The following is a 115,343-nucleotide window of genomic DNA, read 5'->3' on the forward strand; positions in this document are numbered from 1 at the left end:
TCTCTGGTTGATTCTCGTGAAGCGTTCCGTTTGCACAAAGTAGAACAATAAAAGTAATACCACGAAAGTGATTTCTATTTATAGAGATCACTTTTTAGTTTGTCGATATCACCTAAAGCTTATAGCAGAAAATGGCTGTCTAAGCGCTACATTTGATTATACCCCTGCAACTTCTTTATGATGAGAAGAAGTACCCTATGAATAGGAGTGAAACATAATGGATAAACAACAACAACTAGCAATGGTGAAGAAAGTAAGAGAAGCATCGACCAACAATGTCAATGGATCTACATTACAACCGAGCTATACTCCGCAGGTGAAGCAGGAGTCGCGAATGATTCCTACTTCTTATGAAGATGCACCTGTAACCGTGCATATCCCTGATCGTGAGCTGGCTGCTCCATTACCTGTTTTCGTTAATTTTCATGGTGGTGGATTTGTGATGGGGAATCCTAAAATGGATGATCCGTGGTGTAGTGTGATTGCGGATCGGGCAGAATGTGTCGTGGTAAATGTCGACTATTTGTTAGCGCCAGAATATCCGTTTCCTGTGCCTGTCTACCAATCGTATGAAGTGGTGAAATGGATAGCCGAACATGCTACAGAGCTGAATATCGATGCAACTCGTATTGCGGTCGGCGGGCATAGTGCCGGTGGTAATCTAGCGGCAGCGATCTGTCTACTGAACAAAGAACGTGGGAATGAGCTGAATATTGTGTATCAGGTAATTGATTATGCACCACTTGATCTCGATACCGATCCAGCGCAAAAACCACAATTTTCAGAAGCGATCCCAAATGATATCTCTCGTATCTTTAATGCCTGTTATTTGGAACATCCAGAAGATGGACGTAATCCGTTAGCTTCGCCTGTATTTGCCCCTTCTCTAACAGGGCTTCCGTCCGCATTGGTCATCACCGCAGAACGCGATTCATTGGCAGCAGAGACGGTAGGTTATGCCAAGCAGTTAGAAGAAGCAGGTGTTACCGTTACCGCCAAGCAATATGCAGGAGCGGCGCATGGATTTACCCATAATGGTGATCTGGCTGTAGCCGAAGATGCCTGGCACCTAATGAGTGACAAGTTAAAAGAAGCATTTACAGCTAAACAATAATTTTTAGATAGTATGACATCAAAAGAGACGACTCCTGATTAAGCCGAGGAACGTCTCTTTTTGCTGACTGGCAATCAAAGGGCGATTGATTTATAATATTTAAATGAAACATAGTTTTATTAGATGAAACTATAGGAGCGTGATAATAATGAATAGCAAAGAAAGATTCTCAGATCGAGTCCATGCGTATGTGAAATACCGTCCCAGTTATCCGGTAGCGGCTATCGATTATCTTTATGATGTGATTGGTATGAAGCGAGAAAATACAATTGCTGATATTGGAGCAGGTACAGGTATTTTTGCAGAGTTGTTATTAGAACGTGGTAACCCTGTGATCGGCGTAGAGCCCAATACAGAAATGCGCGAAGTCGCTGTAGCTACATTAGTAGAAGAACCTAACTTTGAAGTCAGTGCAGGATCGGCAGAAGCCACAGGGTTACCGGATCATTCAGTAGATTACATTACGTGCGCGCAGGCTTTTCACTGGTTTGATCAGCAAGCGACCCGGTCAGAATTTAAACGTATTCTCAAGCCAGAAGGTAAAGTCATTTTGATCTGGAATTCTAGATTGACGACAGGGACTTCATTTTTGGAACAGTATGAGCAATTATTGCATGATTATGGGACCGATTATACGAAGGTCAATCATAAAAATGTTTCAGCAGAGAAATTAGAACCTTTTTTCAAAAAAGATACGATGGAGCTCGCAAAGTTTGGTAATCGTCAAGTGTTTAATTGGGAAGGATTACATGGTCGGTTAGAATCTTCTTCGTATGTTCCTAGCTCTGATAATCCCCGGTATAACGATATGATCGAGCAATTAAAGCGTATTTTTGATCACAATCAGCACGAAGGTGTTGTCTTTTTTGATTATGAGACTGAGGTGTTCTGGGGAGAAGTCTAACCTGATCGATTGCGATATAGATAAAAAAGCCCCCATCGTTAAACATGGAGGCTTTTTGCTGATGTATTTTATTACAGAATAGCTAGATTACATAAAGTCCATCACATAACGAACGACATGGAAAAAGACAGGCGCTGTATAGGTTAAGCTGTCGATTCGGCTGAGATAACTTTGCTTTTCGTTGTCTACTTTTGGATCATCACCGATTAACAAATCTCGCTTGAGTACAGAAACGGTTAGACTTCCAAAAAATCCACTCAAACTAATCAGCATCCCCGTAACCAGACCAAAGTTAGCACCAAGCGGTGTAAGTACAGGAGCTACAAAGTAAGAAGTAATCGCTGTGACGATAAAAGCACAAGCAAAGCCTTCCCATGTTAAGCTGGCATTGGATGTAGGTACAATTTTGCGTTTACCGATATACATTGAAGCGACATAATGCACAACATCATTAAGTTGTGTAAGTAACACGAGGAATAAAACTAATCTTCCTCCATATTGTGGTGTGGCAAATGGAAAATAAGCCAGATGACTAAGTCCGAATACCATTAGCATCAATCCCCATTGGGTCGAACTGACGCTTCGTAGAAATCCGCCTGTACCTTTATTAATCAAGCGTGGAAGTGGAAGCAATAAAAAGACATAAATCGGAATAAACACAATAAACATGCCATACCAACCGATATAAATCCAGTAAAATTGAATAGGAATCGCTAAGTATGCCCATAAAAATAAGCGCCGATCTGCTTTGCGTGAACGAATCATCGAAAAGTATTCTTTCAGTGCAAAAAACGTAAGAACCATCAGTGAAAGAAGCGATACAATAGGATTAAACAACGTAGCCAGACAGAATATAAAGAACATTCCCCACCACGTTTTGATCCGTAATCCGATCACACTATAATCTTGATTTTTTTGAATTTTGCTTACGATGATGTAAATAAAATGGATGACTAATAGAGCAGCAAAAATAAGAATTAACGTTATTAGCGAACTATTCATGAATCAGCACCAACTTACCTTGAATTAGGATTCCATAAAAGGGATCATATGCTATTATGAAGGAATAAAGGTAACTTGATAAGGGGAAATTTTGTGATGGCAGCAGAGCAATCGGTTTTTATTTTATTGACCAATACTGGAACGTTATTTACAAAGGTGATCCAGACGTATACCAAAGCACCATATAACCATGCTTCGATTTCGTTTGACCGTGAATTATCGGAGTTGTATAGCTTTGGACGGAAGCATCCCAGTAATCCACTGAATGGTGGTTTTGTGAAAGAAGATATTAAGACAGGTACATACAGCAAATACCCGAATACTACTTGTGTGATCTATGAACTTCGTGTGACCGAGCGTGAAGTCGAGAAAATGCAGCGTGTATTGCAATTATTTATTCGTAAGCATCAGAAGTATTTATATAATATTCTAGGTGTGATCAGCATTACGCTCAAAGAACCTGTTGAATTCAGTAATTCGTATTTTTGCTCTCAATTTGTCGCAGAAATCTTACAACGATCCGGTATCAAAATTTGGAATAAGCTTCCCGCTCTGGTCACCCCAGATGATTTTCGCCAAAGTGAACGATTGCAGTTGATCTATGAAGGAAAGTTAAGTGAATATGAAGCGACACCCAAAGAAAACCTCTAGTTCTCATACAGTCTGTATACCCACAAATAAGAATAGATAAAAGTAAGAATCCGCAGTTTAGACTTGTACATCACAGGTTTAGAATGTGGATTTTTTGTTGCGATGAATGTGAAAAATAGAAGCTGTAGGCTTTTTCGATGTGCTTATAATGGAGTTTACTATTGAATTACTATATCGTGGCGTGATATAGTGACTGTATTAGACTATATCGAGGTGCGATATAGTTGTGGTGAAAAGGTGGAGGAAATGATGAACGAAATAACACGTAGTTATCTCCCGATGACGGAGACTGCCTTTTATATTCTGCTGACTTTGCAAAAAGTTCATTATGGTTATGGGATTATGCAAGATGTCGAGAAGTTAACGAACGGTCGAATTAAACTTGGCGCAGGCACTATTTATGGCAGTCTATCTCGTATGGAAAAGGATCAATTGATTGAAGTCGTCGGTGAGGAAAATCGCCGTAAGTCATATACAGCTACAAAGCTAGGCAGAGAGCTACTTCAGCAGGAAATCGCTCGGATCAGTGAGCTGTATCATAATGCTATCCAAATGGAGGGAAACAATAATGAATAACAAAAAAGTATTCCGTTGGTGGTGGAGCTGGGAATCAGAGAAGATTGAGAAGTGGATCGAGGCGCAGGAAGGACAAGGCTGGCATTTAGTGAAAGTGAAAAGCAACTTAATGAGATTCCAGTTTGTCAAAGGTTCCCCGCGTACGATGCGTTATGTATTCGATTATCAGAATAATGTAGATATAGATTATAAGCAGCTCTATGAAGATGCAGGTTGGGAACAGGTGTATGCGAAGGATAACTGGTATTTATGGCGCAAATCGTATCCAGCAGATCAGCCTGAACTACGTCCCGAAATTTATTCAGATGTGGATTCAATCATCCAACGGAACAATCGAATTAAGAAAACATTAATTACAGTGGGTCTGGTACTCATTCCGATCCTCATCATGAATATGGTGGTACAACCAATGTGGCAAATTCGTACTTCTATTCTAGTCGTGTATTTGCTGATTTTTATACTATTTTTGTATGGGGTGAATCGTCTTGCTACACAGAATCGTAGACTGCAAGGAAAGTCGAAGTCTCTGAAGAATTAGTATTCAACATCAAATGAGATAGCAACCAGTTTATGAATAAATATGTAAAAAAATATAAAAAATCTGTTTAAAGCTCAAAGAGGAGGTTAAATATAGGCTAACAACAAAATACATTAATCGAAGGAGATACAACACCATGATGAAAAAATTTCAGATGACTTTTCTCTCGTTATTAATTGTATTAACAGTTGGAGCGACACCAACGTTCGCTTCAAGTACGGGAACGACTGGTGGTAGTACAGGAACAGATGCTACAGGAACAACAGGTACCGATTCAACAGGCATGACGGGAACAGACGCTACAGGTACAACAGGAACGGATTCGACCGGAGTCACAGGAACAGACGCTACAGGTACGACGGGAACGGATTCGACCGGAGTTACAGGAACAGATGCTACAGGTACGACAGGAACGGATTCGACCGGAGTCACAGGAACAACGGGTAGTACCACTGGTGTGACAGGTACTTCAGGAACGACAGCCACTGATGCACCGATGACAACAGATATGGACGACGATGACAATGATATGGATTGGGGATGGCTAGGGTTGCTAGGTCTGCTTGGATTATTAGGACTTAGAGGACGCCGTCATGACCCGCGTGATACCAATCGCCCTCTTTAACAGAGCCATGAATAGATTGATCAAATAAATCATATTCTCTACACAAAATCACCGATGACATCGTATACGTCATCGGTGATTTTTATGTGTAGAGATATATGTTGTAACATGTATTGGATCGTCTCGAGACCATTTTTACATTAAGCTTCTTCTGGGACAACGACACGAATATGACCCGGGATAATACGTAGATCAACAGGTAAAGAAGGCCCTTCTTCGCCATCGACATTCGTTTTTACAGGTTCGGTTGAACTGACTCTTACATGTTTAGCCGTAAAATAGATAACATCTTTATGACCTTTCAGATTACCAAGCAATAAAGATAATCCTGCGGTTAACGTATTGAACATATTGAGATTGGTCATAATAAAGCAATGTAATAATCCATCATCTACTTCAGCATCAGGAACCATACTTTCAAAACCACCGACAGAATTCGTGAGTGCGGCTAGAAAAAGAGGAGCTTCTCCTTCCCACACTTCACCATCATATTCGATTTTTAAAGGAGATGCCGAATTGCTCATTAACTCTTTCATACCATCTCTAAAATAAGCAAAAGCACCTAATTTGGATTTATCTTCAGAAGGGACAGACGATAAAGCTTCTGCCAATGAACCCGCAGCAATTACATTTGCAAATAATTGATCATTCAATTGACCCATATCTACCGTTTTAACATTGGAAGAGCGTAGTGTCTCAATCGCTTGATCAGGATTAAGTGGAATCTGAAGAGCACGTGCAAAATCATTCACCGTTCCCAGTGGAATCACAGCAAGCTTCGGACGGTGTTCTTGATCCATAAGTCCATTGATGGTCTCATGCAGTGTACCATCTCCGCCGATCGACACGACTAGATCATGGCACTCTTTACAAGCGTCTGTGCAGAATTGAGTCGCATCTAATTCTTTGGCAGTCTCATTTACTGTGACATGATATCCTTGCTCACTAAGAATATCCTCTGCCTTTTTGACATATTCTAAGGCTTGTTCTTTACCCGAAGATGGATTAATAATGATCGTTGCCTTCATGAGATGGATTCTCCTCTACAATTTATATAAGTGCATTTAAGCAATTTTGCAAAAATAAAAAATAATTCGACATCAATTACCATTACCCAAAATAGTAGCGATGATACAGCATTATAACCTTTTCACCTCAAATTTTGAAAAATAATAGCTATCGTTTATAGAGTGATATCATTTGTTTGTCTTAGAGATGATATTGTAAAGGAGATTTAGGGTTATTACTGTATAGATAGGCTACTTTGTCACGGAGGTGTATTTATGAAAGCGTTATTTATTGGAGGCACAGGTATTATCAGTTCAGCGATTACCCAGCAATTATTAACTACCGATTGTGAATTGTATTTGCTGAATCGGGGGAACCGTAATCAAGATTTGCCTGAAAATGCCCATATTTTGCAAGCAGATATTAATGATGAGCAACAAGTCGCAGAGCTAATAGCTGATCTAGAATTTGATGTTGTGGCTGATTTTATTGCGTTTGAACCTTCTCAATTAGAACGGGATTATCGTCTATTTGCAGGTAAAACGAAGCAGTTTATTTTTATCAGTTCAGCCTCTGCTTATCAGTCTCCTCCTGCGGATTATCGTATTAATGAAGGCACTCCTTTGTCCAATCCATACTGGGAATATTCTCGTAATAAAATAGCTTGTGAAGATTATCTAATGAAAATGTATCGCGAACAGCAATTCCCGATCACGATTGTGCGTCCAAGTCATACGTATGATGAACGCTCGATTCCAATGGGTGTGCACGGTAGCGAAGGAAGCTGGCAAGTCGCTAAGCGAATGCTCGAAAATAAACCAGTCATTATTCATGGAGATGGTACGTCGCTCTGGACGATGACGCATAATACCGATTTTGCCAAAGGATTTATCGGATTGATGGGAAATATACAGGCAATCGGGGAAGCGGTGCAGATCACATCGGATGAATCGTTAACTTGGAATCAGATTTATCATGCAGTTGCCGATGCACTAGGTGTGAAGCTTAATGCGGTGTATGTGTCTTCTACATTCTTGGATGCTTGCAGTACTGAAGATTATCGTGGAAGCCTACTTGGAGATAAAGCCAATTCTGTGGTTTTTGACAATAGTAAGCTCAAACGCTTAGTGCCAGATTTTGTAGCTACAACTCGTTTCGATCAAGGGGTGAAGCAAGTCGTCGATCACATTCTAAGTCACCCTGAATTGCAAAAAGAAGATCCTGAATTTGATATATGGTGTAATAAAGTGATTACAGCTTTGGATCAGGCTGTCCAATCGGTTCGTTCTTAACATTTTACTTCATTAAAGGGAAAGCATATCTACTGCTTTCTCTTTTTTTGTTATATCGTTATTTGGTATATTACATTATTTCCTTATGTTTATAGCGAAAATCCAGAGATAAGTTGTTACACTTACAAATGTAAGCGCTTATATAAAATTTTGGTAATTTTTGTGATGAGAACATACGTCTACTATCTATGGAGTCAAAAGGAGGAAATAAGATGTCAAAATCAAGCCTATGGAAAGTGATTGGAACGGTCGCATTAACAGGGGTATTGTGTACATCGACTTTTGCAGAGTACAGTTATGCCAGTCTAACCAGCGGGAGTAAATTTCTAGGTAATATTATTGCAGGAAATGTACCGGCAAGTTACGGCAATTATTGGAATCAAGTCACTCCTGAAAATTCGACGAAATGGGGAGCTGTCGAAGGTAATCGGAATGCGATGAACTGGGGACAAGCGGATATGGCTTACAATTATGCACAAAGCAAAGGGTATCCTTTTAAATTTCATACATTAGTCTGGGGAAGTCAGGAACCTGCATGGGTGAGTGGTCTGTCTGCCGCAGATCAGAAAGCGGAAGTGACTCAGTGGATTCAGTTAGCAGGTCAGAAGTATTCAAAATCCGCTTTTGTTGATGTAGTCAACGAACCATTTCATGCCAAGCCATCTTACAGTAATGCGATCGGTGGAAGTGGATCGACAGGCTGGGACTGGATTGTATGGTCTTTCCAACAAGCAAGGCAACAATTTCCTAATTCCAAATTGTTAATTAACGAATATGGAGTTATTAGCGATCCTAATCTAGCCGATCAATATGTGAAAATTATTAATATTCTCAAAAGTCGCGGGTTAATCGACGGTATCGGTATTCAATGTCACCATTTTAATATGAATAATGTTTCGACCAGTACCATGACGACAGTACTGAATAAATTAGGGTCTACAGGGTTACCGATCTACGTATCTGAACTGGATATGACCGGTGACGACGCAACCCAACTGGCTCGTTATAAAGAAAAATTCCCTGTACTTTGGAACCATCCTTCGGTTAAAGGAGTTACCTTATGGGGATACATTGAAGGACAGACATGGGAGCCTAACACCCATTTATTGAATGCCAATGGCACAGAGCGTCCTGCACTGAAATGGTTAAAACAATTTTTCGGTAAAGGGATTACAGATGGACAATCCATTATGCTCGAAAAAGATAATCTAGAGACAGCTGAAGTGCCTTCTCAATAAAGAAGGGATCTGTTTTTAACGGAAATGTATATTCTTATCTAAATTAAAGAGTGTCAAAACCTTCTCTATGAGAAGTCTTTGACACTCTTTTTTTGTGTTGTGCCAAAGACTTAAAAAAAACACAACTTCAAGATACATTAAACTAGGGTCATCTGAGTGGATATAGAAAGGTTTGATATTTATTAAACGAGCTGGAGTGTGATCACGATGAAAAAAATGCTTCCTAACCTGTTTACGCTGGGCAATTTGCTATCAGGTTTTGCTGCTATCCTTTTAATATCTCAAGAACAATTTGAAATATCAGTACTGCTTATCGTAGTAGGCTTAGTCTGTGATTTCCTTGATGGGTACTGTGCAAGAATACTTCATGCAACATCCGAATTCGGAAAAGAGTTGGATTCATTAGCAGATCTGATCACGTTTGGAGTTGCTCCTGCTATTTTTGCATATGTCGTATCCCTACATGAGATACATGTCGTTGGTACAGTCTGCTGTTTATTTTATGTATGTTGCAGTGCTCTCAGACTAGCACGCTTTAATGTAAGACAAAGTCATATGACTGTTTTTGTAGGCATGCCGACACCCGTAGCTGCTGTACTGTCTATACTTCTCACTATTTATGTATATCCTTTAGTTGCTATGGTTGGAATAGTATTGATCGGCATACTGATGGTCAGTCCATTTTATTTTCCGAGTCTCAAAAAAGTAAAGTCTGAAGCGATGGAGGACTGTTAATGTCTACAATGCTTCAATTTTTATCAGATTATGGCTATCTGGCGATATACGGTCTGTTAACCTTAGGAATCGTTGGGCTACCAGTGCCTGATGAATTGCTAATGACTACCGTTGGTTATTTAACTACGATTGGAACGATGAAATTCCCTTATGCTCTTTTCTTTAGTTTTGCAGGAGCGATGAGCGGGATGATGATTAGTTATTGGGTTGGAAAAAAAGCAGGTCGTCCTTTTCTTAATCGCTATGGGAAGTGGGTCGGTTTGAAACCGCATCGAATTGCGAAAGCTGAGCAATGGATGAATAAATATGGCCCTTTATCTATTATGTTTGGTTATTTTATTCCAGGGTTTAGACATGTGACTTGTTATTTGTGTGGAATTACCAAAATGCCACTACGTAAGTATAGTCTATTCGCTTCTCTAGGAGCTTTATTTTGGTGCTTGATTTTTATTCTAATAGGTAGAGTATTAGGATATGCAAACAATGGATAAAGTGCGCTACACACTTCAAATAGCTTGATACTTATTTTATGTCTTTTGAAGAAAGGAAGTACATTATATTGACTAAAAAGGTTTTAATCGTAGAAGACGAACATCGTATACGTGAATTAATATCAGATTATTTTAGTAATGAACATTGGATCGTATTTCAAGCAGAAAATGGAGTAGAGGGATGGTATGTATTTGAAGAGAAGATGCCTGATCTAGTCATTCTTGATCTTATGATGCCAGAAATGAATGGTTGGGAACTATGTCGGAAAATTCGGCAATATTCCAATGTACCGATTATTATTCTAACCGCAGTATCTGGCGACGAAAGGCAAATAGAAGGTTACGAATTAGGAGCGGATGATTATGTCACCAAGCCGTTTAGCCCTAAAGTGTTAGTCTCCAAAGCAGAGGTACTAATGCGAAGAGTCGATGGTCAGCTTGTTTCTGCTCATACTCCAATCGGTTTGGACGTGGTACTGAATACCTTAACTCATAGATTAGAACGAAAAGACGGCATATTTGACTTAACACCTAAAGAATATGGAATTTTACAGCTATTACTTCGCAATAAAGGTATTGTTCTTCCTCGGGATACGATATTGAGATCGATTTGGGGAGCGGAATATGAAGGAGATGAACGGGTTGTAGATACACATATCAAAAAGTTACGTAGTAAGATGGGCGTTGCCGCTGATTGTATACGTACGGTATTTGGTGTGGGATATACATTTGAGGAATCCGTATGAAAAGAACAGGGATCACCACTAAATTATTTTTAGCTACAGCATCTATTTTTGTTCTGTTTTATGTGATTGTTCTGGTTAGCCAAATTTTGGTGTTTCCAGAGTTTTATGAACATCAAAAAATGATTCAGCTCGAAAAGAATGCAGTTGAGCTGACTTCAATATATCAAAAAGATCCTACTGCGCTTCGTGAGACAGGTTCTTCTTCCATCCTGCAATCGCATAAAAGAGAGATGAACTTTGCACTGACGGATTTTGATGGGAATATGACAGTCAATGATCCTTATCGTATGCGCTTGATTCAAAAAGACGGCACAGAAGTGGATGTCTCCTTATACTACATCGTCAGTGCGTACGGAGCAGAATTTAAAAAATTGAATCTTGCTGTTGGAACAGAACTCAAAATGTATGGTGAATTTGGTGAAAGTTCAAACAGTCGAACATTCTATCCTTACTATATTCAAACAAGTGATGGAAAAGATGTAGGTGTAAATGAACAGCAAAGTTCAGAAGATGCCGTTCAGGGCAAAATCATTTCTATCAGCTTACCTAGTGTAGTCAAAACAGAACAGCGATTAGGGCTTCTTTATGTAACTGTCGATGAATTTTTCCCACTAGAACAGACGTATATAGATCGCTTGAAAAGAATGGAACAGGTAGAACTCAAGTGGAAAAATCCATTTAGTGGAAGCCGAAGTGGTATTTTAATCCAGCCGTTACGTGAACAAAACGGCAACATCGAATTACTCTTTCTTGTGACTTCACTTCAGGAGATCAAAGAAACAAATAGTGCACTTCGATTATTTTATGCTTATTTGGGCGCTGGAGGCTTTATTCTAATTTTACTCCTTTCTGTACTGTATTCTCGTCTGGTGACCCGTCCTCTTCTTATGCTAAACAAACAAGCACACAAAATGAAAGAACTTGATTTTACAGGCGAGAAGCCTTTACCACGCAAAGATGAATTAGGGAATTTATCTGGGACATTATTTGAATTATCCGGCAAATTAAATATGACGTTAGATGAGCTTAACAAAGCCAATGTTCAATTAAAAAAAGAAATTATACAGAATAAACAGATGGAGCAACTACAAAAGGACTTTTTTGCCAATGCTTCACATGAATTGAAAACCCCAATCAGTATTGTACGCGGTTTTGCAGAAGGAATACGTGATGGAATTAGTGTGGGCCGTCAGGAGCATTATGTGGAAGTTATTTTGGAGGAAAGCGCCAAAATGGAACAACTGGTTCAAGATATGCTTGACCTTTTGCGCTTAGAATCATCAGCATTGAAGTTGTATAAGTCGCCTGTACTACTCAGTGAACTTACTCAAGACATGTTGGAGAAGCTGACTTATCAAATGGACGAAAAAGAACTTTCTGCACATCTTGTGTACAAGCAGGAGACAGAAATCAATGTCGATCCAGTCAAGATCGAGCAAGTGTTGTTGAACTTGATGACCAATGCGATCCGCCATGCCGAAAAAGGTAGCACGATAGAAATTCATATTTTGGGAACAGAACAAACGTGTCTGTATTCTATTTATAACAAAGGCGATCAAATTCCAGACGATTATCTAAAGCGAATCTGGGAACGCTTTTTTCGTGTAGAAGCTTCCAGAGATCGGAAAAGTGGAGGTACAGGTCTAGGACTAGCGATTGTTAAACGAATTTTGGAATTACATGAGTGTGAGTATAATGTGAGAAACGTAGAAGACGGTGTTATTTTTGAGTTAACTTTTAAAAAATACTCACGAAGTAAACCGGTTGTGGGAGGATATTGAACTATGGAAGCACCGTTTGAAAAAGAATTGCCCGCAGGACCCATCAACAAGTCAATGCTTCGCTATTTGTACAAATTGTTAAGTACGACGGGCATGCCTAAAAAAATACTGAGTATCGCTGCGCTTCTCAGTATTGCATCTTCAATGATTGGTCTCGTTTGGCCAGTGATGACAGGCAGATTTATTGACCAATTTAGTACAGGTGGAATTAATGGATTATTGATTATCCTACTTGTTGGCGTATTCCTGATGGAAGCATTAACGACAGGGGTTTCCTATTATATGTTAGCTTATGCAGGCAATCGCACAGTTACAATGTTACGTAAGCGATTATGGAGCAAAACGTTAGCATTGCCTGTTCACTTTTTTGATAATCACCGATCAGCAGATGTAATGAGCCGAATCAGTCGAGATACCGACGAGATTCGTACGTTGATTACAGAACATCTGATTTCTTTTTTCTCCAATGTACTGACCGTCATTGGCGCACTGGTCATTCTGTTCTGGCTAGATTGGCGTTTGACGTTGGTTGTTCTGCTAGCCGCTCCACTGGGTGCAGCGGTTATTATGCCAATAGGCGGAAAAATGTACAAAATTTCGATGAATATGTACGAGCAGTTGGGACAGTTTGCTTCCGTATTGACTCAGGTTATTGGAGAAATTCGATTAGTAAAGTATTCAAATGCCGAAAAGCGTGAACAAAAAAATGGATTTGATAAAGTAGATCATTTATTTGAATTGAGTATGAAAGAAGCAAAAGTCTATGCTGTTCTTTCACCGCTAATGTCGATGATTATGATTGTACTACTTACGACTGTTGTTGCTTATGGGGGTATGCGTGTATCTTCGGGCGCTTTAAGCACAGGAGTGCTTGTATCTTTTGTATTACTTTTATTTCAGATTATGCTTCCGATTAATACATTCGCTACTTTTTATTCTAACTTGCAGAAAGTATCAGGAGCAGTAGAACGCTTAAAACCGATTCTGGAAGCAGAAGTTGAAGATGAACACGATGAGAAAGGTGCTATTATGCCTATCCTTACGCAAGATATTGTCTTTCACAATGTGGAGTTCGCTTACTCCTCTGAAGAACCTATTTTAAAAGGGATTAATATATATATGCATGCTGGACAAGTTACCGCATTAGTAGGCCCTAGTGGTAGTGGGAAAACGACTATATTTTCGCTACTTGAACGATTTTATGTACCTGACAAAGGGTTGATCACTTATGGTGAAAGATCAATTGCCGATTTCGATATTGCTTCTTTTCGTAGTAAAATCGGTTATGTTTCTCAAGAAAGTCCGTTAGTGGATGGAACGATCCGTGACAATATTATGTATGGACGTATAGATACGGTAACAGAAGCAGAAATGATAGAGGCAAGCCAACAGGCATATGCCCACGATTTTATTACCTCATTGTCTAAAGGTTATGATACCGAAGTCGGTGAAAGAGGAATCCGATTGTCAGGCGGTCAGAAACAGCGGATTGCTATCGCTCGTGCTTTACTGCGTAAGCCAGATATTCTGCTACTTGATGAAGCCACAGCGAGTCTGGATAGTGATTCGGAGCATGAAGTTCAGCAAGCTTTAGAGCATTTGATGAGCCGTTGTACAACGATTGTTATCGCCCATAGACTTTCAACGATTACGAATGCAGATCAGATTGTCGTTTTGGAGTTTGGACAGATTACAGGTACAGGACGGCATGAAGAATTACTAAACACTCATTCTTCCTACGCAGAATGGACAAATAAACAGTTCCGGCAAACTCGAAGTCATGATCCTCAACGTTTGATAGATTAATAAAAAAAGCGGTCACTTTTGTAGTGATCGCTTTTAGTGATAAGTAATGAATATGATTATTATTGTGTACATCTAGATGACTCAATCGACTGGTTAGATCGCATTAAATTGCAAATGAAATGTAGTCGATTCGCCGATTGTACTGGTCGCATACAACTTTCCACTATGCTGATCGACAATAGAGCTAGCAATAGCAAGCCCTAAGCCATAGCCACCCTGCTTACGAGCACGTGAGGTGTCTGTACGGTAAAAGCGGTCGAAGATACGGGTAAGATGCTCTGGTGCGATACCTTCGCCTGTATTGGTCACTGTCAGCGATACTTCATGTGGTTGGCGTTTGAGCGCAATAGTAATCGTACCCTGAGCATTGGCATATTTAATAGCATTATCCAGTAAGATCATAATCACTTGATGAATTTGCTCCTGACTACCGTTGATCATAAGATTCGGTTCAATATGATAATCAAGAGTGAGTTCTTTTTCAAAAATAACAGCTTCCATCGTTAAGATAATACGCTCTGTCGTTTCACTAAGATCGAAAGGCGTATAGACCATCTGTGTACGAGAACCTTCCATTTCGGTGAGGTAAAGAAGATCATTGGTTAAGCGAGCCATGCGTTCTGTTTCTAACTTGATATACTCTAGCCATCTTGCCTGACTTTCGATCGTTTCTTCACGATTGGATAGAAGAACATCTGCATTGGTATTGATAATAGCCAGCGGTGTTTTGAGTTCGTGAGAAGCATCCGCAATAAACTGTTTTTGTTTATCAAAAGCTTCTTTGACAGGTTGAATCGAACGGTTCGCAAAAAATCGACTGGTGAAATATAACGCGACTAACATAATCAAGCCGACAGCCGCAAAAGTATAGATCAGATTTCGTAAAATATCTTGTTGAGCGGTAATATCGAGAAAAATCAATTTGTACCCTGAACCTGTAGGTTGCTTGATAAAGGCCCAATCACTACTATCTAGCTTAAATTGTCCATTATCTTTGTTGATTGTTTTGGCTTCAGTCAGTGCCGATTGATACAAAGTGCTATCCATTTCAAAGGGAGAGTGAGCGGCTGTCATATTCCAATTGCTATCCGTCTCAATGGAAAAAGATAACGAGCGTTCTGTAAAGGCATTATCATTAGGTTGACCGTTATTATTCATACCGCCTGCATTGTTCATGCCACCCTGATTAGGTGGCATCTGTCCATTACCAGCATTGCGAGGATAAATAGTAGCAATTCGAGATAATTCACTACGAATATCATTTTGAGCATTGCGGTAGGTAATCGTATAGATCGAAGCAAATGCAAGTAGCATTAATACCGAAATCGTGACGAGATTAACAATCAGAAATCGATTACGAAGCTTGTTGAACATCAGGAAGTCACCTCTTCTAATACATAACCGACCCCACGAATCGTACTGATCTTGACTTGAGAGTGCAGAAAGTTGAGCTTTTTACGTAAAAAAGAAATATACACTTCCACATTGTTGTACTCTACATCGGAATCGAATCCCCATAACTTTTCAATAATCTGCTCTTTGGAAGTCACTCCTTGCTTGCGGGTAATAAGCAATTCGAGCAACTCATTTTCTTTCAAATTCAGCTTCATTTCTTTGCCACTAACGGATAACTTGAGATTGGCTGTGTTTAATTGAATATCTCCAAATATAAGCCCTTCTTCCGGTAAAACTTCTCCTTTACGGCGGAGTGCAGCTCGGATACGTGCCAGTAATTCTTCTGCTGAAAAAGGCTTGGCGATATAATCGTCTGCGCCATAATCCAGTCCGATCACTTTATCTGTAATTTCTCCTTTGGCAGTTAGCAAAATAACAGGTGTTGCGACTCCTTGCTGGCGCAACGTTTTGAGAACACTTATCCCGTCCATTTCAGGCATCATAATATCCAGTAAGAGCAAATCATAGATACCGGTCTGGGCATAATCTAGCCCTGTCCGTCCATCATGTACCGCATCAACAGAATAATGATTTTTTTTCAAAATTTGTGTTAATGCTTCTGCCAAATGAAGTTCATCTTCTACTATTAATATTCGCATAATGGTGATCACCCTTTAGTTGTTGTTCTATGATACATTAATAATAATGGTCAAAGCTTTAGCCAATCTTAAACTTTATTACTGTATCGACCAGATCTGCGCCAAATTTGAATATATCTAAGAAGGTGGGCTTATATGAGTAAACCAACAATGCGTACTGTTACAATAAACATGCCTAAAGAATATGAGTATAGACAGCTTCATTTCATGTACCAGACGATACAATTATTTACGATTAAGAAATACGTAGATATGTCTCCAGACGATTTTGATTTTGATCTACATATCGAAGATCTGTTTCTCTATAAAGGAATGCTAAGTTGTGATGCCCAAACAGGTGAAGTAAGTACATATTATTTTCCGCAATACAAAATCTTAAATCTAAGTAGCAGTCAGAACACAAGTACTTTATTCTATCTAGCCTATAGCGATGATTATCGTATGCTGTACTGTTATAAACGTGATCTTGAAGCAGAAGTCGATCAGCTTGTATTCACCCAAGATATCAGTGATGCTTATGAACCGTCGATCAATCGTGTATGGTCTGTACATCATTTCTATTCACTAAATGAGCGGTATGCGCTAATTGCTTATTTGTTGCCAGGTCAACAAAGAGGTTATAACTATGCATTGATCGATGCACTAGAGCAGACGATGATTCCTTTTGTACCTAATGATATGATTCGAAATATAGATTGTATTATGGGATTCAACTGCAATGGAACAGAATATCTGCTAATCAAGACAGGTGAACATATGGTACATGAACGAAAAATAGATTGGGAATATAACCGTCCAGAAGTAGAGCAATTAATAGTGATTGCAGTCGATGAATTTATCTCCAACGTTCAATCTAGTGATATAGACTTGAGTGATTTTGTTATACATTCTTCTCAAAGTCATGAAGCTTTTGCAGATTTACTTATATTAGATCAGCAATTAATCATTTTAGTAGAACGATTTGATACAGAAGATTCTCTAGTGATGTTATACACTGTGGATAACCGAAAGACTGAATATATTAGTTATCCACATGTGTATAACAAATTATATCATCTGAACCAAATCTTTTATGCTACTCGTAAGTCGGATACATCGACTCGATTGTATAAGTTACACACAGGCGAGCAGATTGCTGAGATTTTGCAACCTCAAGGAGTGGTTACGATGATAGAAGAAGGAATCGTTACAATAGATCAGCGTCTGGGAAGTGAAGATCGACAATTCTATATCTATAATGATCAGGGATGTACATTATGGACAGAAGATTGTGCATGGATCGATTACGAGCAGCGATTTATATTAAAAATAAAACAAGCCTGACTTTATTCTTCTTATAGAAGCGAATCATATACATTATTCATTATTGCCATGTGCGCTATATGCGTCATGGCTTTTTTGTGTTTTATAGAAATGTTTTCGCAATGTAAAACATTTAAGATTCACTAAAGGTTAGGGCTGTAAGATTCAAATATAAGCAATCGAGACACACTAACACACGACAATATCAACACTTTATTCAAGCTCAATATACTTAAAAGTATTTTTAAAAAAACTAATCAAGTCACACCAATACATGTATACACGAAAGGAAATGATCCACATGGCAATCGAAGTATTTAACCGCTACGAAAGTAAATATTTGATGGACACTCAGTCTTACTTCAAATTGTATAACGAATTATTGGAACATATGGAAGTCGATGAATATTGCAAGCAACATGATTTCTACTCGATCAGCAATCTGTACTTTGATACACCGCATGATTCCTTGATTCGGATGAGTCTTTCCAAACCCAAATATAAAGAAAAATTGCGCTTACGCGCTTACGGTGTTCCTGGTGAACATGCCAAAGTATATCTAGAGATCAAAAAGAAAGTGATGGGACTGGTGAACAAACGCCGTACAGCGTTAAAGCTAGATGAAGCGTATGAATTTGTTCGTACCGGTATTGCTCCACTGTATCAAGAGTATATGAATCAGCAGGTACTGAATGAACTGACTTACTTTTTGCAAATTTATGATCTGGAACCTAAATTGTATCTCTCCTATGATCGCAAAGCGTTATTCAGCAAGCACAATCGTGATCTACGAATTACATTTGATAGCAATATCCGTACCCGACGCTACGATCTGAAATTAGAACAAGGCGATTATGGCGACCAACTGATGGACAAAGGACAATGGCTGATGGAAGTCAAAGCGGAAAAAACAATTCCATTATGGTTATCGCAAAAGTTGTCCGAGCATCAGATGTACCGTACCAGCTTTTCCAAATACGGCAACGAATACAAACAACTATTGAAATCAAGATTAAACCAACCTGTAGAAACGATTCCAACTGAAAAGGAGAGCATTCTTTATGCTTGATTCATTACTGACTGCGGCTACAACGACAACAGACCTAACGTTAACCACTTCGTTACTCACGATATTTGTCGCTATTGTTCTAGGCGGATTGATTAGCTTTACGTATATGAAAACTAACCCGAGCGGGTACTCACAGAATTTCACGTTAACGATGGTACTGCTTCCTGTCATCGTCGCTATCATCATTTTATTGATCGGTAGCAATATCGCAAGAGCGTTCAGTCTTGCCGGTGCCTTCTCGATTATTCGCTTTAGAAGTGCTCCTGGCGATCCGAAAGATATCGCTTATGTATTGTTCACAATGGCAGCAGGACTGGCTTGTGGTACAGGCTATTTCGGTTATGCAGTACTATTCACTATCATTCTATGTGGGATGATGTTTGTGTTAAATCGCTTCAAATTTGGCGTTAGCAAAAAATTGCAAAAAACACTTAAAGTCACGATTCCTGAAAATTTAGCATATGATGAAGCATTTGCTGAAGTCTTCAACCAATTTAACGTACAGTATGATTTGAAAAAAATTAGAACGACCGAGCTTGGAAGTCTGTATGAACTGGTCTATCTGGTTACGATGAACCAAGTCACCAACCAGAAAGAATTTCTAGATGCGATCCGGTGCAGAAATGGCAACCTCGATCTGTCTTTAACGATGAGCCCAACAGCGGCAGAAGCGTATTAAATCACCACACTCCAACCAACAATCGAAGGGAACGATTACGATGAAAAAATGGATAACAAAAACGAACTTGAGCATTGTTCTTCTCAGTACACTGGCATTATCAGCTTGCAGTTCAGCCACACCGACAGCAACCGAGGCATTAGCGGCGGCAACTAGCTCAACCGCTACAGTGTCTACAACAGCAACAACTGCTTCCTCTTCCACGGCGTTGAAAGTCTCGGATCTAGTGACTTTTGACAGTGGCGATGATGCTATCGATTGGAAATCATCCGACTATACAGCGATTCAATTAACAGGCTCCAGTGCTACGATTACAGGCAATGGCGCAACTGCAACCAGTAGCATCATTACAATTACCGCAGGTGGTACGTATGTGGTTAGTGGTGAACTGACAGACGGACAAATTGTTGTCGATTCACAGGATGATCAAGATGTGATACTGGTATTGAATGGCGTAACGATTACAGATAACGATAGCGCGCCAATCTATATCAAAGAAGCTAAAAAAGCATTTATTACATTAGCCGATGGTACTGAAAATGTGATCACGGATGGGGCAACGTATACATTAGCAGATGATACCACAGACGAGCCTAGCGCAGCGATTTTTAGCAAAGCCGATCTAACGATCAATGGGGAAGGTACATTATTGGTCAACGCCAATTATAAAGATGGAATCACAAGTAAAGATGATCTAAAAATCGTATCCGGTACACTGAATATCACAGCAAAAGATGACGGGATTGTAGGTAAAGATATGGTTGCGATCGAAGAGGGTACATTCCATGTTGTAGCGGGTGGCGATGGTATTAAATCGACGAATGATACTGATGCCGATAAAGGATTTATCGCTATTGCAGGCGGGACATTTGATATTCAATCGACCAACGATGGTATTCAATCTGAAAAGCAATTAGTGATCGACGATGGAACATTTAATATTGTATCTGGTGGAGGTCATACTCAAGCGGAAGCAAAAGTTGAAGAGCAACCCGGTCAAGGCGGAGGATTCGGTGGACGACAAACTCAAGATGCTCAAGCTACAGCCACAACGTCTACAGAGACAACAACATCTTCAACTGATACCGATGCAACAGCTACCGAATCAACGAGTACCAAAGGGCTGAAAGCAACAGGCGATATCACGATTAATGAGGGTACGTTCACAATAGATTCCGCAGATGATGCTGTTCATAGTAATGCAACTGTACATGTCACAGGCGGTACACTTGAAATTGCGACAGGCGATGATGCTATGCATGCTGATGTGGATCTGAATATCTCGGGTGGCAAAATCAATATTACAACCAGTTACGAAGGGTTAGAAGCAATCAATATTAATGTATCTGGTGGAGACACCAATGTCATAGCTTCTGATGACGGTGTAAATGCTTCGGGTGATGCGAATACCACAACGACAGAGACTTCAACAACAGAACCAACTCCAACAGAGTCCAGTACGACAGCAACAACGTCTACAGATCCTACATCTACAGCAACCGATCCAGCAGGTAACAGCGCGCCTCCAGGTGGATTCGGTGGAGGTCAAGGAAGTTCTCAAAATGCTTTATTAAATATTACAGGTGGTACACTCACTGTAAATGCTCAAGGCGATGGATTAGATTCCAATGGATCTATCACAATGTCAGGCGGAACTGTGATCGTGAACGGCCCAACAACGAATGGAAATGGTTCACTCGATTATGATGGTACTTTTGAGATGACAGGTGGATATGTAGTTGCTGTCGGAAGTTCAGGCATGACTCAAGCACCTTCTGATGATTCTACTCAAGCGGCAATCAGTATGAGTTATTCTGCCACTCAAAATGCAGGCACATTAGTTCATATTCAAGATAGCGCAGGTAAAAATATATTAACTTTGGCACCGACAAAAGATTACCAATCGGTTGTAGTTAGCTCACCGGATCTAGTGAAAGGTAGTTCATATTCTATCTATACAGGTGGAACATCTACAGGTACAGCAACAGATGGACTATATACAGACGGTGAATACACAGGTGGTACTAAAGTGGTTGATTTTGAATTGGCGAGCCAGATCACATGGGTGAACGAATCAGGTGTGACGACAGCTAATACAGGATTTGGTGGGGGCGGAGGCGGAGGTCAAAGACCGTCTAGAAATATGACGAACAACACAACAACAGATAGCACATCAGATACGGCACAATAATCTTTTTATACTATATATAAATATAACCTAACATGAAAATAAGGATATCAGATAAATAAGCTGATATCCTTATTTTGTGTTATATAAAATAACATATTATTTGCATAAATATACAAAAGTATTGAGTTATTTCACGTTATATCGTTATAATCAATATTAATATTACATTAATGTGATATTAAGTTACATAAAATTTACGATGATGTCAGTATGATCTACTTATTGAGGGGGATGGATATGAAATTATCAGTACAATGGAAACAAAAATGGTGTATTTCGATGTTAACAGCGGTATTGTTAATGCCTGTCATGAGCTATTCGGTATCAGCGGCAACAGAAACGAGCACCACTTCTCAGACTACAGCTGTACAAACATCTTTGCCTAAGATCAAGATTCTTGCTACAGGCGGAACGATTGCTGGCTCTTCCGAATCCAACACCGATGTAACTGGATATAAAGCAGGTGCACTAGGGATTGATGTACTGATCAATGCGGTACCTGAAATGAAAAAAGTAGCAGATATTAGTGGCGAACAAATTGCTAATGTGGGTAGCCCTGACATAGACAATGCTGTTTTGCTCCAATTAGCCAATCGGATCAATGAGTTACTGGCTTCAGATGATGTCGATGGGATTGTAGTGACACATGGTACAGATACATTAGAAGAAACGGCTTATTTTCTAGATTTAGTTGTCAAAAGTGATAAGCCTGTAGTCGTTGTAGGCGCAATGCGTCCAGCAACAGCGATCAGTGCGGATGGTTCATTTAACTTATACAATGCGGTCAAAATTGCGAGTAACCCTGAAGCCACTGGCAAAGGTGTGATGATTGCTCTCAATGATCGGATTGGCGCAGCACGTTATATTACCAAAACTAACACCACAGGAACAGATACATTTAAATCAGTAGAACAAGGTTATCTTGGTGTAGTATCAGGCGATAAAGTGTACTTTTATAATCAATCTACACGCAAACACACAGCCAATACTATTTTTGATGTGAAAGGCATAACGGAATTACCACAGGTTGATATTTTATACGAATATCAAAATAATGGTAGTTATCTGTATGATGCGGCAGTAGCTTCAGGCGCTAAAGGCATTGTAGTGGCAGGGAGTGGCAATGGATCTTTATCTACACGTTCAAGTGAAGGTGCCGCTAGGGCTGTTGATCAAGGAGTAACCGTAGTTCGTTCTACACGTACAGGTAGCGGTGTTGTCACTCCGTTAGATTCGGATGCTGAAATTGGAACACTATATGCAGATTCGCTTAATCCGCAGAAAGCCCGTATTCTGTTGATGCTAGCACTTACTCAGACCAAAGATCCTACGACCATTCAAAGTTACTTTGAAGCTTATTAAAAGTAGGACGTAATTAGAAATGTGTAATAAAAGAGTCGATACCGATGATGAAGCTAGACGGTATCGACTCTTTTTGTTATTTAGATAAACACACCCAACCATACTGCATTGATCATAGCGAGCAATAACAATTTTTTCTCACAAGTAGTCACTTGCTCTGCATTCTGTGTATCTGTTTTGATAATAAAAAAGATAGACAAAACCACAATTATAACCACTCCGATCGCTGCCCATAACCGATCTGTACCTAACCATAATCCACATAATCCGATCAAAATCATATATACAATCGCAGGCAATGCACTATATTTCGGACCGAACATAGCCACTGACCAGACTACACTTGTTCGCTTCACTGGAGAAGCTTGTTGATCGGCTTGTAGATCAGGAATATGGTGAATCATTACCCATGCAATACAATAGAGCGCATTGATAACTGCATTTTGGACTGCCCATTCTGGAAAATCGCCTAACATGATCCAGACGCCTGCTAATCCTAAGAAAAAAGCAGATGGAAATGTACTTAACCATTCACCTGCCAATGGAATATAACTGAATCGTAACGGTGGTAGCGAGTACGAAGCGGCTCCCCAGACACCGATTACCAGCAATAACGCTAACGGATAATAACCGAACAAAGCAAGGATTCCAGCAATGACTAATAACCCGATTGCAAGCCCATAACCGATCCATTTGAGTGTATGCGGAGCGATACGACCTTCTTGAATAACGCGACTACCCCCGGATAAGTAAGCAGGGCTATGTTGATCTGTCCCTGATAAGTAATCGGTATAGTCATTCAGTGCATGGGTTAATGCACCATGAATAACAAAGCAACCTACCAGTAACAACAAGGAGACAGCACTCAAGACTCCATTAGGCAGATCATAATAAGCAAAAAGTGGAAAAACCCCTGAAAAGATAATGACAACACTAGAAGCAATAACAGCAACCGGTCGTAATAATCGTAGACCATTTTTCAAAAATAACATCGCCGATGGATTCAAGCAGTTAGCTCCTTTCATAGATAAAAGATAATATGTATTCTGTGATATGCTTCTTTGTCTATTACCCTCAATGAAATGAATTGGACGCATAAACATTCAAGCGATGATGATAAAATGTATAGGTCATTTGCACAATCCATTTCGTCTTTTTATCAATATTTTTTTGAATTTAATAGCGCTATACTAATTGTATGTTCAACAAAAAAATACGAGAAATACAGATAGAAGAATGGACGATCCTTTACAGATTTATACTGTAGTGAGGTGAGAAGATGAATAGACCAACATTTTTATTAGCACCCGATTCATTCAAAGAAAGTATGACTGCCAAAGAAGTCTGTATCGCTATGGAAAAAGGGTTACGTAAAGTCTATCCAGAAGCACAATATATCCATGTTCCGATGGCAGATGGCGGAGAAGGTACGGTTCAATCGCTAGTCGATGCTTCAGGTGGACAATTGTATCAGAAAGAAGTGACAGGTCCGCTCGGAACACCTGTAACCGCTGTTTACGGTATTATGGGCGATGGTAGTACAGGTGTGATCGAGATGGCTTCAGCAAGTGGTATCCATCATGTCAATCAGAATACTCGTAATCCACTCATAACAACGACTTACGGCACCGGTGAATTGATTCGAGCATGTATAGATCGTGGGATGAACAAGATCATTATTGGTATCGGTGGAAGTGCGACAAATGATGGTGGCACAGGAATGGCGGAAGCCTTAGGAGTGCGCTTTCTTGATGCTGAGGGGCAACCGCTTGCGCGAGGCGGTGGTGATCTGAATCGATTAATAACGATTGATATCTCGTTACTCGATCCACGTCTGCAAGAAGTGCAGTTGATTGTGGCTTGTGATGTCACCAATCCATTGTGTGGTGAAGATGGAGCTTCACGGGTATTTGGTCCACAAAAAGGAGCTACACCTGAGATGATCCAGCAATTGGATGATAATTTAAATCATTATGCTAGCGTGGTCAAGCAACAATTGGATCAAGATATCGCTTATCTTCCGGGTGCAGGGGCGGCAGGTGGATTAGGTGCAGGATTGATGATTTTTACACAAGCTGTTTTGCAAAAAGGGATCGATATCGTGATCGAATATAGTGGCTTAGTAGAGAAATTAAAACAAGCTGATTTTGTATTTACAGGTGAAGGTGGAATCGATTCTCAGACCACATTCGGTAAAACACCTTACGGTGTGGCTCGAGCTGCACAGGCATCAGGTAAACAAGTGATTGCGATTGCGGGTTATATTGGAGAAGGTATTGATACATTATACGATGAAGGGATCGATGCCATATTCGGGATTGTGCCTGGAGCGTCTGATATTCCTTCTTTATTGCAAGCAGGGCCACACAATGTAGAACGTACCTGTGAAAATATTGCTAGAATACTGGCTTTGCGTGGTCAATAAAGAGAAGTAATATTTCACGAGTTAATCAACCAATCAGCACGTATTACCAACATATAAAAGGATTCCAAAACGTTCCCGTAGAGATATTCGGGAACGTTTTTTGATAGGAGTGATAGCGATCCCTAGTTGAGGCTGATGACGGAATAAGGTAGCTCCAAATAAGGATAGGATAACCAATCGCTGGGTGAAACTTCTTGTTGTTGGAATGGCTTGATATATAAGACTGTTGTTTTGACAAGGAGATCAATATGATAAGCAGTAACTTCTTTTTAATTCCTGTAAATACGTTCCTTTTGAATCTGCTTGGCAAAGGAAGTGTATATTGTTGTGCAGATTAGTCGACAATAAAGGGACTCAAAAACAGTATAGATTTGTTATGTATTATTGTATCGTTATCACAAGGGAGGCAACACAAAGATGATTTTAGATGAACGAAGTGCCGGCATCTTACAATTACTCCAACAGTCATCTGCGCTTACGATGTTCGAATTGGAAACTCATATGGAGCTTACCCGAAGACAATTGCAATACAGTATTAACAAAATAAATGATTGGTTAGTGCATCACGGTTACTCGGTGATCTCGTACGATCGGCAAGTGGGTTACTACTTAACCGATGTGATACGAGCAGAAGACGTACCTGTAAAGTTAACCAAGCGCTCATATCTCTTTTCAGAAGGAGATCGGGAAAAGGTATTCGGACTGCTGTTGCTATTAAGTCCGGAATCGCTGTCGGTGTATCACTTTCAGTCGATCGCCAGCGTATCTCGTAATACCGTACTCAAAGATTTGCAACGACTCAAGTTGAAATTGCATACCTATAAGCTGTCGATCGAGTACTCAAAAAAAGATGGGTACGTGCTCAAAGGAAGCAACCATCGCAAACGCCATTTGATCGAAGAATGGTTGCCAGAAGTGTTGAATAGCCCCAGTCATTTATTGATTATTCAATGTATCTGGGAAGAGCAAGCTGAACAGCTGGAACAGATCCGTCAGCAGTTGGAACATGTAGAGCATCAACTGGCTATTAGCTTTGCTGATGAGCGTCTACAAGAACTGACCTACCTGATGCTATGTACCGATCAACTGATTGGCAAAGGTTCTACTTTACCGGTACAACAAAGTTGGGAAGAGTTAACCGGCACACAGGAGTATCAACTGGTGAAGCAAATGGTTCAATCGTCTGCTTTTAGACAGCCATGGAATCAAAACGAATGTCTGTATGCGACGCTGCATTTGCTTAGTATGAACCGCACACGAGATATCTCACCACTACAAGAAGATAAAGTCATCCAGCAGTTAATTCGTGAGATTGTGTCCGAATTTGAACGGTGGGCATGTGTCAGTCTGCAAGACCAAGACGTGCTGTATCAGCAACTATATGTGCATTTAAGACCTGCCTATTACCGCATGTTGTACGGTATTTCATTGATCAATCATATGACCGAGCGGATTCAGAAGGTCTATCCTGAACTTCATCATTTAACTCACAAAGCGTTGATTCCACTTGAAAAAAGTATTGGGGTCAAAGTGCCTGAAGATGAAGCCGCTTACTTTACGATTCATTTTGGTGGATGGCTACGCAGGCAGGGGACGGTACTGGATGATCGTAAGCGAGCCATTGTCGTATGTGCGAACGGGATAGGAATCAGTCATATTCTGATGTATACGCTACGTGAAATGTTTCCTGAGCTGTTGTTTTTAGATGCTTTGTCGGTGCGAGGTATGGCGAATTATAACTTGAGTTATGATCTGGTGTTCTCTACGGTACATTTGAGAACCTCTGCGCCACTGTTCGTGGTTCCACCGATTATGGAGATTCCAGATAAACAAAAGCTACGACAACAAGTGATGCAAGAATTATACGGATACACGATTGAAAAAGTAGATACCGCTTCACTGCTCAAAGTGATTGGTCAGCATGCTACGATTTTGCAACCGGATGAATTAGAAAAAGCCTTACAAACACACATTTATACCTATACGCATAGAACAAATAAGCATTCCCTAGAGGGGGCAGAGAAACCTGTGCTGGAACAATTGATTACAGAAAAGACGATCACTTTCCAGTCCAATGTCAGTGATTGGAAAGAAGCGATTGCAGTAGCCTCTCAGCCATTATTAGAGATGGGTACGATCGAAGAAGAATATATTGAAGCGATGATCCAATCGATTGAGCAAAATGGGCCGTATGTGGTGATTACACCAGGAGTAGCGATTCCACATGCTCGTCCAGATCAAGGGGTACGCTCGTTATCCATGAGCTTTTTGCGCTTAGAAGAAGCGGTTTATTTTGCCCCGGATAAGCCTGTACGTTTGATAATTATTTTGGCGGCGGCAGACCGTTCGTCTCATTTGCGAGCACTGGTGCAATTGACACATCTGCTTGGTGAGCCATCCAATATCGAAGATATTTTGAACAGTCCAGATAAAAATGTACTCATGCAATATATTCATCACTATTCTAAGGAGGAAACAGAATGAAAATTATGGTCGTATGTGGAAACGGATTGGGAAGCAGCTTTATTATGGAGATCAATATCAAGAAAGCATTAACTGAAATGGGCAAAGTAGCAGATGTGGATCACACCGATCTATCGTCAGCCAAATCCGAACAAGCTGATATCTTTATCGGCGCGGCAGATATTATGGCACAACTCAGTGATGGGGGTCGTACTGTCGTATCCCTTGAAAATATGATGAGTATCCCTGAAATTAAATCCAAATTAGAACCGCTTCTAGCTTAATTTTAGGGAAGAAGGTAGAGCCGATATGATGAATTTAATAATGAACGATATTCTAGGCACACCGTCGATACTGGTTGGACTGTTTGCGCTTATCGGACTTCTTTTACAGCGCAAGCCTATTGCTACCGTCGTCTCCGGTACACTCAAAACGATTATGGGTTTTGTGATTATTGGAGCAGGGGCAACCGTATTAACAGGTGCTCTAGATATCTTTGGTCAAATGTTTACGCATGCTTTTCAAGTTCCCGGCATTATCCCGACCAATGAAGCGATTGTTGCGGCAGCGCAAAGTCAATTCGGAGCGTCTACGGCTCTTATTATGGTTTTCGGGATGATCGTTAATATTATACTGGCACGTTTTACACCGCTAAAATACATTTTCTTAACCGGACATCATACTTTATTTATGGCTTGTCTCATTGCGGTATCTTTAACCGTTGGTGGTATGAGTGGTGCACCACTGGTGATTGTAGGATCAATTATTTTGGGATTATGTATGGTGGTATTCCCGGCGATTTTACAACCGTATGTACGCCAGATTACAGGTAGCGACGATTTTGCTGTCGGGCATTTTGGTTCGATCGGTTACTTTGTCTCCGCTACGATTGGTAAATGGTTTGGAAATAAAGAAAAAACAACCGAGCAGATCAAAGTTCCCCAATCGTTAGGCTTTTTGCGAGATACTTCTGTAGCAGTATCCCTAACGATGTCGATCTTCTTTATTGTTGTAGCTTTATTTGCAGGACAAGAGTATATTCAGACGGAATTGTCTGGTGGTTCTAACTTTATCGTCTTTTCTCTGATTCAAGCGATAACCTTTGCAGCAGGCGTATACATTATTCTTGCCGGCGTACGGATGTTGATTGCAGAGATTGTACCTGCGTTTAAAGGAATTGCCGAGAAATGGGCTCCCAATACGAAGCCTGCCCTCGATTGCCCGACCGTATTTCCTTTTGCACCGAATGCAGTTATTATCGGCTTTTTGTTTAGCTTTTTAGCTGGGTTGTTATCGATGTTTATTTTACCGGCTGTCGGCTTAAAAGTGATTATTCCTGGATTGGTTCCTCACTTTTTCACAGGCGCAGCGGCAGGTGTATTCGGTAATGCAACAGGTGGACGGCGTGGAGCAATGATGGGTGCGTTTGCCAATGGATTATTGATTAGCTTCTTACCCGCTATACTGCTAATCTTCCTGACACAGTTTGGATTCGGTGGTTCTACCTTTGGCGATACGGACTTTGGCGCTGTAGGAATTATCATTATGGGTCTTATGAAGATTTTCGGAGCGGCGTAATATAGTATGTAGATCTTAGAAGTTGGTCATAAAGTAAAAGGTAAAGAATGCTTAAAAGCGTTCTTTACCTTTTTTGTGATACCACATGAAGAAGAGTCTAATGTGTATTAGTTAGAAGGTGGAGCTAACCAGACCGTTCCTGTACCACGATAGACGTTCACTAATCCTTCGCCAGATGCCATAGAACCCATTTTGGTTTTGCCTGATTTCTCGACTGTAAAGTTGAGTGTATTCGACCACATCATCGCAAAGTTCCCATCGACTTTCAGCACATCATTTTGCAGTTCAATCACTACTGCTTCTTCAGCAGGAACAGGTGCTTCGAGAGCAATAACACCTTTACCACTAGCGCTCATGTTAAATAATCCTTCACCACCAAGTACAGCAGAAGAAAAGTTACTACGGGCGACAACGCCGATTTTGAGTGTCGTCTCACAAGCCAGAAACAATCCATCATCCATGACAATTTCATCGTTATCAACATCAATTAACCAGATATATTTGTAAGTTGGTTCTAATAGAATCGTACCTGTTCCGTTATAGAGTGGCTTGATCGAACCTGTACCTGTTGCCGCTCCACTAAGGAAACCACGTACTGCTCCACCAGCGCCTTTGACGCCTGTCGTCATTTCCATATTACCGACCGTATACTGCATTGCTCCAGCACGCATCATAATTTCACTATTGTTAATCTCGATCATTAATTGTTTGCGGTGCATGTTGCTTTTGGACATATAATATTGAGCAGTCGCTTCGCCCACCGAGGTACAACTGAGATCTTTGATATACTCCAAGACTGTGAAGCTACCCACTTTGTCTTTGATCACCGTATTGCTGTTATCGGTAAGGTTATTAATCGTAAAAGCCATATGTAACGCCTCCTGTTCATTGAGTATCCGCCAATACGATATGAAGTATCTGTCTTTGCCCACACGATGATACATCTATATCTTAACCAAATCTTAATCAATAAGGAAATTAAAAAAGTATATGTATATTAAAAAGATCAAATATTAAGTCTTATTTTGACTCAATATTTGATCAGTCATCATTATGAGTGTATCTAATGAAGTAAACGTTGGATTATACCCAAGATCGGCTAGTTTTTTATAGTTTGAATAATAGTTGTTTTTGGTACCTGTTGGAGAATATTGCGCTTGATGATTAATTGTATAGTTAAGACCATACGCTTTCTCGAAATATGTTATAATTTCAAACTTTGATACAGGATTCATACTATATACATCAAACACATCATTAAGCTTACGTTTGGATATCAATATTTGTACAATTGAAGCAAGATCTGAAGGGTGAATATAATCTCTAACCATATCATTAGCATCTGTTACAAGCGGTTCGTCACGACGTATAGCATTGATAATATCATTCATAAAATAAGATGCTGTTAGATCTACAAATGAACTGAAAAAACTAAAAATTCTCAAATCGACAATATGAAATGAAGTATAAGCACGATGCTTAACTTCGGCATTAAGTTTGGATAAACGATAATAATCATTCGTTGTAACAGAATTAATGCGAATGGTAGAAGTAGAATGTTGTTCTGTAGCTGTTACAAAATCTGATCCATAGACTGCGCCACTGCTTAGATAAATATACAAAGCCTGTGGATGCTTTTGTAAATAATCTAAAACTACATTATCAAACTTTTCTGTCAAACGAAATACTGCAAAAGGTTCTTGCATTAAAAGCTTGGGGTTACCAATTCCAATTCCATTAATAATCACATCATAATGATCTGTACCAAATTCGTTAATATGCCACACAGTGATTCGATCATTTTCAAAAGTATAGGAAGCTAAAAATATTTCTAGTTCTTTAGGTTGTCGAGCAAAAAGATGAAGATGATAATCTGGATTTTGATTCATCTCGAAGATTAGATTTTTAGAAATATGCCCTGTTGCTCCCAAAACTGCTATTTGCAATAGAATATGGTTATTCAGAAATGTTCAGCCCCTTTTGGGATAAAGAAAGTGCAATTTCAAGAATAAAGTCTTCTTGACCTGCAATAACTTTACGTTGACCCAATTCAAAGAAAATATCTTTAGGATCTACATTATATTCTTTGGCAATACGTTCAACCGGCTTAGCAAAACCAGAAAATACACCATTTAATCCACTAATGACACTGACAGAATTGATATGCGGTGTTGTGATAAAGGTACGTTCTGCTAGATCGGCAAAATCCAATAATTGATATAGATCGATTCCAGTATCAAAACCCATTTTGTGTAAGACAGCTACCAATACTTCTAGCTGAGCATTTCCAGCACCAGCACCAAAACCACGTAAAGTTCCATCCAGTATGGTTGCACCCGCTCGTATTGCTTCTAATGAATTTGCAATCGCCATACCTAAATTGTTGTGTGCGTGAAATCCTACAGGAATATTAAGGTTTTGGACTAAATTTGATATCTTTTCGTATACATCTGATGGCAAAAGAGCACCAGCAGAGTCCATAATAATAATAGCTTGTGCACCATAGCTCTCCATTTTTTGAGCTTGCTCTACCAACACGGCTGCTGAAACCATATGAGACATCATCAATACACCATATGCTTCGCGATCATGCTGACGACAATATTCGATATGACGTTTGGTAATATCAGCTTCTGTACAATGAGAAGCCACTCTAATAACATCTACACCAATATCTAACGCATTTTTTAAATCTTTATGAATTGTAGCAAATCCAGGAATAACATGAATGCCTAATTTGGTATTGGTTAGTTTGAGTCGACAGTTCTCTAATAATTCTGAATCTGAAACAAGGCTTTGACCCAGTTGTAAAGAAGAAGCACCTAGCCCATTGCCGTGACCTACTTCCAAAATAGGGATGCCTACTTTTTCTGCATATTCTGCATAAAACAATATATTTTCTAACGATAATTGGTGCTGTACTGCATGTGATCCATCTCTCAGCGTAGGATCACTAATTAAAAGATGCTTCATATAAAAGCACCTCTTTCAACCTTTTTTTGAGCGTACTCTTCAGCTATAGCAATAGCTGCACAATTAATAATATCTAGATTACCTGCATACTGAGGCAGATAGTCGCCTCTACCTTTGACTTTTACCATAATAATTAACCGTCCATTTTCAACCGTAGGCGTCATTATTAATTGATAACCAGGTACATACTTTTGTATATAGGCTACTGTATGATCCAAAAACTGCTGTAATTTCACAATATCCGGATTAGCGACTATAGCCATAATAGTTGTTTGCATATCGATACATGGTTCTGCTGGATTTAGATTAATAATCGTTTTTACCTCATCACATCCAGAAAATTTGCGTATAGCATTTTCTGTGGTTTCAATGTATTCATCTAAATTATGACGTGTAGCAGGACCGGCACTTTTGGAGGAAATACTGGAAATGACTTCAATATATTGAATATCTTTTTGTGTTTGTGCAATAGCATATACCAGAGGAATAGATGCTTGTCCGCCACATGTTACGAGATTAATATTATCTAAATGTATACAAGAATCTATATTCACTGCGGGTATACACATCTCACCTATATTAGAAGGTGTTAAGTCAATCACCATTTTTCCGAGTGCTTTTAAAATAGGTGCATGTATTATATGACCTGTAGCTGAAGTTGCATCAAATACTAGATCATAAGAATCTGCATGTTCAATTAATGTATCTATACTATTTGTAGATGTTCGCACACCAAGATTTTTGGCTCTTTGAATACCATGAGATTCCTCATTACGACCTACAAAATAAGTACACTCTAAATAATCAGAACGCATAATTTTAACTAATAAATCTGTGCCTATATTTCCACTACCCAAGATAGCGACTTTTAACTTTTTGCTACGATTCATTTTGCCATCCTCCAGTACATTAGAATTAGAGCCTAATGCATTACTTGAGACAGTTCTCAGCATATTCTTCTCTGGAAAGAAAAGGATACATATCATCATATGCCATAGATTTCATAGATCCATCCGCCAACTTTTGTGAAGCAACTCTTGGAATCAATAACTGATTTGTTGGAGTTGTAATTTCACATATCATAGGACCTTGATAATCAATCAATTGTTTAATTTGTGTATCCATATCAGTTAAATTTGAAATTTTCATATATGCTAAACCAAACGTATCTGCTACTTTATCAAAGCTAGCAAATCCAAGACCAGATTCTGCGCTTTCTCCAATCATTCGGCCTTCCATATGGTTAATCTGAGTATGACGGATTAAAAGATAACCATTATTATTAAATAAGATAAATTTGATAGGTAACTTGTTATGACTAATCGTTTGAAGTTCCTGTAGATTCATTTGAAAAGAACCATCACCAGTAACACAATAAACTTCTCCACGATCTTTTGCCATAGAGACACCAACTGAAGCTGGCGTGTAACCCATCGTAGACAATCCGCCTGTAATAATATGACGCTGACCCCATTTGACTTTAAATGCCTGTGCATGCACATGAAAGCAAGAACCAGTATCTACAACAAAAGAAGTATCTGATTTAGCTTTCTCAGAAAATTTAGTCATAAAATGGTAGGAGTTAATACCTTCTGTTTCATCTAAATATTCCGGCAAATCGACAGGATATTTTGTTTTCCATAATTGCGTTTGTTGAACCCAATCAGAGAAATTAAACGTAACATCTTGCAAAGCGATATTTATTTTGTCAAAAAAGAGTTTGGCGTCTTCTTGAATCCTAATATCAGGTATTATAGAAGGTTTAGACAATTCGTTATCATCTACATCCACGATAATCTTTTTAGCATCTTGAGCAAATTCTTGATAATCATAACCAACCAGACCGATGCCTAAGCGACAGCCTACATTGATAAACACATCACAATTTTGAATGGTAAAGTTAGATGCACGATCTCCATAGGTTCCAGGTCTTCCAACAAATAAGGGGTGATCATGATCAATCAGATCCATTCCTAAACGAGAAGTAATAATAGGGATACCTGTTTTTTCTAGAAAGTCAAAAACACTTTGCATTCCTTTTGATAATCGAACACCGGCTCCAATTAATAAACAAGGACGTTTAGCAGATTTTAAAGATTCAATCACTTCTTTAATTTGTTGATCTGATATTGAATACTGTACAGAGACTTCTTTTGGAATATAATCCTCATACAGATCAGGGTCAAAAGTGGCTCCTTGAATATCTACTGGAACTTCTAGATAGACGGGTCCTACGCGATTAGTTTTAGCAATATGAATACATTTTTGTACTTCATATTTCACTTGAGCCAAATCATCTAACATCACTGCATATTTAGTAATTTTTTCAAAAATCGGAAGTGAATCAAATCCTTGTAATGGAAATTGACGTGGGCCTTTGATTTTGGCTAAAGATACTTTAGAATTACCAGCTACAACAATAGAGGGTGAAGAATCAATATAAGCTCCAGCAACGCCTGTAATTGTATTTAACGCACCAGGACCAGCTGTAACATATGCAACCCCCAACTCACCAGTATAGCGTCCATATGCCTCTGCTGCCATAGCAACAGCTTGTTCATGATGACAACAAGTATAGGTTTGTTCAGGATGTTGATATAGAGCATCTGTAAGATGCATAATCATCCCACCAGTAACCAAAAAAACATTCTTACCACCAGCTTCGTAGAGAGCATTAGTAATATAATCGGCAACTCTCATTTTCATTATAAATTCCCCCCAATCGTTTAATGGTTTTGAAATTCTTCAATTTGTTTTAGACAGACATCATACATATTTTTATTGGCAGTATATGCCAAATTCCATTCAATAATTTTTTGGAGCGCTTTTTGTAAATTCCATTTGGGATACCAGTGCAATAAAGAGTTTGCTTTGGAACAATCTAATTTAAGATACTGTGCTTCATGTGGTTGAGGAGTAACTTCTAATTCATAACCAGACTCTTGTCCCCATTGATTACATAATTCGTTGACAATCCATTTTACGGGTTTGACATCTGTATCATGTGGGCCAAAATTCCATGCACTCGCATAAGCAGTACCTTCAGTATATAATTTTTCTGCAAGTGTTAAGTAGCCATTCAATGGTTCTAACACATGTTGCCAGGGTCTAATAGAATGAGGGCTTCGGATCTTGATCGTCTCATTAGCAAGAATAGAGCGGACACAATCTGGAATTAAGCGATCTATCGCCCAGTCGCCCCCGCCAATAACATTACCTGCTCTAGCAGAAGCTATAGCTACAGGAGCTCTATTTGTTGAAGCATGATGTAAAAAGGAATCACGGTAAGCACTTGTAATTAATTCAGAACAGGCTTTACTACTAGAATAAGGATCATAACCACCTAATGGCTCATTTTCACGATAGCCCCAAGCCCATTCTTTATTTTCGTAACATTTATCAGTTGTTACGTTAATCACTGTAGTCACATCAGGAGATTGACGCACAGATTCCAGTACATTTACAGTGCCCATCACATTAATAGAATACGTATCGACAGGGTTATTATAAGATTCGCGTACTAATGGTTGTGCCGCCATATGGATCACAATCTCTGCTTTTGATTGCTGCATCGCTTGAGTTAGCGTATGAATATCTCTTATATCGGCAATAATACTTTTATGAATGAATGTATTTAGATTACATAGTTCGTATAAATTAGGTGTTGTTGCAGGCTGTAAAGCATACCCTGTAACTTGAGCACCCATAGCATGTAACCAAAGGCTTAACCATGAACCTTTAAAGCCTGTATGACCTGTTAAAAATACTTTTTTATCTTTCCAAAATAAAGGGTTTACCACTGATCTATTCACCACTTCCGTATATTAAGTTTTCCATGGTGCCTCTCCTGTTTTCCATAACTCTTCTAATAGATTTTTATCTCGTAGTGTATCCATAGGTTGCCAGAACCCTTCATGTCGATAACACATTAATTCTCCGCTTTGAGCAAGATTTTCTAAAGGTTCTTTTTCAAATACTGTATCGTCTCCAGCAATGTAATCAAAAATTTCGGGTTGCAAAACAAAAAATCCAGCATTAATCCAAGATCCATCGCCTTTAGGTTTTTCTTGAAAGCCTTTTACTTGATTGTCAGCTGTAATATGAAGCGAGCCGAATCGTCCACTAGGCTGTACAGTAGTTACGGTAGCTAATTTACCGAATCTTTGGTGTTCTGCTACTAATTTTGAAATATTGACATCAGACACTCCATCGCCATAGGTCAACATAAAGGGCTCATTACCGATATGATGTTGGATCCGTTTCACCCGTCCGCCTGTCATTGTATCTAGGCCAGTATTAACTAATGTTACTTTCCAAGGCTCTGCTGTATGATTATGCGTTACTAATTGATTATCATTTCTAAAATCAAAAGTAACATCCGATTCATGTAGAAAATAATGTGCAAAATATTCTTTGATATAAAATCCTTTGTAACCCAGACAAATAATAAAATCATTAAATCCATAATAAGAATATTGCTTCATAATGTGCCACAAAATCGGTTTTTGTCCGATTTCGATCATAGGTTTGGGTCTAAGATGAGATTCTTCACTAATTCGAGTTCCATATCCACCAGCTAATATAACAACTTTCATTGTAATGCTCCTGTCTTAACTTATTTTTGAAGCACAAAATCTCTAATTTTAGAGATCATATAGTTGATCATCTCATTTGTAAGTCCAGGATATACGCCTATAAGAAAACTATCATAGAGAATTTTATCTGTATTTTTTAATTCACCATGAATGCGATAATTCGCATATTGAAATGCAGGTTGTCGTGTTAAATTGCCAGCAAAAAGCATCCTTGTTTGAATGCGATGAGACTCTAAATAAGTAACAATTTCATTTTTAGAAAAATGGACTCCATCACGAACAGTCAAAATAAATCCAAACCAACTAGGATCGGAATTTACAGTGGCTCTTGGCAAAATAAAATACTCATTTAAATCTTGAAGACCTTCAAGTAATTGTTTAAAGTTATTTTTTCTAGCCTGCGTAAAAGCAGGTACCTTTTTCAACTGTTCTACACCTACAGCAGCTTGCATATCTGTGACTCTAAGGTTATATCCAATATGTGAATATGTATATTTATGATCATAACCTGCTGGTAGAGAACCAAGTTCCCAACCAAATCGTTTGTTACATGTATTGTCGCATCCTGATGGACACCAACAATCACGACCCCAATCTCTAAACGACTCGACTATGGTTTTTAGTAATGCATTATTAGTATAGACAGCTCCACCTTCGCCCATTGTCATATGATGGGGAGGATAGAAGCTAGATGTTCCAATATGTCCATGAGTTCCCGTTAGCTTACCGTTAAAAGTAGAACCTAAAGCATCACAGTTATCTTCGATTACCCAAAGATTATAACGCTCAGCAATTTCCATAACTTTATCTAGTTCAAAGGGATTGCCCATTGTATGAGCTACCATGATAGCTTTAGTTTTAGGCGTAATAGCATCTTCTATAAGATCGACCATAATATTGTATGTGCCCAGTTCGACATCAACAAACACAGGAATTGCATTATTTTGAATGATTGGTGCAACCGTAGTTGGAAATCCAGCAGCTACAGTAATAACTTCATCACCAGGCAGAATGCGCTTTTCTTTTAATTTAGGCGAAGTGAGCGCAGAGAACGCAAGTAAATTAGCAGAAGAACCTGAATTGGTTAACAAAGCATAACGTACACCAAGAAAATCAGCATATTCTTTTTCAAATTGTTGATTATATCTTCCCGCAGTTAACCAAAAATCTAAGGAGGAATCGACAAGACTACGCATCTCCTTCTCATCATATACACGTCCGCCATAGACTACAGGTGAGGTATCTTCATTGAATTGAGTGTTACGATCGGCATGAAATAATTCATAATAGTTTTCTACTTTAGATAAAATATCTAGTCGCATAACTTGTTCAAAAACTATTTTTTCTAATAAAGCTATCGTCTTCATTTGGTTTAAAGGCATCTTTATTTTTGAGCGAACATCGATATAATGAGGCTCTTTCCACAAATCATTAATTATACTCACATGGAATTTAGGAGAATACGTTTCTGGAGTATTTGTTGAGAGCGTATATACTTCTGCTTCGTTTTCTTGAATACTATAGACTAGTGCATATTGATTTTCGTTTATACTAATGATCGTACCAGGTTTTAACATTGCGCACCCCTTATAATTATGAGTTGTATAAATATCAGTTATTATTATTTTATTAATAAATTGACTGCAACAATAAATAAGAATATTCGTAAGAGATTCATAAGTAATTTAACGGCATAAACCTATTCGAAATGTAGGGTATTGCAGAGTAAGATTGTTTAAAAGTGAGTCCCTATCTATGGTTTTGAGAAAAGTGATTTCTAAAATTATATGTTATAAGTAGATAACTATTATAAAAATAGTGTATTCTAAATCTAAAAAAGGATGATGATATGAATGAACTCTTCTAAAGATTCTCAACTTAAGAAAATGATAGATAATGAAATTAAATATATAGAAGAAGAAAAGGCAGTAAAAACAGCTAATGAAATATATGATTTATATACTAAATTAGTTGAAAAAATAGAATCTAAAATGTATCAGAATTCTCCAAAAATTAAAGCACAAGTCTATGTTTCTTTTGCCTATTTTTTATTTAGTGTAGCTGAATATGATTATTTTTTTGAGATGCTTATTCAAGCACAAAATTATGGATATCCAAAAGATGAAATTGAAGAACTGTTATGGAGTGCACTTATTGAACCTAATCTACCCGAATTTAAAGAAATCTATAATGCTAATCTACAAATGCTAGAATCTCATTCATACATAGATAGTGAAAAGATACCTGCTTTTGAAGATTTACCTTTTTGGTTGCTTCCTAATGGAAATCAAAATGAATATTATATGTATCATAAAAAAACAAAAAAGATCCAAGATAAAATAATCTTATATCAATATAAATCAATATCTTTTGTACCTACTACTGATATGCTGGCAGATTATCTAATTGTTGAGAATTGGAACTGGGCAAATGTGTTCAGTTATGGGCATTATGCAAAAAAAATGAGAAAAGAATCTTATATTGTTATCAATGATATATTAAAAAGCTTTTCTTGCTTACAAGGGACTTTACTAACATCTTCTATGCTCTCACATATGTTTTTCTTCAATACATTAGCAGAGTTGGAGACCTATATTGAACATTCTAACTTGTCTCTGCCTCGCAATATTATAAATATCGATACACCTATAAATAGTATACAAAAAGTGTTAGATGGTATTCATAAAAAACGATTAATAAAAGAATATCGAACTGGAGATCGCATTTTATTAAGTGTCTGTATTCCTAGTTTTAATAGAGGGAATCGTGCATATCAGAATATTTTGAGTCTTTTAGAAACGTATTATGATGAAGAAATTGAATTCATTATATCTAATAACGGTACTCAAAATGAAACTAAATCATACTACGATAGAATCTCTAAGATAGATGATGCTCGATTAACGTATTTTGCTTATGAGGAAAATCAAGGTTTTGCAATCAATTGTTGCAAGGTATGTGAGTTAGCTAAAGGCGAATATATTATGCTCTTGAGCGATGAAGATTTAATTCGATTTGAAAATTTAGATAAAGTTATGAATAATTTGTACAACGCTAAAGATCAATTATCGATTATGAGAACTTCAACCTCTTCACAATTTAATTTGGTTAATGTACAAGCTAATGCTGGAAAAGAAGCATTAGGGAAGTTTATGTTAACATCTAACTATATGTCAGGCTTTATTATGAAGAATGAACTATTGAAGAAACATAAAGGGATAGAATATGTAAAAGAGCATTTGAGTACCAATAGTGCTTGTTTTTTCTATCCTCATATGTTTTGGGAAATTTTATTATGTCAATATGGAGCAGTAAGAAGTACAAATCTGTGTCTTATTGAAGAAGGTGAAGCCGAAAAAACAGAAGTGCCTGAGGTTCAAGTAGATGGTGGAGAAGTCCGTATTCCTTATTATGCTACATTTGAAGGAAGGCTTGAACAGCATAAGGGATTTGCACATATTTTTAAAGATTTAGAGATCACAAAAATAGATGTTAAATTTTTCAGGCACATGTATTTAATGCTGTCCAATAAAACTTTATTTTTGATAACCATTTCAATTAATACATTTTATAAAAAAACAGATATTGATGTTGCTCGATTATATGAGGATATGTATAATGCGTTAATTAACGAAGATTTGTATAACGAAATTTTAGGACCTAATAATTCAGGTTATAAAGAAGATCTCAAGATAATCAAGCAAAAGTATATTCAAATAAAAAATCAACTTAATCTAAACGAATAGTAGGAGTAACATTAGTTATAAATCTTAAATAATCATTATAAAATGATAAATATTGATTATTTAAGATTTATTTTATATTGGATATACAATAGTTTCTAGATATCTTCTAAATAAGGAAATAATAGTTACTCTTGAATAAAGATTTGTACAACTTCCAACTCTATGGCAAAATATAAGCATAAACAGGTTGTCAAATGAACCGAACGAATGGAGAAATGAAAAGATGTCAAGCTTGCCTAATTGCCCTAAATGTCATTCTGAATATACATATGAAGATGGTGATATGTTAATCTGCCCGGAATGTGCGTATGAATGGAATCCAACCGCTGAATCTAATCCAGCTGACGAAGAAAAAGTCGTTAAAGATGCTAACGGCAATATTCTACAAGATGGCGATTCGATCACGATTATCAAAGACTTAAAAGTTAAAGGCAGTTCTTCTACACTCAAAATCGGTACAAAAGTCAAAAATATCCGTCTGGTTGATGGCGATCATGATATCGACTGCAAAATCGATGGCTTTGGTGCGATGAAGTTGAAGTCTGAATTTGTGAAAAAGATTTAATCAGATTTTTTGGAAAAGTTGTATCTATAGCGATATAACAGCGATCAAGCTAAGCATTGTGCTTAGCTTTTTTCGTATAAAAAAATCAATGCCTGAATTTCGGCGATGAAGATATAGTCGGGAAATTATAATCAACGTATCCACTTCTTGTAAAGGAGCCTCTTTATGATCTCACCTGAATACCAGCAAGAGTATTACCAAGCATTACTTGAAAAAAAGACAGAATACGAAGGATTGTTCTATGTCGGTGTCAAAACGACAGGTGTATTTTGTCGTCCGACGTGTCCAGCGCGTAAGCCGAAATTTGAAAACTGTGAGTTCTATGCAACAGCGCAACAAGCATTACTCGCTTCCTATCGCCCATGCCAGCGTTGTCGTCCTTTGTCGCATCCCAATCATGTATCGGATGTGGTACGTCTGTTGGTAGAAGCCGTCGAAAAAGAACCCGAAAAGCGCTGGCGTGAAGAAGATTTTCGCCAATTGTCTGTAGATGAATCTACAGCTCGTCGCCAATTTAAAAAGCGTTTTGGAATGACATTTGTTGAATATGCAAGGGCTCGTCGTATGGGATTAGCACTCAAACATATTCGTGCGGGGCAGACGGTGATTGATACACAATTATCCGCAGGCTATGAATCGAGTAGTGGATTTCGAGATGCTTTTGCACGGATTATGGGTGCAGCACCGACCTTACTAACAGAAGATCGTATACTGAAAGCTTCCTGGATCGATACGGCACTTGGCCCGATGATCGCTATAGCAAGTGAAGAAGCTTTATACCTATTAGAATTTGTAGATCGTAGAGGACTAGAACGTGAAGTCGAACGATTACGCATCAAGACCCGATCGGCGATTATTCCGGGTATGACCGAACCGATTCGATTGATCGAACAACAGTTGAATGAGTATTTTGCAGGAGAGCGTACGACATTTACAGTACCGTTAGCATTATTAGGTTCTCCTTTTCAGCAACAAGTGTGGGAGCAATTAATGAAGATTCCAGCCGGAGAAACACGTTCTTATGCTCAGATTGCGATAGCGCTAGATAGACCATCTGCTTTTCGCGCGGTTGCTCAAGCGAATGGAGCGAATCCGTTGGCACTTGTGGTTCCTTGTCATCGAGTGATTAATTCCAATGGAGAACTGGGTGGCTATGGCGGTGGACTTACACGTAAAGCATGGTTATTGCAAAATGAACAAGCTCAAGTCACACAAGCTCAACGTAAAGAACAATAAACCCACATAGAAGGAGAGTCTGCTGAATGTCTACGCAAATACAGCAAGCACAACAATTACATGATCTACATGTGAAAGGAAATCCGCTCATTCTGGTCAATATCTGGGATGCAGGTAGCGCAGCTGTGATTGAACGTACAGGCGCTAAAGTGATTGCAACAGGTAGTTGGTCAGTAGCTACTGCACACGGGTATGAAGATGGGCAAGCGGTACCTTTTGCACAGGTGATGGCGAATCTTAAACAGATCAAGGACAACGTACAGTTGCCTATCACGATTGATATCGAAAGTGGTTACGGGGATACACCTGAACACGTCTCTCAATCGGTACAAATGATTATCGAAGCAGGCGCTGTAGGCATCAATATTGAAGATCAGATTATTGGTGAACAACGATTATATGCGGTAGAAGAGCAATGTGCACGTATAGTAGCTGCACGTCAGGCGGCGGATCAGTTAGGGATTCCTTTATTCATTAATGCACGTACCGATATTTTTTTACAAGCCGATCCGCTATCTTCGGTTTCTATGCAAAAGGAACATATAGAACATGCTTTAATGCGTGCTACAGCGTATGCGAATGCTGGGGCTAATGGATTTTTTGTACCCGGATTAAGCGATCCTTCTTCGATTCAAATGTTATGCACTCACTCTTCATTACCGATCAATATTATGCTTACTACAGACACCCCTTCATTGAAAGAATTATCATCATGGGGAGTATCCCGAATTAGTTATGGACCTTCACCCTATCAGCAAGTGATGCATACGTTACAAAAAATAGGTCAGGACGCATTATCCTATGAATGATTGCTTTTTTATTCTTCTTTTTATCTATATTTGTTATAAAAGACTTGATATTCATCTAAAAAAGGTTCAATATAAAGATATTACTTGTAAAGTTAGTAAATAACAAATTTATAGCGATATAGATAAAAATAAATAGAATAAGAAAGCAGGGAATTTTTCCATGGAAATAGGTATAAGCACATTTGTAGAAACTTCACCCGATGCACAAACTGGTGAAGTGATGAGTCATGCACAACGTATTCGTGAAGTAGTAGAAGAGATTGTACTTGCGGATCAAGTAGGACTGGATGTATACGGAGTAGGGGAGCATCATCGGGAAGATTATGCGGCTTCTTCACCAGCGGTTATTTTAGCTGCGGCGGCTTCGCAAACCGAGCGTATTCGTTTATCGAGTGCAGTTACCGTTCTTTCTTCAGCGGATCCTGTGCGTGTATTTCAAGATTTTGCGACACTGGATGGTATCTCGAATGGAAGAGCTGAGATTATGGCGGGACGGGGTTCTTTTATCGAATCGTTCCCATTATTCGGCTATGATCTGGATGATTATAATGAATTGTTTGATGAGAAGTTAGATTTGCTGTTAAAAATTAGAGCTTCTGAAAAAGTAAGCTGGCAAGGACAGCATCGTGCTGCTATTCATAATCTAGGTGTCTATCCACGTCCTGTGCAAGAGTTATTGCCAGTATGGATAGGCAGTGGAGGCAATACAGAGTCTGTGATTCGTGCAGGTATGCTAGGCTTACCGTTAGTCCTAGCCATTATTGGCGGACAACCTGCTCAATTCGCTCCATTGGTTGAGCTGTATTACAAAGCAGCAGCGCATGCTGGACATGATGCTTCAACACTATCTGTTGCTTGTCACTCCCATGGATTTATTGCAGATACAACAGAACTCGCTGTAGAGCAATTTTTCCCTTCCACACAACAAAGTATGAATAAGCTTGGTAAAGAGCGTGGATGGGGTCCTTATACACGCAATAGCTTTGATGCTGCACGTAGTGAGCAAGGTGCGCTTTATGTAGGTGATCCAGCTACAGTCGCTCGCAAAATTATTAATTTGCGTAAACAAGTTGGGATTACTCGATTCTTTTTACATGCACCCGTCGGCACGATGCCACATGATCAAGTTATGCATGGAATCGAATTATTAGGTAAAGAAGTAGCTCCACTGGTTCGTGCCGAAGTGGCAGAGTGGGAAGCAAGCAATAAATAAAGATCCCTATCACCTTCAGTAAAGCATCTATACGTAACCGTATATGTGACGCTGAAGGTTTTTTCCTATTTGTCACTATCATCTTTATCTATTGTACAATGAGCTATGGATAATTTCTGCGATCTGTTTCTGGGTATCTACAGCGGTTAATGGTATAATAAGAAGAAGTATGTTATAGAAGAAGTCATAGTAAGTATCTACATTCTATTTTAGATGTAGAAGTATGGTGCTTTCTGTTGGAATAGCTTACAATAACAAGATGTTTGCAATCGAACGAAAGTTATCTATTGCTAAAACCCAATATAGGAGTGGTCATTTGAAAAAGCAAAAACCGATGTCAATGGAAGATTTGTTGAAAGATTTGCAAGGGCAAAAAGAAGCACAAGGCGAAGGATATGTATCTTTAGATATGTTGTTTAATCCAGCGTTTATGAGCAAATACTCTAGTTTGAAAAGCTTTGAAGAATTTTTGAAAAAAGGTAACTTCCAAGCGGATACGCTAGATGAAATTCAGAATGTCGAAGGCGAACTATTTGATCGCCATGTGAATCGTGAGACTGATTTTAGCGATTGGAAATCCATGTTAAACAAAGCTAATGCAGAGTATACGCACAAGAAATAATTGAAAAAAAGAGCAACGATAGCTAATTATCGTTGCTCTTTTTTTATTTGCCTGTATATTGAGCCATTTTATCATTATGATCTTGCAACGAAAGTTCAAAGTTATCCAGATTACCAATATCTGTTGTGACACCGCCACCATGCTTGGCGTATAACACTAACCAGTACATAATCGGATATTGGCGTAGCGGACGGCGCTTCGGTCCAATCATCACATCAGCAACGCGTTCATATTCGCTCCAACGATCTGCAATATTAGACGTGATTTTGCGATGAGGCTTACCACCGGGAATATATTCGCATATTTTTTCAGGACGAAGACGTTCTTTCCATGTGCCATAAAAGGTATGCGAACTTCCATGTGTTCGGCAAATAAAGGGACGTACAGGATACACACGACAAGTCCCTTTTTCTGCATCTAATAAAGGACAAGCAAAACTATTACGTGTAGCATGATGACGAATCGCATCCAATTCTTCAATTGTATTTGTAGGATGGGCTAATGAAGCATACATTGGTGGATTCTCGATACGAAATGTTTCCCAATCGGTAGCGGCTTTGGCAAAAGCTTGTTGAATATCAGCCTGACTCCAATTGCGCTTCATATAGATCAATAACAATTCAAATTCCACTTGGGAGATCGGCACATAATCTGAACAACAAGCCCGGCAACCAGCCGAACAAGGAGGTTGCTGTACACTTGTCGCCCGATAATCTTCGATCGTCTGATCGACTTCTTGATACAGGTGATACAGATGAGCAGCACGACTATCCGGTGCAGCTGTTTTATGGCAATGTTTCAGCTTTTGCCCGCTTCCACAAAAGCAGAGTTGATTTCGAGAAAATGAATAAGACATTGTATCGGACACAGATGAAGTCACGTCCTTTCCTGTTGCTAACGTTCGGTATACATATAGACTATTATATCGCTAATTGGAAATGAAGTTCTAGTTATCGATGCCAATGAGTCATGATACAGATGATATACATCCAGCACTGATGGATCTAAATTCAATAAAAAGCGATAAAAATAACTACACCCATCAATAAGATGGTACGATAGGTAAAATAATATTTTTGCGCTTTATGCCTATTATGGAGGGTTTGTTATGGAATCATCGCAACAGAATAAGAATGCATGGAACAACGGTACGTATCAATCATGGGTTAACCGCTTTGGTACACCTGAGGAAGCGGCTGAGAAAATCAAACAAGATCCGCAAAAACGGATCGGGACTGCTTTTAAACATATGGAAGAACATATACAGGGCAAAAAAATCATCAATTTACTTGGTTCTAATGGCAATAAAGCGGTGGCTTTAGCGCTACTTGGTGCTGAACTAACAATCGTTGATTTCTCGGCTGAAAATGAGCAGTATGCTCAAGATTTGGCACGTGCCGCAGGCGTACCTTTGCAGTATATCGTGTCTGATGTGTTGCAATTGCCGTTAAATGAGCTTACCCATCAATATGATATTGTCTTTATGGAATTTGGAATTTTGCATTATTTTACTGACTTACAGCCATTATTCCATGTGGTATCCAGCTTGCTTGCTTCAGGTGGACGATTGGTATTACAAGATTTCCATCCGATCTCAACCAAGCTGATTACGTCCAAAGGCACAACCGCTAATATCCGTAAGCACAAAGTAACAGGCGATTACTTTGATACTTCATTAACAGAAAAAGCGGTCTCGTATTCCAAGTATGCCGAATCCGATCAAGCGGACAAAGACGAGCAAAAAGTGTATTTACGTCAGTGGACGATTGGTGAGATTGTGACAGCAGTAGCGACATCCGGTCTGATGATCAAAGTACTCGAAGAATTGCCTAATCAATCGTCAGAAGTGTTTGACAAAGGGATTCCCAAAACATTTACCGTAGTTGCAGAGCAATTGCATTCGTAATCAAAATACATGTATACAAACAGCAAAGCCACTCCCGACGAAGGAGTGGCTTTTTAGTCTTTTTTAGATATAGTATCTACGTTTATAGATAATGATTTACGAATAGCTTGGTAATCCTTTGGTCTGTTTCCATTGTTCATGTGCTTGCTGTACTCGTTTCCAGATATCATCTTTTTCAACAGCACTATAGCGGCTCAATGACTCACCGAACACATCATGTAATTGATCTATCCAGTCTTTTTGATTGGTAATTTCAGTATGCTGAACGCCTGTAACATCGATCGTTTTGAGCATACATCCACGTAATTCATGACTGGCATGTTCATCACGCTGACGCAAAAGAAACACATCAAACCATGGAGACTGCGCAGAGCGACTGTAGAATTCATGATTCGCTTGAAAAGGTTCGAGATCGGATACCACTTGATGATCAATATCAACACCGACAATCGAAGCACGAGCATCATGCTCTAACCGCCATCCTTTGGGATCAATACTGGAAGCAGCCACTTGATATTGAAAAGGAGATTGAGCATAAGCACCATAACTCAAAGGCAGTGGCGTATACGGCATATCACCTAGCCCTACATCAATAATCCACGGTTGAGTTATGCCTTGCTCATCTTCGATATGAACAGTTAACCCCAGATGAAACGAATTGATACGTGGCTCTGTTCCTAAAGGTTGTACCCCTGCACGATGCCAGTCTACCTGATAACCTAGAGAACGTAACAATGTACTGAATGCTCCATTAAGATGAAAACAATATCCACTTCGTCCGCTTAACAGTAAAGGAATCGATTGCTCAAGATCTATACTTGCCGGATGCCCTGTGAAAATATCGACGGTTTGCCAGGAAAAGCGTCGTATATGAGCTTGATGCAGTTGGAAGAGATAGGTTAACGTAGGGGGTTGAATGTCTTCGATACCTAATTGCTTTAGATACATTTGAATTTCTGCTGTAGATAATGTGTACATAGATACTCACCTCAATTATATTAAATGTAATGGAATTAGAATGGTAAAATAGGAAGAGTAGAACTATATGTAGTATACGAGAAGATGAGATACCTTGGGCGACTTAAATCCCCTAACTGTATCGGTACAGATAACACATAGAAGCATTTGTCCAACACAATACATCACCTAAAAGGAGTATACCGATCATTATGAGCGACTTATTTGCATTTGAACAGTTCCCCCAGTTAGAGACATCACGTTTTGTATTAAGACAAGCACAGCCTGAAGATAGTCATGATCTATACGAATTGTATGCGGATGAAGCTGTAGTTGAATATATGCCATTTACTCCATTTACATCGGTGGATGAAGCACTGGATGAGATGAAATGGTATACACGTATTTTTGCAGAACAATCAGGGTTACGCTGGATGATTGAAGATCGTGAGCATACCAAAGTGATCGGAACATGCGGATTTCTAGGATATGAACAAGAGCATCATCGGGCTGAACTAGGTTATGATCTATCTTCTGCGTATTGGGGCAAAGGGATTATGAAAGAAGTTGCTTTGCGTATTATTCAGTTCGGATTTGAACAGATGGAACTGAATAAAATTGAAGCCAAAATCGAACCGAAGAATCAAGCCTCGATCCGTCTGATGGAAAAGTTAGAATTTGTACAAGAAGGTCTACTTAGACAACATGAATATGAAAATGGGAAGTATGTGGATCTTGCAGTATTTGCTCTATTACAAAGTGAATATGTAGCGAAGACAAAATCGTAAGATATTTTGCTTTGCAAAAATCACTTTTGACTGCACTAGAAGATGTCGCGCTTTAATTGCCAAGCGCTAAGAGGTAAGGAGACATTATGAAAATAGATCGATTACTTGCGATCACTGTACTGTTACTGAATCGACAACGAATCAGCGCCAAAGAATTAGCCACACGCTTTGAAGTATCGACCAAAACCATTTATCGAGATATTGATACGCTCAGTCAAGCAGGTATTCCAATCGTTGCTCATCAAGGAACAACAGGTGGATTTGAGATTATGGAGCAGTATACGATTGCTCGTCAATTTCTAACCTTAAGCGAGATTGATGCGATGATCTCTGCGGTAAAAGGCATGACTACTGTATTTAATGATCAGATGTTTGCCACTTTACTGGATAAAGTGCAGGCGTTACTTCGACCGACAGATCGGATGCAGACACCGATTCAACATGCAGGCATTGTGTTTGACTTCAATCCGTGGGGGCAAAATCCAGCAACACGTGACAAAGTGAATCTATTGCGCGAAGCGATCACGAATACATACAAAGTACATCTACACTATCTCAATACAAATGGCATTGAAAGTGAACGAGCTGTCGAACCGTCTGCTTTGATTTTAAAAGGATATGTCTGGTATCTGCATGCTTATTGTACATTACGCGAAGAATTTCGCTTATTCCGCCTGTCTCGTATATTAGAATTAGAATGTACACAGGATTTGTTTAATCCACGGGCGATTCCTGATTGGGATCAGTATCAATGGAATAATAGCAACACTTATGAAGAACAACGGCAAAACGTAACGTTATTATTTGGCGCTCAAGTGCGCTATCGTCTAAATGATATGTTTGATCCTGATTGGATTTCGTTGCAATCGGATGGACGTATTGAAGTTCAAGGTGCTTTTATAATCGATGATTGGTTCTATAATATGTTATTGAGCTTTGGAGATCAGGTTCGTATTCAGACTCCTACGGAACTGATTCCAGAATTAATTGGACGAGCGCAAAAAGTCATCGACAGTTATTCTAACTAGACAGACTGTTGTCTATATTCCCTCTGTATACTTGAGATCAAAGAACAGAAAGAGGGATGAATAATGAATACAGTAGCGACAACGACGATTATCGACTTACCTGCTTTTGTCGTACATGGGATGGGTACACGCACTACGAATGTAGATGAATTAGGAATGGCTAATGCTCGCTTACCGCAGTTATGGGCATCCTACTTACATGATAAAGCCCAGCATCCTTCGGCATCTTCGCAGCATGCTCCAACCTATGCGCTGTATACCGATTATGAAAGTGATGCTAACGGGGCGTATACGGTGGTGATCGGGCAACAAGCAGACGATCATTTGGAGCAACCGATCACCAGACAACGGCAATTAGAGATCACAGTCCCTGCTAGCCGGTATATGGTATTTACGACATCGAAAGGGCCTGTATTTGAGACAGTAGCTCAGACATGGGGCACGATCTGGAATTATTTTGAACATGCTTCTGAAGTGCGGACATATACAGGAGATTTTGAAGTGTATGAATCGACAGCCAATCCAGAGCAAGCAGAAGTGAAGATTTATATTGCAATTCAATCCTAGAAAGTATGTAAGAAAACCCGTTTATATCACAATCAGGTGATATAAACGGGTTTTATATTTTCAATTTACGTTGATGCTTATTACGATACATCGCTTTGTCTGCATGGTTCAATAGAGTATCGACATCTGTACCATCTTGCGGATAGATACTGGCTCCAGAACTCATTGAAATCGCTAATGTATCTTCTCCATATACAAATTGAGCTTGAGCGAATAGGGTATTGATCTGATTGAGAATTTTCTGTACTTGAATCTGGTGTTCGACAGGATGAATAAATAGAACAAATTCATCGCCTCCTAGACGTGCCACCATACCTGTATTTCCAACAGCTTGTTGAATAAGCTTGGCAGTATGCTGAAGCATCTCATCACCAGCTTGATGTCCATACCGATCATTGGTTTCTTTAAAATAATCGAGATCGATTAGAATAATAGCCAGTTGTTCTTGCTGTTGTTGAGCTTTGACCATACATTTTTCTAACTCTTGATAAAAGTAACGACGATTAGGAAGTTCTGTTAAAGAATCGTGATATGCAAGAAAAGCGATTTGGCGTTGTTGCTCTTTTTTGATCGTAATATCACGCATAATAAGAATCACATGATCTTCATGATCCACAACGACATAATCCCCTTTGACCAGAATATCGATCCATTGCTCACCATTCCAGATTTTCGTCTCCATATCAATAATGCCTTGCTGTTGTTGGAGCTTCTTCCATAGTTCCTGACTTGCTATCGTATTCAAGTTGGTAATATCCAGATCGACAAATGAGAAGAGCTGTCTAGCACTTGGATTCGCTTCTTTGATCGTACCAGATCGACGTGCTAACAGAATCGCTGCTGGATTCATATCAAATAACTTTTTGTACCGATGGTGATTAAAATTTAAAAATTCGTACTTTTTCATGGCGACTTGTAATGTAAAACACCAGATCAATCCACCATACAGATACGGATAAGGCGGAAGTTTCTCACCAAATTGGAAATATCCAAAAAAGGCAATCCAGCTCAAGGATAGAATCATACCGTATCGCAACACTCGATAGATCGCCTGATGTTCAGAAGAACGATTCGATGCTTGATAACGGGAAAGAAAGACAAGTGAAGCAACACTGATCAGAATACTTGCAGTAAGGGCAGCATAATAAGAAGTATTATAAACAGGCAATTTCCAGATCCCTGCTGCGACAAATTGTTGTGAAGAAATATACTGTGTATCATTGATAATCCCTAACGGAATAATAAGGAGAGGAAGATAGAAAATATACGGATACAACCATTTCGGCATTTTGCGATACGTGCCAGAAATCTTGACGATAAAATGAAAACCCAACCCGGGTAAAATAATACCTATATTGGCGAACCAAAAAGCGGACAATACTGAACTATATTCAAGCGGTAATTGATAACGAACATACTCTTCTAAAAAAAGTAGAAAGTAACATCCGATCGCAATACTCACCAAGCGATGTTCTGACTTTTTGGGATTACGTAACAAGACATCAATACCCATATAGAAAAAGAATAGCATCGGTAAAACATAGAGAACAATAGGAATTAGGGGTTCTAACACATTCAAACGTATATATCTCCTTTCCAATAGATTTAGAAGCAGAAGCCAACAGTGTATACCTGCTACACATACCTATTGTTCAATTAAAAATGAATAAGAGATACTATGTATAATATCGTCATTATGTGTCAAAAAATAAGCAGAAAAAAAGCTGACGATCATAACTGTATATCGCCAGCGTTTCTTTCTGTATCTATATTAAAATGACTTATAGATTATGGCTTGCTACGCCTGAGTTATTATTGCCACCAGACATTTGATTCAGGAACAATAATAACTCTGAATTAAACTTCTCTTGCTCATCAAACATCATCGCATGACCGCTATCTTCAAACGCTACAAGGCGTGAATTAGGAATACTTTGTTGTGTTAATTCTGCTAACTTAGGATCACAGATTTTATCTTTTTGACCCTGAAAAATGACTGTCGGTACATTGATATGTGGCAAGTCTGCACGTAGGTCTTCATCACGTAGAGATTCTGCGGCTTTGATCGTGCCATGATTAGACGCTTGGAAACACAATAATTCTAACCATACCATCAGCGCTGCTCTAGACTTATGATGGGTAAATTTCAGACCAAATTGAGATAGCATTTTTGGACGATCTTCGTACGTCGGAATAATCAGTTGTGCATTCAGGTCTTCCTTCGTCATGTTATATTCAAAATCAGGACGCTGTGTAAATACAGGCGTTGCAGAACCCATCAATGCAAGGTGAGAGATGCCTTTTCCTTGATGACGTGCCATGTAACGAGTAGCCACTGCTCCACCCATAGAGAAACCAATCAATGCAGCGTTTTCAATCTGAAGCTCATCAATAACAGCTTTGAGATCATCTGCCATCCGGTCAAAAGAATAACTTTCCCACGGTGCATCCGATTTACCAAATCCACGGAAATCCATCCCGATACAGCGATATCCTTCTTTAGGCAAGATAGAGTATTGATATTCAAACATTTGACTGTTAGCTGGCCAGCCGTGTAAAAATATAACAGGAATCCCTTCGCCAATATCTTCTACATAGATTTTTACATGATCTTCTACTTGTATATAACGTCCCATATCTGTCGCCTCCTGATGTGTAAGTGATTGTTACTGTATTAAACATATTTATTTGAAAAAAAACGCTATATTGCAAGATTAACTTTATTATGTAAAACAAATTTCTAAAAATCAGCGGGAAGATCATCTATGTAGATCCATACTAAATAAATAATTTATAGAGCGTAAACCAGAAAATTGGGATGTCCTAATTCTTTTGGGGTATATCATGTATACATACGTTAAAGCAAACGGTTTGGATCAGTCATTAGGGGGCAAAAAGATGAAGTTGCAAGGTAGAAGAACAAGTTCCAATGTAGAAGATCGCAGAGGTAAAGGCGGTAAAACGATTATTGGTGGAGGAATCGGCGGGATTATTATTATTTTGATTGTGACGTTATTAGGAGGCAATCCTAGTGAATTATTGAACGGTACGACGTCGACAACGACCGAATCATCTGCACCCTATCAGGCAACCGCAGAAGAACAAGAGTTAGCGAATATGGTATCTGTAGTCTTAGCAAGTACAGAAGATGTCTGGACCGCCCAATTTAAAAAGCAAGGATTAACGTATAAGAATCCTACACTGGTACTGTATAACGATAGTGTTAATTCAGCTTGTGGTACGGCCAGTTCAGCAGTAGGGCCTTTTTATTGTCCGGGGGATCAGAAGCTGTATATTGATCTCAGTTTTTATGATGAACTTCAGCAAAAGTTCAAAGCACCCGGTGATTTTGCCATGGCTTATGTGATTGCACATGAAGTAGGTCATCATGTACAGACACTACTTGGAACTATGGATAAGATTCAATCTACCCGTCAAAATATGAGCGAAACGCAATACAACAAAGTGCAGGTTAAGTTAGAGTTGCAAGCCGATTATCTGGCAGGTGTCTGGGCACATGATGCGCAAGGAACGAACCTGTTAGAAGAAGGTGATCTCGAAGAAGCGCTCACCGCAGCAAGCGCTGTTGGTGATGATACCCTTCAGAAGCAAGGACAGGGATATGTTGTACCAGATAGCTTTACACATGGTACATCAGAACAGCGCAAACGTTGGTTTTATAAAGGATTTGAGTCAGGCACGATCGCAGGTGGAGATACCTTTAATGCAAGTAGCTTATAAATAATTCAAAAAAAGTCTGGCAACAGGTTCTCTTTACCGAGGTAGAGAAATCCTGTTACCAGACTTTTTTATTGTTGTCCTTGTATAGCATGTTGTTTGCTATGTAAGTTCATAGCATAATGATAAAGTTGTTGGAAAGGAACCCGATATTCTTCAATTAATCCTTGTGGAGTGGCTAATGTAGAAGTCTTTTTCGCCAGCTTGGAACATAATCGCTGTAATGAAGGTTCAGAAGCAATCCAGAAGCGAACTTCTTTGATCCCCCGTCCAGACTGATCAATATGTTCTACTAAATGTTGCAGAGCATGTGTAAACATTTTAGTTTTGCGATATTTAGGGCTGAAAATAATAGACTGAATCTGTATAACGTCGGTGTTATAGTAAGCATCTTCAGCAGTTCCATACAAGTAACTCCAAGCCCCTACCACTTCCTGATAAGCATCCAGACTGATAAAACATTCCTCTTCCAAAAGCAGTGGAAACGGCGTAAAACCAAGTGTGAATAATAAAGGATGAGGCGTAGGAAGTTTCACATGATTTTCCAAAACAAAGGTCATATATTGTTCTTGATACATAGCGTTGGAACAGACTTGCATACGATAGTTCATCATAAACGACTCCTTTGTGTATAAAGTAATGCTGACATAAATAACAACCATATCCCTTGGCTTCTAAGCTGAAAATAAGAGAAAAAGACCTCGATGTAATCTGCCGAATCGAGGTCTACAAAGATATGATGGGAGGAAACCGTTCGGATAGGTGTGATCATAGAAGAGATTCGAAAGATAACAGAAGATTTTATATTTAATGTCAATTATTCTCCCATGATCCGGGTTGTTTTTATTGTAGCAAACCAAGAAGTACGCATCTATTAACTAAAGTTAACTTCAATAGATTTTTATGACAGAGGAGTCACTTTTTTATGAAGTGCTATATATCATTTCATCAGATTAAGATTCTGAAAACAATTCCAATTCTTGTGATTTGAGCAGAGCTTGTACACGAGAAGTCACTTCAAGCTTGTTGTATATTCGGTTGATGTATACTTTGATCGTACCGATGGTGAGTCCTAATTGATCTGCAATTTGTTGATTGGAATGACCTTGATGGATCAGCTTAAGCACTGCTAATTCTTTGGGTGTTAATGCTTCGATAAGATGAGTAGTTGTTGGAAAAGGCACTTTGCCTTCTGCTTCTAACACACGTAGTAACTTGGTAATATAATCAAGCATCGTTGGATGGTTGGCTACGCTACGGGTATGGCTTAACTTTTGCAATAAGATATAGACAATATCGCCTTCATCTACAAATGTCCGTATATAGTCAAAAGGCAGTACTAATTCGATCGCTTGCTGAAGTAATAGCACAGCAGTATCGGTCTGTCCTTTACGATAAGTACAAATAGACTGAAGCACAATAGACGTACATTCAATATGAATCGCATGTTCATTTTCCGCTAAAAAACGAATCGAAGATAAGATTTCTAAAGCAGTATTGTATTCTTTTTTGACCATAAGTACACGTGCTAATACTGTAAATGCTAGAGCTTGATCTAAAGAAACACGATGTTGTGGTGTGATCGCAATCGAATCGAGTGTATTAACCGCTTGCTCGATGTTGCCTTCGTATAGGTCTATCCATGCACTAAAAGCATAGAGATGTTTGCGCCAGTTATGATGTGCACTTTCTTCAAGCAGTTGCAAAGTGTTTTCCAGAATCGTCCGCGCTGTAATATACTGCTTTTCTTTTAGTTTCAACTTAATAGTCGTTAAGCGAAAAGGAACCAGTATTCCGGGAACCATACGGTAACTTTCTTGTTTGGATACCACTTGCAACCAGTGCATACAGGTCGTCAGATCATTGCGTTCATAAGCCCCTTCCGCAATCGCTTGCATAATATACTGACAGAGTAGGGACTGTTCTCCATGATGTTGAGTAAGAAAATGTACCATTTCTTTGCCGACATTGGCTGTTTGTTGGTTGAGCAGACCTTTCAGACCAAAAGCTGTATTTCGAACAAAAGGTTCACTTTTGTTATAATTAAAGTTGAAAAAAACCGATTCTTGAGGTAATTCGCGACCTGCATGATGCATAAAAGAAAACCATTCATCAAAGTTACGCGAGACAAAAATCATATTGGTTTTGACCAGAAATAAAATACCTAGATGCTTAGAAGCACTGCCTGTAAGACCTAGCTCTTGTATACGTTGCTCGCAAGCTTTGAGTAACTGTGCTGATTCTTCAAAACGATCTGTAATACTCAAAATAAAAGCATGAATCAAACACAGTTTAATCGTACATTCGTAGTCATCAGGGAACAAGGTGAACCAGTGCAGTAACGTATCCAGTTCACCTTTGCCTAGCCATTCTTCAATATGTTCATCTATTAATTGAGAAGCTTGTTCATAGTTATGCGCGATCAAAGAATGATCGATCGCTTCTTCGATCCAATGACGATCTTTGTAGAGTTGACTGGCTTTTTGATGCCCTTCGATCCACAGCGATTCAGACGATTGACGTAATACATTTTGCACAAATTCAGCAAACAAATGATGGTACCGATACCATTCTCCTTCTTCATCGAGCGGAATCAGAAATAGAGTCAATCGTTGCAGACGATGTAGTTTATCCTGACTATCACTGAGCCCGGTAAGTTGATCGCAGAGTTCAGCATTGATGCGCTTCAAAATCGAAGTCTGTAACAAAAAAGATTGCAGTTCTTCGTCTAACCGACTCCACACTTCTTGAAATAAGTAATCAGCAATATTACGATGCTTTCCATTAAAATCTAGAAAAAAGCGATGCTGATCATCACCTTGTTGAATTGAAATCAAAGCCAACTGAATACCGGCAATCCAGCCTTCAGTCTGTTCAACAAGCATATGAATCATTTCTGAAGGTAATGAATAGCCCATCGTTTGCTTGCAAAATAAAGATACTTCTTCTTCTGAAAAAGCCATTTCGCCAGCAGCTATAATATTTAATTGTTGTCGTACCAACCATTTGCCGATATGTACAAAAGGAAGAGCATGACGAGAAGAGATATACAGATGCACATGCCTCGGTAAATAGTCGATGAGATACGAAAGACTGTTGTGAATATCCGGACTTCGAATAAAGTGATAGTCATCCAAAATGATCGCTAACGGTTGCTCTACTTTTTCTAATTCATAAATAAACATATCGATAAAAGAAGTCATTCCGCTTATGGATGAACTGGACAATAGCGGTAACAATCGTTCTTCCAGATCAGGAATCCGATAACAAGATAACGAATAGATAACATAACGCCAGAATCTGCGCTGATCGTTATCTCGTTCATCTAATGATAACCACGCATACGGTTGTTTTTTCTCATATAGCCATTGTCCAAGCAGAGTTGATTTGCCGCTACCTGCTGGCGCATACACCATATTGACTCTAAAATTCATGCCTTGTTCTACACGATGAATCCATTCGGGACGGTCGATCGTATAGGTTCGAATCATCGGTTTAGAGACTTTTGTTTTTAACAATATAGAACTTTCCATAGATCCCGTCCTGTCTCCTTGGATTACGATAAAAGGTTTTTACAAAGGCTCTTATCCTAATTGATCAAGGTTTATTTCGTATATTGTAATATATAGATACATCAAAAACGATAGAATAGATAGAGCGAAAAAAGGAGAGAATACAGTGAATTATATGCGACTAAAAGGAAGCTTAGATCAGCCTAGCCTAGATAATCGGCTTTCCTATAACCCTGAGATTATTGAATTTTACCTGAGTGCTACAGATATGCAACGAACAGACTTTATTCGTACTCGAATACGCGAGTTAAAAGCCAGAGGAGTTACAGTATATTTACACCATCCATCCCGATATCAACATACCTTTTTAGATATTATGAGCACAAATATAGAATTGCGCCGATTTTATCATGAATCGACTCAACAATTGGTTCAAATTTGTAAAGAAGAAGGAGCTAAATGTGTGTTACATGCACATTATGTACGCAGTGAGAATACAGAAGTATCACGCGAACGAACGATAGCTTTGCGAGAAGAGATTGCAGCTATTTTAGAATACGGACGAGAACAGATTGTCTGGGAAGATTCAACAGAAGGACTGTTTTGCTATTCTAATCCATACTTAATCGATGATCTGATTATCCCATTATCATTGCCTTTAAATGTAGATGTCAGTCATACCTTTATCGCCTTCCGGGGAGATAATCATAAATTACGTGAAGTGCTTGAGCGTACAGCACCTTATGCAGTGTACTATCATCTGGTAGATAGTATGGGACAAGTACATGATTCTTTACCGTTAGGAGAGGGTCTTATCGATTGGCAGATGGTGAAGCCGTTTGTAGAGGGGAAAGATTATATTTTTGAAATTAATCTTGTAGGCGATCACAGCGATTGTACACCTATGGTGGAAAGTGCGAAGTATTTTGCAGCATTATCATAAGTTCATAAGTACCTGATCCATAAAAAATACACCAATATCAAAATACAGAAAAAGACCTTAATCCATGCTAGACGGATATAAGGTCTTTTTTCTGCTTATCTATTGTTTATATTTATAGGACGCGTCCTGTCAAAATACCAGTAGCTGCTCGTCTGCCAGAGATTGCCGCACCTTCCATAGTAGCAAGTAACGGTTGGTCTGTATAATCGCCAGCTAGAAAAAGACCATCGATCGGAGTGATCTGTTTGGGACGTTTGTGTTCATTGCCTTTAGCCAGACGATAGAAATTCTCTTTCCCTCGTATAATCCGATATTGGGTCATCGTATCTACATTAGGTAGATCCACTTCGTGTAGCGATTTTTTGGTGATTTCCCAGACTTCTTCATCCGGCAGATCAATTAAGCTATCAGGATCAACCAGAATAATCGAAGCTCGTCCTGTTGGACGCTTAAATGTTGTACGGGATTGTTCGCTAAATGACCCTAATTGTGTACCCGGGCCAAACGTTGTATGATCCGCATCTGCTAATTTCTCTGTCGCTTCAAATTGTGCAGTTACATAAGGCATCGAATCTAACGACAACAAATCCTGAAACCATTCATGATTATGGAAATGTTCAGACAATAACATTTGAGCACGGCGAATATTTGTGGCAACAACTACCTGCTCTCCATAAATCTGTGAACTGTCTTCTAACTGCACACCGACTACTTTTTCGTTATCATATAATAAATGAGACACCGTTTTACCTGTAAGCACTTGTCCACCACGGTCTTCGATCGCTTTGGCAAGAGGACCTGTCATCACATCGGTCATGCCTCCTTTGAAAGCCCCAATACGTACTTTGGCTAGACGCGGTAAAGCAGGAGCGAATAGACCGAAAAACGCATACGCTGAGTATTCTTCGATAGGTAAAAAGAATATGCCTGATGATAACGGTTGAATCAATCGTTCGATTGCATCTGTCGACACGCTATATTTTTCCGCATATGCTTTGATCGAGTATTGATCCAAGTAATGTGGTTTGCTGATATAATCTTTAAATCCAGCTGTAAAAAAAGGAATTAGAGACGCTTTATCGGCGGGGGAAATAAGATCGTTATTACCCAACGCGCCAGCAATTGTTTTGAGAGGGGCTTTGAACGGATCGAGTCCAAATGTACCCTGTGCTTCGGTATGACGAATATTGGTTGTTTCTTCCCAATGCACCATGTCACTCATCGAAATGCCTGCATTTTTTAGAATTTCAGGAAGCACTGTATAATAACCTAGAAATTTATGAAATCCAGATTCCACTTCCATCCCATCTTCTACCCAGTTAGCAGTTCGTCCACCAATATAAGGAGCGGCTTCAAGTACCATAACACGCTTACCTTTATCCGCTAATTCAAACGCGCAACAAAGACCAGCAAGTCCTGATCCAATAATAATGGTAGGTTCTAGCGAAGAGTCATTTTGCATATGTACCATAATTAAGTTCACCAACCTTTTCATCTTTTACTAAAGTATTAACCATTAATAGGGAGCATCAACTTTATTTGTATACATTTGTATTCAGTATATAGATTCTTTGTTATGATTTGAGATAAAAAAGGGGTTGAAATGAGATGCAGATTATTCATCGTATTCCATCTGTGGAAGAGTATTTGGCTCTACGCAAGGTTTCAGGTTTAAGTGAGATGAGTATAGAAGGAGCCACTAAAGGGTTGCCGAATACACTGTTTGCTGTTGTGCTTGAAGAAGAAGGGCAAGCAATAGGGATGGGCCGAGTCGTAGGCGATGGCGGATTGTTTTTTCATATTACCGATATCTGTGTACGTCCTGAATATCAAGGTAACGGATACGGCAAAGCAATTATGCGTGAAATCAAAACATACTTAGAAGAGAATGCATCTCCTCAATCCCATGCGGTATTATTTGCAGATCCACCAGCAGATCAATTGTATGCTCAGTACGGATTTACTTATACAGCTCCTCATTCCTTGGGCATGTGGTGGAAAAAGGAATAGAATTTTTCAAACCGTTGGTTTTCACAAACGATACTAACTGCTAATCATTAGAAACCTATAGAGATGATGGTCTACAACATGGTAAGATGAGAGTATTCGTAGTTTTCGAGTGCAAATTATGATAGGATAAACACCTATATAGAATGAGGAAGTGACCATATTGATTAATATAACAATCCCAACAGCGGATGTTACCATTACGAAACAAATTAACCCTGAGCTTAGCCATATTTATGGATTTACTGATTTTCATCTGATTTCGCGTGAAACAGGCGGTATCTTTATGTTCTATAACGAACAAGATGAATTACTATTTGTTGGTAAAGCACGTAAGCTTAGACCACGCGTCAAAAAGCATTTCGAAGATACCGTATCACCGATCAAAGATCACCGTGATGAAGTGACCAAGATTGAAGTCTGCTTGATCGACAACGCTATGGATCGTGAGATTTATGAGACATACATTATCAATACACTACATGCGAAATACAATGTAGAAAAAGTATTTTACAAGTAAAATGGTGTTGATAGATATATATTAATCATTTATAATTAAGTTAACAGATCTCGCCACGCATACCTTAGGGTTGCGCACCAGGGCGAGACAATTTTTTTATATGGAGTTATTTACATACAATGAAAATTATCCCTCACTCTATTAAGCCTTCCAAAACTGTTGAAGAGCAACTCGATATTTTCAAATCAAGAGGATTAATTATTGAGAATGAAGAATGGGCAAAGAGCATACTGACTCATGTTAGTTATTATCGATTAACTGCGTATACGTTGTCTTTAAAAAATGGAAATCAATTTAATAAAAAGGTCACGTTCGAGAATATTTATCATCTTTATGAGTTTGATCTAAAATTAAGATCTTTGGTAATGGAAGTTACTGAAACTATTGAAATCTCTATGCGTACACATATTTCTCTTACACTTTCCCAAAAATATGATGGCATGGGTTATATGTATGCTGAAAATTTTATGGATTCAGATAAACATGATAATTTTATCAAAGAATTAAATAGAACCCTTGAGCTGTCTAAAGATGTTTTTGTTAAGCATTATTATTCGAAATATGCTGGTGAGTTTCCTGTATGGGTAGCTATGGAAATTACTACTTTTGGAATGATATCTAAATTGTTCAAAAACTTAAAGAAGGAAGATAAAGACTACATAGGATATATATATTATGGCGGTATAAAAGGGTTTTATATAGGTAGTTGGCTACATTCGATTAGTAATCTTAGAAATATATGTGCTCATTATGGACGAGTGTACAATAGAAATTTTCCACATCCTCCTCAATTATTTAAAAAAGATAAGCCAAAAATTATAGATGATAAGAAAGTTTTTTCGACCATTTTGATTATGAAATACTTCATCCCAAACAAAGATGTATGGAATGATTGGTTAGAAAAACTTAAAAATTTACTTGATATGTATTCAGAAATAGATCGAACATTAATAGGATTTCCGCCAGATTGGTATGCTGTTTTAAAAAAATGAAATAATAATCTAAGTGAAAAAGACCTCTTTTACTTGATCCGCTACCTTACATTCGGTAACAGATCATCAAAGAGGTCTTTTTATTTTTCGTTGTATTAGCGTTTTTTCGGCGTATATTCCAGATCACGGAATAAGCGATTGAGTTCATCAGTCGTCAGGTCACGCCACTTGCCTGTTGGTAAGTTACCCAGACGAATATTCATAATACGTGTACGGCGTAGCGCACGCACTTCATAACCAAGAGCAGAGCACATCCGGCGAATCTGACGATTCAATCCTTGAGTCAGGATAATTTTAAATACATATTTGGATTGTTGAACGACCTGACAAGGCAATGTAACCGTATCGAGAATCTCTACACCAGACGCCATGTTTTTTAGAAAAGAAGGCGTAATCGGTTGATCGACCGTTACGATATATTCTTTTTCATGTTTATTTTCAGCACGTAAAATTTCGTTGACGATATCGCCATCATTGGTCAGCATAATCAAGCCATCCGAGTCTTTATCGAGTCGCCCGACATGGAAAATACGTAAAGGATGATTAACAAAATCAACGATATTTCCCCGAATATGACGCTCGGTTGTACTGGTGATGCCCACCGGTTTGTTAAGCACAATATAGACATTTTCCTGTTCCACTTGGATCGGCTTGCCATTCACTCGAACGTCGTCGCCTTCTTCAACCTGACTTCCAAGCTCTGCAACCACACCATTGATCGTGACAATACCTTCATTGATCCATTTATCAGCACCCCGGCGGGATGTAATTCCAGATTCACTAATATATTTATTGATTCGCACGTATAAGCACACCTTTAACTCTAATTTTTGAGTCAGCTATTCTGCTCGAACTCAAGTCTATCTCTACGATACCCTTTTTTGCTGTATTTTAAAAGAATCATTCACAGATCTATAGATTATGACTTCGTATGCAAAATATGTTGTAGTGCTTTTTCCAAGCGACCGTATCTGAACATGAATCCTTCTTTGATCAGGCGATTAGGAACCACCCAGCGACTTTTAAGTACCAATTCAGGCTCGGTACGGATGATTCGAGCACCTAGATTCAGCATCCATGTGGAAGCAGGCAGACCGCCTTTACGATGCATCACTTTGCGCATGGTCGCCATCAGTTCTCGATTGGTGACTGGATTCGGCGACGTACAGTTAAATACTCCTTCAAGAGATTCCCACTCTTGAATAAATAAAATAATTTGGAATAAATCTTCAACATGAATCCAGCTAAACATCTGCTTGCCTGATCCTTGATGACCCCCTAGTCCAAAGCGAACAAGATTTTGAAAAGGAGTCATAACCCCGCCGCCTGGGCCCAGTACAATCGCTATTCGTAATGCCGCTTGTCGTGTATGAGGAAGGTTAAACGCGAAAAAAGCTTCTTCCCATGCTTTGGCAACATCAACTGAAAAGCCAGTTCCGATCTCGCCTTTCGTCTCGGTCATCGGACGATCTTCTGCATGACGATAAATAGTCGCTGTACTGGAATTTATCCATACGGCAGGCGGATGTTCACAATCCAAGATAGCGTTTCCAATAGTCTGTGTGGTCTCTACTCGGGAATTCATAATCTCACGTTTGTTCTGCTCGTTATAACGACAATTGACCGATTTCCCCGCCAGATTAATCACCATCTCTGCGCCATCTAACGCTTGCACAATCCCTTGATAATCATCCCATGCGATATGTGGAGATTGTCTGGAAATGATCTGAACATCTATATCCATAGCTGTAAACTTTTTTTCCAAATACTGCCCGATAAATCCAGTACCGCCTGCTAATACCACTTTACGTGTCATCCCCATCAACTCACTTCTATTCAGATATTTTAATCTGCGTGCAAATACCTAATAATATCTATATTTTACACCATTTTATAAGTGTATAACGGTAAAAAAAGGAAACCACAAGATTCTCATAGCAGTTGACAGTCTCTTCAATCGTGTGTACAGTAAGATGCAAATGAATCGAATGACCACTAGGGGAGCCTTTGTGTAGGCTGAGACGGGAAGATCCCGGACCCTTGGAACCTGATCTAGTTCATACTAGCGTAGGAAAGTGGAGACTGTGCAAGAGTACCTGTACAATACGTACACCTATTCTGCCGCTCCATCACGGGGCGGCTTTTTTGCATGTATTTTTCCATATATTCCAGCAGTGGTCCTTCTTTATTAACCAAGCATCGCTCCTGATGCTTCAATCTAAGGAGGATACAATTATGACATTTTCACAGGAAATTAGACAGGCAGCAGACCCTATTTTTGAAGCAATTTTTAATCATCCCTTTGTTCAAGGCATTGCCAAAGGTGATCTGCGTAGTGAGCAGTTAATCCATTATGTAAAACAAGATTTTGAGTATTTGAACTCATTTATGCGTATCTATGGCACAGCGATCGCCAAGTGCCCAACACGCGAAGATATGGCGATGTTTAATGAACAGATTTCATTTGTGCTTCATAGTGAAATTCATCCTCATAATAATTTCTGTGATGTAGCAGGCGTAAGATATGAGGATTTACAAGGATACGCGCTTTCGCCTTCGTCTCATCATTATATTCGTCATATGTTAACGGTAGCTCATGAAGGTGATCTGGGTGATATTTTGGCTGTATTATTGCCTTGTCCGTGGACATACTGGGAAATTGGTGTGAAATTACTGGAAGAAGTGAAGCCTGATCCATCTCATCCTTTTTATGATTGGATCAGCTTCTATGGCAATCGAACAGATACAATAACGCATCAATTTTGCGCTCGCTTAGATCAATGGGCAGAGCAGACGACCCCTGCACATCGTGCACGTATGAAAGAACATTTTCTACTGAGCTGTCAATTTGAATATATGTTCTGGGATATGGCGTACACGCTACAAGATTGGCCTGTACCGATGGAGGTTGCACGCGTATGAATGCTCAGCCGATCCATATGACATGGAAAATGAAAGAGGTTGTGTTAACAGTTATTTTAGCTGTAGCTTGCGGTGTGATTTATCTAGGTTGGTCTACGTTATGGATACCGATCTCAGCACTGGTTGGACCAGTAGGTGCAGGATTTATGTTTGGGATCTGGATTATAGCAAGCCCCATTGTGGCTTATATTATTCGTAAGCCAGGGGCGGCATTGATCGCTGAAGTAGCGGCTGCGGCTGTAGAGCTATTAACCGGTAGTCATTTTGGCTTATCTGCCTTATTGATCGGTGTGTTTCAAGGGATTGGAGCAGAGATTGCTTTCGCTCTATTTGGCTACAAACGGTATAACTTGATGACTCTCATGTTGTCTGGTGCATTGGCAGCGGTAGGTGGAGTCCTTTATAACGTTATTGCTAACGGATTCGGTTACTATACAACTCAGGTATTGCTGTTAACGCTGATTATTCAAATGATCAGCGGAATGATTTTAGGTGGAGGGTTAGCTAAGATTGTCGTAGAAGCTTTGTGCAAAACAGGAGTGCTGGATCAATACGAAATTATGAAAGCACGGCGGAAGAAGGGAAAACCTAATGGAATCGCTTCTGGAGTGTAAAGACCTGTCGGTACGCTTTTATAATCGAGAAGCTAACGTTTTGAACGGTATTGATCTATCGATCTCACGAGGTGAAAAAGTACTTATTTTGGGACCAAGTGGAAGTGGGAAGTCGACACTATTATCTGTGTTATCAGGCATTATTCCTGAACATGTAGAAGCCGAGGTGGAAGGTGAGATTCGATTAGCCCCTCAATGTGGAGTGATGTTCCAAGATCCAGATTCCCAGTTCTGTATGCTTCATGTGGATGAAGAGATCGCTTTTAGCTTAGAAAATCGCTTGATTCCCCGTGCTCAAATGGATGCCATGATAGAGGCTGTCATGAAGCAAGTAGGTCTGGATATAGATGGGCATACGCCGATCGAGACATTGTCTGGTGGCATGAAGCAACGATTAGCATTAGCATGTCTGTTGGCGCTTGAACCAGAAGTTCTTTTTTTCGATGAACCGACCGCGCAATTAGATCCAGTCAGTCGTAAAGAAATCTTTCAATTGCTACATGAACTAGCAGATCAGCATGGACAGACAATGGTATTTGTCGAGCACACTTTAGATGGCTGTATACAGTGGATGGATCGAGTCATTCTTATGAATGCGCAAGGAAGTATGATTGCGCAAGGAGAGCCAGCAGAGATGATCCAGCGATATCGAGCAGAGATGCAAGAAGCAGGTATCTGGCAACCCAAATTATTTCCGTATACATGGGACGATGTGCAAGATCATCCTTCGCATCCGTTAGCACAGCGATTGCAACAGACTTTACAACAACGACGTGCTTCTGCATTAGATGCAGACCAAGAAGGTAAGGGTGGGTCTGCTGTCATCGTAACCGAGCAACTGGATATCGGTTATCGTCAAAAGTCTGTGATGCGTGATATGAATATCCGTATTCCGTCAGGGGAATGGGTAGCGATTGTCGGTGCGAATGGAAGTGGCAAAAGCACATTTCTCAAAAGCCTGATCCGTCTAGAACGTATCCGTAGCGGACAACTTTACTTTCAAGATATCCTTTTGAAAAAGTGGAGTGATCGCGATCTATATGAGCAAGCAGGATTTGTTTTTCAAAATCCTGAACTGCAATTTGTGACAGATACTGTATTTGATGAGATTGCTTTTGGAGGACGACAACGCAATTGGAGCGAAGAAGAAGTTCATGCCAGAACGGTAAAGTTGCTACAGGAATTCGGCTTAGAATCTTATCAGGATCAACATCCATTTACACTCAGTCTGGGGCAAAAGCGGCGCTTGAGTGTAGCGACCATGTTGTTATTTGACCAATCTTTACTTCTATTAGATGAACCGACCTTTGGACAAGATGCACGTACATCAGCTGAATTGATCAAGCGATTACAACAACGGCAAGCACAAGGAACTACGATTGTGATGGTTACACACGATATGGATCTGGTCGATGAATACGCCAATCGAGTGATTGTGTTTGATCAGGGCAAAGTAATCTATAATGGTGCACCGTATCATCTATTTACACATCCCGAATCTATCGGTCATCATGCGATTATTGCTCCGCTTCATTATCAACTGATGAAGCCAGAGAAGGAGCGGAGTATTATATGAAAAGCAATGACTCCTGGTTATCAACATTGAATCCGACGATCAAGTTGGTAACTCATTTATTAGTGATGTGTGTATTGATGGCGGTGACTGATCCTCGGATCACCTTAGCGATCTGGATAGTAGCACTGGTGATTGGATTGACGCTAGGTGGATGGCGTATTCCTTATTTGCTCAAACGGTTATTGCCGTATACGATCTTTTTTGTCATGATTTTTTGGATGATGGCGGCTTTTGGTAAAGGGGAGCATACTCTGTGGCAATGGGGATGGTTCCATATCACCGAAGAAAGTCTAAACAATGGACTAATGATCGCACTTCGTATGCTTGGCTTTGTCACTTATGGCTTGCTGGTCACGTCTACAACCGATCTGACCGCTATGATTATGAGTCTGGTACATCAATGCCGATTGTCGCCTAAATGGGCATATGGACTGTTGGCTGGATTTCGCTTTATCCCGCTTTTTCAGACGGAACTAGCTCAAATGAAATCAGCACATAAGATTAGAGGATATAAGCAGAAGAATAGTTGGAAATCCTTCATCCGCTACGCCCTACCGCTATTCACTCAGGGTATTCGGAAGTCTGAACGAATAGCGATAGCTATGGAAGCACGTGGATTCACAGGCACGCGCCAGCGCACGTATTATCTGACTCCGCAATTAACGGGGAAAGATGGATGGTACTGTGGATTATTGTTAGTAGTTGTTCTGTGTATAGCTGTAGTATTAAAAATATAGATTAAAAGAAGGAGCATCTTGTTGTAGTCAAGATGCTCCTTCTTTTACCTTCTATAGTATTTGCATGCCGATCACAGCTTATGTAAACTTACTATAATTACCAATAGTCTTTAATAAAAAAAGAGGTGAGCCTTTTGCATATCGTATGGAGCAGTTTGTTTATTACGATGGGAATACTGATTGCTATCGTTGCACTATTTACATGGATCACAATCACAGCTGTCAGATCCTATCGCAATAAACATAGACATTAATCTACATAGAAGTATCAATATTTACTAAAAGCATCTTGGTTTTCTTGTACATTTTCTAAATAGACAATCTGACCTTCTTCATTTACACGAGCAATATCAATGCCTGTTTTGGCATATACGGTTCCTTCGCTCGACATTCCACATACTGCCCAGCGGGATTCGTAGGTTCCGTTGTTTTGCAGTTCCCACGGTTCATGCATATGTTTGATATCGATATTATATTGATAGAACATGTCGATAAAGTTTTTGAATCCTTTACGTGATGATCCATTCAATACGATCTCTACATCAGTAATAAATAAATTCAGTAATTGTTCCATCGCTTGTTCATCAGTACGTGAAGCATCGAATAAGCGAAAATAGTCATTTAGTGTGTGTACTGCGGTTGTCATTTTACAAATCTCCCTTTGATTAAAAACACAATCATACCGTTATTTTGATTAATAGTTTGATGAAAATCGAACTAATAAAGTGTAGCACATTTTCAAAGTAATAAATAGTTCGACCAAAATCGTACTTTTCAATTGATAGTTGCTCCAATAAATGATAAGTTGAAGAGTATGAAAATATTAGAAGCTGTAGCACCGACACCAATCAAGCTTGTAGACGTATTCAGTGCACTAAGTGATCCTGTGCGACTGAAAATACTACTGTGTCTTGCCCATCATGGAGAAAAAAGCTGTGCAGGTTTTCAGATGAGTCATATTTCCAAATCAACATTGTCTCATCATGTTAAAATATTACGCGAAATAGGGCTTATCCAATTACGCATCGAAGGCAGACAGCATTTTTATAGCATTTGCCGCAGTGAGCTAGACACTCAATTTCCCGGATTACTAACATCGATTCTTCAAACCGAAGAAGAAGATCTAGTGTAATCTGTATATTCTCAAATTTATTCGCTTTGAAAGAAGGTATACCATGAATAAACCGTCCATTTATGGATTAACATTAGATCAATTATCAGCATGGCTAGGTGAACGTGGACATAAGAAATTCCGCGCAAGTCAAGTCTGGGATTATTTGTATCGTCAGCGTGTAACTGAATTTAATAACATGACTGAAGTGAATCCTGCTTGTATCGCTTTGCTTACCGAGCACTTTGCGATTCAAACATTAACCGAACATGTGAAGCAAGAATCTGCCGATGGTACAGTGAAATTTTTGTTCCGTTTGGAAGATGGCAACTTGATCGAAACCGTATTGATGCGTCAGAAGTATGGTCAATCGGTCTGTGTCACCACGCAAGTGGGCTGTAATATTGGTTGTAGCTTTTGCGCTAGTGGTCTGATTAAGAAAAGTCGTGATCTAACCGCAGGTGAGATTGTCGAGCAGATTATGAAAGTACAATTTCATCTGGATGCAGCCGCGCAAGACCAATTGGTGACTCATATCGTAGTAATGGGTATCGGCGAACCATTTGATAATTTTGAAAATATGGTCGATTTCTTGAATATTGTCAAAGACCGCAAAGGTCTGGTGATTGCTCCCAAAAGAATCACTGTATCCACCAGTGGCCTACCTGACAAAATTAGAGAATTTGCTGATAGCGATCTACAGGTTAATCTAGCACTTTCGCTCCATGCACCGAATAATGAACTACGTACACGTATTATGAAAATTAACCGTGCGTATCCGCTAGAGCAATTGATGTCTGCTGTAGAATATTATCTGACCAAAACGAATCGCCGTATTATGTTAGAGTACATTTTGCTACGTGATGTGAATGATCATCAAGAACATGCACAGCAATTAGCAGATCTGATCGCTCATATGAACAAATCAGCGAGTGTCAATCTAATCCCTTATAATCCGGTCGATGAGCATAGTCAGTATCAACGCAGCTCCCAAGAATCGATTATCACCTTCTATGATACGTTGAAAAAGAATGGTGTGAACTGTACGGTTCGCTTAGAGCACGGTACAGATATTGATGCCGCTTGCGGACAATTGCGCAGTAAACAGATCAAAAAAGCAGCACAAGCAGAAAAAGAAGAAAATCCAGTGGTTGTCGGTTCTTAAAAAACAGATGGATAAAGCCTTTCTTATCGTTAACTAGATAAATACGTGAAAATGCGAGCTGTCGGTCAACTTCGGCAGCTTTTTTTGTAATTTATTTTATAATGCATCGATCGTAGCTCAATCATAGTCAGATCGCACATATTGTCGAATTTTAAAAGAAAAAGTAATTATCTATCAAAAGTTAGCCGATAAATAGAGTATCATCACGAGCTGACGGAAAATAAGAACATATACCATAGGAGAACGATATGAGAAGAAATCAACATCATTTTGTAAAGAAATGGATGTTCTTTATGCTAGCATTTATTATCGTCATCGGAATTATATGGGGAGTCTATACATACCGATCTCAACCCAGCATCCCCCCTACAGCAACCTTTATTACATCACACATGGTCAATGAAAATGGAACGTTAGCCAGTCGCCTTTTACCTGCTCCTCCAACCAATCCTGATATTGTCGCAGGAAAAGAAGCCTTGTCTGAATCGTTAGGATTATGGATGCAATATGCATTAATGACCGATGATCAGAAGAGTTTTGAACACAGTTATACGTTGTTGAATCAGTATTTTTTGAATCCAGAGAAGCATTATATTTATTGGAAATTAGAGCCGAATGGCCAGTCCAAAGTGAATACGAATGCACTGGGTGATGATCTGCGAATCGTAGCTGCATTATTACAAGCATCTACACAATGGCAACAGCAGAGTTATACCACAACAGCCAAGCAAATTGTCGATACATTACTTGCTTCAGATCAACAACATGGTTATCTGGTAGACTATCATGATTTTGAACACGGATATTCTGCAGATGTCCTGAGCTTAACGTATATTGATGTCCCTGCTCTGGAACAGATGAAGCAGACAAATATGATTTCTGCTGAAGAGTATAACAAGTACACCGATCTATTGCGGAATACTCCGAATGATGGAGTGTTTTACCCTAGAACGTATAGTGTAGCTACAGGCAAATACAATTATGACGATACGATTAATCTGATTGATCAATTGATTTTGGCTCTGCATCGTAGTGAATTGGGGCAACCTTCAATCGAATTGACCGCTTTTATGAAAAAAGAATTTGAGCAACACCATCAATTAGCCGGTCGCTATAAGCGTGCAGACCAGACAGCAGATGTGGCTTACGAATCACCAGCAGTCTACGGACTCGCAATTTTATTAGCCCTTCAGGAGAAAGATCAGGCTTGGGCAGAACAGTTATATGCTCAAATGTTGACGATGCGAGGCTGGGATCAAGCTTATCCGGGGGGCTATGTATTTGATGGCGACACCCATATTTTTGATAATTTATTTCCTCTTTTAGCGGAGACACTTTTGCAGAAGGGCAGTGAAACGAAGTAAATGAGAACGAGTCGGAAACGTAAAGAATTAAGTACGAATACGAGCCTTATTAGCCAGATGACATGGGGTTATATTATTTTGATTGTACTTGCGATGGTGCAAGAAATTCTTGTTTTTTTCAATATCTATACCAGTCACTCGTATAGTCTGCTAGAAATATCTTTAAATATCGTTGCGATGTGTGCTTTATTATTCGGATTTGTAGTTTCTATGGGCATTGCAGTAGTTGTTATTTTTATATTTTTAGTGACTTATTTTGTATGGATGGTGACATATGCGCCTGTAAATACGTTGATCTTTTTTGAGTTGTTTTTGATTCCTGCCAATATTCTAATAGCCGCGTTTATCAAATCGACATTGATCCGTAACAAAAGGGTCAGTGAGCGCCTAGAAGCTTTACGTAAACGTGATCCGGAAGTGGATTTGTATACATCGTTAGGTAATAAAAAAGCATTAGGCGATACGGTAGTGAAGCAATCAAATTTAGCCAGACGTTATTCAGATAGATACACATTCTCGGTAGCGATGTTCAAGATCGAATTTTTGGCATTGGTACAAGAATCGTTAGGCAGTCAGCTATACTCGCAACTATTGCTAGAGTTGTCGGAGACGATTCAGAAGCAGATTCGTTATGAAGATTATAAATTTTCGATTGAAGATGGACGTTTTATTATTTTGTGTCCTATGACGGATCAGCAGTATTTACAATTACTAACCGATCGGATCAAGAATGCCATGATGGATATGACATTTTTGGACAAAAAAGGCAATGACTTGAAGCTGGTTATTCGTGCAGGAGCTTTCGTATTTCAAAAAGAGCAGTTTAGCACATACGAGAATATTGATGAGATTATTGCTGCTTTGGAACGCAACACCGAGACAGATTTGATTGCAGAATATATTTAACACAACGTCTATTGAAAAGGAGGTAATAATACATGGAATATACGAGTTGGTTTATCCCGCTTTGTATTGTAATTAGCAGTTTATTTGGGATCGCTATTATTGTATTGACGATCATGACACTGGTTTTTCGTGCCAATGTAAATAGAAAGTATGACCGGGGGAAAAATCATGTCTGATGCTATTTTACTCATCTCGATTATGAGTATTTGGATCGCTGTATTTGAATCCATTGTGATTATGTGGGGCGCGATTCGTTTTATGTTTAAGCAGAACAAAATCCCGACGGTGATTCCTGAAAATATGGATCATTTCCCAAGTGTTACCGTGATCGTACCTGCTCACAATGAAGAGATTGTGATCATATCTACTGTAGAGCATATTCTCAAGCTTAATTATCCACCAGAAAAAGTACAGATTATTATCGTTGCTGATAATTGTAGCGATAATACAGCAAGTCGCCTGCGAGAGTTGAAAGATAAGCCGCCTTATCGTGATCGGGACTTTACCATTATGGAACGTACCGGTAGCGGAGGGAAATCAGGAGCATTGAATGATGCAATGGTCATTTCTAAAGGGGAATGGTTATGTGTATATGATGCAGATGCTGCACCTGAGAAAAATGCACTTCTTTTTCTTACTCAAAAAGCGATGGAACAACCGGAGAAATATGGCGCTGTATTTGGTCGGAACAAAGCACGGAATCGCAGTCAAAACTTTTTGTCCGGTTGTATCAATCTAGAGCTGATTACGATTCAGCGTGTTCATCACACAGGCATGTGGGAGTTATTTGGACTTGGAACGATTCCGGGTACGAACTTTATTGTACGCAAAGACTTGATGGAAGAGATCGGTGGTTGGGACCCGCAGGCGATTACCGAAGATACCGCGATTTCATTTGAAATTTTGACCCGTGGCAAGTTAATTGCACTGGCTCCACAAGCTGAAGCGTATCAACAAGAACCGGAACTACTTAGTGTTTATATGAAGCAACGAGAACGCTGGTCGAAAGGCAATTACAGCGTAGTTATGGACAATATTCATCATTTGTTCGATAAAACAAGCTGGCGTATTAAGCTTCATGTGATGTATTATGCGGCTAGCTACTTCTGGTTTATGATTGCGATTATCGTCTCGGATATCATTTTCCTCGCCAATATTGTGTATCAGATCATTGAGCTATTTAATCCAGCAGTGATTTCGCCATTCCAGTTTGTAGGCGATGTCTATGTGTATCTCGTGATCGGTTGGGCGCTGATGTATTATATCTATGTATTGCAGATTAATATGGCACTGGCGACAGATATCGGGCAAAGTAATACGCGTAACTTTATTTTATCGTGCGTCTCGTACTTCACGTATTCGCAACTGTTCCTGATTATTTCGGTCAAAGCATTCTTCTCGATTACGTATGATCGAATTACAGGTAGAGAAAGCAAATGGTACAAAACCAAACGCTTTGGCTAAATAATAAGCTCTAATTATAAAAACAAAATAAAAGCCAGTCTCTATTGTAGAGGCTGGCTTTTATTTATTAGAGTGTACTTATTTATTTTACAGTACGCCCTTCATAAAGCTTTGAATTTTAGGTCCCATAATAAACAGAATAACACCTAACGCAATCGACACGCCGCCGATCACTCCGAAATAGATCATTTCTGTATCCGGGCTATAAAATTGCACAAGAATCGCATTAATCGCTTGCGCTGCTGCATTGGATAAAAACCATAGACTCATCGTTTGCGCAGAGAAAGCCGCAGGAGCAAGCTTAGTGGTTGCAGACAGCCCGACAGGAGAAAGGAATAATTCCCCAACGACAATAATAAAATAGCTCAGTACAAGCCACAGCGGGCTTACAAGTGCATTTTCACCACCGAAGTAAGAAGGAATAAGAATAACCAAGAAAGACAACCCGGCGAACAACAATCCTAATGAGAATTTACGTGGAATAATCGGTTGACGATTACCAAGCTTCAGCCAGATTGCTGCAAACACAGGTGATAACGCAATAATAAATAACGGGTTGAGCGATTGGAACCAAGCAGGAGCAATATGAATACCCATAAAGTCCAATTGTGTCCGTTTATCTGCATAGGTTGCGAGTACAGTTGATGTCTGTTCTTGAATTGACCAGAACATCACAGCCGCAATAAATAAAGGAATATAAGCAAGTAGACGCGAACGCTCTACATCGGTTGTTTTTTTACTGCGATACATGGTGACAAAGTAACAGATTGGAATAAGTACTCCGAGTACAGCCACTACAGTTACAAAAGATTTTAATGTTAACCAGCCCATCATAATCGCTATAGCGACGATAATCGCAATAATCACAGCACTGATTGCAAAAATTTTGATCGTTGTTTTCTTCTCGTCAGCAGATAATGGATTACCTACGACTGTACCTGCTAGACCTAAATTTTTCTTTTTCGTCAATACAAAAACGACTAGCCCGATAAACATTCCGATAGCTGCTGTAGCAAAGCCCCAATGGAAGCCATAACTGGTCTGCAATCCACCGACGATCAATGGTGAGATAAATCCACCCAAGTTAATACTCATATAGAAAACACTAAAACCGGAATCACGACGATTGTCGCTCTCCGCATACATTTCGCCGACCACATTCGAAACGTTTGGTTTGAGTAATCCTGTACCGAGTACGATTAAGCCCATTGATACGAATAATAGCGGTACACTATTTGGAATAGCGAGCACGATATGACCGATCATAATCAAGACTCCGCCATAGAAGATCGCTTTGGATGAGCCGAATACCCGATCAGCTAACCAACCTCCAATAATACCGGACATGTAGACGAGTGATCCATAAATGGACATAATCGCAAGTGCGGTTGCTTCATCGAAGCCGAGTCCGCCTTTAGATACTTCATAGTACATATAGAATACAAGAATCGCTCTCATTCCATAATAAGAGAACCGCTCCCAGAATTCAGTGAAGAATAAAGTGAATAATCCTTTCGGATGACCGAAGAATCCTTTCTGCGGTACACTGTCTACAACTTGTTGCTTATTCACATCTGACACAAATGAACCTCCTGCTCTGAACATCTTTTATTTTCATGATAGAATACAGAATAGAACGTTAAATATTTACATATCATCATATAGGGCTATCGAAAATATTTACACGTCACTTCAGCAATCGAACCATCAGAATACAACATATTCTTCATATCATCAATGAGAAATTGCCGAGACGATTGAACCGAGAGCATGTATACAACGCCAAAGGTGAAATGTCATAATATAAAATAAGCTTGATACATTGAGAGGATAGGTGAACAAAGATGAAATATGATATTTTGTATGAAGGCGCGTTTGCCATGTTGAAGGTACATATAGAGCAAGGAGAAGCGATCAAAGCCGAGTCAGGCGCTATGGTCTCTATGTCTCCAAATGTAGATATTAAAGGAACGATGGATGGCGGACTGATGGGCGGTCTAGGTCGTATGTTAACTGGAGAAAAATTCTTTTTTCAAGAACTGCGTTCGACTCGTGGCCCAGCAGAAGTATTACTTGCCCCTTCCAGTATAGGAGATGTCACTGCTGTTGAATTAGATGGATCCTATAGTCTGTATGTACAAAAAGACGGTTTTCTTGCTGGGACCGAAGGCATCGAAGTCGGCACACAGATGCAAAATCTGAAAAAAGGGTTATTTTCAGGCGAAGGATTCTTTATTATTGAAATTCGTGGAAAAGGCACAGTCTTCTTATCTTCCTACGGGTCGATTCATGCGATTAATCTAGCTCATGGGGAAGAAGTGATTGTCGATAATGCTCATCTGGTCGCATGGCCGGGTTATATGAATTATCAGATCGAAAAAGCATCGAAAGGCTGGTTATCCAGTGTCACCAGTGGTGAAGGAATCGTTTGTCGCTTCCGCGGTGAAGGTGTGATTCTGATCCAATCTCGTAATCCTGCGGGTTTTGGTAGTTGGATTAAGCAATTTATTCCGAATAAATAAGCGTTTTACCGAAAAAGCTAAGCTAACTCAGATTCTCTGAGATGTGCTTGGCTTTTATTATTGTGATACAGATCTAGAAGGCAATAACAATAAGGATGAAAGTTGATGATTAACCAATGTATGCGTTTTATTGCGATCAGAACAGCATACCTCTTAAATTTAATCACTTTATTTTACAATTAAAGTAACGAAAGTGTGCCAATATAGCGTATACTGTTAAAGAGGGAGTTGAGCACATGGCTAAGGAAAAAGAAGAAATTATATTGACCCGAGAAGGTATCAATAAGCTGGAAGATGAGCTTGCAGAACTGAAGGGACCACGCCGTAAAGAGTTGTCACAACGTCTGAAACTGGCAATCAGTTATGGAGACTTGAAAGAAAACAGCGAATACCATTCGGCAAAAGACGATCAAGCATTTATGGAGACACGAGTTCTGATTTTAGAAAAAATGTTACGTAATGCACAGGTCGTAAATGCAGATAACTTGGATCTTTCCAAAGTCAGTATCGGTTCTACGATACTCCTACATGATTTGGAGTTCGGTGAAGATATCGAATACCAAATTGTCGGACCTGCTGAAGCAGACGTTATTAACAACAAGTTATCTTATGAAAGCCCGCTAGGTAAAGCGTTGATCGGACAAAAAGTCGGTAACACGATTACTTTTGAAGCGCCTATGGGAACATTCAAATATAAACTGTTGGAAATCAAAATCGTATAATTGCAGTTCAAAAGGCAAAGCCAAAGATTTTCTGAGGGCTTTGTTTTTTTATATCAGGGTAGGAGGGGATAAGATGGACATCAGACGTTTAACAAGTGAAGATGCAGTGTCCTATCGTGCACTTCGATTAAGGTCATTACAAGAAAATCCTGAAGCTTTTTTAGTTACATATGATAGCGAAGTCTCCAAACCGATCGAAGAGATACAACATAAGCTTCAACCCTCAAGTAAACGATTTACATTAGGTTGTTTTGATAAGCAAGAGCTTGTAGGAATGGTGACTTTTGTTAGAGAACAACATCTCAAAACGATACATAAAGGCAACATCTATGCGATGTACGTGTCACCGTCTTGTAGAGGTCAAAAGATAGGCAAAGCGTTGATGAAAGAATTGGTACAAAGAGCCAGTGTACTGGAAGGATTAGAGCAGATCGGATTGACTGTCATTTCTGAAAATAGGGCGGCTAAGCAATTATATATCAGTCTAGGATTTACAGTATGTGGCTTGGAAAAGAATGCGTTGAAGTATGAGGGGCAGTATTGGGACGAAGAAAAAATGGTATTGGAACTCGATTAACGATAAAAAAGGCAAAGCCGTATATACTAAGAGCTTTGCCTTTTTCTATTCTATCTAATTTAAATACTTAATTCCCCTCGGATCGTGATCGTTGCTGCTCCAGCGACTTTGATGATCGGATTATCTACACCTTTAGGGATAGCTTGTACATACAGTAGACCGGGTCTGCCAATCGCATGACCTTGAGCAATGGTAAGTGCTGTAGTCTGATCTTGCGGGATGATCCCATTTATATATAAAAAGCCTGCTAAAGCTCCATTTGCCGCACCTGTTACTGGATCTTCAGCAATGCCTATCGCAGGCGCAAAATCACGAGTATACAGATCATATTCTTGATCTGGCGTAAATGTGTAGAGATGGGTGGTCGCAATCTGGTGCTGTCGATTATGTTGACTGAGAGCGATAAGGTCAGGGTTAGCTTGATCGATCGCTTGCTGTGTATGTACAGGAATAAGTAGATGCCAGTTCCCTGTATGGGCGAGTTGAATCGGATAAGCAGGATCGATTGCATTAACAGGAACACCAATCATAGCACTAAGTGTAGTAAGGTCTATGGTAAAAGGCTGAATCTGTGGTGTAACTTGTGTCATTTCGACCCGTTGTACTTTGCCATCTTGTTGATGCCATACGACTGGAATTGCACCTGCTTGTGTACCTAGAACAACGCCATCTTGTTGCTGAGACAATCCCAATTCGGTAGCCAATATCCATGTTAATCCGATGGTAGCATGTCCGCAAAAAGGAATTTCTTCAGTAGGTGTAAAATATCTTGCTTTATAATCTATATCTGCTTGATCGGAAGGAAGTAAAAAGACCGATTCGGATAAGTTCAATTCTCGCGCAATCTGTTGCATTTCTAGACTGCTTAAATGTTCTGCATCTAATACTACACCTGCGGTATTACCCGTGAAAGGTTGATCTGTAAAAGCATCGACATGATACACTCTAATTCTTCTCAAAGAAAATCACTCCTTTTGCATATAATAGATATATCGAGATAATTCGATATAAACATCATATACGTTGTTGAAGCATTTGTAAAATCATCTTTATAGATGATGAAAATTAATCTCATAAATCCAAGTATATAGATAACTGCCTTTTTCCTTTTTACACGAAATGGGTAAGGAGTTGTATATTACTTCTATTTTGCTCGATCGAAGGAGACCTTGCTATTATGGATCAATTACCGACTCGTATACATTTGGGAAAAGCGACACGGCAGATTGCTAGATTGTTAATTCGTTTTCCTCAAGTTAAACAATTACATCGCACAACCGAAGCTTCTTTATTATTGTCAAAACATGAATCTGATTCGATCGATGCAGAGTTATATTGGTTTCGGCTGACTGCTTTGCAATTAGCATTTCTACTACATATGCAATACCACCAATACGATCTCAATCGATACGAAGCCAGATATATGATGACGACGGCTATCGAATTAGCTTTTCAAGATGCAGATTTATCTCGTAAAGACACGACTAAGATTCGCAGTAAATTATCCGAGGAACTGGATTACTATTTTAACCAATTGGAATTAGATCACTTGTCTGGAAAAGGTGCAGATACTTCAGCTATTATGCATGTGTTTGCAAGAAGAACATTAGCTATTTGCCATCCTCTTCAAGCGGGAAGTGATACAGATCGTCAACATGTGTTAGCGCAAGAAGCGACTATGATCTGGGATAAAGTCACGACAGAAGTCGAAGAATTATTAAAAAGGATCACTATTATTGAATTTGAGAAGTAAGATACTGCTTTTTTTACTATTTTCTTAAATGTTACTTACCAATATAGCGTATACTGGATAGAGTGAGCCAAAGTAGATATGATCTGTTAAATGGTCGCTAGGTATCGTTATCCAAGTAAGTGTATGTTCATTATTCAGCATGTTGGGTCGAGCGATCGAACATGTTAATTTATAAAAAGAAGAGGTATTTCATGAGTCAGTCTAATTTTCAAGAGTATGAATTAAGTGAAGATATTTTAAAAGCATTACAACAACTGGGCTATACACAGCCTACTGAAGTACAGCAAAAAGTCATTCCAGTTGCACTAGAGCGTCAAGATCTTGTCGTGAAATCGCAAACCGGTAGTGGTAAAACGGCTGCCTTCGGGATTCCATTGTGTGAGCTAGTGGATTGGAACGAAAATAAACCACAAGCGTTAGTCTTAACCCCTACACGCGAGCTTGCTGCACAGGTGAAAGAAGATATTACAAATATCGGGCGCTTTAAGCGAATCAAAGCGACAGCCGTTTATGGAAAACAACCTTATGCGAAGCAAACACTTGAATTAAAACAGAAAAGTCATGTGGTTGTCGGTACACCTGGACGTGTATTGGATCATATTCAGCGGGGCACACTGGCTTTGGACAAAATAGAATTCCTCATTATCGATGAAGCCGATGAAATGCTAAATATGGGCTTTATTGAACAGGTTGAAAATATTATCAAAGCATTGCCTAAAGATCGGACGACGTTATTGTTCTCTGCAACATTACCACAAGATATCGAACGTCTATGTCACCGTCATATGCGTCAGCCTGAGCATATTGAGATTCAAGCGACAGGGCTTACGACAGCAACGATTGAACATGCGTTATATGAAGTAAAAGATGCAGATAAATTCACATTATTGCAAGATATTACAGTCGTTGAAAATCCAGATAGCTGTATTATTTTCTGTCGTACACAGGATAACGTGAATATGGTAAGTGAGCGGTTAACCGCTAATGATTACACATGTGCTAAGATTCATGGCGGAATGCTGCAAGAAGATCGCTTTGCTGTGATGGAAGATTTCAAACGTGGACAATTCCGTTATCTGGTAGCAACTGATGTGGCTGCTCGCGGGATTGATATCGACAATATTACACATGTGATCAACTATGATCTACCGCTGGAAAAAGAAAGCTATGTGCATCGTACAGGACGAACAGGACGTGCAGGTAAAAGCGGTCTAGCGATCACTTTTGTGACTCCGTTTGAAGATAAATTTTTGCGTGAAATTCAAGATTATATTGGATTTGCCATTCCGCATAAAGAAGCTCCTGATGCGGTAGAAGTGGATCGTGCGCGTGAAGCTTTTGAAGGTAAAATGGGGATTCGTGCAGAACGTAAACCTGCCAAAAGTGAGCAGTTGAACAAAGAAATTATGAAATTGTACTTTAATGGTGGCAAAAAGAAAAAACTACGTGCTGTCGATTTCGTAGGGACAATTGCTCGTATCGAAGGCGTAACCGCTGAAGATATTGGAATTATTACGATTCAAGATAATGTGACGTATGTTGAGATTCTGAACGGTAAAGGTCCTCATGTCTTGAAAGTAATGAAGGATACCACTGTCAAAGGTAAACTACTCAAAGTGCATAAAGCGTTGAAATAAAGTTGAAAAAAAGAGCCTATCACTATTGATAGGCTCTTACTTATTTCTATACCTTGTTCAATTCCTTTTTGAAAACCAGCTTCAACACCACGGCGTTCGCCTTCTGCCATTGCAGAATCGACAAGTGAAGCTTCATCATGCAAAAATTTCTGGCGGCTTCATAGCGCACACGAGCTTCACGATCCTAACTTAGAAATTCCAGAGTAGTCATCTGCTCTAACTTGAGTAGTTCAAGAGGACCAAGTAGTTCAGACACAGGATAGTAACCTCCGATAGCTAAGTAAGTAGTAGAAATGCAGTCTATATTAGTATGCAATTACGTATATTATAGCGTAATTAAGTTATAAAATAAATCTTTTTTTACTGCAATAAATTCGTATTTACGTATTTTTATAATCAAGAAATAAATTATACTTTTATCATTTGGTACATGATTGTATATCGTATATACTTATATAGAGATAGTAACAAGCAAAAAGTAATCATTATAAAATAGAGACAGGAGTCAACCTATTTGTTAATCGGAATCATTGTTTTTGTTGTGTATAATCTGATCTTGCTGTATATGGGATGGAATGGTTGGGTATGGTTTGGACAGGTGTTACCAGATCATCATTTTGTAAGATATATCTTTGTTGTGGTGCTGCTTATTTTAGCTTATTCATTCTTCTTGAACTTCTGGGTACGTGAAAGTATCACCATTAAGTTAATAAGTGCCGTCTGGTTTATGATGTTATACATTTTGATATTGTGGCTACCCGTAATGAACTTAGGAGTATTGATAACTCGTTTTACACCCTTATCTCAACATCTAGTCATTGTATGGGCGGGATGGAGCACATTGCTTGTGTTTGTGATTGTAGCGACTATCGGAATGTTTAATGCTTATAGTCCTGTCGTACGTAACTATGATATTCAGATCGATAAGCCGGTCACAGGCAAGTCAGACATGAAAGTCATTGTGGTATCCGATACCCATTTCGGTGTACTATCCAATGAATCTCATGCGAGACGAATGGTAAAAATGATCAACGAATTAAAGCCGGATCTGGTATTATTCCCGGGCGATGTGATCGACGATAATTTACCGTACTTTGTCAAAACCGATATTCCGAATATTCTTAAAGGGATCGAAGCCCCTGTATACACGTCTCTTGGGAATCATGATCGTTTTGAAAAAGGGATCAATCTGATTCAAGTATTAGATGATAGTGATCTGAATATCCTCTATGATGAATCGATTGTGTTAGATAATGGCATTACACTGGTGGGTCGTCAAGATTATAGTGATCGTCCACGCGCCGAATTAGCGAAATTGCTAGAATCGGTCGATCATTCGAAGCCGATTATTGTGATGGATCATCAACCATATGAACTGGATGCTGAGCAGAAATTAGGAACCGATCTAGTCGTCTCCGGTCATACCCATCGTGGACAGGTCGCTCCAGCACAGTTGATTACAAATCGTATCTATGAGAACGATTGGGGCTATTTGCAAAAAGGGCAACTTCATTCGATTGTATCGTCAGGATATGGATTCTGGGGAACACCGATGCGAATAGGCACACGTTCAGAGATCGTCGAAATTGATATTCATTTCCAAAAATAAAATCAGATCCGATACAGCACTTGATTAACATCATGCTGTACGTATCCTATGTAGTGACAATATACGTAAAAAGCTTCCTGATGACACGCCAGCGAATGGTGGTGAACAGGAAGCTTTTTTTGTTATGTTATAGCATGTATTTTAACATCTAGCGCAAAGCCGATTTCACTTGTCCGATATAAAAGTGACGTACAATAAAGAAGTAAACCATTTGTATAAGTAAGAAAATACCTAGTACAATACTGGATTCTTTGAGCAAGGAATAGTGGAACATATTCGATAATGTAGTCAAAGCAACCGCTCCATGAATCAAAGCAACCGCAATCGGAGCGAAAAACAGTAAGGCAATCTGCCAGTTTAACACTTTAGTTAGTTCTTTGGTGGTTAGCCCTAATTTAGAAATCGCTTTGAACTTCTGCTTATCTTCTTCTAGATCACTGTATAGACGGAAGTATAAGAAGCTACCTGCGGAGACAAAAAATACAATACCGATAAATAAACTCATAAAGAGTGGTAAGCCAAATTGTTGCTTCTGGCTATATACTTCATACTCTTTAGCAAAGAAGACATAATGGGCTTGATAAGGCTTGACCGACTGTTGAATGTCTTGCGCTAATTGAATAGCCGTAGACGAATCCATTTTTCCATTCCACACATCAATTTGGTCAGTTGTCGTCGGGTGTTGTAGTTTTTGATAAAATATATTAGGGACGACGAGATACTCACTTAGCGCGGGTATAACTTGAGATAAAGTCGCTTGAGAAGCGGTCTGAATCGAAAGCCCTTTTTCTAAAGTGATGTTTTTGTTGATCAGTTCATCGTTAAAACGATTGCCAATCGTTGATGTTGTTCGAATAGCCGTTTGTTGATCAGTCAATGTTATTGTAGGCTCTCCTAACAAAGTAGCAAAGGCATTATAATCGGACAGACGAATAATACTGACTGGATCCGCAGACTCAGAAATTTTATAACGTAATACGTGTAATGTAGCAGGGGTTAAATCTATCGCATGTGTATTCAATGTATCGTTAATATACTGAAGATGTTGTGCTCGCGCAGTATCTTTGGCTGTCGAGAAATACGTTATTGGATAAGTGCTATACGATGTGGTATTAGCGATCAACACCGATTGAATACCATATAACGAGCCAATCGCGCAGAATGAGACGGTCGATATAATAGCGACAAGGAAAAATGTACGAGCATTATCTTTCATCCGATAAGCAAGATCGGAAAGGAGTAACATATTCGTTTTGTACCAGAAAAAAGATTTGCGTTCTTTAAGGCGATGAATTATATATACGCTCAATTGTGTGAATAACAGATACGTTCCGATACTCACCATAATGATAATAGGCACTAATAAATAAATCGCCTGATCACCTGAAGCACGTAGCGAGATCAAGTAACTACTTCCAATCAGCAGTATGACAATAAGTGATAACCAGATCGATGCTTTAGGTTCTCCTTTAGAGGTCTTATTGCTTTTGATCAGCGTAATTAATGTACGATTACGTAGGATAGCTGTAATAAATAAGCAGATCAACACAAACAGAATCATAAATGAAATAAACGTGATAATAATTGCCTGTATAGGAAAGTAAAAAGACAGTGTTTCTTCCAGTACAAGCATCCGTTCACCGATTAACAAAATCACTTTGGCGAACACAAGCCCCAGTCCAATTCCACCTAACGTAGCGGCAAATCCAATAATCATATTTTCCAAAAAAACCATCTGGCGTAATTGCCCTGTAGACATCCCTTGCATCATCAATAATCCAAATTCTTTTTGCCGTGATCGTAAAAAAGAACTCATCGAATAAAGTACAAAAAAGAATGAGAATACATAGATCACCCATTTGGCGGCAGATAATCCAGCAGCGGCATTTTGACTCAGTCCATTACCGTTTAACGCAGGATGATACGCAAAGATCGAAAAGGTGAAAAAGACCATAACGGTAAACATACTGCTTAGAAAATAAGCGGCATACAAGCGCTTATTACGGGCGACATTATTATACGCGAATTGACGAAATGTCATTGGCGTGACCCCCTAGCAGCGACAAGGTATCAATAATCTTTTGGAAAAATGTCTGACGATGTTCGCCACGATGAATCTCGCTATAGAACTTACCATCTCGTATAAAAATAACACGCTGACAATAACTAGCTGCTAATGGATCATGAGTCACCAGCATCATCGTTGTCTGTTGTTCTTGATTGATCTTTTCCAGTAGTTCCATAACATCACGAGCAGACTTGGAATCCAGATTTCCTGTAGGTTCATCAGCTAGTAAAAGATGGGGAGCATGAATCATCGCGCGCGCAATAGCCGCACGTTGAGCTTGTCCGCCCGAGATTTCATAGGTGCGTTTATTCATAATCGCAGAGATGCCTAATTGTTCGGCGATGATGGCTGCTTTGGATTTCATTTCGCTAACTTTAGCGCCATCGAGTGTAAGAGGTAGAACAATATTTTCTTCGACCGTTAACGTATGCAGTAGATTGAAGTCTTGAAATACAAATCCTAATTCCCGTCTTCTAAACTTCGCAAGTTCATTTTTATTCAATTGATTAATATTACGATCATGGATCAAAATCTCGCCGGTTGTTGGTTCGTCGATGGTAGCAATCATATTCAGTAGGGTCGTTTTGCCACTTCCTGATGGACCCATGATTCCGACAAATTCACCATCTTCTATCGTAAATTGAATATTAGAGAGCGCCTGATACGCTATTTTACCTTCATAGATCTTGCTAACCTGATTGACTTGTAGCATGTCATTTCCTCCTTGGTGATTGATTACATAAGTTCAGTATAGATAGAACTTGGAAGAGGAACTATCGATTTCTCTTTCAATCACCTTACAGCGGTGTAAGCTAGTGTTTACGTTGATACGATGGGAAAATAATACGTACAGTCGTACCTGCATCTACCGTCGATTCTAGCTCTAACTGATGATCCAGACGCTGAGCGGCTTCACGAGTTAGATATAACCCCATCCCTGTAGATTCACGAAAACGCCGTCCATTTTCGCCAGTGAAAAAAGGTTCGAAAACGCGCTTGATATCAGAAGCAGGAATGCCTACACCCTGATCTTTCACTTCTATAACCGCTTGCTGATGACGAATATATGAAGAAATCATCACTTTATGATGAGTATGTGCAGAATATTTGACAGCGTTAATCACCAGTTGAGACAACATAAAAAATAGCCATTTCTGATCAGACTCTGTCCATAAATCACCATCTTTGATCTGTACATCAGGATACACTTGATTGCGAATAAATAGACGCTTGTGTTCTTGTACCACTTCGCGAATCACTTCAGATAAAGAGATCATACGAATATGAAAATCCTGTTCAAATGTCCGCAATCTCGCCATATACAAAATCGTATTCAACCCTGAACTCATCCGTTCTAATTCTTCACGAATACTAGCAAATTCAGGTTCATCAATATCCTGTACGGTCAGTTCGATCACTGACAAAGGCGTTTTCATCTGATGTACCCATTGGTTCATAAAGGTGAGATGTTGTTGCTGTTGCTGTTGAATCGTAGCAAGCTGTTGTTGATAATACCGATATTGCTGGCGTAACAACTGCTCTAACGCTTCTGCCACAGGAGCTTGATCCAATCGCTGTATCGAGTCATCTAACGATAGCAAAGGTTCTTGTAAGCGGCGGTAATACTGACGACGACTATAATACTGATATCCTAAATACCCACTTAACAAAAATAAGCCCAACATAATCGAATATAGTGCAGGCCCTGTATGTCGATATCCATCCAACCAATAAATGCCCATCACCGCACTAAATTGAATGATTTGAATAATGATCAGTAGCAGATGTTCTTTGAGAAAAAGCTTCATAATGAACTATCCTTATTCCAGGTGACATGGAGACGATACCCGATTCCTCGCACCGTTTCTAAAGCATCGATGAGTCCGAGGTCTAGAAACTTTTTGCGTACACGGGTGATATTGACGTTAAGTGTATTTTCATCGACATACGTCTGATCATCCCATAGCTTTTCAAGTAATGCTTCCCGGCTGGCTACCCGTGGATGTCGTTCGATCAGACTTTCGATAATATCAGCTTCCTTTTTCGTTAATAAGACGCTTTGATTGTTGTAATGAAGTTCAAGCCGTTCAGGATACAAGGATAGACCTTCTTTGTGCCAAATCAATTCTTCATGTTTGGATGCATATTCACCATAAGCACGCCGTAAATGACTGCGAATTTTCGCCATAACGATACCATAATCAAATGGTTTGGTAATATAGTCATCGGCTCCATTTTCAAGCGCCATAATCTGATCCATCTCACCTGCACGTGCAGAGATAAAGATCACCGGACAGATCGAATGTGCACGAATCTGTCTACACCAGTAATACCCATCATAACTGGGAAGATTCACATCCAGCAGAACCAGATCAGGTTGCTCTTGTTGAAATTGTTGTAGCACATGTTCGAAGTCTGTGGTTACAATAACATGGTAGCCATATTTCACAATATACGATTGTAATAGCTCGGCAATCTTACGATCATCTTCCACGATCAAAATGGTCTGCATATTTATTCGCTCCTTACATCAATGTTCTTATTCATCTTTGACATGAGAAAGAACTCTATTCTGTTCCATGTTATCGTAAATAGAAGCAGAAAGAGAGACCTTTTTTGGTGATACCTTGCATTTCAATAGAAGCTATTTGAAAGGTTAACGATGCAAATGTTGCTGTGCTAAATCGGGAATCTGCGGATAAGCTATTTCCTGATAAGAGAGCACTTCGTTATTTTTGAGGATCAATTGTAGATAAGCACCTTCCCGTAATGGATGTATACCGGAAAATGTAATCGTTTGAGCGTTTCCTTTGTTATCCCATGCGGGTAATGTGTATTCGACAGTACTGTCTGATGAAGAATATTGGGTAGATGATGAATGATGAACCTGTACATAATAATGCTGCTTGGGTATCCACGGATTAAGCTTAGCAAGATCCCGTTCAGATAATTGACTAACCAGTGTACTCACAAGCAATATAAAGATCGTAAGTACAAATAGTAAAAGCTTGGTTCCGTTACGCATAGTGATTTTTCCTTTCGTATAGCAATACTACCGTTCACTTTACGCTTAACAGATAAGTGACACTATCGATTTGCCTTACGTCTATCTTACAATGTTGTAAGTTGATGTATAACTTGAACTCGATATGCTAAAAAAGAAAAAGGACGACCAGAAACGGAACATAGACAACAGGAGGAAGATACGTGATTTATATATACAGTTTGACTGTTTTTTTTCTTATCTTGTTCGTTATCAATTACGCAATCGATCAGCGGCGGGTACGAAATGGAGTCTTTCTGACGATAGGAATATTGCTACTTTTATTCAGTTCAATTGTGTATGCAATTAGTAATCTGGATGGCGTTATTCCCTATATCGGTCTGCTATTAGTGCTTATTTTGCTACTACTTTCGCCTGTGATGTTGTTAGTGATTGGAATAGCACTGATCTACAATGGACGAACGCTATTATCCAAAGAAGGCTGGAAATTACCTAACTTGCTATCTTTGCTTGCGGGGATTGGTATTGCCACTTTGCCAGTGATTACTTTTCTTATGCCTTCAGTCGGTATTTTGCAACCATTTATTATTTTTATCCAATTGTGTTTTGTTTATTATGGGTTTTTGTTTATCTGTTATCTTGCCTCTTCGACATTGTACAACCTCAATCGAGTGAAGCTTCGTCAAGAATTTATGATCATTTTAGGAAGTGGATTAATCAAAGATCGTGTTCCTCCTTTATTAGCGAGTCGTATTGATCGTGCGATTGCTTTTTATGATCGTCAACGCAAAATACATACACCGCCTCTATTTGTTGCTTCTGGTGGACAAGGTAGTGATGAGACGGTTGCTGAAGCTGAAGCGATACGTGACTATCTATTGTCCAAAGGTATCCCCAATGACCATATTATTGTCGAAAATCAATCGGTCAATACGCTACAAAATATGCAATTTTCCAAACAAAAAATGGATGAACGCATGGCAGGAAAACCATATTCCTGTGTTTTTGTGACGAACAATTTCCATTTATTCCGTGCTGGTATCTATGCACGAGAAGCAGGAATCAACGGTGATGGTGTCGGCTCACGTACTGCTTTTTATTATTTGCCGAATGCATTTATCCGTGAATATATAGCTATTCTAGTGATGTACAAAAAAGTCCATGTGATGATGACCGCATTGATTTTACTAACGGTTGTGGGGCTGAGTCTGTTCAATATCAATCTGGTACGTTAAAAAGATCTAGATTCAAAAAAGAACTAAATGTAAAAAATCAAAAGACTGTGAAAATAGTTACAACCCAATACTACACTTCCCTGTAAGATAGTGAACGGTGAAAAGGGGGAAGTGTGTATGGCGAATATTATATCGAATATACAAGTAGCTCCAAGCGTGTATGTGATCAAGGTAGCAGGGCAATGGGCAGGAGCCATGGGGCAATTTTATATGGTTCGACCTTGTGCTATGCAAGGGATAGCGCTGACCGATCCTTTGTTATCTCGCCCACTAAGTATTCACGATCAAGGCGATGATTATATCGCTTTTTTGTATAGAGTGACAGGTAGAGGAACCACGTTACTTGCGAATGTACAAGCAGGGCAAGAGATTCAACTGTCCGGCCCTTTTGGAAATGGATTCCCGATCGTAGATGAGCATGAATCGGTTGCTCTCGTTGGTGGCGGAATGGGTGTAGCGCCACTACTATTAGCCGCCAAGCATTACTATCAAGCAGAGATCTATTTAGGATTTAATCATCAGTCTTTTGCAGTTGAATCGTTCGAGCAGATCGTAGATAGAGCCGATCAGATTCATATCACTCAAGGACAATACCATCAGATAACCGATATCATTGATCCTACATTGTATTCAGTGATTATGGCATGTGGCCCTGCGGGAATGTTACAAGCATTGGCGGAGAAAATAAAAGCAATGCGTGCTTCCACATTACTCTATATCTCGACTGAGAAAAGAATGGCATGTGGCATCGGCGCTTGTCTGACATGCTCCATCCAGACGGTTCATGGGAATCGGCGTGTCTGTAAAGAAGGCCCTGTATTTACAGCCGAGGAGGTGAATTGGAATGACCTCTCTCATATGTAATCTAGCAGGTGTTGCTTTACGTAATCCGATTATTATGGCATCGGGAACTTTTGGATTTGGACGAGAATACGGTGAACTTTACGATCTCAGTATACTTGGCGGTATAGCCAGCAAAGGTCTGACGTTACATCCACGTTCAGGCAATACCGGTTGTCGGGTACAAGAGACACCTTCAGGCATGATGAACAGTGTCGGTCTAGAGAATCCAGGAGTCGCTTCTTTTTTGGAAAATGAATTAGATCAACTGGTAGCCAGCAATACAGCTGTGATTGCCAATTTGGGTGGAGCGAATCTGGAAGAATACGTAAATGGTGCGGCGCAGATCAGCGAAGCTTGTGACTTACGTCAACGTCAGGGACAACAAGCCGTCGATCTTTTAGAACTAAATATCTCATGCCCTAATGTCAAAGAAGGGGGTATTCAATTCGGAGTAGATACCGAAGTGGCTCGCCAGATTGTGCGAGAAGTCAGACAGGTTACTTCTATTCCATTAATGGTCAAATTATCGCCCAATGCACAGGATATTGTAGCGATGGCGCATATGTGTGAGCAAGAAGGTGCGGATGCGGTATCACTCGTAAATACCTTTTCGGCGATGAAGATTGATATTTATCAGCGGCGTAGTGCTTTTCAGAATAGCTATGCGGGTCTATCTGGCCCTGCGATCAAGCCGATTGCTTTGCGGATGGTGCATCAAGTCTCCCATGCTGTATCGATTCCAGTCGTAGGGATGGGCGGTATTAGCTCTGTAGAAGATATCGTTGAATACATTATGGCTGGAGCGGAAGCTGTGCAGATCGGGACGTATAATTTTGTGAATTTGCATGCAGGTGAAGAGTTAGTCGCAGGTCTTACCGCTTGGATGGAAAAAGAAAAGGTGCAATCGCTAGATGAGATTCGTGGAATAGTGTGATACTGTTTAGAAGTATTTTATAACTATAGTATTACAATTTACGATGTAGGAGGAGAGCAAATTGATATACATTTATTATATTTGGATGATGGCATCTGCTATTCTTTCTTCCTACGGAGTAATCGTGTATTGGCCAAGTAGTTCTTTGTCAAATGAGTTCTTATTATTTTATGATCTCGCCATATTGATTATATTTATGCCTGCTTTCTATATTTTATTTTTCTCTACGTTATTACAAGTTATTTTATATTTCAATTCGCATCCCAAAAGAGTGAGAATGTATATGGGTAGTGTATATATCCTTAATTTTGTAGTATTGATGATCATTTTAGGATACAAAGAATATGTGATTTCGGGTATATTTATTGTGTTTGTAGCTTCGACTATCGGGTTAGCTCATTTGTTTATCTCTGTTCTATTGAATCCTATATTGAAGCAGAAAATAATTTGAAAAAATGGTTTGTCGAAGTAGAATAGGTTATAAAAAAATGCCTTCTTATGAAAATATGAAAATTATTCTTGAAACGTTACATGAATACGTGTAGTATACATATATAATTTTATACAGATTGTGCGAGAAATCGGCAATCGACCTCATATAATATTGGGAATATGGCCCAAAAGTTTCTACCGGATCACCACTGTAATGATCTGACTATGAGTGAAGCATGTATTTGGCATTGCGATAACGTTCGCTTTGGATCAATACATTGTTATGCAGATCGTATTTTTATAATTGGACATGATGATTATAGATGATCGATACAGACAGACTTCACTTGAGAGCAATCACTCAAGGAGGTCTGTCTTTTTTTATTTCTACCTCAAATCGCATCGTTATTCTAAAGGAGAGAAACCATATGAAAGCATTACAAGAACGGATTCGTCAGGAAGGACAGATTTTGTCCGAAAAAGTATTGAAAGTGGACTCATTTCTTAACCATCAGGTAGATACAGCATTAGCTGTGGAGATCGGCAAAGAATTTGCACGGCTTTTCGCCCATGAGAAGATTACTAAAGTATTAACGATTGAAGCAAGCGGTATCCAATTTGCAATGGCAACAGGAATCGCTTTAGGTGTCCCTTTTGTATATGCCAAAAAGAAAAAAGCAATCACTCAAGGAGATGTGGTCTACGCGGCATCTGTACATTCTTTTACCAAGCAAGAAACGTATCAGGTCACGATTGTACAAAGTTATCTCAATAAAGAAGATCGCATCTTGATCGTTGATGATTTCTTAGCGACTGGAGCAGCACTAGTGGGCTTGGCTGATATCGTAGAAGCTTCAGGAGCGACACTGGTTGGTGTGGGTTGTGTGATTGAGAAGACGTTCCAGGAAGGACGAGGATTACTGGAAGAACGCCAGATTCCGATTCAATCGTTAGCACGTATTTCATCAATGTCTCCAGGGCATGTTGATTTTATTGATGAGACACCACTGGTACCTGATCTGGTAACAGTAGCCTCTAGAAATGAGGAGTCTTCATGTTAAGTAGACGCAAAATATTTACATTAGGTCTTCAGCATGTCATGGCGATGTATGCAGGAGCGATTGCTGTACCGCTTATTGTGGGTGGAGCACTTCATCTGACTGCGGAACAAATGGCGTATTTGATCGCCGCTGATTTATTTACCTGCGGTATTGCTACATTATTGCAAGTACTGGGTACACGTTATTTTGGTAGTGGATTACCTGTTGTATTAGGTTGTACATTTACCGCAGTAGGGCCGATTATTGCGATCGCTTCAACCTCGAATCTCGCCACCGCCTATGGAGCGATTATTTTATCTGGACTGTTTGTCGTCTTGATTGCTCCGCTGTATGGTCGATTGCTTCGCTTTTTCCCAAAAATCGTAACCGGTTCGGTAGTAACGATTATCGGATTGTCTTTGATTCCCGTTGCGATGAATAATGTAGCAGGCGGACAAGGAAGCAGTGATTTTGGGGCACCTCGCAATCTAATGCTAGCCCTGATAACGTTATTGGTGATTTTATTGGTGAATCGTTTGGCTAAAGGATTTTTACGCTCGATTTCGGTATTGGTTGGATTATTTGTTGGTACTGTGGTCGCTTACAGTATGGGTATGGTGCACTTTGGATCGGTAGGAGATGCATCTTGGGTGCGTGTTGCCCAACCTTTTTACTTTGGTACACCGGAATTTAGCTTAACGGCTATCGTCACGATGGTAATTGTTAATATTGTAAGTATGGTTGAATCAACAGGGGTGTATATTGCTGTCGGTAAAGCGATTGACCAGAAAGTCGAGCAAAAACAGATCGTCAATGGACTACGTTCTGAAGGTCTTGCGATTATGTTAGGCGGATTTTTCAATGCTTTCCCTTATACAGCATTCTCTCAAAATGTAGGTCTAATCTCGCTCACGAAAGTCAAAACACGTAATGTGATTTTTGCGGCATCCGGTATTATGATCGTACTTGGTTTATTGCCTAAATTAGCAGCACTCACGACGGTTATTCCAAATGCTGTATTAGGCGGAGCCATGATCGTGATGTTCGGATCGGTAGCGGCATCGGGGATCTCGATTCTGTCTGAAGTGAATCTGCGTAATGATCGTAATCTGATGATCGTGGCATGTAGTATTGCTGTCGGATTAGGTTCAGCAGTATTGCCAGATATGTTCGGACAACTGCCAAGCTTTGCACAGACATTATTGCAAAATGGAATCGTGACCGGTTCGATTACAGCAGTACTGCTAAATATTATTTTATCGCGCAAAGGCGAAATGTTCGACAACGCTGAGGAAGATGAATCGACCAGTGGAATGGCTTCAGATGCAGGAGATAGCACGCAGATAAAAACAGGAATCTCTTCACAAACCACCTAAACGATAAATGATAACAAGATATCAACCGTTACTGTGCAAAAGGCAGTAACGGTTTTTTGTTGTTGTTCGGTCATCGTTGAAAATACATAGGTTCTCAGCTAACAGTTGGTCAAAGCAAGCAAATACAGTATAGTATCTGTAGCCATTATATTGTGAGCGGATGAGGTGAAGCAGATGAATAAAACAGAACGCATGTTAGCGATTGTATTGGAGCTTCAGCGCAGATCATGGATACGTGCGGAAGATCTGGCAGCTACTTTTGAAATGAGTGTCCGAACGATCTATCGGGATATGCAAGCACTGAGTGAAGCGGGTGTGCCGTTGCTGGGATCTCCGGGACAAGGATACTCGTTAAGCGAAGGGTACTTTTTGCCACCGATTCACTTTACCGCAGAAGAAGCGGTCACATTATTGCTAGGTACCGATTTTGTAGAACAGCAATTCGGACAACATTATCGTCATAATGCAGAGTCTGCTCGTCGTAAGATCGAATCGATTTTACCAGAAAGAGTACGGGAACAATCAGACCCAATTCGTGAAGGAATTCGGTTATTAGCGCAACGTCAAACTTTATATACCGTCGATGATCGGCAATATGTAGAAGCGATAGGACAAGCGATCGTACAAAAGCGTAAGTTGCAGTTCGGATATAGCAAACCACATCAGCAGGTCATTACAAGAACCGTCTGTCCTTATGGATTAGCATTAAATATGAATCATTGGGTATTGGTAGCTTACTGTGAATTAAGGCAGGATATTCGCCATTTTCGGCTATCTCGTCTATCGAATTTGGTTGAATTAGATGAACATTTTGTGATGCCTGAAGATTTCAAATTGGCGGAATATCGACCACCAGATCATCGTCATATGGTCATACGTCTACAATTTGAATCTCATATGACAGAACGTATTCAGGAAGTCGGTCACTTTTATATGGAAACGATCGAACCGCAAGAGCAATATACTATAGTGACGATGCGTGTACGCCACTTTGAAGATGTGCTTTATTGGATATTAAGCTGGGGAGATTCGGTGACAGTGTTAGAACCTGAATCGCTGCGCCAACATATGATTGAAAAAATAAATAATATGCTAAAACGCTACTGACAATATGGTGTCAGTAGCGTTTTTGTATAGTAGATACAAATGAGTCGCTTAGATCAATCGCTAAGCGCACAAGGAGGATATTAGATGAACACCCAAACCATATTGCAACAATTTGAACAAGAGGTAGAGCGGTATATTCAAGCGTTGGAACCGTACAGTATCGAACAACTAACATTACAACCCGATCCACAGCAGTGGTCACTCGGGCAAATGTATAATCATTTGATACAATCTGCACAACGTATGCATCTGGCGAATATTGATACGTGTATCAAGCGTCAGCAAGCAGGAGAAGCCATCACAGAGACAACGTACAAAACACATGCAGGCGAACATATTATAGCAATGGGAAGCTTTCCACCGATTCGTGTTCAAGTGCCTGCTTCGCCTATGTACACACCTACACAACCGCATACCAAAGCTGAATTGCTAGAAGGATTAGAGCAAGTGCGATTACGCATGAGAGCAATAGAACCTTTGTTAGCGACAACCGATCCGCAGTATACAGTAGCTCATCCAAGATTCGGGCAATTAAATGCTACAGAATGGTTTGCGATTATTGAGATGCATTACCGTCATCACTGGCTTCAGAAAGATCGGTTAGATCAATTTCTGGGGATGACCGTGTAAGCAAACAATCTTATAGATGAATAGCAAAACAACACGACAGCATCAATTCGCAGTCGTGTTGTTTACATTTTCCAGCAAAGGCACTACAAAATCACGAAATACATCAAGCGGTGTGCGTTTGCGCTTGAAGCGGTCTGCGGATACGGTGACGACTAATTCATAAGAAGGAACAACGACAATATATTGTCCACCGAATCCTAAAGCATAATAATACGGAATATCGACTTTAGGCTGACTGTCCAGTGTAAAAGAAGAGTGCCACCAATGCCAACCATAATGAGCTTTTTGCGGACTATCTACAGCGATCAATGGGCTTGTAGCATGTTCGACCGTAGAAGACTGAATATATTGTTGATTGTCTATTTTGCCTTTATGCAAATACAATAGCCCAAATTGTAGCATAGCCGATGGAGGCAATTGCAATCCAAATCCACCTGTGTGTACACCTTGAGGATCAGTCTCCCAGACATATTGAGTAATACCCAGTGGTGTAAACAGATGCTGTTCAGCAAACGAAGCAACCGATTGACCGGAAGTCTGTGCCAGAATAGTCGCCAACAGTTGAGAACAACCGGAATTGTATTCCATCACAGTACCCGGCTCATGCACAAGTGGTTGAGAAAGCACAAAGTCGATCCAGTTGGACGTTTTGCTCATCGTGGGAAAAGAATGCTGTCCTCCAAATTCCGTCCAGTTGAACCCAGCAGACATCGTCAGTAACTGCTCAATCGTGATCTGAGCTTTACGTGGATCAGGGTCTGTATGCAGCTGTGGGAAAAAGGTAGAAATCGCTGTATCTGGAGCAGGCATAATCCCTTGGTCGATAGCGATACTGACCAAGCTAGAAAGAATACTTTTGGTACACGAATTGATTTTGAGTGGAATCTCTTTCTTGTCAGGTTCACGGTAGTAATCTAAAATCTGTACGCCATGTTGGACGATCAGACAACTATATAATTCACGCTCAACCAGTTGATTGACGAGCGGTGCAGTATCGATAAATGGCATAGAAAAGGACCCTCCTTTGAGATCATTGTTCTTCTCATCATAAAACAAAAATAAGCGTTGTGAAGCGATAACAGAATCGTTACGGCTTCACAACGCTTATTCTATCGTACTATTTGTTTATGAATACTCGAGTATACTTTATTAATTTTATCTGCTTAAATTCTATTTATTGAGCAGTTTTATTCAACAGCTCCGCTTCAGCCATTGCCAGAATAAAAGCACCGATTCCTTTCGGATCATTACAGATAATCGGTTCGCTAATATAGTAAGCATACGTACCGTCACGCTTATCTTTGCCACCTAGACCAGCCACCTGACAGGTTTTGTTGAGGTTAATCAGACCTTCTTCTGTAATCGTGATAAATTCCTCGATAATACCTTTGCGAATCTGCTCGGCTTTGACTTGATAGCGCTCGGGTAGATATCCTTTACGCAGACCTTTAGCAACGGCGTACAGAATCATACACGAAGCTGAAGCTTCTAGATAATTGCCTTTGGCATCAGGTAGATTCAGCACTTGATAAAAGACACTACTTGCCTGATCCTGCACCTTCATCAGTGCTTCCATCGTTTCGCTCAGCATCTGGATAATCGTTGCCCGATCTTCCTGATCTTCTGGCAAAATATCCAGTACATCCACCAGTGCCATCACAAACCAGCCCATCGAACGTCCCCAGAAGTTTTTGGATAGACCGGTTGTAGGATCACACCACGGTTGTTCCTTTTTCTCATCCCATGCGTGATAAAGCAGTCCTGTCTGCGCATCACGGGTATGCTGATAACATAATTTGAATTGTTGCGTAACATCGCTATAGTCTTTGATATCTGCAAATTCACGAATGTACTCCGCGTAAAAAGGAGCACCCATATACAGTCCATCTAACCAGATCTGGTAAGGATAAATTTGCTTATGCCAGAAAGCCCCTTCACTGGTACGAGGATGCTTCATTAACTGTTGACGTAGCAAATCAGCAGCTTGGCGATATCGCTCTTCTCCTGTTTCACGATAAAGAGGAAATAATAACTTTCCATTATTCACATGATCGATATTGTATTCATCTACACGATAACTGCGAATACCGCCTGATTCTTCAATAAAGAAATCCATATTAGTACGAATATAATCTAAGTATTTGCGATCTTGAGTCAATGCATAGACTAATTCCATGCCTTTGAAAATAACACCATTATCATATTCCCATTTATGCTTCAATTCAGGATTACGCTTTATTACGGAATCACTCATTTGTGCCGCCCAATTCTGGATCGTATCTACATCATATACTGTGCTTGTCATTCCATCATTCACCTCGATCATCAATTTGTGTTCTATACGGTTTCCATATCCATCTACAAGAGTATTCTCCGACAAAATGTTAACGTGAACAAAAATGATCTACAACCTTTTACTTCTTAAGGGAAAATATAATCGCTTTTTACTTGCTTCATATAAAGAACGATAAACATGTAGCTAACATTATTTTACATCATTTATGAAAAGGCTTACAACATTTTTTTACAGCAGATCTTTTTGAATTGGTATATGATATGTCTTTCAAATAGAAAACGAGCCTGATGCAAGGTGTATTTTGCGAATAAAGATGAAGGTTTACAAAGAGGATATAATCATCTAAAATACGTTCAGACTCATTCACATTACCGCATAAAAGGAGTAAAACATGAACCCTATACAATATATTTTGCAACACTTTCCGTTTATGGTGCTGGATGGAGCGATGGCAACCGAATTAGAACGCAGAGGTGCTGACCTCAATAATAGTCTGTGGTCGGCTCAATTATTACTGGAAAATCCGGAATGGATTGCTGATGTACATCGTGAATATTTTGAGGTAGGTGCTGACTGTGCGATCACAGCTAGCTATCAAGCTACGATTGAAGGTTTTGTCCAAAAAGGATTAACAGAACAAGAAGCTATTCATCTTATTCAACAATCGGTTCAGCTTGCAGTAGAAGCACGTGATCAATTCTGGGCACATTATGTACAGAAATATCGTACCGAGCAACCGATCGAAGGTTCAACAGATACGTTACAACCGACTGATGAATATGATCGTCCTAAGCCAATAGTTGCCGCTTCGGTAGGGCCTTATGGTGCTTTTCTAGCCGATGGTTCTGAATATCGAGGAGATTATGATCTGAATGAACAGCAATTAATTGATTTTCACCGTCCACGTATTCAGTTATTGATCGAAGCCGGTGCAGACATTCTAGCTTGCGAAACGATTCCGTGTCTGGTCGAAGCCCGTGCGATTGTCAAAGTATTGGAAGAGTTCCCGGGTTCGTATGCATGGATAAGCTTCAGTGCTAAAGACGGACAGCATATTAGTAGTGGCGAACCTATAGCTGACTGTGCGAAATGGTTACATGCTCATGAGCAAGTAGCAGCGATAGGAGTCAATTGTACAGCATTAGAATATATTCCTTCATTGATTCAGCAGATTGCGACAAGCACAGATAAGCCGATTGTGGTCTATCCGAATTCAGGTGAGCAGTATGATCCTGTAACCAAAACATGGCATGGTGCTTCTTGTGAGCAGAATTATGGACAACAAGCACAACAATGGTATGCCAAAGGCGCACGTCTAATCGGTGGTTGTTGTCGTACTACGCCGAATGATATTGCTCAAATTAAAGAAAGTATGTTGTATTAATTTATACTTATCTGTCAAAGGTTTGATATTTGGTCGCTATACCATTTCTCAATTGATCTCTATATAGATAAGGTGATGAAAGGTCGGGGTACGATGGCATTAGAGCAAGAGCGAGTGGAAGAAACAGGTACAGAAGAAGGTACATTTCAGCGCAAAATGAAAAGTCGCCACCTTGTGATGCTGTCATTAGGTGGAGTAATCGGAACAGGGTTATTTCTAAGTTCGGGTTATACGATTAACCAGGCAGGACCGCTAGGAACGATTCTTGCTTATCTAGTCGGCGCTGTCATCGTATATCTAGTGATGCTTTGTCTGGGAGAACTATCGGTACATATGCCTGTCACAGGAGCTTTTCATGCGTATGCCGCCAAGTTTATCGGACCGGGTACAGGTTATATGGTCGCATGGATGTACTGGTTAACATGGACAGTCGCACTGGGGTCTGAATTTACAGCAGCAGGGTTATTGATGCAACGCTGGTTCCCGGATACCTCGGTATGGATGTGGAGTGGTGTATTTGCACTGCTTGTGTTTTTATTAAATGCCTTTTCGGTACGCTTTTTTGCAGAAGCGGAATTCTGGTTTTCAGGTATCAAAGTAGCGATTATTTTACTGTTTATTATACTGGGCGGAGCCGCTGTTTTTGGAGTGATTCCGATGCGAGAAGCAGGCGCAAGTGCACCGCTATTCAGCAATTTCACCAGTGATGGAGGGCTTTTCCCGAATGGCATTTTGCCGATCTTTATGGCGATGTTATCCGTTAACTTTGCTTTTTCTGGTACTGAACTGATCGGGATAGCCGCAGGGGAAAGTGTAGACCCTGACAAAACGATTCCGCGTGCGATTAAAGCTACAGTAGGAAGATTGATTATCTTTTTTGTAGGAACGATTTTTGTATTATCAGCATTGATCCCGTGGAGAGATGCAGGAGTGATTGAGAGCCCATTTGTTATTGTATTTGATCGAATAGGGATTCCTTATGCGGCAGATATTATGAATTTTGTGATTATTACAGCGCTACTGTCTGCGGCTAATTCAGGATTATATGCTTCTTCACGGATGTTATGGTCATTATCCAAAGAAAAAATGTTACCTTCGTTATTCTCACGTCTCACTTCATCTGGGATTCCACTGAATGCGATGATTATTAGTATGGTGGGCGGTGGATTATCGCTGTTATCGAGTGTTGTCGCACCAGATACGATCTATATTTTCTTAGTTTCGGTATCCGGATTTGCTGTCGTGGTTGTCTGGATGGGGATTGCTGCTTCTCAATTCATGTTCCGTCGGCAATTTGTACGTGAAGGGCATCAGTTGAGTGAACTGAAATATCGGACACCGCTGTATCCGATTGTTCCGATTGCTGCTTTTGTGCTGTGTCTAGCTTCGTGTATTGGGATTGCATTTGACCCGAATCAAAGTCTTGCTTTTTATTGCGGAATTGCCTTTATGGTTCTGTGTTATGTAGCGTATTATATCCAGAATAGAAGAGGAAAAAAGGCAATTTGAGTGATATACTGAAAACAGAAAGCAAGGCTAATGGAGCGGTACAAGAACAGCGAAGGGACTTACAATAATGAAAAATATTTTGTTTATTAATACAGGCGGTACTATCTCTTCTTCAGGCGAACAAGGTGGGGGACTTACACCCACTCAATCCGCAGAACATATCGTTGCCGCTGTACCTGAACTGAAAGATATTTGTACAATTGAAGCGATGACACTCATGAGCGTCGATAGTACCAATATTCAACCTGAAGAATGGGTGACTATCGCGCAGACGGTACATGAACATTTGCCTCATTATGATGGGATTGTCATTGCGCATGGTACCGATACGATGGCATATACAGCAAGTGCACTTAGTTTTATGTTAGGGGCACTCGATAAGCCTGTAGTCATTACAGGGTCGCAGGTGTCTGTACTGGCAGAGCATAGTGATTCACGGATCAATATCAAAGATGCGTTCCGTACAGCAGCTACCGCATTATCTGGCGTGTTTGTCGTGTTCAATGGCAAAATTATTAACGGCGCTCGTGCTTCCAAAGTCAGAACCAAAAGTTACAATGCATTTGAAAGTATTAACCATCCCTATATCGGGTATCTGGAAGAAGATACGATTGTATATAATGAGATTCCTGAGAGTATTCGTCCAACCGGGCATGTATACAATGATCATTATTCACCGAATGTATTTTTGATCAAATTAATTCCGGGGATGCAACCAGATATTTTCGATGCGGTCAAAGCGTTAGGTTATAAAGGTATTATTGTCGAAGGGTTCGGTATGGGCGGTGTGCCTTTCAAAGAAATCAATCTGATCGACAAGATCGAAGAATTGGTCAAAAGCGGAATAAGTATCGTGGTTACCACTCAATGTCTGTATGAAGGTGGCGACCTGACGATCTATGAAGTCGGACAGAAAGTACTCGAAAAAGGCGTAATTCCTTGCTACGATATGACCACAGAAGCACTGACCACCAAAATGATGTGGGTACTGGGTCAGACCACCACTCCAGCTGAAGTAGAGCGCATGATGGCGACCAATTATGTAGATGAAATTACAATTCCTCAATAATATCAATATGTATAAAAAATACCTGCTTCCTTCTATTAAAGGAAACAGGTATTTTTCTATTCTATAATCTTCTCACTTTACATCTGTAACGCAAATCAGTCATCGTTACGTTGTTTCGCACGCGCTTCTCCGCCTTTGCGGCCTGCTTCTTCACGGCTCATTTTGCCATCGTTACCGTCGGAATCACTACGAGCTTCTCCACCCTTTTGCCCGATCTCTTGATAGAACTCTTTATCATGAGAATCTGAAGTAGCTTCTCCGCCTTTTTTACCGATTTCTTCATAGAACTCTTTGCCATGCGATTCCGAAGTGGCTTCTCCACCCTTTTGCCCAATCTCTTGATAAAATTCTTTGTCATGATTGTTAGAAGTGGCTTCTCCACCTTTGCGACCTGCTTCTTCACGACTCATGTTGTTGTTGTCGTTGTTGCTCTTGTTGTTTGCCATTTTCTAATTCACTCCTCTGAAATTTTTTAAGATATATGGTGCTACGATATTATATTAACCAGCTTATTTAATGTTAAACATTGTATTTTATTCTTTTTATTGGTAAATAAATAAATGGATATCATCAGCTTACTTGGTGACTATATACGACTAGAAATGCTGTGATATCAAGCTTTTATACATTATTATTAACCGGTTTTTTTGCACTGGTTTCAGTTTTTCCTCAAAAAAATAAAAAAATAATTCTTAAATTATATTTTCGGTGGAAACCAGATGTGACGAAGGTCAACCCAACCCTGACTATTGAATGTAACACCACGAACAGAAGGTAAATAGGTCGTCTGAAAAGGCTTTTCGTATAAAATGTGCAATTGATATTCTGAAAGTAACCGATCTTCAATGTGCTGAAAATATTGAGTACGTATTAACGGATCCGGTTGGCGCTGAATCTGTTCTAACAGTGTCTCAATATCAATAACCGTATGATGTTCTACATGACCTGCTAACGTGCGATATAGATCAAATAGTCGCAATTGTTCATCTTGATCCCGTGTCAGTGAGAAGACAATTAGATCAGATTCCATCCGCACACTGCCTTTAAATTGCTCAACAGGTGTAGACACGACAGTACATTGATATCCAGCTTGCTGTAACGTATTTGCGATCCAGCGTGCATCTTTGCGATATTGTGGAATTGTCAAAATACGTAATGATGTAGTGGATATCTGCACTATCTTTTCTGGATTCAGTTCCGGTAGAAGGGCGGTAGGATTAGCACTACTTTGAAGAGTCCAAAGATCATCAGACAAGGAGGAGGAACTATCGTTAGCGATTGGATGAGTGAGAGCTCCAGACTCTGTTTCACGTGCTAATTGTAGACACTGGCTAATATGAGCACGAATATGCGGATCACGAAGTAGTCCTTCTTTGCGCGTATTATACGTAACAAATTTGCGTACCGTGACCGGTGAATGCATCTGACTCCATGCGCCTTGTTCTGAGGACGATCTGGATGTATGCTGATGCATCATATGAAAAGGAGATTGGCGATCTGGCTGTTCTAGTTGATCGGGTGCGACATTCCAAGGAATATGAATAATTTCTACTTGATCCAGATGCGCTCGCCCTTGAAAATGAGGCTTAAACACTTCCAGTACACAGTTATCTTTACTCATTTCGATCATACGAAAAGGACCTGTACCGCTTGGCTTCACACCAAATAATTCTTCTCCTCGTCGATTCAATCCGTTAGGCACAATAGCTGCCCGACTGGTACATAAAAAAGGCAAAAACAATTCGCTCGGTTGCTTCAAAATGATCTGTACCGTGTTGTTGTTGAGCGCTCGCACCGATTCTATTTGTTTGGCGATAAAGCGATATAACATCGGTTGCGAAGTCTGTCTTAGTCGCTGAAAAGTATAGACCACATCATCGGCTGTCATCATTTGCCCATGATGGAACATGACTTCTTTGCGGAGAAAAAACGTCCATTCTGTCCGTAATTCGTTGACCTCCCAATCATGTGCCAGATGCGGAATAATCTGCTGTGTATGCGAAGCTTGCCGTACCAATCCATCAAAGATATGGCTAGAGACAAAAGACTCTGCCAGCAAATTCATATACAGCGGATCAACGGTATGAATCTGTTGACGAATTGGCAAGCGCAACGTATCCACCTGACGATTACGTTGCATTTCTGAATGAGGGCCGAAATATCCAAACAACCAATCCTGCACTTTATTTTCCAATGTTGAAGATTGGGCATATTGACGGATCTCGGTTAAGGTCTGCTGAATATCTTTGCGCTGAATGGTCTGCATCATAGACTCAATCGCAATTTCTTCGGGTTGAATTAAAAAGGTAAGTGTCGATCGTCGTCCGCGTCCACGTTGTGAATTCCACTTGATCCAACCTTGCTCTGCCATCCGTGTGATCAAATTTAGAGCATTACGATGTGTGCATTCAAAGGTTGTGGCTAACTCATCTAATGTGATCTGTACTTCGATATGTTGACCATACTGCGAATGTAGCAACAAAAACTGATGATGTAATTTCATAGGGATAACACTCCTTGGGTTACATGCTGAAAGTACGCTCCGTGAAAGGAATCGTCCTGCCGATCGCTGTTGTAGCCGGATTTTTTGAACAACCGCTCCAGCGGTCAAAATCCGTTTACAAAGGCGAGCGCTTCGCTTCTTACAGACGATTCCTTTCCCCCCCTGCCCACCCGAATGATTGTACATTGGGGTGGGCAGGGGGGAACTTTTAAAAGCACGAGGGAGAATAATTACATTAAGAATAGTAAGCACATTATGAAGGAATAGGTACTTTTAGAGATTTAGGATTAGCATTTTATTTTTAGGATTTAAGTGTTTCTGAATATATATGGATGTACGAATGGGCGATTTATTTAGTCATTAATTTATAAATAGAACGATATTGAAATAAAATAGGAAATTTTATAGAATTATTCTTCTCTTTATCTTCGTATTTTATCATCTACAATAAATATAACAACAGGGCTATCTCATCTTATAAAAAGGGCTAGAGGAATAGATAGATGATAGGAGCAACAAAAAACACATAACGAAACATTACAGAACATCATAGAACATAACGGGGTTGCTAGTAAGCTAACAAATGACAAACTGTGGAGCGCAAGGCTATTGCTCCAAAAAAGGAGATTTAACATGTATGAGAAATTGATTGTGGCGAAGCATCGGACTTGGATAGCATTACTTAGTGCTTTGGGGCTTGCTACAGTGCATCAGTATTTATTTTATGGACATCAGCTAGGGATTTCGTATCCAGTCTTTATTATTTTGTTTTACTTGTATATGTATACTTATGCAGGCGATAAATTACGGCAAGGGGCATGGTTTAGCCGTTTTTCGATGACGGTGATTATTTTGCTGTCTTTGACGTATGGATTATTTACGAATCCGGTCTTTATGGTGCTGAACGCATTGATGATACCCGGTCTGATCTTTCTTCATCTAGCGTATATGCTTAGTCATCGTCGATTAACATGGTATCAACCGATGCTGATTGTTGATGCACTGGATCATCTAATTCCGCAATCGGTAAGACATTGGATCACCCCTTTTCGAATACTCAAAAATGTCGCTACAAGCAAAATGGAAAATGAAAAAAAGAAAATGTTCACCAAGATCCTAATCGGTCTGGTGATCGCATTACCGTTACTTTTGATTATTATCAGTCTGCTAACATCCGCTGATCGCATTTTTGGTGATCTATTATCAACATTACCGAACTGGATCGATAGCTTGTCTTTTGGTGAAGGAAGTTTCCGTTTACTCTGGATTGTTATTGGTGGGTTTATCTTTTTCGGATATTTATGGGGGTTTGTTCAACCTCATCTGTATCCACCTGTAGCGAATTACAGACCATATCCTTTACCTGCTTCAGCCGCTACTCCAACAGGGGCAGTTCTATCGACACCGACCGTATACGGGCCTCAACCGCTGTCTGCGTATCCTTCGGTTCAGCGTAAGCCTGTACGTATTGATCCTATTATTATGGCAACGATATTGATCTTGATTAATATCGTGTATGTGCTGTTTGTAGTGATCCAATTCTCGTATTTATTTGGCGCAGGACAAGGGCAGATTCCTGATGGAAGTTCGTATGCAGAATATGCTCGTAGTGGATTTGTCGAATTGGTGATGGTCACTTCGCTCAATTTTATAATTATGGTATGTGTACTGCTCTATATGGCAGAAAGTCATCGCATTTTGCGTCATATCAACAATAGTATGTTGTACATTTTGGTTATTTGCTCTGGAGTGATGTTATATTCAGCCTTTACTCGTCTTATTGTATATGAACAAGCGTATGGATATACGTATATACGGTTTCTTGTTCATGCGTTTATGATCTTTCTCGGGGTACTGTTGTTGGTGGCTGGTCTGCGTATTTATTGGAAAAAGCTACCGCTTGCTAAATGCTATATCGTGCTTGCGCTTACTGCTTATGTCGTAGTCAATTATGTAGGCATGGATCGAATCATCGCTGTTCAGAATCTAGATCGGTATGAGCAGACAGGGCAGATTGATTTCGAATATCTAAATGGACTATCCAGTGATGCGATTCCTGTATTGTTACAGCGAGGAGCTACATTATTACCTGAGACGTATCAGACATTCCGTCAGGATAAAGCTTATTTATTTGAAAAAGAACAATCATGGCAATCCATTAATTGGGCAGACTATCGGGCGATACGTGCACTTCGTAACGATGTACATTCATAAATTTAATATAGAACAGAACAAAAGGAGCCGAATAACATGGTGACTCAAGCATTGATCGAATGGAATATAGATCCGACGTCGTTGCCACAGCAGAAATGGTTAACTGATCAACAACTTAATCTCGATCTATCGCATACAAAAGTCGATCTTACAGAAGAAGGATGGACAATTCAGATACGTATTACCGAATCGCTACCTGATTCATGGGATACGTATGCAGAAGTCCAGTTTCTTACTGATCCTGATGATCCTTTAGAAGAAGGGTTTACCTTTTTATTATGGGCAGGTTCATATGTTGCTGATGTGACGATTGTCGGTATAACACATTAATAGATCACGTCCAAAAAGCTCTCCAGAGAATAAGGAGAGCTTTTTGGTATGTCTGGTTCTAATGTTATATCAAAATATATATCTATAGTATAAGTCTAATTTTGGGCTTAAGGAGCACATAGTAGAACTGATTTAACTTTGCTGTTGAGTGGGAGCTAGTGCAATCTCACGAATATTAATACTTTGTGGCTGGCTAAATGCAAAATAGATCGTATCTGCAATCGTTTGAGGCATTAAGTTAAGTTTGGCTTTCTCGCCTGTGGTCTGATCGTTCCATTCAGTCTCAATCAATCCTGGAGAGATCGTTACAACACGTACATTGTGCGGAGCTACTTCTTCACGTACATTTTCACTAATTGAATGAACAGCAAATTTAGTCCCACCATAAGCGACATGATCTGTAAATGTTTTTTTACCTGCTATTGAGCTGATATTGATAATCGTACCAGACTTTTGTTCGATCATAGACGGTAGTACTGCCTGCATACCGTTAAGAAGTCCAATCACATTCGTATTGTACATTTCTTGCCATTCAGCAGGATCTTGAGTCGTAATATCTCCAAGCAACATCCGACCTGCATTATTCACTATTCCTTTGACAGGTCCAAAATGTTCTTCAGCTTCAGCAATCGCTTGATCGAGTGCCGGACGATCTGTAATATCAATAATCGCTTTCATCACCTGACGACCAGCAAAAGCTTTTAAACGGTCTTCCCGGCGAGAAAGTAACAACACATTATGTCCTTTAGCAATAAAAAGTTGAGCCGTGGCTTCTCCTATACTTGACGATGCACCTGTAATGACAACGAATCCTGTTTTCATAATTCAATAAACTCCTTTATTGATATGAGATAGTGGAAGGGAATACGTCAACATTATCATGTCTATATAAGAAGCACAGTGAGAAAGCTTATACTTTGAAAAGAATATTTTAAAATAAATAATAATATCTTTTTAAGGTTTGAAAAGGGGATTTCAAGTCTTTCTCATCCGGTTTGTATGGTATAGTGTGCTTAAGTCATGAAGCAACATTGGCAGGAGGATTTGAAAATGTGGCAAGTATTTGATCCGGATGATGAGGTATTGAAGCAAGAGTTTTTTCTGGCAGATGAGGTTCCTTACAATCTGATTCATCATATTATTGATTCACCTGAGGCTATGCTGCTCAAAACAGAAGATCATCGGGCGATATTTGCTCAGTCACCCGGTCATAATGCATGGTTATGGATTTCTCCTATACCTGCAATACAAGCCAGACGTCTATTAATACAGGAATTAGTTCATCATTTATATCGCAATCAGCATCCTGTTCTCTGCGGAATTACTGGAGATCCAGCGGTTGCTGAATTATTCGCAGCATCGTATCAAGATGTGAATAAGATCTATAGCCGTTTTCATGCTAGTATTGAGTCACATAGTTGTATCAAAGTCAGATCGCTTAGTCATATTGCTGGTGAAATGATCAAGCCTGCTTTTGAGCATATAGATGTGATTGCACAATATATGTGCGAATTTGCAGATGAAGAATTCGGTGTTGAGATTGCAGCCAAAGATTATGCACATGCAGCGGCTCGTGCAGTAGGAAGTGGAAATACATACTTGTGGATAGTCGATGGGCAACCTGTGGCTACTGCAAGTATTGCGCATCGTTCTCCTCGTTATGCACGAATTAATGGTGTCTATACGCCACCTCATCATAGAGATCAAGGTTATGCCGAAGCGATTATTGCAGCGATATGCGGTGTACTGCATGAAGAGGGAAGACGAGCGATGTTATATACAGATCAGACGCAAGTTTCTTCGAATCAGACCTATGGTAATGTTGGCTTTGCGATCAAAGGAAAAGTGATTGATATTCGCTTTCGCGATGTGTTAGATCCTCCTTTAATCTCAAAATAAACATGCTTTTCTTATAGCAATAGTGTCAAATAACCTGCAACCCCTTCTTTTTAGAGGGCTACAGGTTATTTTCGGTAGGCATTATCCTGTTGGACTAGATCACAGCGATTGTGGTTCTAGCACAAGTTCATCTATTAATTTGCCTTTAAATACTTTCAGATACTGATATTGTCCGTTAATACATAGCTTCAATAATCCATTATCAAAGTCAGTATGCATGTCTTTGAAAAAGATACCTTCGATCACGATCGGTCGACCATGTGTCTCATAGGCGATTTCATAGCCGCGTGGGGTCTGAACGACTTCTACATCTACACCTTCTTCATGCGTTTCTTCTAACTGCGCTTGCATCCGCTGTACGGCTACAATATGTAGATCAATCGCTCCCAACTTTTCCAATAGATCATTCACGATAGAACCTTTCATGATTTCTTGCCAGCGTGTTTGAGCAGATTGTCCAATAATCAATTGCGTCACATCATGCTTTTGAGCAGTTGAAGCAATAATATCAGCAGCTTCTTGTCCATGACTTTCTAAAAGTACAAATGTACCTCCTGCTTCTTCGGTCAATTTGCGCCATGCCTCTATATATTTCTCTTCTTGCTGATCCATCTCATCGATCGGGTGATCAATCACACTGAGTACACAGAGTGGAGACTGAATCAATTGAGATAAATGAATACCACGCCTGATCAATCGTTCTCCATTGGGCCCATAATACACACACACCATAATTTTTTCAGAATTCAAGAAAGGCACACTCCTTTATTTCGTAGTTATGATCCATTAACCAGAATTGTTCAAAAGGAATAATAAGCGATGGTGTAATCTAACAAAAAAGCATGATTAATAAGCGCATCTGTAGATGTCCATACATCAGGTGAATCTTGTAGTCGAATCCGCAGTTCAGTCAATGCTTCTAAAGCAACCTGACTACGTACACTTCCCCAATTCTGTTGCTGCTGATCGATATGAGAGAGTGCTTGATCTAGAGGGCATTTTTTGAGTGATGTAAATACTCGACTCCATTTCACCAGATCCAGATGCTGAACTTGATCTGTAAATGAATATTCCGCCCAGCCTGTAACTCCATGACTTGCGATTTTTAACAGCCCACAGTGCAGATAGCCATCCATTTCAGGTAAGGCTAGACGGCGATTATCATACTGAAATACTTCAATAGAATGAATAACATGGACAGATGTGTTGCTAGTGGATACCGCATGAGTAACAGGTGAAATGGCCGATAACAGACTCATCAAAAATCTACACTCCTTTAATATGATGTTTCTTTGCCTAATCCAATAACGATCCGTGTAACTGTCTATAACGATATGCTTGATGTCAGATATTGTTAGCAATCATAGTCCGCTCAGAGAAAGAAGTAAAATCAGACCTGAGTATTAAAAAGATCATATATCTGTGAAAACAACCATGTAATCGGATTCATTCTATTCATTCATACGGTAATGTCTTGTATACTCATCAATGCGTCGGTTTATCCATTTATCCTGTAAAAGAAAGTAAAACAGCGCTAGATGAAGGAAATAGAACATTAGAAACCTACAATCGACTGGATTGCTCTATATCCGAATATAGCGAGCTTCAGTACTGCTTTACAAACGAAAAGAGCGGGCGTATGATTTCTTTCAAGTTCATTACAGCTTAATGGCTGAAAAGGGTATCAATAGACCTTTCAATCAGCGGGGGAACCATAAGAATAGACACTATGCTAGTGAGCTATTCAGGGGTGAATCAGAGCAGTTGGTGAAGACCGATAACTCTGTAGGGAGACTCTTACTTCCGAATCCGTCAGCTAACCTCGTAAGCTGCAATAAGAGAGACGACAATAATCAACTACGCCATGATAAGATGCCGCAGGCACTTGTCTTAGAAGCTGATGAAGAGGTCCTCTTCTAACGGCTTTTTTTTGTTGTCTACAATGGGTGGAGGAGCGCGAACAAGGATGGAATATGAGCAGGAATTTGTACTGGTATCACCGGCTACTGTAGCAGGGGAGCAATTTATGCAATTGTTAAAAGTGAAAAAGATTCCATTTGCAGTGATCGTGAACAGTCAAGCCGATCAACTTCGATATCAGAAAATGGGGATTGAACATGTGCTGGTGATCGACACACAGCGACAAGAGTTATGGCGGATTCCAGAGTTGAAGATTGGCAAAATTTATTTATTTGAACGCAGTCTACCGCTCTGTTGTCGTTATATCCAGATCTGCCGAACATGGTCATCACAGCAACTCTATGTTATTACAGAAGGCAACCAATCCCGATTGATTTATCGTGGACTGGGCGCCGATTACATTATTCATACGAATGGGAGCAGTGCCTCCTTTTTGTTATAAAAAGGTGCTGTAGATCGATCGCTCATTTTATTTTGCAATTTGCTGATGATATCTTGATAATGAAGAAGATAGGGAATCAAGGCGATGCGCAGAAATGGAGATGATCGTGATCGGTAAAACAGCATTAGTCGCAGGAGCCACAGGTCTAGTAGGCAAAAAGTTGCTGCGCCAGTTATTAGAAAGTACAGAATACACTCAAGTGATTGCTCTTGTCCGCCAACCTGTGCAACAACTGCAACATATGAAGTTGCAACAGGTTGTGGTGGATTACAATAAATTGCAAGATTATCGAGCGGATATGAAAGCAGATGATGTATTCTGTTGTCTGGGAACAACGATTAAGCAAGCAGGAACGCAGAAGCAGATGATCGAAATTGATGTTATTTATCCATTTGCGGTAGCGCAGATTGCGTATGAGCAAGGAGCCAAACAGTTTATTGTTATCAGTTCTATGGGAGCCGATCCGAAGTCCAGTATCTTTTATACACGGATCAAAGGAGAACTGGAACAGCGATTACAACAGATTGGATATACCTCGTTGTCGTTGATTCGTCCATCTTTATTGCTTGGTAAGCGTAAAGATAGCCGTGCAGGCGAGCAATTTGGCACTGTCATCTCTCAGGCATTATCTTTCCTTATGGTGGGCCCTCTTCGTAAATATCGGGGAATAGAAGCAAGTGCAGTCGCTCTAGCGATGTATCGAATTGCACAGACCGCCAAACCCGGATCGCATGTGTATCTTTCAGATCGTTTGCAGCGGATTGCCGATGAATCACAGCCTTCGACTGCTTCTACTAAAAAACGGAGTTGACGTCATCATTTGTACGTATTAGTTCAATTATAGAAATGGAGAATTATAATATGCCTCAATTAGAACCTAAGCAAGCAGCTTCAACGATCGAAAAATGGATTTCTTTTTACGATATGGATAATGCCAAAGCATGGGATAAAGACGATTATCCATTTATCCAATCTTCCTGCAAAGTGATGCGCAGTGCAATTCAAGCGTTACGTGGTAAAGCTCCAGCACAACCGAATGAGCGCCGTAAAATAGCGGCTGGATTAGAAGAATGGTTAGATGACTCTTTTATGGATGATCCAAATGAATGGGAAAAAGAAAATAAAGCGTTTGTACAAGAAGCGTTAGAAGCGATTCAGTTTACGATTCAGTTTCTACAAAAATAATGAATAATAAGCAGACATACTCTATACCAGATGGGTATATCCCTTTATCCAGCAGTGAGATTGGCGAATTTTATATCGCTTTTGAACCTCACTCGCATAGCTTCAATATCTATGTGCGTGTAGTAGAACCTTCTACATCTCCAGCTATCGATCAGCCTGAGTCTCCTGTGTCGATGGTATTGATCGGCTATTTGAAAGTGACGTATTCGCAAGCATCCAAGCCTACCGAATCAGACGATGATCCTCATGAAATCACACAAGGGCTTGATGCTGTCTATATTAGTGATTTTCAGATTTATTTTAATTATCAAGATTTGAAATTAGCAGTTCCTGTTATTACGGCATTACGAGATACCTTAGCGACTCAAGGCTATCGGTTACTGTCTGCTCATCTATTCAAAAGCGAACGTTCCTATGCTAAATTACGTCACACCTATATCGACCGCTGTGGAGCGACTATACGGCGGGAATATAGTGATTATTTGATCATCGAATGGCGACTCAATCCAGAAGAGCATTCTGAAAGGGGAACGTAATGAGCGATAATCATACAGACCTTATCCAGATCACTCTTTGCCGTGAAGAAGAAGCGCATATCATTTGCAATATGTATCCTTATTATCTGTATGATCTGTCAGAGATTTGGGAACGATTGCCGAATTCACAAGGTGTTTTTGACGAAGAAGAATATGCGACTCTTCATCAACAAAGCGATGTTTTTCTGATCTGGTGGCGACATCCAGGCGTTCTTTATCCGTGGATTATTCGTGTGAATGGCGTACCAGCTGGCTTTGCGTTAATAGCGACGGCTCCTTATTTACCGGATGGTTCTAAGGCGCAGTATTATTTAAATGAGTTTTTTGTGATACGTCCATTTCGTGGACAAGGCGTTGCCCGTCAAGCCGCTAGTCACATTTTTGATCAATATAAAGGGGATTGGGAGCTACAGACCAATGCATCCTCACGAAATAGCCATGCTCAATCATTCTGGAATCATGTATTGTCACAATATACAGACAACCAGTACAGTCAGCAGGAAATCACCGACGAAGATCAGCAACAATTGCTGTCTTATTGCTTTAATAATCAATGAAAAAGTAGCCCTTTTTGACTTTTTTCAAATTGTTACTTTCTTTTCATGGACAAGATATAACGTTTTGTGTAACATAGGCATAATTCACTTTATTCATAAGGAGTATACCTATGGCACAAAAAGAAGGTTCAGGTTCATCAAGTACAGGCAGCGGCAAGATCGAACGCTTTTCAACAAGCGGGTTTATTTTAGCAGCAATTGGTAGTTCAGTAGGGTTAGGAAATATGTGGAAGTTCCCGTATATCACAGGTAAATACGGTGGAGCTGCCTTTTTCCTGATGTTTATTATCTGTCTGATTGTAGTAGGTCTACCGATTTTATTAGCAGAAATGGCTATTGGTCGAAGTGGACGGGGTAATGCTGCGGCTTCGCTTTTCAACATTACAGGGAAGAAGCATTGGAAATGGATTGGTACTGTTCCTGTCGTTACGTCATTTCTAATTATGTGTTATTACGGTGTTGTTGCAGGATGGACATTACATTATACCGTTTTATCTTTTAGCGGTAGTCTATCTGATGTGAATACTGATTTTACAGCAGCCTTTACGAATTTTGCAGGTGGATATGCACCGTTATTCTGGCAAGCAGTTGTGATGCTAATTACAGGTATTGTTATTGCTAAAGGGATATCGGGCGGAATTGAGAAGTACAACAAGATTCTGATTCCGGGATTTCTGGTGATTTTGCTCATCTTAATGTTCCGTTCATTGACGTTACCTGGTGCAGGAGCAGGGGTAGAATTTTTCTTAGCACCTGATTTTTCTAAATTAAGCCGAGCTTCGATCTTAACAGCATTAGGACATGCGTTCTTCTCTTTATCTCTAGGGATGGGTTGTATGTTAACGTATGGTTCTTATGTACGCAAAGAGCAATCTTTAGGTAAAGCAGCGCTTGCGATCGGCGCAGGCGATTTATTCTATGCACTTTTAGCAGGATTGATTATTTTCCCAACCGTATTCTCTTATGGATTAAAACCAGATCAAGGTGTAGGGCTAGCATTTATGGCTTTACCTGCTGCTTTTGCACAAATGCCTTTAGGTGCTTTTTTTGGAGGTCTATTCTTCTTATTGCTCGCGATTGCGGCAATCACTTCGTGCTTCTCTATTCTCGAAGTACCTGTAGCTTATGCGATGGGACAATGGAATTGGTCTCGTAAAAAAGCAGCTATTCTCGTCTGTGTGTTTTCTTTTATACTAGGTGTACCTGCTGCATTATCTGTAGGCGGTGTGCTTAGCTTTATTTCACTAGATGGCAAAAGTATTTTTGATCTATTCGACTTTGTGACTTCATATATTTTGATGCCTGTGGGTGGATTTATTGTCACGATCTTTACAGGATATGCATGGAAACGTGCAGGAGAAGAAGCAGGAATATCTGGCTTCTGGTACGACACATGGATGTTTATTCTACGTTATGTGGCACCGATCTTAATTATTCTGATTTTCTTATATTCGGTAGGTATTATTCAACCAGAATAACCTGAATACAACAATCAAAGGAGCACTCTCATGACTATTTCTTCACAAGAAGCTTTTTCTAAAGCGTTAGTGCAATCTTTGATCGGAGAAAGAGGGCATTTGCCGATTGCACGTGCTTTATCAGATATCGATTTAGAACTATCAGGTCGATCTTTGGAGAATTCTCCATATACCATTTACCAGTTAATTAGTCATATGAATTACTGGCAAGACTTCATGTTAACTCATCTTAAAGGTGAAAAGCCTCAAATGCCTGCGAATGTTAGTGAAAGCTGGCCGACTGAAGTACAAGCAGTGGATGAAGCGACATGGCAAGATGTTTTGGA

At 39.6% G+C, this 115,343-nt stretch carries 111 protein-coding genes and 3 riboswitches (2 of these 114 cut by a window edge); of the genes, 74 read left to right on the forward strand and 37 right to left on the reverse strand.

The genetic code is table 11. From position 1 onward, the window contains the following. The 3 genes from PTI45_RS05120 to PTI45_RS05130 all read left to right on the forward strand — a co-directional run. On the forward strand, nucleotides 1–51 hold the final stretch of the coding sequence (locus PTI45_RS05120; RefSeq protein ID WP_069326470.1) for a putative quinol monooxygenase. The gene continues 240 nt to the left of window position 1, outside the view; 51 of the gene's 291 nt are visible here — the last part of the coding sequence; its start codon lies beyond the left edge, outside the window; it ends in the stop codon at nucleotides 49–51. 166 nt (nucleotides 52–217) lie between these two features. Continuing rightward, entirely contained in the window at nucleotides 218–1,114 is an 897-nt protein-coding gene (locus PTI45_RS05125; protein WP_069326471.1) for an alpha/beta hydrolase, read from the forward strand. A 148-nt stretch (nucleotides 1,115–1,262) separates the two neighbouring features. Next, on the forward strand, nucleotides 1,263–2,018 hold the full coding sequence (locus PTI45_RS05130; RefSeq protein WP_069326472.1) for a class I SAM-dependent methyltransferase: 756 nt from the start codon (nucleotides 1,263–1,265) through the stop codon (nucleotides 2,016–2,018). An 87-nt stretch (nucleotides 2,019–2,105) separates the two neighbouring features. Here the strand turns inward: PTI45_RS05130 and PTI45_RS05135 are convergent, their stop codons facing one another. Continuing rightward, complete coding sequence (locus PTI45_RS05135; protein ID WP_069326473.1) at nucleotides 2,106–3,020, reverse strand: phosphatidate cytidylyltransferase; 915 nt, start codon at nucleotides 3,018–3,020, stop codon at nucleotides 2,106–2,108. Nucleotides 3,021–3,116: 96 nt separating this feature from the next. On the opposite strand from PTI45_RS05135, the gene PTI45_RS05140 reads away from it, so the two are divergent. From PTI45_RS05140 to PTI45_RS23855, 4 genes are all read left to right on the forward strand, one after another. Continuing rightward, nucleotides 3,117–3,671 (forward strand): hypothetical protein, encoded by a 555-nt coding sequence (locus PTI45_RS05140; RefSeq protein WP_069326474.1) that lies wholly within the window; start codon nucleotides 3,117–3,119, stop codon nucleotides 3,669–3,671. A gap of 249 nt (nucleotides 3,672–3,920) precedes the next feature. Then, nucleotides 3,921–4,247 carry a PadR family transcriptional regulator gene (locus tag PTI45_RS05145; protein ID WP_069326475.1) on the forward strand — a complete coding sequence of 109 codons (327 nt, stop codon included), beginning with the start codon at nucleotides 3,921–3,923 and terminating at the stop codon, nucleotides 4,245–4,247. Continuing rightward, nucleotides 4,240–4,785 carry a DUF2812 domain-containing protein gene (locus PTI45_RS05150; protein WP_069326476.1) on the forward strand — a complete coding sequence of 182 codons (546 nt, stop codon included), beginning with the start codon at nucleotides 4,240–4,242 and terminating at the stop codon, nucleotides 4,783–4,785. Before PTI45_RS05145 ends, PTI45_RS05150 begins: the two co-directional genes overlap by 8 nt. Before the next feature lie 136 nt (nucleotides 4,786–4,921). Beyond that, nucleotides 4,922–5,410, forward strand: coding sequence for a WGxxGxxG family protein (locus tag PTI45_RS23855; protein ID WP_245703426.1), 489 nt, complete (start codon nucleotides 4,922–4,924; stop codon nucleotides 5,408–5,410). A 140-nt stretch (nucleotides 5,411–5,550) separates the two neighbouring features. Here PTI45_RS23855 and PTI45_RS05160 read toward each other — a convergent pair whose 3' ends face one another. Further along, nucleotides 5,551–6,438 carry a diacylglycerol/lipid kinase family protein gene (locus tag PTI45_RS05160; protein ID WP_069326477.1) on the reverse strand — a complete coding sequence of 296 codons (888 nt, stop codon included), beginning with the start codon at nucleotides 6,436–6,438 and terminating at the stop codon, nucleotides 5,551–5,553. A 255-nt stretch (nucleotides 6,439–6,693) separates the two neighbouring features. On the opposite strand from PTI45_RS05160, the gene PTI45_RS05165 reads away from it, so the two are divergent. The 7 genes from PTI45_RS05165 (at nucleotide 6,694) to PTI45_RS05195 (ending at nucleotide 14,507) form a co-directional block, all read left to right on the forward strand. After that, nucleotides 6,694–7,710: an SDR family oxidoreductase gene (locus tag PTI45_RS05165; RefSeq protein ID WP_069326478.1), complete on the forward strand. Its 1,017-nt coding sequence runs from the start codon at nucleotides 6,694–6,696 to the stop codon at nucleotides 7,708–7,710. 212 nt (nucleotides 7,711–7,922) lie between these two features. Then, entirely contained in the window at nucleotides 7,923–8,948 is a 1,026-nt protein-coding gene (locus tag PTI45_RS05170; protein WP_083243357.1) for an endo-1,4-beta-xylanase, read from the forward strand. A gap of 207 nt (nucleotides 8,949–9,155) precedes the next feature. After that, nucleotides 9,156–9,683 (forward strand): CDP-diacylglycerol--serine O-phosphatidyltransferase, encoded by a 528-nt coding sequence (gene pssA / locus PTI45_RS05175; RefSeq protein ID WP_069326479.1) that lies wholly within the window; start codon nucleotides 9,156–9,158, stop codon nucleotides 9,681–9,683. Beyond that, nucleotides 9,683–10,174 (forward strand): DedA family protein, encoded by a 492-nt coding sequence (locus PTI45_RS05180; protein WP_069326480.1) that lies wholly within the window; start codon nucleotides 9,683–9,685, stop codon nucleotides 10,172–10,174. Before pssA ends, PTI45_RS05180 begins: the two co-directional genes overlap by 1 nt. 68 nt (nucleotides 10,175–10,242) lie before the next feature. Then, nucleotides 10,243–10,920, forward strand: a complete 678-nt coding sequence (locus tag PTI45_RS05185; protein ID WP_069326481.1) for a response regulator transcription factor — start codon at nucleotides 10,243–10,245, stop codon at nucleotides 10,918–10,920. Continuing rightward, complete coding sequence (locus tag PTI45_RS05190) at nucleotides 10,917–12,701, forward strand: sensor histidine kinase (protein WP_069326482.1); 1,785 nt, start codon at nucleotides 10,917–10,919, stop codon at nucleotides 12,699–12,701. The genes PTI45_RS05185 and PTI45_RS05190 overlap by 4 nt, the downstream gene beginning before the upstream one ends. A 3-nt stretch (nucleotides 12,702–12,704) precedes the next feature. Beyond that, nucleotides 12,705–14,507, forward strand: coding sequence for an ABC transporter ATP-binding protein (locus PTI45_RS05195; protein WP_083243358.1), 1,803 nt, complete (start codon nucleotides 12,705–12,707; stop codon nucleotides 14,505–14,507). 93 nt (nucleotides 14,508–14,600) lie between these two features. Here the strand turns inward: PTI45_RS05195 and PTI45_RS05200 are convergent, their stop codons facing one another. Together PTI45_RS05200 and PTI45_RS05205 are read right to left on the reverse strand one after the other, a co-directional pair. Further along, on the reverse strand, nucleotides 14,601–15,881 hold the full coding sequence (locus tag PTI45_RS05200; protein WP_069326483.1) for a sensor histidine kinase: 1,281 nt from the start codon (nucleotides 15,879–15,881) through the stop codon (nucleotides 14,601–14,603). After that, a complete protein-coding gene (locus tag PTI45_RS05205) occupies nucleotides 15,881–16,561 on the reverse strand; it encodes a response regulator transcription factor (RefSeq protein ID WP_069326484.1) in 681 nt (226 codons plus the stop codon). The genes PTI45_RS05200 and PTI45_RS05205 overlap by 1 nt, the downstream gene beginning before the upstream one ends. A gap of 135 nt (nucleotides 16,562–16,696) precedes the next feature. On the opposite strand from PTI45_RS05205, the gene PTI45_RS05210 reads away from it, so the two are divergent. The 5 genes from PTI45_RS05210 to PTI45_RS05230 all read left to right on the forward strand — a co-directional run bounded on the left by PTI45_RS05210 (nucleotide 16,697) and on the right by PTI45_RS05230 (nucleotide 23,164). Next, nucleotides 16,697–17,884 carry a hypothetical protein gene (locus PTI45_RS05210; RefSeq protein ID WP_069326485.1) on the forward strand — a complete coding sequence of 396 codons (1,188 nt, stop codon included), beginning with the start codon at nucleotides 16,697–16,699 and terminating at the stop codon, nucleotides 17,882–17,884. A 280-nt stretch (nucleotides 17,885–18,164) separates the two neighbouring features. After that, nucleotides 18,165–18,932 carry a polyphosphate polymerase domain-containing protein gene (locus PTI45_RS05215; RefSeq protein WP_069326486.1) on the forward strand — a complete coding sequence of 256 codons (768 nt, stop codon included), beginning with the start codon at nucleotides 18,165–18,167 and terminating at the stop codon, nucleotides 18,930–18,932. After that, on the forward strand, nucleotides 18,925–19,611 hold the full coding sequence (locus tag PTI45_RS05220) for a DUF4956 domain-containing protein (protein WP_069326487.1): 687 nt from the start codon (nucleotides 18,925–18,927) through the stop codon (nucleotides 19,609–19,611). Before PTI45_RS05215 ends, PTI45_RS05220 begins: the two co-directional genes overlap by 8 nt. A 40-nt stretch (nucleotides 19,612–19,651) precedes the next feature. Then, a complete protein-coding gene (locus tag PTI45_RS05225; RefSeq protein ID WP_069326488.1) occupies nucleotides 19,652–21,802 on the forward strand; it encodes a carbohydrate-binding domain-containing protein in 2,151 nt (716 codons plus the stop codon). Nucleotides 21,803–22,081: 279 nt separating this feature from the next. Continuing rightward, on the forward strand, nucleotides 22,082–23,164 hold the full coding sequence (locus PTI45_RS05230; protein WP_069326603.1) for a type II asparaginase: 1,083 nt from the start codon (nucleotides 22,082–22,084) through the stop codon (nucleotides 23,162–23,164). Between the two features lie 80 nt (nucleotides 23,165–23,244). On the opposite strand, the gene PTI45_RS05235 is transcribed toward PTI45_RS05230, so the two are convergent. Beyond that, on the reverse strand, nucleotides 23,245–24,189 hold the full coding sequence (locus PTI45_RS05235) for a prenyltransferase (RefSeq protein ID WP_069326489.1): 945 nt from the start codon (nucleotides 24,187–24,189) through the stop codon (nucleotides 23,245–23,247). A gap of 254 nt (nucleotides 24,190–24,443) precedes the next feature. Here PTI45_RS05235 and PTI45_RS05240 point away from each other — a divergent pair, with 254 nt between their 5' ends. From PTI45_RS05240 to PTI45_RS05255, 4 genes are all read left to right on the forward strand, one after another. Next, nucleotides 24,444–25,589, forward strand: a complete 1,146-nt coding sequence (locus PTI45_RS05240) for a glycerate kinase family protein (RefSeq protein WP_069326490.1) — start codon at nucleotides 24,444–24,446, stop codon at nucleotides 25,587–25,589. Between the two features lie 417 nt (nucleotides 25,590–26,006). Beyond that, complete coding sequence (locus PTI45_RS05245; protein ID WP_069326491.1) at nucleotides 26,007–28,073, forward strand: BglG family transcription antiterminator; 2,067 nt, start codon at nucleotides 26,007–26,009, stop codon at nucleotides 28,071–28,073. Next, complete coding sequence (locus PTI45_RS05250; RefSeq protein WP_069326492.1) at nucleotides 28,070–28,336, forward strand: PTS sugar transporter subunit IIB; 267 nt, start codon at nucleotides 28,070–28,072, stop codon at nucleotides 28,334–28,336. Before PTI45_RS05245 ends, PTI45_RS05250 begins: the two co-directional genes overlap by 4 nt. Nucleotides 28,337–28,361: 25 nt before the next feature. Beyond that, nucleotides 28,362–29,630, forward strand: coding sequence for a PTS ascorbate transporter subunit IIC (locus tag PTI45_RS05255; RefSeq protein ID WP_069326493.1), 1,269 nt, complete (start codon nucleotides 28,362–28,364; stop codon nucleotides 29,628–29,630). A 107-nt stretch (nucleotides 29,631–29,737) separates the two neighbouring features. Here the strand turns inward: PTI45_RS05255 and PTI45_RS05260 are convergent, their stop codons facing one another. The 8 genes from PTI45_RS05260 to rfbH form a co-directional block, all read right to left on the reverse strand. Then, complete coding sequence (locus PTI45_RS05260; protein ID WP_069326494.1) at nucleotides 29,738–30,499, reverse strand: AIM24 family protein; 762 nt, start codon at nucleotides 30,497–30,499, stop codon at nucleotides 29,738–29,740. Nucleotides 30,500–30,643: 144 nt separating this feature from the next. Then, on the reverse strand, nucleotides 30,644–31,561 hold the full coding sequence (locus tag PTI45_RS05265; protein WP_175425121.1) for an NAD-dependent epimerase/dehydratase family protein: 918 nt from the start codon (nucleotides 31,559–31,561) through the stop codon (nucleotides 30,644–30,646). A gap of 25 nt (nucleotides 31,562–31,586) precedes the next feature. Next, nucleotides 31,587–32,603, reverse strand: a complete 1,017-nt coding sequence (gene dmpG / locus PTI45_RS05270; RefSeq protein WP_069326496.1) for a 4-hydroxy-2-oxovalerate aldolase — start codon at nucleotides 32,601–32,603, stop codon at nucleotides 31,587–31,589. Then, a complete protein-coding gene (locus PTI45_RS05275; protein ID WP_069326497.1) occupies nucleotides 32,600–33,493 on the reverse strand; it encodes an acetaldehyde dehydrogenase (acetylating) in 894 nt (297 codons plus the stop codon). The genes dmpG and PTI45_RS05275 overlap by 4 nt, the downstream gene beginning before the upstream one ends. 40 nt (nucleotides 33,494–33,533) lie before the next feature. Then, a complete protein-coding gene (locus tag PTI45_RS05280) occupies nucleotides 33,534–35,309 on the reverse strand; it encodes a thiamine pyrophosphate-binding protein (protein WP_083243362.1) in 1,776 nt (591 codons plus the stop codon). 20 nt (nucleotides 35,310–35,329) lie between these two features. Then, nucleotides 35,330–36,415, reverse strand: a complete 1,086-nt coding sequence (gene rfbG / locus PTI45_RS05285) for a CDP-glucose 4,6-dehydratase (protein WP_245703427.1) — start codon at nucleotides 36,413–36,415, stop codon at nucleotides 35,330–35,332. Between the two features lie 12 nt (nucleotides 36,416–36,427). After that, entirely contained in the window at nucleotides 36,428–37,198 is a 771-nt protein-coding gene (rfbF, locus tag PTI45_RS05290) for a glucose-1-phosphate cytidylyltransferase (RefSeq protein WP_069326499.1), read from the reverse strand. Between the two features lie 20 nt (nucleotides 37,199–37,218). After that, nucleotides 37,219–38,775, reverse strand: a complete 1,557-nt coding sequence (gene rfbH / locus PTI45_RS05295; RefSeq protein ID WP_083243363.1) for a lipopolysaccharide biosynthesis protein RfbH — start codon at nucleotides 38,773–38,775, stop codon at nucleotides 37,219–37,221. Between the two features lie 276 nt (nucleotides 38,776–39,051). Here rfbH and PTI45_RS05300 point away from each other — a divergent pair, with 276 nt between their 5' ends. The 6 genes from PTI45_RS05300 to PTI45_RS05325 all read left to right on the forward strand — a co-directional run bounded on the left by PTI45_RS05300 (nucleotide 39,052) and on the right by PTI45_RS05325 (nucleotide 45,389). Then, on the forward strand, nucleotides 39,052–40,944 hold the full coding sequence (locus PTI45_RS05300) for a glycosyltransferase (protein WP_069326500.1): 1,893 nt from the start codon (nucleotides 39,052–39,054) through the stop codon (nucleotides 40,942–40,944). Between the two features lie 223 nt (nucleotides 40,945–41,167). After that, on the forward strand, nucleotides 41,168–41,509 hold the full coding sequence (locus tag PTI45_RS05305; protein ID WP_069326501.1) for a zinc ribbon domain-containing protein YjdM: 342 nt from the start codon (nucleotides 41,168–41,170) through the stop codon (nucleotides 41,507–41,509). A 165-nt stretch (nucleotides 41,510–41,674) separates the two neighbouring features. Next, entirely contained in the window at nucleotides 41,675–42,745 is a 1,071-nt protein-coding gene (locus tag PTI45_RS05310; protein WP_069326502.1) for a bifunctional transcriptional activator/DNA repair enzyme AdaA, read from the forward strand. 26 nt (nucleotides 42,746–42,771) lie between these two features. After that, the gene (locus PTI45_RS05315) at nucleotides 42,772–43,554 is read left to right on the forward strand and encodes an isocitrate lyase/PEP mutase family protein (protein ID WP_069326503.1); all 783 of its coding nucleotides are present in this window, start codon (nucleotides 42,772–42,774) and stop codon (nucleotides 43,552–43,554) included. A 160-nt stretch (nucleotides 43,555–43,714) separates the two neighbouring features. Continuing rightward, nucleotides 43,715–44,767 (forward strand): LLM class flavin-dependent oxidoreductase, encoded by a 1,053-nt coding sequence (locus tag PTI45_RS05320; protein WP_069326504.1) that lies wholly within the window; start codon nucleotides 43,715–43,717, stop codon nucleotides 44,765–44,767. A gap of 334 nt (nucleotides 44,768–45,101) precedes the next feature. Next, the gene (locus PTI45_RS05325; protein WP_069326606.1) at nucleotides 45,102–45,389 is read left to right on the forward strand and encodes a hypothetical protein; all 288 of its coding nucleotides are present in this window, start codon (nucleotides 45,102–45,104) and stop codon (nucleotides 45,387–45,389) included. A gap of 43 nt (nucleotides 45,390–45,432) precedes the next feature. On the opposite strand, the gene PTI45_RS05330 is transcribed toward PTI45_RS05325, so the two are convergent. Next, entirely contained in the window at nucleotides 45,433–46,245 is an 813-nt protein-coding gene (locus tag PTI45_RS05330) for an SEC-C motif-containing protein (RefSeq protein ID WP_069326607.1), read from the reverse strand. A gap of 252 nt (nucleotides 46,246–46,497) precedes the next feature. Here PTI45_RS05330 and PTI45_RS05335 point away from each other — a divergent pair, with 252 nt between their 5' ends. Further along, entirely contained in the window at nucleotides 46,498–47,295 is a 798-nt protein-coding gene (locus PTI45_RS05335) for a class I SAM-dependent methyltransferase (protein ID WP_069326505.1), read from the forward strand. 96 nt (nucleotides 47,296–47,391) lie between these two features. Here the strand turns inward: PTI45_RS05335 and PTI45_RS05340 are convergent, their stop codons facing one another. Then, entirely contained in the window at nucleotides 47,392–48,273 is an 882-nt protein-coding gene (locus tag PTI45_RS05340; protein ID WP_069326506.1) for an arylamine N-acetyltransferase family protein, read from the reverse strand. A 191-nt stretch (nucleotides 48,274–48,464) separates the two neighbouring features. Between PTI45_RS05340 and PTI45_RS05345 the strand changes: the two genes are divergently transcribed. The 3 genes from PTI45_RS05345 (at nucleotide 48,465) to PTI45_RS05355 (ending at nucleotide 50,635) form a co-directional block, all read left to right on the forward strand. Beyond that, nucleotides 48,465–49,040 (forward strand): GNAT family N-acetyltransferase, encoded by a 576-nt coding sequence (locus PTI45_RS05345; protein WP_069326507.1) that lies wholly within the window; start codon nucleotides 48,465–48,467, stop codon nucleotides 49,038–49,040. 86 nt (nucleotides 49,041–49,126) lie between these two features. After that, nucleotides 49,127–50,068, forward strand: coding sequence for a helix-turn-helix transcriptional regulator (locus tag PTI45_RS05350; RefSeq protein ID WP_069326508.1), 942 nt, complete (start codon nucleotides 49,127–49,129; stop codon nucleotides 50,066–50,068). A 63-nt stretch (nucleotides 50,069–50,131) separates the two neighbouring features. After that, nucleotides 50,132–50,635 carry a GyrI-like domain-containing protein gene (locus PTI45_RS05355; RefSeq protein WP_069326509.1) on the forward strand — a complete coding sequence of 168 codons (504 nt, stop codon included), beginning with the start codon at nucleotides 50,132–50,134 and terminating at the stop codon, nucleotides 50,633–50,635. Nucleotides 50,636–50,687: 52 nt separating this feature from the next. On the opposite strand, the gene PTI45_RS05360 is transcribed toward PTI45_RS05355, so the two are convergent. Next, nucleotides 50,688–52,208: a diguanylate cyclase domain-containing protein gene (locus PTI45_RS05360; RefSeq protein ID WP_245703433.1), complete on the reverse strand. Its 1,521-nt coding sequence runs from the start codon at nucleotides 52,206–52,208 to the stop codon at nucleotides 50,688–50,690. Between the two features lie 208 nt (nucleotides 52,209–52,416). Further along, nucleotides 52,417–53,271: an alpha/beta fold hydrolase gene (locus PTI45_RS05365; RefSeq protein WP_069326511.1), complete on the reverse strand. Its 855-nt coding sequence runs from the start codon at nucleotides 53,269–53,271 to the stop codon at nucleotides 52,417–52,419. A gap of 262 nt (nucleotides 53,272–53,533) precedes the next feature. Between PTI45_RS05365 and ypfJ the strand changes: the two genes are divergently transcribed. After that, nucleotides 53,534–54,376 carry a KPN_02809 family neutral zinc metallopeptidase gene (gene ypfJ, locus PTI45_RS05370; protein WP_069326512.1) on the forward strand — a complete coding sequence of 281 codons (843 nt, stop codon included), beginning with the start codon at nucleotides 53,534–53,536 and terminating at the stop codon, nucleotides 54,374–54,376. Between the two features lie 68 nt (nucleotides 54,377–54,444). Here ypfJ and PTI45_RS05375 read toward each other — a convergent pair whose 3' ends face one another. Together PTI45_RS05375 and PTI45_RS05380 are read right to left on the reverse strand one after the other, a co-directional pair. Beyond that, nucleotides 54,445–54,984 carry a hypothetical protein gene (locus PTI45_RS05375; protein WP_069326513.1) on the reverse strand — a complete coding sequence of 180 codons (540 nt, stop codon included), beginning with the start codon at nucleotides 54,982–54,984 and terminating at the stop codon, nucleotides 54,445–54,447. A gap of 342 nt (nucleotides 54,985–55,326) precedes the next feature. Further along, nucleotides 55,327–57,906, reverse strand: coding sequence for a winged helix-turn-helix domain-containing protein (locus tag PTI45_RS05380; protein WP_069326514.1), 2,580 nt, complete (start codon nucleotides 57,904–57,906; stop codon nucleotides 55,327–55,329). Between the two features lie 154 nt (nucleotides 57,907–58,060). Between PTI45_RS05380 and PTI45_RS05385 the strand changes: the two genes are divergently transcribed. After that, nucleotides 58,061–58,828, forward strand: coding sequence for a sugar phosphate isomerase/epimerase family protein (locus PTI45_RS05385; RefSeq protein WP_245703434.1), 768 nt, complete (start codon nucleotides 58,061–58,063; stop codon nucleotides 58,826–58,828). A gap of 112 nt (nucleotides 58,829–58,940) precedes the next feature. Here PTI45_RS05385 and PTI45_RS05390 read toward each other — a convergent pair whose 3' ends face one another. Further along, nucleotides 58,941–60,299, reverse strand: coding sequence for a hydroxysqualene dehydroxylase (locus tag PTI45_RS05390; RefSeq protein WP_083243364.1), 1,359 nt, complete (start codon nucleotides 60,297–60,299; stop codon nucleotides 58,941–58,943). Between the two features lie 137 nt (nucleotides 60,300–60,436). Between PTI45_RS05390 and PTI45_RS05395 the strand changes: the two genes are divergently transcribed. From PTI45_RS05395 to PTI45_RS05405, 3 genes are all read left to right on the forward strand, one after another. Continuing rightward, on the forward strand, nucleotides 60,437–60,838 hold the full coding sequence (locus PTI45_RS05395; RefSeq protein WP_069326516.1) for a GNAT family N-acetyltransferase: 402 nt from the start codon (nucleotides 60,437–60,439) through the stop codon (nucleotides 60,836–60,838). 160 nt (nucleotides 60,839–60,998) lie between these two features. Then, nucleotides 60,999–61,355, forward strand: a complete 357-nt coding sequence (locus tag PTI45_RS05400; protein WP_069326517.1) for a nucleotide excision repair endonuclease — start codon at nucleotides 60,999–61,001, stop codon at nucleotides 61,353–61,355. A 119-nt stretch (nucleotides 61,356–61,474) separates the two neighbouring features. Further along, a complete protein-coding gene (locus PTI45_RS05405; RefSeq protein ID WP_069326518.1) occupies nucleotides 61,475–62,347 on the forward strand; it encodes an Abi family protein in 873 nt (290 codons plus the stop codon). 95 nt (nucleotides 62,348–62,442) lie between these two features. On the opposite strand, the gene rluF is transcribed toward PTI45_RS05405, so the two are convergent. Beyond that, nucleotides 62,443–63,150, reverse strand: a complete 708-nt coding sequence (gene rluF / locus PTI45_RS05410; protein WP_083243365.1) for a 23S rRNA pseudouridine(2604) synthase RluF — start codon at nucleotides 63,148–63,150, stop codon at nucleotides 62,443–62,445. Between the two features lie 116 nt (nucleotides 63,151–63,266). Beyond that, complete coding sequence (locus PTI45_RS05415; RefSeq protein ID WP_069326609.1) at nucleotides 63,267–64,163, reverse strand: TIGR01777 family oxidoreductase; 897 nt, start codon at nucleotides 64,161–64,163, stop codon at nucleotides 63,267–63,269. Between the two features lie 171 nt (nucleotides 64,164–64,334). Next, nucleotides 64,335–64,438: riboswitch (TPP riboswitch) on the forward strand. Nucleotides 64,439–64,582: 144 nt separating this feature from the next. Between PTI45_RS05415 and tenA the strand changes: the two genes are divergently transcribed. From tenA to PTI45_RS05435, 4 genes are read left to right on the forward strand one after another with little or no spacing between them, the layout of a single operon-like run. Next, a complete protein-coding gene (gene tenA / locus PTI45_RS05420) occupies nucleotides 64,583–65,269 on the forward strand; it encodes a thiaminase II (protein WP_069326520.1) in 687 nt (228 codons plus the stop codon). A 17-nt stretch (nucleotides 65,270–65,286) separates the two neighbouring features. Then, nucleotides 65,287–65,883, forward strand: a complete 597-nt coding sequence (locus PTI45_RS05425; protein ID WP_069326610.1) for an ECF transporter S component — start codon at nucleotides 65,287–65,289, stop codon at nucleotides 65,881–65,883. Beyond that, complete coding sequence (locus PTI45_RS05430; RefSeq protein WP_069326521.1) at nucleotides 65,861–67,459, forward strand: ABC transporter ATP-binding protein; 1,599 nt, start codon at nucleotides 65,861–65,863, stop codon at nucleotides 67,457–67,459. Before PTI45_RS05425 ends, PTI45_RS05430 begins: the two co-directional genes overlap by 23 nt. Beyond that, nucleotides 67,456–68,196: an energy-coupling factor transporter transmembrane component T family protein gene (locus tag PTI45_RS05435; RefSeq protein ID WP_069326522.1), complete on the forward strand. Its 741-nt coding sequence runs from the start codon at nucleotides 67,456–67,458 to the stop codon at nucleotides 68,194–68,196. Before PTI45_RS05430 ends, PTI45_RS05435 begins: the two co-directional genes overlap by 4 nt. A gap of 268 nt (nucleotides 68,197–68,464) precedes the next feature. Here PTI45_RS05435 and PTI45_RS05440 read toward each other — a convergent pair whose 3' ends face one another. After that, a complete protein-coding gene (locus PTI45_RS05440) occupies nucleotides 68,465–68,842 on the reverse strand; it encodes a polyketide cyclase (protein WP_069326523.1) in 378 nt (125 codons plus the stop codon). 168 nt (nucleotides 68,843–69,010) lie between these two features. Here PTI45_RS05440 and PTI45_RS05445 point away from each other — a divergent pair, with 168 nt between their 5' ends. The 6 genes from PTI45_RS05445 to PTI45_RS05465 all read left to right on the forward strand — a co-directional run bounded on the left by PTI45_RS05445 (nucleotide 69,011) and on the right by PTI45_RS05465 (nucleotide 74,206). Beyond that, entirely contained in the window at nucleotides 69,011–69,328 is a 318-nt protein-coding gene (locus tag PTI45_RS05445; RefSeq protein ID WP_069326524.1) for an ArsR/SmtB family transcription factor, read from the forward strand. Nucleotides 69,329–69,371: 43 nt separating this feature from the next. Beyond that, nucleotides 69,372–70,472 (forward strand): dual-specificity RNA methyltransferase RlmN, encoded by a 1,101-nt coding sequence (gene rlmN / locus PTI45_RS05450; protein WP_069326525.1) that lies wholly within the window; start codon nucleotides 69,372–69,374, stop codon nucleotides 70,470–70,472. Between the two features lie 248 nt (nucleotides 70,473–70,720). Further along, on the forward strand, nucleotides 70,721–71,836 hold the full coding sequence (locus tag PTI45_RS05455) for a glycosyl hydrolase family 8 (protein WP_069326526.1): 1,116 nt from the start codon (nucleotides 70,721–70,723) through the stop codon (nucleotides 71,834–71,836). Then, nucleotides 71,837–72,742, forward strand: a complete 906-nt coding sequence (locus PTI45_RS05460; RefSeq protein WP_069326527.1) for a GGDEF domain-containing protein — start codon at nucleotides 71,837–71,839, stop codon at nucleotides 72,740–72,742. Between the two features lie 32 nt (nucleotides 72,743–72,774). Then, nucleotides 72,775–72,918: a hypothetical protein gene (locus PTI45_RS24060; protein ID WP_175425122.1), complete on the forward strand. Its 144-nt coding sequence runs from the start codon at nucleotides 72,775–72,777 to the stop codon at nucleotides 72,916–72,918. Then, nucleotides 72,911–74,206: a glycosyltransferase family 2 protein gene (locus PTI45_RS05465; protein ID WP_069326528.1), complete on the forward strand. Its 1,296-nt coding sequence runs from the start codon at nucleotides 72,911–72,913 to the stop codon at nucleotides 74,204–74,206. The genes PTI45_RS24060 and PTI45_RS05465 overlap by 8 nt, the downstream gene beginning before the upstream one ends. Nucleotides 74,207–74,293: 87 nt before the next feature. Here the strand turns inward: PTI45_RS05465 and PTI45_RS05470 are convergent, their stop codons facing one another. Next, nucleotides 74,294–75,787: a peptide MFS transporter gene (locus tag PTI45_RS05470; protein WP_137224075.1), complete on the reverse strand. Its 1,494-nt coding sequence runs from the start codon at nucleotides 75,785–75,787 to the stop codon at nucleotides 74,294–74,296. A gap of 263 nt (nucleotides 75,788–76,050) precedes the next feature. Here PTI45_RS05470 and PTI45_RS05475 point away from each other — a divergent pair, with 263 nt between their 5' ends. The 3 genes from PTI45_RS05475 (at nucleotide 76,051) to PTI45_RS05485 (ending at nucleotide 78,027) form a co-directional block, all read left to right on the forward strand. Continuing rightward, complete coding sequence (locus tag PTI45_RS05475) at nucleotides 76,051–76,728, forward strand: TIGR00266 family protein (RefSeq protein WP_069326530.1); 678 nt, start codon at nucleotides 76,051–76,053, stop codon at nucleotides 76,726–76,728. 236 nt (nucleotides 76,729–76,964) lie between these two features. Continuing rightward, nucleotides 76,965–77,450 carry a transcription elongation factor GreA gene (greA, locus tag PTI45_RS05480; RefSeq protein ID WP_069326531.1) on the forward strand — a complete coding sequence of 162 codons (486 nt, stop codon included), beginning with the start codon at nucleotides 76,965–76,967 and terminating at the stop codon, nucleotides 77,448–77,450. 73 nt (nucleotides 77,451–77,523) lie between these two features. After that, on the forward strand, nucleotides 77,524–78,027 hold the full coding sequence (locus tag PTI45_RS05485; protein ID WP_069326532.1) for a GNAT family N-acetyltransferase: 504 nt from the start codon (nucleotides 77,524–77,526) through the stop codon (nucleotides 78,025–78,027). A gap of 59 nt (nucleotides 78,028–78,086) precedes the next feature. Here PTI45_RS05485 and PTI45_RS05490 read toward each other — a convergent pair whose 3' ends face one another. Then, nucleotides 78,087–78,986, reverse strand: a complete 900-nt coding sequence (locus tag PTI45_RS05490) for a PhzF family phenazine biosynthesis protein (protein ID WP_069326533.1) — start codon at nucleotides 78,984–78,986, stop codon at nucleotides 78,087–78,089. A gap of 218 nt (nucleotides 78,987–79,204) precedes the next feature. Between PTI45_RS05490 and PTI45_RS05495 the strand changes: the two genes are divergently transcribed. The 3 genes from PTI45_RS05495 (at nucleotide 79,205) to PTI45_RS05505 (ending at nucleotide 83,026) form a co-directional block, all read left to right on the forward strand. Then, nucleotides 79,205–79,780: a hypothetical protein gene (locus tag PTI45_RS05495; protein WP_069326534.1), complete on the forward strand. Its 576-nt coding sequence runs from the start codon at nucleotides 79,205–79,207 to the stop codon at nucleotides 79,778–79,780. Between the two features lie 191 nt (nucleotides 79,781–79,971). After that, on the forward strand, nucleotides 79,972–81,417 hold the full coding sequence (locus PTI45_RS05500) for a DEAD/DEAH box helicase (protein WP_069326535.1): 1,446 nt from the start codon (nucleotides 79,972–79,974) through the stop codon (nucleotides 81,415–81,417). A gap of 514 nt (nucleotides 81,418–81,931) precedes the next feature. Further along, a complete protein-coding gene (locus PTI45_RS05505; protein WP_083243366.1) occupies nucleotides 81,932–83,026 on the forward strand; it encodes a metallophosphoesterase in 1,095 nt (364 codons plus the stop codon). Between the two features lie 148 nt (nucleotides 83,027–83,174). Here PTI45_RS05505 and PTI45_RS05510 read toward each other — a convergent pair whose 3' ends face one another. The 5 genes from PTI45_RS05510 to PTI45_RS05530 form a co-directional block, all read right to left on the reverse strand. Further along, entirely contained in the window at nucleotides 83,175–85,067 is a 1,893-nt protein-coding gene (locus PTI45_RS05510) for an FtsX-like permease family protein (protein WP_069326536.1), read from the reverse strand. Next, nucleotides 85,042–85,806, reverse strand: coding sequence for an ABC transporter ATP-binding protein (locus tag PTI45_RS05515; protein WP_069326537.1), 765 nt, complete (start codon nucleotides 85,804–85,806; stop codon nucleotides 85,042–85,044). Before PTI45_RS05515 ends, PTI45_RS05510 begins: the two co-directional genes overlap by 26 nt. Nucleotides 85,807–85,906: 100 nt before the next feature. Next, a complete protein-coding gene (locus PTI45_RS05520) occupies nucleotides 85,907–86,902 on the reverse strand; it encodes a sensor histidine kinase (RefSeq protein ID WP_069326538.1) in 996 nt (331 codons plus the stop codon). After that, a complete protein-coding gene (locus PTI45_RS05525) occupies nucleotides 86,899–87,606 on the reverse strand; it encodes a response regulator transcription factor (protein ID WP_069326539.1) in 708 nt (235 codons plus the stop codon). The genes PTI45_RS05520 and PTI45_RS05525 overlap by 4 nt, the downstream gene beginning before the upstream one ends. A gap of 144 nt (nucleotides 87,607–87,750) precedes the next feature. Further along, nucleotides 87,751–88,119, reverse strand: a complete 369-nt coding sequence (locus PTI45_RS05530; protein WP_069326540.1) for a YxeA family protein — start codon at nucleotides 88,117–88,119, stop codon at nucleotides 87,751–87,753. 221 nt (nucleotides 88,120–88,340) lie between these two features. On the opposite strand from PTI45_RS05530, the gene PTI45_RS05535 reads away from it, so the two are divergent. The 7 genes from PTI45_RS05535 (at nucleotide 88,341) to PTI45_RS05570 (ending at nucleotide 95,695) form a co-directional block, all read left to right on the forward strand. After that, nucleotides 88,341–89,333 (forward strand): YdcF family protein, encoded by a 993-nt coding sequence (locus PTI45_RS05535; RefSeq protein ID WP_245703429.1) that lies wholly within the window; start codon nucleotides 88,341–88,343, stop codon nucleotides 89,331–89,333. Nucleotides 89,334–89,450: 117 nt separating this feature from the next. Continuing rightward, nucleotides 89,451–90,197 (forward strand): dihydroorotate dehydrogenase electron transfer subunit, encoded by a 747-nt coding sequence (locus PTI45_RS05540; protein ID WP_069326542.1) that lies wholly within the window; start codon nucleotides 89,451–89,453, stop codon nucleotides 90,195–90,197. Continuing rightward, entirely contained in the window at nucleotides 90,178–91,110 is a 933-nt protein-coding gene (locus tag PTI45_RS05545; RefSeq protein ID WP_069326543.1) for a dihydroorotate dehydrogenase, read from the forward strand. Before PTI45_RS05540 ends, PTI45_RS05545 begins: the two co-directional genes overlap by 20 nt. Nucleotides 91,111–91,684: 574 nt before the next feature. After that, nucleotides 91,685–91,788: riboswitch (purine riboswitch) on the forward strand. A 182-nt stretch (nucleotides 91,789–91,970) separates the two neighbouring features. Beyond that, nucleotides 91,971–92,603 carry a xanthine phosphoribosyltransferase gene (locus PTI45_RS05555; RefSeq protein WP_069326545.1) on the forward strand — a complete coding sequence of 211 codons (633 nt, stop codon included), beginning with the start codon at nucleotides 91,971–91,973 and terminating at the stop codon, nucleotides 92,601–92,603. After that, nucleotides 92,597–93,958 (forward strand): nucleobase:cation symporter-2 family protein, encoded by a 1,362-nt coding sequence (locus PTI45_RS05560; RefSeq protein WP_069326546.1) that lies wholly within the window; start codon nucleotides 92,597–92,599, stop codon nucleotides 93,956–93,958. The genes PTI45_RS05555 and PTI45_RS05560 overlap by 7 nt, the downstream gene beginning before the upstream one ends. Nucleotides 93,959–94,132: 174 nt before the next feature. Next, nucleotides 94,133–95,065, forward strand: a complete 933-nt coding sequence (locus PTI45_RS05565; RefSeq protein WP_069326547.1) for a helix-turn-helix transcriptional regulator — start codon at nucleotides 94,133–94,135, stop codon at nucleotides 95,063–95,065. Between the two features lie 84 nt (nucleotides 95,066–95,149). Beyond that, on the forward strand, nucleotides 95,150–95,695 hold the full coding sequence (locus tag PTI45_RS05570; protein WP_069326548.1) for a DinB family protein: 546 nt from the start codon (nucleotides 95,150–95,152) through the stop codon (nucleotides 95,693–95,695). 42 nt (nucleotides 95,696–95,737) lie between these two features. Here the strand turns inward: PTI45_RS05570 and PTI45_RS05575 are convergent, their stop codons facing one another. Together PTI45_RS05575 and PTI45_RS05580 are read right to left on the reverse strand one after the other, a co-directional pair. Then, nucleotides 95,738–96,703 carry a serine hydrolase domain-containing protein gene (locus tag PTI45_RS05575; RefSeq protein ID WP_069326549.1) on the reverse strand — a complete coding sequence of 322 codons (966 nt, stop codon included), beginning with the start codon at nucleotides 96,701–96,703 and terminating at the stop codon, nucleotides 95,738–95,740. 166 nt (nucleotides 96,704–96,869) lie between these two features. Next, the gene (locus tag PTI45_RS05580; protein ID WP_069326550.1) at nucleotides 96,870–98,000 is read right to left on the reverse strand and encodes a glycoside hydrolase family 88/105 protein; all 1,131 of its coding nucleotides are present in this window, start codon (nucleotides 97,998–98,000) and stop codon (nucleotides 96,870–96,872) included. A 382-nt stretch (nucleotides 98,001–98,382) separates the two neighbouring features. Here PTI45_RS05580 and mmuM point away from each other — a divergent pair, with 382 nt between their 5' ends. The 3 genes from mmuM to PTI45_RS05595 all read left to right on the forward strand — a co-directional run bounded on the left by mmuM (nucleotide 98,383) and on the right by PTI45_RS05595 (nucleotide 101,953). Then, on the forward strand, nucleotides 98,383–99,375 hold the full coding sequence (mmuM, locus tag PTI45_RS05585; protein ID WP_069326551.1) for a homocysteine S-methyltransferase: 993 nt from the start codon (nucleotides 98,383–98,385) through the stop codon (nucleotides 99,373–99,375). A gap of 93 nt (nucleotides 99,376–99,468) precedes the next feature. Further along, nucleotides 99,469–100,884: an amino acid permease gene (locus PTI45_RS05590; protein WP_069326552.1), complete on the forward strand. Its 1,416-nt coding sequence runs from the start codon at nucleotides 99,469–99,471 to the stop codon at nucleotides 100,882–100,884. A 67-nt stretch (nucleotides 100,885–100,951) separates the two neighbouring features. After that, nucleotides 100,952–101,953, forward strand: coding sequence for an asparaginase (locus tag PTI45_RS05595; protein WP_069326553.1), 1,002 nt, complete (start codon nucleotides 100,952–100,954; stop codon nucleotides 101,951–101,953). Nucleotides 101,954–102,048: 95 nt separating this feature from the next. Here the strand turns inward: PTI45_RS05595 and PTI45_RS05600 are convergent, their stop codons facing one another. Then, the gene (locus tag PTI45_RS05600) at nucleotides 102,049–102,399 is read right to left on the reverse strand and encodes a KGG domain-containing protein (protein ID WP_069326554.1); all 351 of its coding nucleotides are present in this window, start codon (nucleotides 102,397–102,399) and stop codon (nucleotides 102,049–102,051) included. A 251-nt stretch (nucleotides 102,400–102,650) separates the two neighbouring features. Continuing rightward, nucleotides 102,651–104,456: an ABC transporter substrate-binding protein gene (locus PTI45_RS05605; RefSeq protein ID WP_069326555.1), complete on the reverse strand. Its 1,806-nt coding sequence runs from the start codon at nucleotides 104,454–104,456 to the stop codon at nucleotides 102,651–102,653. 633 nt (nucleotides 104,457–105,089) lie between these two features. Between PTI45_RS05605 and PTI45_RS05610 the strand changes: the two genes are divergently transcribed. Next, entirely contained in the window at nucleotides 105,090–106,670 is a 1,581-nt protein-coding gene (locus PTI45_RS05610) for a DUF4153 domain-containing protein (RefSeq protein ID WP_069326556.1), read from the forward strand. A 36-nt stretch (nucleotides 106,671–106,706) separates the two neighbouring features. Further along, nucleotides 106,707–107,000 (forward strand): hypothetical protein, encoded by a 294-nt coding sequence (locus tag PTI45_RS05615; protein ID WP_069326557.1) that lies wholly within the window; start codon nucleotides 106,707–106,709, stop codon nucleotides 106,998–107,000. Nucleotides 107,001–107,132: 132 nt separating this feature from the next. Here PTI45_RS05615 and PTI45_RS05620 read toward each other — a convergent pair whose 3' ends face one another. Next, on the reverse strand, nucleotides 107,133–107,822 hold the full coding sequence (locus PTI45_RS05620) for an SDR family oxidoreductase (RefSeq protein WP_069326558.1): 690 nt from the start codon (nucleotides 107,820–107,822) through the stop codon (nucleotides 107,133–107,135). A gap of 228 nt (nucleotides 107,823–108,050) precedes the next feature. On the opposite strand from PTI45_RS05620, the gene PTI45_RS05625 reads away from it, so the two are divergent. After that, nucleotides 108,051–108,899 (forward strand): GNAT family N-acetyltransferase, encoded by an 849-nt coding sequence (locus tag PTI45_RS05625; protein ID WP_069326559.1) that lies wholly within the window; start codon nucleotides 108,051–108,053, stop codon nucleotides 108,897–108,899. Nucleotides 108,900–108,998: 99 nt separating this feature from the next. On the opposite strand, the gene PTI45_RS05630 is transcribed toward PTI45_RS05625, so the two are convergent. Together PTI45_RS05630 and PTI45_RS05635 are read right to left on the reverse strand one after the other, a co-directional pair. After that, nucleotides 108,999–109,658 (reverse strand): universal stress protein, encoded by a 660-nt coding sequence (locus tag PTI45_RS05630; protein WP_425415568.1) that lies wholly within the window; start codon nucleotides 109,656–109,658, stop codon nucleotides 108,999–109,001. Between the two features lie 41 nt (nucleotides 109,659–109,699). Continuing rightward, on the reverse strand, nucleotides 109,700–110,158 hold the full coding sequence (locus tag PTI45_RS05635) for a hypothetical protein (RefSeq protein WP_069326560.1): 459 nt from the start codon (nucleotides 110,156–110,158) through the stop codon (nucleotides 109,700–109,702). A 393-nt stretch (nucleotides 110,159–110,551) separates the two neighbouring features. Then, nucleotides 110,552–110,745: riboswitch (cyclic di-AMP (ydaO/yuaA leader) on the forward strand. 120 nt (nucleotides 110,746–110,865) lie between these two features. Here PTI45_RS05635 and PTI45_RS05645 point away from each other — a divergent pair. The 7 genes from PTI45_RS05645 to PTI45_RS05675 all read left to right on the forward strand — a co-directional run. Next, nucleotides 110,866–111,261, forward strand: coding sequence for a hypothetical protein (locus PTI45_RS05645; RefSeq protein ID WP_069326562.1), 396 nt, complete (start codon nucleotides 110,866–110,868; stop codon nucleotides 111,259–111,261). A gap of 94 nt (nucleotides 111,262–111,355) precedes the next feature. Continuing rightward, nucleotides 111,356–112,072 (forward strand): oxidoreductase, encoded by a 717-nt coding sequence (locus PTI45_RS05650; RefSeq protein ID WP_245703430.1) that lies wholly within the window; start codon nucleotides 111,356–111,358, stop codon nucleotides 112,070–112,072. Between the two features lie 50 nt (nucleotides 112,073–112,122). Further along, on the forward strand, nucleotides 112,123–112,446 hold the full coding sequence (locus PTI45_RS05655) for a hypothetical protein (RefSeq protein ID WP_069326563.1): 324 nt from the start codon (nucleotides 112,123–112,125) through the stop codon (nucleotides 112,444–112,446). Further along, nucleotides 112,446–112,982, forward strand: a complete 537-nt coding sequence (locus PTI45_RS05660; protein WP_069326564.1) for a hypothetical protein — start codon at nucleotides 112,446–112,448, stop codon at nucleotides 112,980–112,982. The genes PTI45_RS05655 and PTI45_RS05660 overlap by 1 nt, the downstream gene beginning before the upstream one ends. Beyond that, complete coding sequence (locus PTI45_RS05665; protein WP_069326565.1) at nucleotides 112,982–113,539, forward strand: GNAT family N-acetyltransferase; 558 nt, start codon at nucleotides 112,982–112,984, stop codon at nucleotides 113,537–113,539. Before PTI45_RS05660 ends, PTI45_RS05665 begins: the two co-directional genes overlap by 1 nt. Before the next feature lie 110 nt (nucleotides 113,540–113,649). Then, nucleotides 113,650–115,017, forward strand: coding sequence for a sodium-dependent transporter (locus PTI45_RS05670; RefSeq protein ID WP_069326566.1), 1,368 nt, complete (start codon nucleotides 113,650–113,652; stop codon nucleotides 115,015–115,017). Nucleotides 115,018–115,047: 30 nt separating this feature from the next. Continuing rightward, a protein-coding gene (locus tag PTI45_RS05675; RefSeq protein WP_069326567.1) for a DinB family protein crosses the window boundary here: on the forward strand, nucleotides 115,048–115,343 show its 5' portion. Its footprint extends 205 nt past the window's final position; only the first 296 of its 501 coding nucleotides appear in the window; the start codon lies at nucleotides 115,048–115,050; its stop codon lies beyond the right edge, outside the window.

It is taken from the genome of Paenibacillus nuruki (assembly GCF_001721045.1).
In the GTDB taxonomy this organism is placed as follows: domain Bacteria; phylum Bacillota; class Bacilli; order Paenibacillales; family Paenibacillaceae; genus Saccharibacillus; species Saccharibacillus nuruki.

Bases quoted from the DNA above. Each gene is read 5' to 3' on its own strand.
- PTI45_RS05125 (WP_069326471.1), top strand. From the start codon at position 218: ATGGATAAACAACAACAACTAGCAATGGTGAAGAAAGTAAGAGAAGCA.
- PTI45_RS05130 (WP_069326472.1), top strand. From the start codon at position 1,263: ATGAATAGCAAAGAAAGATTCTCAGATCGAGTCCATGCGTATGTGAAA.
- PTI45_RS05135 (WP_069326473.1), bottom strand. From the start codon at position 3,020: ATGAATAGTTCGCTAATAACGTTAATTCTTATTTTTGCTGCTCTATTA.
- PTI45_RS05140 (WP_069326474.1), top strand. From the start codon at position 3,117: ATGGCAGCAGAGCAATCGGTTTTTATTTTATTGACCAATACTGGAACG.
- PTI45_RS05145 (WP_069326475.1), top strand. From the start codon at position 3,921: ATGAACGAAATAACACGTAGTTATCTCCCGATGACGGAGACTGCCTTT.
- PTI45_RS05150 (WP_069326476.1), top strand. From the start codon at position 4,240: ATGAATAACAAAAAAGTATTCCGTTGGTGGTGGAGCTGGGAATCAGAG.
- PTI45_RS23855 (WP_245703426.1), top strand. From the start codon at position 4,922: ATGATGAAAAAATTTCAGATGACTTTTCTCTCGTTATTAATTGTATTA.
- PTI45_RS05160 (WP_069326477.1), bottom strand. From the start codon at position 6,438: ATGAAGGCAACGATCATTATTAATCCATCTTCGGGTAAAGAACAAGCC.
- PTI45_RS05165 (WP_069326478.1), top strand. From the start codon at position 6,694: ATGAAAGCGTTATTTATTGGAGGCACAGGTATTATCAGTTCAGCGATT.
- PTI45_RS05170 (WP_083243357.1), top strand. From the start codon at position 7,923: ATGTCAAAATCAAGCCTATGGAAAGTGATTGGAACGGTCGCATTAACA.
- pssA (WP_069326479.1), top strand. From the start codon at position 9,156: ATGAAAAAAATGCTTCCTAACCTGTTTACGCTGGGCAATTTGCTATCA.
- PTI45_RS05180 (WP_069326480.1), top strand. From the start codon at position 9,683: ATGTCTACAATGCTTCAATTTTTATCAGATTATGGCTATCTGGCGATA.
- PTI45_RS05190 (WP_069326482.1), top strand. From the start codon at position 10,917: ATGAAAAGAACAGGGATCACCACTAAATTATTTTTAGCTACAGCATCT.
- PTI45_RS05195 (WP_083243358.1), top strand. From the start codon at position 12,705: ATGGAAGCACCGTTTGAAAAAGAATTGCCCGCAGGACCCATCAACAAG.
- PTI45_RS05200 (WP_069326483.1), bottom strand. From the start codon at position 15,881: ATGTTCAACAAGCTTCGTAATCGATTTCTGATTGTTAATCTCGTCACG.
- PTI45_RS05205 (WP_069326484.1), bottom strand. From the start codon at position 16,561: ATGCGAATATTAATAGTAGAAGATGAACTTCATTTGGCAGAAGCATTA.
- PTI45_RS05210 (WP_069326485.1), top strand. From the start codon at position 16,697: ATGAGTAAACCAACAATGCGTACTGTTACAATAAACATGCCTAAAGAA.
- PTI45_RS05215 (WP_069326486.1), top strand. From the start codon at position 18,165: ATGGCAATCGAAGTATTTAACCGCTACGAAAGTAAATATTTGATGGAC.
- PTI45_RS05220 (WP_069326487.1), top strand. From the start codon at position 18,925: ATGCTTGATTCATTACTGACTGCGGCTACAACGACAACAGACCTAACG.
- PTI45_RS05225 (WP_069326488.1), top strand. From the start codon at position 19,652: ATGAAAAAATGGATAACAAAAACGAACTTGAGCATTGTTCTTCTCAGT.
- PTI45_RS05230 (WP_069326603.1), top strand. From the start codon at position 22,082: ATGTTAACAGCGGTATTGTTAATGCCTGTCATGAGCTATTCGGTATCA.
- PTI45_RS05235 (WP_069326489.1), bottom strand. From the start codon at position 24,189: ATGAAAGGAGCTAACTGCTTGAATCCATCGGCGATGTTATTTTTGAAA.
- PTI45_RS05240 (WP_069326490.1), top strand. From the start codon at position 24,444: ATGAATAGACCAACATTTTTATTAGCACCCGATTCATTCAAAGAAAGT.
- PTI45_RS05245 (WP_069326491.1), top strand. From the start codon at position 26,007: ATGATTTTAGATGAACGAAGTGCCGGCATCTTACAATTACTCCAACAG.
- PTI45_RS05250 (WP_069326492.1), top strand. From the start codon at position 28,070: ATGAAAATTATGGTCGTATGTGGAAACGGATTGGGAAGCAGCTTTATT.
- PTI45_RS05255 (WP_069326493.1), top strand. From the start codon at position 28,362: ATGATGAATTTAATAATGAACGATATTCTAGGCACACCGTCGATACTG.
- PTI45_RS05260 (WP_069326494.1), bottom strand. From the start codon at position 30,499: ATGGCTTTTACGATTAATAACCTTACCGATAACAGCAATACGGTGATC.
- dmpG (WP_069326496.1), bottom strand. From the start codon at position 32,603: ATGAAGCATCTTTTAATTAGTGATCCTACGCTGAGAGATGGATCACAT.
- PTI45_RS05275 (WP_069326497.1), bottom strand. From the start codon at position 33,493: ATGAATCGTAGCAAAAAGTTAAAAGTCGCTATCTTGGGTAGTGGAAAT.
- PTI45_RS05280 (WP_083243362.1), bottom strand. From the start codon at position 35,309: ATGAAAATGAGAGTTGCCGATTATATTACTAATGCTCTCTACGAAGCT.
- rfbF (WP_069326499.1), bottom strand. From the start codon at position 37,198: ATGAAAGTTGTTATATTAGCTGGTGGATATGGAACTCGAATTAGTGAA.
- rfbH (WP_083243363.1), bottom strand. From the start codon at position 38,775: ATGTTAAAACCTGGTACGATCATTAGTATAAACGAAAATCAATATGCA.
- PTI45_RS05300 (WP_069326500.1), top strand. From the start codon at position 39,052: ATGAACTCTTCTAAAGATTCTCAACTTAAGAAAATGATAGATAATGAA.
- PTI45_RS05305 (WP_069326501.1), top strand. From the start codon at position 41,168: ATGTCAAGCTTGCCTAATTGCCCTAAATGTCATTCTGAATATACATAT.
- PTI45_RS05310 (WP_069326502.1), top strand. From the start codon at position 41,675: ATGATCTCACCTGAATACCAGCAAGAGTATTACCAAGCATTACTTGAA.
- PTI45_RS05315 (WP_069326503.1), top strand. From the start codon at position 42,772: ATGTCTACGCAAATACAGCAAGCACAACAATTACATGATCTACATGTG.
- PTI45_RS05320 (WP_069326504.1), top strand. From the start codon at position 43,715: ATGGAAATAGGTATAAGCACATTTGTAGAAACTTCACCCGATGCACAA.
- PTI45_RS05325 (WP_069326606.1), top strand. From the start codon at position 45,102: ATGTCAATGGAAGATTTGTTGAAAGATTTGCAAGGGCAAAAAGAAGCA.
- PTI45_RS05330 (WP_069326607.1), bottom strand. From the start codon at position 46,245: ATGTCTTATTCATTTTCTCGAAATCAACTCTGCTTTTGTGGAAGCGGG.
- PTI45_RS05335 (WP_069326505.1), top strand. From the start codon at position 46,498: ATGGAATCATCGCAACAGAATAAGAATGCATGGAACAACGGTACGTAT.
- PTI45_RS05340 (WP_069326506.1), bottom strand. From the start codon at position 48,273: ATGTACACATTATCTACAGCAGAAATTCAAATGTATCTAAAGCAATTA.
- PTI45_RS05345 (WP_069326507.1), top strand. From the start codon at position 48,465: ATGAGCGACTTATTTGCATTTGAACAGTTCCCCCAGTTAGAGACATCA.
- PTI45_RS05350 (WP_069326508.1), top strand. From the start codon at position 49,127: ATGAAAATAGATCGATTACTTGCGATCACTGTACTGTTACTGAATCGA.
- PTI45_RS05355 (WP_069326509.1), top strand. From the start codon at position 50,132: ATGAATACAGTAGCGACAACGACGATTATCGACTTACCTGCTTTTGTC.
- PTI45_RS05365 (WP_069326511.1), bottom strand. From the start codon at position 53,271: ATGGGACGTTATATACAAGTAGAAGATCATGTAAAAATCTATGTAGAA.
- ypfJ (WP_069326512.1), top strand. From the start codon at position 53,534: ATGAAGTTGCAAGGTAGAAGAACAAGTTCCAATGTAGAAGATCGCAGA.
- PTI45_RS05375 (WP_069326513.1), bottom strand. From the start codon at position 54,984: ATGAACTATCGTATGCAAGTCTGTTCCAACGCTATGTATCAAGAACAA.
- PTI45_RS05380 (WP_069326514.1), bottom strand. From the start codon at position 57,906: ATGGAAAGTTCTATATTGTTAAAAACAAAAGTCTCTAAACCGATGATT.
- PTI45_RS05385 (WP_245703434.1), top strand. From the start codon at position 58,061: ATGCGACTAAAAGGAAGCTTAGATCAGCCTAGCCTAGATAATCGGCTT.
- PTI45_RS05390 (WP_083243364.1), bottom strand. From the start codon at position 60,299: ATGGTACATATGCAAAATGACTCTTCGCTAGAACCTACCATTATTATT.
- PTI45_RS05395 (WP_069326516.1), top strand. From the start codon at position 60,437: ATGCAGATTATTCATCGTATTCCATCTGTGGAAGAGTATTTGGCTCTA.
- PTI45_RS05405 (WP_069326518.1), top strand. From the start codon at position 61,475: ATGAAAATTATCCCTCACTCTATTAAGCCTTCCAAAACTGTTGAAGAG.
- PTI45_RS05415 (WP_069326609.1), bottom strand. From the start codon at position 64,163: ATGACACGTAAAGTGGTATTAGCAGGCGGTACTGGATTTATCGGGCAG.
- tenA (WP_069326520.1), top strand. From the start codon at position 64,583: ATGACATTTTCACAGGAAATTAGACAGGCAGCAGACCCTATTTTTGAA.
- PTI45_RS05425 (WP_069326610.1), top strand. From the start codon at position 65,287: ATGACATGGAAAATGAAAGAGGTTGTGTTAACAGTTATTTTAGCTGTA.
- PTI45_RS05430 (WP_069326521.1), top strand. From the start codon at position 65,861: ATGGAATCGCTTCTGGAGTGTAAAGACCTGTCGGTACGCTTTTATAAT.
- PTI45_RS05435 (WP_069326522.1), top strand. From the start codon at position 67,456: ATGAAAAGCAATGACTCCTGGTTATCAACATTGAATCCGACGATCAAG.
- PTI45_RS05440 (WP_069326523.1), bottom strand. From the start codon at position 68,842: ATGACAACCGCAGTACACACACTAAATGACTATTTTCGCTTATTCGAT.
- PTI45_RS05445 (WP_069326524.1), top strand. From the start codon at position 69,011: ATGAAAATATTAGAAGCTGTAGCACCGACACCAATCAAGCTTGTAGAC.
- rlmN (WP_069326525.1), top strand. From the start codon at position 69,372: ATGAATAAACCGTCCATTTATGGATTAACATTAGATCAATTATCAGCA.
- PTI45_RS05455 (WP_069326526.1), top strand. From the start codon at position 70,721: ATGAGAAGAAATCAACATCATTTTGTAAAGAAATGGATGTTCTTTATG.
- PTI45_RS05460 (WP_069326527.1), top strand. From the start codon at position 71,837: ATGAGAACGAGTCGGAAACGTAAAGAATTAAGTACGAATACGAGCCTT.
- PTI45_RS24060 (WP_175425122.1), top strand. From the start codon at position 72,775: ATGGAATATACGAGTTGGTTTATCCCGCTTTGTATTGTAATTAGCAGT.
- PTI45_RS05465 (WP_069326528.1), top strand. From the start codon at position 72,911: ATGTCTGATGCTATTTTACTCATCTCGATTATGAGTATTTGGATCGCT.
- PTI45_RS05475 (WP_069326530.1), top strand. From the start codon at position 76,051: ATGAAATATGATATTTTGTATGAAGGCGCGTTTGCCATGTTGAAGGTA.
- greA (WP_069326531.1), top strand. From the start codon at position 76,965: ATGGCTAAGGAAAAAGAAGAAATTATATTGACCCGAGAAGGTATCAAT.
- PTI45_RS05485 (WP_069326532.1), top strand. From the start codon at position 77,524: ATGGACATCAGACGTTTAACAAGTGAAGATGCAGTGTCCTATCGTGCA.
- PTI45_RS05495 (WP_069326534.1), top strand. From the start codon at position 79,205: ATGGATCAATTACCGACTCGTATACATTTGGGAAAAGCGACACGGCAG.
- PTI45_RS05500 (WP_069326535.1), top strand. From the start codon at position 79,972: ATGAGTCAGTCTAATTTTCAAGAGTATGAATTAAGTGAAGATATTTTA.
- PTI45_RS05510 (WP_069326536.1), bottom strand. From the start codon at position 85,067: ATGACATTTCGTCAATTCGCGTATAATAATGTCGCCCGTAATAAGCGC.
- PTI45_RS05515 (WP_069326537.1), bottom strand. From the start codon at position 85,806: ATGCTACAAGTCAATCAGGTTAGCAAGATCTATGAAGGTAAAATAGCG.
- PTI45_RS05520 (WP_069326538.1), bottom strand. From the start codon at position 86,902: ATGAAGCTTTTTCTCAAAGAACATCTGCTACTGATCATTATTCAAATC.
- PTI45_RS05525 (WP_069326539.1), bottom strand. From the start codon at position 87,606: ATGCAGACCATTTTGATCGTGGAAGATGATCGTAAGATTGCCGAGCTA.
- PTI45_RS05530 (WP_069326540.1), bottom strand. From the start codon at position 88,119: ATGCGTAACGGAACCAAGCTTTTACTATTTGTACTTACGATCTTTATA.
- PTI45_RS05540 (WP_069326542.1), top strand. From the start codon at position 89,451: ATGGCGAATATTATATCGAATATACAAGTAGCTCCAAGCGTGTATGTG.
- PTI45_RS05545 (WP_069326543.1), top strand. From the start codon at position 90,178: ATGACCTCTCTCATATGTAATCTAGCAGGTGTTGCTTTACGTAATCCG.
- PTI45_RS05555 (WP_069326545.1), top strand. From the start codon at position 91,971: ATGAAAGCATTACAAGAACGGATTCGTCAGGAAGGACAGATTTTGTCC.
- PTI45_RS05560 (WP_069326546.1), top strand. From the start codon at position 92,597: ATGTTAAGTAGACGCAAAATATTTACATTAGGTCTTCAGCATGTCATG.
- PTI45_RS05565 (WP_069326547.1), top strand. From the start codon at position 94,133: ATGAATAAAACAGAACGCATGTTAGCGATTGTATTGGAGCTTCAGCGC.
- PTI45_RS05570 (WP_069326548.1), top strand. From the start codon at position 95,150: ATGAACACCCAAACCATATTGCAACAATTTGAACAAGAGGTAGAGCGG.
- PTI45_RS05575 (WP_069326549.1), bottom strand. From the start codon at position 96,703: ATGCCATTTATCGATACTGCACCGCTCGTCAATCAACTGGTTGAGCGT.
- PTI45_RS05580 (WP_069326550.1), bottom strand. From the start codon at position 98,000: ATGACAAGCACAGTATATGATGTAGATACGATCCAGAATTGGGCGGCA.
- mmuM (WP_069326551.1), top strand. From the start codon at position 98,383: ATGAACCCTATACAATATATTTTGCAACACTTTCCGTTTATGGTGCTG.
- PTI45_RS05590 (WP_069326552.1), top strand. From the start codon at position 99,469: ATGGCATTAGAGCAAGAGCGAGTGGAAGAAACAGGTACAGAAGAAGGT.
- PTI45_RS05595 (WP_069326553.1), top strand. From the start codon at position 100,952: ATGAAAAATATTTTGTTTATTAATACAGGCGGTACTATCTCTTCTTCA.
- PTI45_RS05600 (WP_069326554.1), bottom strand. From the start codon at position 102,399: ATGGCAAACAACAAGAGCAACAACGACAACAACAACATGAGTCGTGAA.
- PTI45_RS05605 (WP_069326555.1), bottom strand. From the start codon at position 104,456: ATGAAATTACATCATCAGTTTTTGTTGCTACATTCGCAGTATGGTCAA.
- PTI45_RS05610 (WP_069326556.1), top strand. From the start codon at position 105,090: ATGTATGAGAAATTGATTGTGGCGAAGCATCGGACTTGGATAGCATTA.
- PTI45_RS05615 (WP_069326557.1), top strand. From the start codon at position 106,707: ATGGTGACTCAAGCATTGATCGAATGGAATATAGATCCGACGTCGTTG.
- PTI45_RS05620 (WP_069326558.1), bottom strand. From the start codon at position 107,822: ATGAAAACAGGATTCGTTGTCATTACAGGTGCATCGTCAAGTATAGGA.
- PTI45_RS05625 (WP_069326559.1), top strand. From the start codon at position 108,051: ATGTGGCAAGTATTTGATCCGGATGATGAGGTATTGAAGCAAGAGTTT.
- PTI45_RS05635 (WP_069326560.1), bottom strand. From the start codon at position 110,158: ATGAGTCTGTTATCGGCCATTTCACCTGTTACTCATGCGGTATCCACT.
- PTI45_RS05645 (WP_069326562.1), top strand. From the start codon at position 110,866: ATGGAATATGAGCAGGAATTTGTACTGGTATCACCGGCTACTGTAGCA.
- PTI45_RS05650 (WP_245703430.1), top strand. From the start codon at position 111,356: ATGGAGATGATCGTGATCGGTAAAACAGCATTAGTCGCAGGAGCCACA.
- PTI45_RS05655 (WP_069326563.1), top strand. From the start codon at position 112,123: ATGCCTCAATTAGAACCTAAGCAAGCAGCTTCAACGATCGAAAAATGG.
- PTI45_RS05660 (WP_069326564.1), top strand. From the start codon at position 112,446: ATGAATAATAAGCAGACATACTCTATACCAGATGGGTATATCCCTTTA.
- PTI45_RS05665 (WP_069326565.1), top strand. From the start codon at position 112,982: ATGAGCGATAATCATACAGACCTTATCCAGATCACTCTTTGCCGTGAA.
- PTI45_RS05670 (WP_069326566.1), top strand. From the start codon at position 113,650: ATGGCACAAAAAGAAGGTTCAGGTTCATCAAGTACAGGCAGCGGCAAG.